Origin of the sequence: Sphingomonas phyllosphaerae (genome assembly GCF_036946485.1) — a bacterium.
In the GTDB taxonomy this organism is placed as follows: Bacteria; Pseudomonadota; Alphaproteobacteria; order Sphingomonadales; family Sphingomonadaceae; genus Sphingomonas; species Sphingomonas phyllosphaerae_E.
The window spans coordinates 290,344-404,646 of sequence record NZ_JAQIJA010000002.1 but is presented as its reverse complement, the minus strand read 5'-3'; the positions used below and the strand labels follow the sequence as shown (position 1 = coordinate 404,646).

Sequence of the window (114,303 nt, the reverse complement as noted above, 5' to 3'; positions counted from 1 at the left end):
AGGATGCTCGCCGGATCATCGATACGCTGTGCGACCCAATCACCAGCGACACCGCGATGGCGCGCCATCCGTCGAGGGTCGGGAGGTAGCCGCTGTCGCGCGCCGTTTTTGGTCGCGGCTCATGCTGCGAAACTAGACGCTCCTCCAATTCCTTCCTCCCCCCGAGATGGTCAAACGTCAGTCGTACGCCGTTACCGTTGCCAATCACTCTAGCGCCGCAGCGTTCGGGCCCCCCCCAGTACTGCGGTGATCCCTGTAGATCACACGATCGGCACGCCCGCCTGCGCCTTGAAAGTGCGGATCGTCAGCGATGATTTGACGCTGGTGACGTTGGGTGCCGACGTCAGTTTAGTGGTCAGAATGCGCTGAAAGCTCTCCAAATCCTGCGCGACGATCTTCAGGATGAAGTCGATCTCGCCATTCAGCATATGGCATTCGCGCACCTCCGGAATGGCGGCGACATGCGCCTCGAATGCGGCAAGGTCCGCCTCCGCCTGGCTGCGAAGGCTCACCATCGCGAAAACGGTGATTGGGAAGCCCAATTTGATCGCATCACATTCGGCGTGATAGCCGCGAATCACGCCGGCCTGTTCGAGCGCGCGCACCCGACGCAGACACGGCGGCGCCGTCAATCCGACACGTTCGGCCAACTCGACGTTGGTCATCCGCCCGTCCTCCTGCAGCAGCGCCAGGATTTCGCGGTCGATCCGATCCAGGGTCATCACCATCTCACTCAACTCGCACGCGCATTTTCGCGATAGCTTCTTTCAGGCCGGCTATACGATTGTTGCGCTGAAACGCAATTGTTCAAAGCTGCTTCATTACGGGATCGCTCGCGATTCTCGGCGATAGCACCGAATCGGGCGTGTCCTTAGGAACGGCGGCAAGATCATCCGCAAGCGACAAGAAGAGGTCGATCGTTTCCGTGCGCTTCAACGACAGCCTGAAAACCGTACTGGCCGCCGAGGCGCGATCCGCGTTGGGCGTGCGTGCGGCATATCGGCAACTCGTCGATTTGATCGCGCGGGGACGGGCGCCCGCCGACGACACGCTGCTGACGCGCCTGACGCAATTGCGTGAGCGCGTGCCGGAAGCGGTGCGGGTCGCATGCGCGCGCTCGCTCGCGCTGGTCGATGCGCCGCCCGCCTTGATCGCGCTGTTCGCTACCGACACGCCAGCCGTGGCGACCGCCACGTTGCGTGCGGTTCGGCTGGACCCGCCGGCATGGGAGGCGTTGCTCCCGCGGCTGGGGCCGGTCGGGCGCGGCGTGTTACGGCAGCGGCGCGATCTTCCACCCTCGGTCGAGCGGGCGCTTGAAGCGCTGGGGGCCGCCGATCTGCGGCTGGGCTATTCGCCAGTGACGGTCGACGCCGTGCCCTCCGAACCGGGGGAGCGGTTCGACATCGCCGATCTGGTGCAGCGCATCGCCGCGCATCAGCGTGCGGGGAACGAGCCGCTGCTGCCGCTGGCCGGCTTTCAGTTTGAAACCGATGCGGCGGGGGGTGATCCTCTGGCTGGACGCGGCACCCCGCCGGCGCGGTCATCGGACTGACTTTGGACCCGCGCGCCGGCAACTGGGCGGGGGCCGCGGTCGACGGGGGTAGCGTCCGGCGCATTCCGCAAGCGGCACCGTTTTCCGGGGACACGACTGCGCGTCCCAGGCGGATCCGCGATCTCGGGCGGGTGGCGGATCGCCTGCGTGCCGATGTTCGACCAGATGACCGGCGCCTTCACCGGGAGGCGCGGGCAAGCGCGTCGCCCGCGCGCGGATGAGCGTGCCGAGCGCGGGCTGGATCGGGAACGGGCAGCGGGCGCAGAGGGACTGCGTCGGCTGGTGCACGAATTGCGTACGCCGACGAACGCGATCGCCGGCTTTTCGGAACTGATCGAGCAGCAGTTGCTCGGTCCGGTCGCGCCCGGACTAATCGCGAGCGTGCCGGCGAGATTCGTCGCCGGGTGGGCGAGTTGATCGGGGCGATCGAGGATCTGGACCTTGCCGCGCGGATCGATGGCCATGCGCTCGATCGTCGGGACGGCGTCGCACCCGCGTCGGCGCTGTTGCAGCGGATTGCAGATGATCTGGCCCCACTGGCTGCGCTGCGCGGCGCGGAATTGTCATTGCCGGCGGTTCGCGATGCGGCTTGGGCGTCGACCCGCGAGATGCCGAGCGATTGATCGCGCGCTTCCTGTCGGCCGCTTTGTCGGCCGCTGCGCCCGGTGAGCGACTGACGCTTGCCATGGTCGGTGGCGTAGGGACACTGGCGCTGGCCTTGATGCCGCCCGCAGCGTTCGCTGAGCGTGACGAGGCGAGCCTGTTCGCGCTCGACGACGAAGAAGCGTCGCGGACGAGGGAGCGCCGCTGCTGGGCATCGGCTTCGCTTTCGGTTGGTGCGCAATCTCGCGGCCGAATTGGGCGGACGGTTCGTGATTGCGCCTGGACTGTTCACGCTGTTGCTGCCCGCGGTGGAGCATGATGCCACCAGTCAGGCGAGCGGCAGCGCGACGTAGACGCTTGCCAGCGGGCGGGCGGCGGCGCTACGGGGCGGCGCTGTGGCGGGGCCTGTAGCTCAATGGTTAGAGCTGGCCGCTCATAACGGCTAGGTTGCGGGTTCGAGTCCTGCCGGGCCCACCACCGCGTTTCTGCAACGCATTGCGCGTCGCGGGCGCGATCGCCATGTGCGGCGGATGAGCAGCATCGGCACCCACATCGACGAAACCGGCCTGTTGGTGCGCGAGCATGGCGCGTTCGTGCTACAGTGCGACCGCGGCGGCCGCTACGTGCTGGAGTTGCCTCGCGTGCCCGTCGACCATGTCCAGAGACGGGTGCGCGTGCAGGGCGTGGTCTGTGCAGAGGGACGCGTCGCCGCCGAGGGTGTCAGCGCGGCGTAGCAACGGGGGTCATCACGCGGAGCACCGGGCGGCGGATCGTTCGTCCGCCGCCCGGCCGATGAGATCAGGCCCAGTTGGCCATCTTCTTCTCGAGATTGACGCGAACCGCCTCGAAGAACTGCTCGGGGTCATCCAGCGCTGGTCCGGGCCGATCAGGATCGCGAGATCCTTGGTCATGTCGCCGCTCTCGACGGTTTCGACGCAGACCTGCTCGAGCGTCTCGGCGAAGCGCGTCACGTCCGGCGTGCCGTCGAACTTGCCGCGGTACTTCAGGCCGCCGGTCCAGGCGAAGATCGACGCGATCGGGTTGGTCGAGGTCGCCTTGCCCTGCTGGTGCTGGCGATAATGGCGCGTGACGGTGCCGTGCGCTGCCTCGGCCTCGATCGTCTTGCCGTCCGGGGTCATCAGCACCGAGGTCATCAGCCCCAGCGAACCGAAGCCCTGCGCGACCTGGTCCGACTGGACATCGCCGTCGTAGTTCTTGCAGGCCCAGACGAACTCGCCGTTCCACTTGAGCGCCGAAGCGACCATGTCGTCGATCAGGCGATGCTCGTAGACGATGCCCGCGGCCTTGAACTGGTCGGCGAACTCGCTCTCGAACACTTCGGCGAAGATGTCCTTGAAGCGGCCGTCATAGGCCTTGAGGATCGTGTTCTTGGTCGACAGATACACCGGCCAGTTGCGGCCGAGCCCGTAGTTGAGCGAGGCGCGCGCGAAGTCGCGGATCGACTCGTCGAGATTGTACATGCCCATCGCGACGCCAGCCGACGGGAAGTCGAACACCTCGTGCTCGATCGTGTCGCCGTTCTCGCCTTCCCACTTCATGGTCAGCTTGCCCTTGCCGGGCACCTTGAAGTCGGTGGCCTTGTACTGGTCGCCGAACGCATGACGGCCGACGACGATCGGGTGCGTCCAGCCCGGGATGAGGCGAGGGACGTTCTTCATCACGATCGGCTCGCGGAAGACGACCCCGCCCAGGATGTTGCGGATCGTGCCGTTGGGCGAGCGCCACATCTTCTTGAGCCCGAACTCCTCGACGCGCTGCTCGTCGGGGGTGATCGTCGCGCACTTGACGCCGACGCCGTACTTCTGGATCGCCTTGGCGCTGTCGACCGTCACCTGATCGTCGGTGCGGTCACGCTCCTGCACGCCGAGATCGTAATAATCGAGATCGATGTCGAGGTACGGCTTGATCAGGCGCTCGCGGATCCATTCCCAGATGATCCGCGTCATCTCGTCGCCGTCGATCTCCACGACGGGCGTCTTTACCTTGATCTTCGCCATGCTCGCTTGTCCTTCGAGTGGGTGGTTTGGTGCGGCGATAGGGGGAAGGGGGGCGGGGATCAACCTACGGCGTTGTCACCACGCGCTTCGCCCGATAGGACGAAGCGATGACTTCGCTCGACAAGCCGCCGGTCGTCACGACCACCGTCAAGTGGCGCTTCCCCGCCGTCCACCCCGAGGGGCAGAAATTCACCGCCATCGCGTTCGGCATCACTTTGTTGATGACGATCGTCTCCAAGGTGTTCTTCTGGCCATTCCTGGGGCTGACCCTGTGGGTGGCGGCGTTCTTCCGCGATCCGGTGCGCACCACGCCGATCGGCGACGACCTGATCGTCTCGCCCGCCGATGGGCTGATCACGATGATCGAGCGCGTGCCGGTGCCGCGCGAGCTGGTCGCCGATCTCGGCGAGGCGCCGATGGTGCGCGTGTCGGTGTTCATGTCGGTGTTCGACGTCCACATCAATCGCTCGCCGATCGCGGGGACAATCCGGCAGGTCGTCTATATCTCCGGCAAGTTCCTGAACGCCGATCTCGACAAGGCGTCGGAGGAGAACGAGCGCCAGCATTTCGTCGTCGAGGGCTTCGACGGGCGTCGCGTCGGCTTCACGCAGATCGCCGGGTTGGTGGCGCGCCGGATCGTCGGCTTCGCGAAGATCGGCGACATCGTTGCTGCCGGGCAGCGTGTCGGCCTGATCCGCTTCGGCAGCCGCGTCGACGTGTATCTGCCGGAGGGCTTCGAGCCGCAGGTCGCGCTGGGGCAGCGTGCGGTGGCGGGCGAGACGGTGCTCGGCCGCTTCGGCGTGCCGCGCATCACCGGCAAGTCGCAGTAACCAGATGCGCCCGCCGATCCGCCGCCCGCTTCGTCGCCCGCCCGGGGGGCTACCCTTGCGTGCGGTGGCGCCCAATGCGGTTACCGCGCTGGCGCTGTGTTCCGGTTTGTCGGGGATTCGCTTCGCGATCTCCGGCCATTGGGAGATGGCGGTCGTGATGGTGCTGATCGCCGGAGTGCTCGATGGCCTCGATGGCCGGGTCGCCCGAATGCTGCATGGTGAGAGCCGCTTCGGCGCAGAACTCGATTCGCTTTCCGATGCGATTTCGTTCGGCGTATCGCCGGCGCTGATCCTCTACCTCTGGTCGCTCCACGCCCTGCCACGGTTCGGCTGGATGGCTGCGCTGGTGCTGGCGGTATTCTGCGCCCTGCGTCTCGCGCGATTCAACGCGAATATCGACGCCGACGATCAACCCCACAAATCGGCGGGCTTCCTCACCGGCGTGCCCGCGCCGGCCGGCGCGGCGCTGGCGCTCCTGCCGTTGTTCCTGTGGTTCGTCACCGAAGCGCCGATCCTACGCGACCCGCGGCTGGTGGCTCCGTGGACGGTCGCTGTCGCGCTGCTGATGGTGTCCAGCCTCGCCACCTTCTCGACCGGATCGCTGAAGCTGCGTCCCAACATCCGTTTCGAGGCGATCGCGATCGTCGTCGCGGTCGGGGCCGCCGCAGTCAGCGCGCCGTGGCAGACCGCTGCGGCAGCGGGGATCGCCTATCTGCTCGCGCTGCCGTTCAGCGTCGCGAGCTACGCGCGCGTCAAGCGGCTTCGCGCGAACGCAGCGTCGTCCGCGTCATCGTCGACCCTGCCGCCCAACGCCTGACCGCGATTCGCCGTTCGGCGCGCACCAGCGTGGAGAGTGGTTCGAAACGCGTGTTGCCCGATTGTCCCCGCAGCACCGCCGCAATCCGCGCCGCTTGCGGGAATATCGTCGCGACCAGCGCATAGAGCGCGAGCCCGGCAGCTCCACCGAACACCATTACCGCCATCAAGGTCGCCATGCTCGCCTCCTCGCACATCGTGCGAACCGTCCCGCTGTAAATTCCCGCACAGCGGCGTGGTTCCTAAATCAATGTCAGAGCGGACGTTTAGCAACGCGGTTCCCACTCTGTTCTCACTGGTTGTTCCATCTATGTTCGCGCGTGTCAACAGTTTCTCGAAACTTGCATTGTGAACGGCAGTCGGGTAGGGCGCGCGCCTCAACCCCGCATGGGGAGCATCATCAACCGGTGCGCTGGCCTTCCAGGTCGCGTCACTCGCTCCCCAGAGGCTCAACCGGAAGGAAAACACACCATGGCGGCTCCTGTCGTCTCCATGCAGCAGCTCATCGAAACCGGCGCGCACTTCGGCCACCAGACCCACCGCTGGAATCCGAAGATGAAGCCCTACATCTTCGGCGAACGCAACGGCGTCCACATCATCGACCTGTCGCAGACCGTGCCGCTGTTCGCGCGCGCGCTCGACTTCGTCAGCCAGTCGGTCGCAGCCGGCGGCAAGGTGCTGTTCGTCGGCACCAAGCGCCAGGCGCAGGAGCCGGTCGCCGAGGCGGCGCGCCGCGCCGGCCAGCACTTCGTCAACCACCGCTGGCTGGGCGGGATGCTCACCAACTGGAAGACGATCTCGAACTCGATCAAGCGTCTGAAGAGCCTCGAGGAGCAGCTGTCGGGCAACACCGCCGGCCTCACCAAGAAGGAAGTGCTGCAGCTGACCCGCGAGCGCGACAAGCTCGAGCTGTCGCTGGGCGGCATCCGCGACATGGGCGGTATCCCGGACGTGATGTTCGTGATCGACGCCAACAAGGAAGAGCTGGCGATCAAGGAAGCCAATACGCTCGGCATCCCGGTCGTCGCGATCCTCGACTCGAACGTGTCGCCGGACGGCATCGCCTTCCCGGTGCCCGCGAATGACGACGCGGCGCGTGCGATCCGCCTATATTGCGAGGCGATCGCCATCGCCTCGACCCGCGGCAACCAGCAGCAGCAGGCGAGCCGTGGCGTCGATCTGGGCGCGATGAGCGAGCCGCCGGCGGAAGAGGCGCTGGCCGCCGAGCCGGCCGCGACCGAGGGCGAAACCGCCGCCGCGTAAAGCGTTTGTCATGGAGGCGTCGTAACCGGCGCCTCCACTATTTCCCGATCGACGCGCGGCGATGGAGATGTCGCCGCGCGTCGACTCCATCACAATCGAGGACAGTCAAATGGCCGATATCACGGCAGCGATGGTCAAGGACCTGCGCGAGAAGAGCGGCGCGGGCATGATGGATTGCAAGAAGGCGCTGAACGAGACCGGTGGCGACACCGACGCGGCGCTGGACTGGCTGCGCACCAAGGGGCTGGCCGCGGCGCAGAAGAAGTCGAGCCGCACCGCCGCCGAGGGTCTGGTCGGCGTCGCCGTCGCCGGCACCAAGGGTGCGGTGGTCGAGGTGAACTCGGAAACCGACTTCGTCGCCAAGAACGAGCAGTTCCAGAGCTTCGTCCGCGAAGTGACGCAGATCGCCCTTGCCACCGGCGGTGACGTAGACGCGATCAAGGCGGAGAAGATGCCGTCGGGCACCACCGTCGAGGAAGCGCTGACCAACAATGTCGCGACGATCGGCGAGAACCAGTCGATCCGCCGCGCGCGTCAGCTGAGCGTCGCCAACGGTGCGGTCGTGGCCTATGTCCACAACCAGCAGGCGCCGGGTCTGGGCAAGATCGGCGTGCTTGTCGCGCTGGAGAGCAACGCCGCCGACGACGTGCTGCAGGGTCTGGGCAAGCAGCTGGCGATGCACATCGCCGCCGCCTTCCCGAAGGCGCTGAACGAGAACGATCTCGACGAGGCCGAGATCGAGCGCGAGCGCGCGATCGCGACCGAGAAGGCGTCCGAATCGGGCAAGCCGGCCGACATCATCGCCAAGATGGTCGAGGGCTCGATCGCCAAGTACCGCAAGGAGCATGCGCTGGTCAGCCAGCTGTTCGTCATGGACGGCAAGACCAAGATCAGCGACGTGGTCGCCAAGGCCGGCAAGGACGCCGGTGCCGAGATCGTGCTGAAGGACTATGTCCGCTTCCAGCTCGGCGAGGGCATCGAGAAGGAAGTGTCCGACTTCGCCGCCGAAGTCGCCGCCGCTTCGGGCGTGCCGCAGGGCTGATCCGTCTGCGGCATCGCGGGCTTGCCCGTGGTGCCGGTCGGATAACGCGCCGCCGCTCCGGTTTAGACCGGGGCGGCGGTTCGCGTTTATGCGTCGTGCGGGCGGCTTCGCGAACGTGTCAACCCATTGCCAGCCGCGCACCCGCCGCTTAGGGTCCGCGCCGCTTCGCCCTCCCACAACGACGGAATTCACGTGACCGAGCCTCGCTACAAACGCATCCTGCTCAAGCTGTCGGGCGAGGTCCTGATGGGGCAGGGGGGGCTGGCGATCGACACCGCCGTGACCGCGCGCGTCGCAGAGGAAATCGCCGATGTGCGCGCGCAGGGCTATGAATTGTGCGTCGTCGTGGGCGGCGGTAACATCTTTCGCGGCATTTCCGGTGCGGCCAACGGCATGGAGCGCGCGACCGCCGATTATATGGGGATGCTCGCGACCGTCATGAACGCGCTGGCGGTGCAGAACGCGCTGGAGACGATCGGCGTCGACACGCGCGTCCAGTCGGCGATCCCGATGCACTCGGTGTGCGAGCCGTTCATCCGGCGCCGCGCCGAGCGGCATCTGGAGAAAGGCCGCGTGGTGATCTTCGCCGCGGGCGTCGGCTCGCCGTTCTTCACCACCGACAGCGGCGCGGCGCTCCGCGCGGCCGAGATGAACTGCGACGCCTTGTTCAAGGGCACCTCGGTCGATGGCGTCTATGATGCCGACCCGAAGAAGGTCGCCGACGCGAAGCGTTATGAGACAGTCAGTTACGACATGGTGCTGGCAAAGAACCTGAAGGTGATGGATGCCAGCGCCGTGGCGCTGTGCCGTGATTCGGACATTCCGATCGTCGTGTTCAACATCCGCGAGCACGGCAATTTCGCCGCCGTGCTGAGCGGAAAGGGTGTGTCGACGGTCGTGCAGAAGAAGATGGAGACTATCGATGCCGGCGTATGAAAAGGCTGATCTTGAGCGGCGCATGAACGGCGCGGTCGAATCGCTGAAGGGTGATCTGGCCGGGCTGCGCACGGGGCGTGCCTCGACCTCGCTGCTCGATCCGGTGACCGTCGAGGTCTATGGCGCACATATGCCGTTGAACCAGGTCGCCACCGTGTCGGTGCCCGAGCCGCGGATGCTGTCGGTGCAGGTCTGGGACAAGTCGAACGTCGGCCCCGTCGAGAAGGCGATCCGCTCGGCCGGGCTCGGGCTCAATCCGATCAACGACGGTCAGACGCTGCGGCTGCCGATCCCGGATCTGACCGAGGAGCGCCGCAAGGAACTGGCAAAGCTGGCCGGGCAATATTCGGAGAAGGCCAAGGTGGCGGTGCGCAACGTGCGCCGCGACGGCATGGACGCGTTGAAGACCGACGAGAAGAAGAACGTCATCTCCGAGGACGATCGCAAGCGGCTGGAAACCGAAGTCCAGAAGCTGACCGACGCGACGATCACCGAGATCGATGCGGTATCGGCCGCGAAGGAAAAGGAAATCCTCAACAAGTGACGGCGTGCGCGCTTTGGGGAGGAAGCTGATGGCGACCGCGGCGATCCCGCAGGCCGCGCCTGCCGTTCTGCCGCGTCACGTGGCGATCATCATGGACGGCAACGGCCGCTGGGCGGCGGCGCGGCGGCTGCCGCGGGCGATGGGGCATCGCGCCGGCGTCGAGGCGGTGCGGACTGTCACGCGCGCGGCGCGCGCGATGGGTATCGAGGCGCTGACGCTCTACGCTTTCTCCTCGGAGAACTGGCGCCGGCCGGCCGAGGAGATCGGCGGGCTGATGAAGTTGCTCAAGCTGTTCATCCGCAATGATCTCGCCGAGCTGGTGCGTGAAGGCGTTAGGTTGCGCGTCCTGGGCGACTATCGCCGGTTCCCCGAAGACGTCGTCTCCTTAATCGACGATGCGCTGGCGCAGACCGCAAACAATCACGGGCCGATCCTTGCGATCGCGCTCAACTACGGTGCGCAAGCCGAGCTGGTCGCGGCCGCGCAGTCGCTGGCTGCGCGTGCAGCGGCCGGAACGCTGGACCCGGCAGCGATCGATGCTGAGTCGATCGAGGCGCAGCTCGAGACGCATGATCTGCCGCCCCTCGATCTGTTGATCCGAACCTCGGGCGAGCAACGATTGTCCAATTTCCTGCTGTGGCAGGCCGCCTATGCCGAGCTGCTGTTCGTCGATACGCTGTGGCCGGACTTCGACGCCGAGGCGCTCGCCAGCGCGGTGGATGCCTTCGGGCGTCGCCAGCGCCGCTATGGCGGGCTGTGATCCGGTCCGCATGAGCGACGACGCTCCGCTCCCGCCGACTCCCGACGCCAAATTGCGGACGCCGTCCAACCTGCGGCTTCGAATGATCGCCAGCGTGGGGATGATCGCGATCGCTTCGGTCGCGCTCATCCTCGGCGACATCGCCTTCTGGCTGCTGGCGGTGGTGATCGCATTATTCATGATGGCGGAATGGTCCGACCTGCATCACGTCGACGCCCGAACCAAACGGCTGTCGCAGATGGCGCTGAGCGTGCCGTTGGCGACGATGGCGCCAGCGTGGCTGATCATCGAGCCGCATGATTTCTTCACGCTGGGCCTGATCGGTGGCGCGGCGTTCTTCGTGGTGATTGTCACCAGATTGCCGCAACTGGCGCTCGGCATTGTCTATTGTGGGGTGCCGGTGTTGGCGTTGGTGGTGTTGCGACGACATGACGCGCACGGTCTGCTCTATGCCTTTTGGGCGATGGCGCTGGTCTGGGCGTGCGACATTGGCGCGTTCTTTGCCGGGCGGTCGATCGGTGGACCGAAGCTCGCCCCACGACTGTCGCCGAACAAGACCTGGGCCGGGCTGATCGGCGGGACGATCGCGGCCGGTGCGCTGGGGCTGGTGCTTCACGCCACGGCCGGGTTGCCGCTGGCGCTGGCGCTGTGTTCGCCGGTGCTGGCGGTGCTGGCGCAGATCGGTGACCTTTATGAGAGTTGGCTCAAGCGGCGCGCCGGCGTGAAAGACTCGGGCAATATCCTGCCGGGGCATGGCGGCGTGCTCGATCGCCTTGACGGGCTGGTGCCGGTCGCCCCGGTCGCCGCGATCCTCGTGCTGACGCTGACGGGCCTGACGGCATGAAGACCGTCAATATCCTCGGCGCGACCGGATCGGTCGGCACCTCGACGCTCGACCTGGTCGAGCGCGAACCGGACGCGTTCCGCGTGCGCGCGCTGACCGCCAATTGCGATGTCGCCGGATTGGCGGCGGCAGCGATCCGCACCAATGCCGAACTGGCGGTGGTAGCCGACGAGTCCTGCCTCGCTGCGTTGCGTAGCGCGCTGGCGGGTACGGGAGTCGCAAGCGCGGGGGGCGCGCAGGCGGTGTGCGACGCGGCGGCGAACGGCGCGGATTGGACGATGGGGGCGATCGTCGGCTGCGCCGGGTTGCGCCCGACGCTGGCGGCGATCGAGCAGGGCGGTACGGTGGTGCTCGCCAACAAGGAACCGCTGGTCTCGGCGGGCGCGATCATCACCGCCGCGGCGGCGCGGCATGGCGCGACGCTGCTGCCCGCCGACAGCGAGCACAATGCGATCTTCCAATGCCTCGACCTCGCGCAGGTCGAACGCGTACGACGGATCATCCTGACCGCAAGTGGCGGACCTTTTCGCGACTGGACGCTGGAAGCGATGTCGACCGTCACGCCGGCTCAGGCGGTGGCGCACCCCAATTGGTCGATGGGCGCGAAGATTTCGGTCGACAGCGCGACGATGATGAACAAGGGGCTCGAGCTGATCGAGGCGGCGGCACTGTTCCCGATCCCCTCCGACCGGATCGAGATCGTCATTCACCGCCAATCGGTGATTCACAGCCTCGTCGATTACGTCGACGGCTCGATACTGGCGCAATTGGGGCCGAGCGACATGCGCGTACCGATCGCGCATTGCCTGGCGTGGCCGGAACGGATGGCCACGCCGATGGCACCGCTCGACCTCGTAAAGATCGGCAGGCTTGACTTCGAAAGGCCTGACGAAACACGCTTTCGTTCGCTGGCGCTGGCGCGTGCCGCGGTGAATGCGGGAGGCGCTCGGCCGGCGATCCTGAATGCGGCGAACGAGATCGCCGTGGCGGCTTTCCTGAAGGGCGCGATCGGCTTTCTTGAAATCGCCGCAATCGTCGACGATACCCTGCAGCGCTACGACCCGGCCGCGCCGGAAACGCTCGACGCGGTGCTCCACGTCGATACGGAAGCGCGGCGACTGGCGGGCGAGCGCGTGAAGGATTGCGTGGCTTGATCCAGACTCCGGGACTATTGCTGACCGTTCTCGCCTTCTTCCTGGTGATCGGCCCGCTCGTCTTCATCCATGAAATGGGGCATTATCTCGCGGGCCGCTGGTTCGGCGTGAAGGCAGACGCCTTTTCGATCGGCTTCGGGCGCGAGGTGGCCGGCTGGACCGACAAGCGTGGCACCCGCTGGAAGCTCGCGTGGCTGCCGCTCGGCGGGTACGTGAAGTTCGCAGGCGACATGAACCCGGCGAGCCAGCCGACCGGCGAGTGGCTGGCGCTGCCGGCCGCGGAGCGCGCCCAGACGTTTCAGGCCAAGCCCGTATGGCAGCGCGCGATCATCGTCGCCGCCGGGCCGTTCGTGAATTTCGTGCTCGCGATCCTGATCCTCGCCGGCTTTGCGATCGCTTATGGCGATGCGCGGACGCCCAGCGTCGTCGGACAGGCGATCCCCGGCACCGCCGCCGCGGCGGCGGGCCTGCGGGCTGGCGACCGGGTCACCGCGCTCGGCGGGCGACCGGTCGAGACATTCGAGGACATGGTGCGGTTCGTGAAGATCCGCGCGGGCGAGCGGGTGCGCGTCGACTACGTGCGTGGTGCCAGCCCGGCGAGCGTCGAGGCGGTGATCGGTACGCAGGAGCAGCGCGACCGCTTCGGCAACAGCTACCGGGTCGGGCTGCTCGGGATCTCGCCGGCCGCGCCGGTGATCCAGCCGGTCGGCGTGCTGGAAGCGCCGGTGATCGCGGTGCGGCGCACCGGTCAGATCGTCGAGATGATGGTCGAGACGATCGGGCAGATCATATCCGGTCGCCGGTCGGTCAAGGAACTCGGCGGGCCGCTATCGATCGCCAAGGTGTCGGGCGAGCAGATCACGCTCGGCCCGGATGCGTTCGTTTTCCTGATCGCGTTGGTGTCGATCAATCTCGGGTTCATCAACCTGCTGCCAGTGCCGATGCTCGATGGCGGGCATCTGCTCTTCTATGCGATCGAAGCGGTGCGGCGCCGGCCGGTGGCGCCGGAGGCAGTGGAATGGGCCTATCGCGGCGGTTTGGTGGCGGTGCTTGCCCTGATGTTGCTGGTGACCTTCAACGATCTGGGCAACTTCGGCCTGTGGCGGCATCTGGCCGGGTTGATCGGGTGAGCAAGGTAAGGCAGGGCGGCGCACGCGCCGTCGACCGGGCCTGGATGGACGGCGTTTACTCTCGGGTAGGATTGCAGTGACGGTGCTGAACACTTCGACTTCGCGGGCGCGTGCCTCGGCGACCTTGCTGGGCTGCACCATGCTGGCCGGCGTGCCGCTGGCCGCGACCGCGCAGACCCGCCCGGCCGCACGCCCGGCTCCCGCCGCGACTGCTCCGGCCCAGCCCGCACAGGCCCCCGCGGTCGCGCAGCCCGCCGCGCGGACGATCACCTCGCTACGCGTCGAGGGGACGCAGCGGATCGAGCCGGAGACGGCGCTGAGCTATACCAAGCTGCGGCAGGGCGACAGCTACACCAACGAGACGCTCGATCAGGCGATCAAGGACCTGTACGCCAGCGACCTGTTCGCCGACGTGCAGATCGACGGCGCGGCGACGGGCAATATCGTGATCCGCGTTCGCGAGAACCCGATCATCAACCGCGTGATCTTCGAGGGCAACAAGCGCCTGAAAGAAGACAAGATCGGCAAGGAGGTCCGCCTCAAGCCGCGCCAGATCTTCACCCGTTCCGCGGTGCGTGCCGATGTGGCGCGGATCATCGAGCTGTACCGCCGCCAGGGCCGCTTCGCCGCGACCGTCCAGCCGAAGATGGTCAGCCTCGACCAGAACCGCGTCGACGTGATCTTTGAGGTGAGCGAGGGGCCGAAGTCGAAGGTCCGGCAGATCAACATCATCGGCAATCAGGTCTTCGACGACGGCAAGCTGCGCGCGCAGATGGCGACCAAGGAGGCGCGCTTCTATCGCCTGTTGTCGTCGGGAACCTCCTACGATCAAGACCGGCTCGCCTACGACCAGCAGAAGCTGCGGCAATTCTATCTGACTGAGGGCTATGCCGATTTCCGTGTAACCTCGGCAGTCGCCGAGCTGACGCCGGACCGCAAGGACTTCATCATCACCTATGTGGTGGAGGAAGGTCCGCGCTACAAATTCGGTGACGTGACCGTCGACAGCGACATCCGCGACTTCGACGGCAAGAAGCTGGCCGCCGGGCTGCCGATCAAAAAGGGCGACTGGTACAACGCCAAGATGGTCGAGGACACGATCGACAATCTGAGCGAGACCGCCGGGCTGTTCGGCTATGCGTTCAGCAACGTCCAGCCTGAATATCAGCGCGACCGCGAGGCGCTGACGATGTCGATCAACTTCCACATCGGTCAGGCGCAGCGCACCTATGTCGAGCGCGTCGACATCACCGGCAACACGCAGACGCAGGACAAGGTGATCCGTCGCGAAGTGCGTCTGGGCGAAGGCGATGCCTTCAACAGCTTCCAGGTCAAGCGCTCGCAGGACCGCATCAACTCGCTCGGCTTTTTCCAGGACAAGTTCGAGATCAAGCAGACGCCGGGGTCCGCGCCCGACCGCGTCGTCCTCGACGCCAATGTCGAGGAACGGTCGACCGGGCAGCTCCAACTGTCGGCGGGCTTCTCGAGCCTGGAGCGCTTCATCATCCAGGCGAACATCACGCAGAACAATTTCCGCGGCAAGGGGCAGACGCTCAGCGCGGGCGTGAACTATTCAACCTATTCCAAGTCGATCCAGCTCGGCTTCACCGAACCTTATGTGTTCGACAAGAACATCGCGCTGGGCGTCGACGTGTTCCGTCGTGACTACAACGCGTTCAACTTTATCGGCACCAACCGCAACACCACCTACAGTCAGGTGTCGACCGGCTTCCAGGTGCGTACCGGTGTGCCGCTGACCGAATATTGGCAGCTCGCCGGTCGCTACGGCTTCTCCTATGACGAAGTCGGCTTGGACCAGAACAGCTTCTATACCAACGGCAAATGCGATCCGCTCAAGGCGGGGCGCTACCTCTGCGACTCGCTCGGGAATCGTCTAACCTCGTCGATCGGCTATTCGCTGATCTTCGACAGCCTCAACAGCCGGCTGCGTCCGACCGCGGGGCAGCGCTTCGTGTTCAGTCAGGATTTCGCCGGCCTCGGCGGCGACGTGAAGTACATCCGCTCGAAGCTCGACTTCTCCAAGTTCGTCAATCTTGGCGGAGGCTTCATCGGCTCGTTCGTGGGCGAGGGCGGCTATATCAAGTCGCTCGAAAAGTCGCGTGGTGAAGGCGTCGATCGCATCCGCATCAACGACCGCTTCTATCTCGGCGAGCCGCAATTCCGTGGCTTCGACATCCGCGGGGTCGGTCCGCGTGTGCAGCGGCGTTATTACACGACCGATTCTGCGGGCAAGCAGGTGCTGATCACCGATCGCGACCAGTTGGTCGACGACGCGCTGGGCGGCACGGCCTATTATCTCGGCCGCTTCGAGGTCGAGCTGCCGCTCGGCTCGGGCGCACGCGAGATGGGGCTGCGGCCGTCGATCTATGCGCAGTTCGGCAGCCTGTTCAACATCACCGAGCCGCTCAAGACCGCGACCTTCCCGACCACCACCGATGCCAACGGCAACACGGTCGTACTACCGCTGCCGGTGAAGGATACCGCGGGCAACCCGCTGTATTCGTACGTCAATGCCGCGGGCGTGCTGGTGCCGACCACCTGCGCGGCCGGCATCCCGAACGGCAATGGCGGGTGTAACGGCATCGTTCCCAATTCGCCGCAGATCGCGTCGCAGCCGTTCGAGGAGCGATTCCTCGGCAATTCGGCCCGTCCGCGCGTCTCGGTAGGTATCGGCGTCAACTGGAATTCGCCGTTCGGGCCGTTGCGGATCGATCTCGCCAAGGCGCTGATCTCGCAGCCCGGCGACGATCGCAAGCTTATCACCTTCAACGTAGGGACTCAGTTCTGATGACCAACTTCAAGCACCTCCTGCTCGCCGCGGCGCTCGTGACGCCGGGCGCGTTCACCGCCGCGACCGCCACTGCCCAGGTTGCGGGCATCGCCGTCGCCGATCCCGAAGCGGCCGTCGCGAATTCAAAGGCGTGGGCGACGGCCCGCCAGCAGATCCAGACGACCTACAAGGCGCAGCTCGATCAGGCGAACACGCGTCGCCAGGCGATTCAGGCCGAGCTGCAGCCGCTGGTCGCCGCCTATCAGAAGGCCGCCGCGGCCCCGGGCGCGACCGAGGCGTCGCTGCGCACGCAGGCGCAATCGATTCAGACCCGTGAGCAGACCGCCAATGCCGAGCTGCAGCGTCTGACCGCGCCGGCGAGCCGTGCGCAGGCTTATGCGATCGAGCAGATTTCGGCCAAGCTGCCCGACGCGGTGAACGGTGCCGTGCGCGCCAAGAACGTCAGCCTGCTGCTGCGCCCGAACGCGGCGTTGTTCGCGCAGCCGACGACCGACATCACCTCGGCGATCACCGCCGAGCTGGACCGCCTGGTCCCGACCGTCGGGATCACCCCGCCGGCCAACTGGCAGCCGGGTCAGCAGGGCGACGCCGCCGCTGCGCCCGCCGCCGCTCCCGCTGCCCCGGCGGCGACCACCCGCGCGCCCACCGGCCGGTGAGCGAGGCGCACGCTGACACGACGGGCGGGCCGATCGGCCCGCTCGATATCGTGGACGTGATGACAGCGCTGCCGCATCGTTATCCGATGCTGCTGGTCGACCGCGTCGAGGAGATCGTTCGCGATCGTTCGATCCGCGTGATCAAGGCGGTGACGATCAACGAAGGCTTCTTCCAGGGGCATTTCCCCGGTCGTCCGATCATGCCGGGCGTGCTGATCGTCGAGGCGCTGGCGCAGGCTGCTGGCGTGCTTGCCGTGGAGAGCCTCGGGCTCGCCGGCTCGGGTAAGCTGGTCTATTTCATGGCGATCGACGGCGCGAAGTTCCGCAAGCCGGTAGAGCCGGGCGTGCTGCTGTCGCTTGAGGTCGAGTTCGTGCAGAAGCGTTCGTCGGTGTGCAAGTTCGCCGGTGTTGCGAAGATCGACGGACAGGTCGCCGCGGAGGCGAACTTTACCGCCATGATCGCCGATCCGCCCAAGCGCGGCTGATCGCGCCACAGGCTTTGACTTCGGCGCGCGTTTCGATTAGGCGCGCGCCTTCCTTTCAGGCTGGTCGGAACCAGCCATTTCGGAGCACGACCCATGAAGAAAGACACGCACCCCGACTATCACATGATCAAGGTTCAGATGACCGACGGCACCGTGTACGAGACTCGCTCCACCTGGGGCAAGGAAGGTGACACGATGACGCTGGAAATCGACCCCTTGGCGCACCCGGCATGGACCGGTGGTCGTGGTCAGGTGCTGGACGCTGGTGGGCAGGTTGCTCGCTTCAACAAGCGCTTCGGTGGTGGCCTTACGCTCCGCAAGTAAGCGGGCGCGTTAACCATTCGTTAGGCATGGCGGCGTACGATCGCCGCCATGTTCGCAGCCGAATACACCCCTGCCGCTCGCCCCTTCCGCCGCAGCAAGCGTGCGCGGATGGAGCTTGAGACTCCTGCCGAGCAAAGCGGCATGGCGCGTACGCTGTGCAAGGTCGTCGACCTTTCCGAGCATGGTTGTCGGCTGCTCACTTTTTCCAGCATGGACCGCAATCAGCCGATCTGGCTGAACCTGCCCGGACTGGGCATGATCGCCGCGATGGTGGTCTGGGCGGACGATCTGGTCGCCGGCTGCGTCTTCGCATCGCCGCTATCGGCCGACGCTTTCAATGCACTGGTGAGCCGCCACGGGCTGATCCACTGATCGACGCCAGATAAGCGTCGAGGCGGGCATCGGTGCCCGCGGGGACATGCAGGCCGAGCTTGCTGCGTCTGAAGAGAATGTCTTCGACGTTCGTCGCCCATTCCTGGTCACGCAGATAGTCCACCTCACGTGCGAACAAACCGCCGCCCAGGTCGGCGCCCAGATCCGCCGTGGTGCGTGCGTCGCCCAGCAACCGTTCGGTACGTGTGCCATAGGCGCGCGCCAGGCGACGAAGCAGGGGAGCGGGCAAGGCCGGGTAACGGGCCGTAAGGGTGCTCAAATAGCGCTCGAAATCAGCATCGACGATGTCGCCGCCGGGCAGCGCGACGTCGGCTGTCCAGGCAGGACCGGCAGCGGGGAAGAAGCGCGCCAGTTGCTGCAGGGCGTGCTCGGCAAGTTTGCGATAGGTGGTGATCTTGCCGCCGAAGACGCTGAGCATCGGTGCGCCGCTATTACCCGTATCGAGATTAAGCACATAGTCGCGGGTCACCGCCGACGCGTCAGCCGCGTGATCGTCGTAGAGCGGCCGGATGCCCGAATAGGTCCAGACGATGTCGTCCGGTGCCACGGAACGCTCGAAATAGCGCGCGATGGTGCGCAGAAGGTAGTCGGTTTCGGCCTGATCGATGACGGCGGGCGCCGGTTCGCCCTGCCATGACTCATCAGTGGTGCCGACAAGTGTGTAATCCTGTTCGTAGGGGATCGCGAACACCACGCGCCGGTCCGGGTTCTGGAGCAGGAATGCGTGGCCACCGTCATAGAGCCGCGGGACGACGATATGGCTGCCCTTGACCAGCCGCACGCCGCGGTCGCGCCGCGCGTCGGGTACGGTGCCGAGCACCTGCGCCACCCACGGCCCCGCGGCATTGACGAGCGCGCGGGCGCGAAGCTCGCGCGTGCCGGCTGCGTCGGCGATCGTCGCCAACCAGCCGCCGCTCTCTTCGCGGCGGGCGGCGATCAGACGGGTGTGGGTCAGGATCGTGGCGCCGCGATCGGCGGCGTCGCGCGCGTTGAGCACGACGAGGCGGCTGTCCTCGACCCAGCAGTCCGAATAGACGAACGCCTTGGGATTGCCCGGCTTCAGCCCGCGACCGATCGCATCGCGATCGAGCATGACGGTCCGGGTCGCGGGAAGCCGCTTACGCCCGCCGAGATGGTCGTAGAGGAACAGGCCGAGCCGCACGAGCCACGCCGGCCGCGGCGAATTGCTCTGCGGGAGCACGAATTCGAGCGGCCAGATGATGTGTGGTGCCATCCGCCACAGCCGTTCGCGCTCGATCAACGCCTCGCGCACCAGCCGGAATTCGCGGTATTCGAGATAACGTAGCCCGCCGTGGATCAGCTTGGTGGAGGCAGACGAAGTATGGCTGGCGAGATCGTCCTGTTCGACCAAGGTCACCGATAACCCGCGTCCGGCCGCATCGCGTGCGATCCCGGTGCCGTTGATCCCGCCGCCGACGATCAGCAGATCGGTATCGAAGTCGGACGATCGTGTCTGTTGCTGCACGGAGGTGCCTCGTAGCGGTAAGATGCGACAACATAGGACAAGTTCGGCGGTTGCTTCAAACCGGCGTTGACCTTCCTTGCAAACGCAGGAAAGTATCGCGCAGCGCCCGGGTGAGGCGCAGGGGAGGCGGCGCGTGACGGGGCAGCATGGCTTTCGGGGTGAATTGATCGCGGAGGCGCTGGCGGTGACGATCATCATTACGCTCGGCAATTCCGCGGCGGCGATGCTGATCCTCTATGATCCGAGTCCCTATGCGACGGCATATTGGGGCGTGTGCATCGCCTGGGGTCTGGCGGTGACGCTGGCGATCTATGTCACCGGGGCGGTATCCGGCACGCACGCCAACCCGGCGGTGACGCTCGCGCTGACGATCTTTCGCGACTTTCCGCGGTGGAAGGTGCTTCCCTATGTCGCGGCGCAGATCGTCGGCGCGATGATCGGCGCGGCGCTGGTGTATCAATTGTTCGGGCCGGTGATCGAGGCGTATAATGCTGCGCATGGCCTGACCCGCGCCGCCGGGGGCGCGGCGGGCGTGTTCTTCACCGCGCCGGGCGCGCACATCACGCCGATCCATGCGTTTTGGGACGAAGTGGTGCTGACCGCAATCCTGCTGCTCGGCATCTTCGCGATCACCGACGAGTTCAACACGCAGGCACCGATGGCAAATGCCAGCGCGCTGATCATCGGCCTGCTGGTCGCATGTATCGGCGCGTCGGCAGGCTATCTGGAAGGCTGGCCGATCAATCCGGCGCGCGACTTCGGTCCGCGACTGTTCTGCTGGTTGATGGGCTGGGGCGATTCCGCGCTGCCCGGACCCGGCAATTACTGGTGGGTGCCGATCGCCGGGCCGCTGATCGGCGGGGTGACGGGGGCCGCGATCTACCAATATCTCGTGCGGCCCTATCTGCCGCCGCGCGCGCGCAACTGACAATCGAGGAGACAGACGTGGCCGGCCCGCAGCATATCCTGGCGATCGACCAGGGCACCACGTCGACGCGCGCGATCGTCTTCGACGTGGACACCCGCCCGGTGGCGACCGCGCAGCGCGAGTTCGCGCAACATTATCCCCGGCCCGGCTGGGTGGAGCATGATCCCGAGGACATCTGGCGCGACACGCTGGACACCGCGCGCGAGGCGATCGCCGAGAGCGGCGTCGGCGCCGGTGGCATCGCCGGGATCGGCATCACCAACCAGCGCGAAACCGTCGTCGTCTGGGATCGTGCGACCGGAGCGGCGATCCACAATGCGATCGTCTGGCAGGATCGCCGCACCGCCGAGCTGTGCGCGCGGCTGAAGGACGAGGGACATGAAGGCGCGGTGCGCGCGAAGACCGGGCTGCTGCTCGATCCCTATTTCTCGGCGACGAAGCTCGCGTGGATTCTGGATGAGGTCGAGGGTGCCCGGGAGCGGGCCGAGAAGGGCGATCTGGCGTTCGGGACGATCGACAGCTTCCTGCTGTGGCGGCTGACCGGCGGTGCGGTTCATGCGACCGACATCACCAACGCCAGCCGCACGCTGCTCTACGACATTCATGCGCAGCGGTGGGACGAGGCGTTGTGCGCGCTGTTCGGCGTGCCGATGGCGTTGCTGCCCGAGGTGCACGACAACAGCCATATCTTCGGCCACACCAGCCCGGGGCTGTTCGACGCGGCGATCCCGATCGCGGGGGTTGCGGGCGACCAGCAGGCGGCGCTGTTCGGACAAGCGTGTTTTGCTAAGGGCATGGTCAAGTCCACCTATGGCACCGGCTGCTTCATGCTGCTCAATACCGGCGAAGAGGCGGTCGCGTCGCAGCATCGGTTGCTGACGACCCCGGCCTATCGGCTGAACGGCCAGGTGACCTACGCGCTGGAGGGATCGATCTTCATTGCCGGTGCCGCGGTGAAATGGCTGCGCGACGGGATCGGCGTCATCACCCACGCACGCGATACCGACGATATGGCGACGCAGGTGCCCGACAGCCACGGCGTCTACATGGTTCCGGCGTTCGTCGGGTTGGGCGCGCCGCACTGGGACCCGGATGCGCGGGGCGCGATCTTCGGCCTGACGCTGGGATCGACGCAGGCGCATCTGGCGCGTGCGGCGCTGGAGGCCGTGGGATACCAGACGATGGATCTGGCCGATGCGATGGTCGCCGATGGTGGTGACCCGCCGGCGACGATCCGTGTCGACGGCGGCATGGCGGCGAACGACTGGCTGTGTCAGTTCCTCGCCGACATGCTGCAGGTGCCCGTCGAGCGGCCGGGGCATCTGGAGACGACCGCGCTCGGCGCTGCGTTCCATGCCGGACTGGCGACGGGGATGTGGAAGGATCTGGATGCGCTGGCGGCGACCTGGGCGCGCGCCGCGTGTTTCGAGCCGAAGATGGCGGACGATGCCCGCGATACGCTGGCCGCGGGGTGGCACGCGGCATTGGCGAAGACGCTGACGGTGCGGGGATGACCTGCCCCTGATCGTCGCCCCGGACTTGATCCGGGGTCCCGCTTTTCCTCGACGGCAGCAAGCAGCGGGGCCCCGGATCAAGTCCGGGGCGACGGGGGGTTAGCGGGCGGCGTTCGGGTCGAGCTTCGGGACCAGAATGTGGACGAGCAATAGCGCGATCAGATAGGCGCTGCCGGCCCACAGGAAGACGGGGACGTAGGTGCCGACCGTTTCCAGTACCTGCCCGACATATTTCGCCATGATCATGCCGCCGACCGCGCCCGCCGCGCCGCCGATCCCCATCACCGACGCGATCGAGGTGCGCGGGAAGGTATCCGATACCATCGTATAGAGGTTGGACGACCAGCCCTGATGCGCGGCCGCTGCCAGACCGATGATCGCCACCGCCGCGGTCAGGCTGGAGACGCTGCTGGCGAACACGATCGGGGTCACGAGGATCGCGGAGGCGAGCAGCGCAAGCTTGCGCCCGGCATTGACGCTGAAGCCGCGCTTGATGAGGGCCGACGACAGCCAGCCGCCCCCGATGCTGCCGACGTCGGCGAGCAGGTAGACCGCGATCAGCGGCGGGCCGAACGTCTTGAGGTCGAGCCCATGTCGCTTGGCGAAGAAATCCGGCAGCCAGAAGAGGAAGAGGTACCAGACCGGATCGGTGAGGAACTTGGCGATGACGAACGCCCAGGTCGCGCGGCGTCGAAACAGGCGCGCCCATGGGATCGGCGCGGTGCCCGCGTCATTGTCCTGATCGGCGGTGATATAGGCCAGCTCCTGCACGGAGACGCGCGGGTGCCGGGAAGGGACGCGGTAGAAAAGCAGCCATGCCGCAAGCCACAGAAAACCGAGGCCGCCGGTGATCAGGAACGCCGCCTGCCATCCATAGCTGAGCGCGATCATCGGCACGACGATCGGCGTGGCGATCGCGCCGACGTTGGCGCCGGCGTTTAGGATGCCGGCCGCCAGTGCGCGCTCCTTCTTGGGAAACCACTCGGCGACCGACTTGATCGCGGCCGGGAAATTGGCGGCCTCTCCCAGCCCCAACGCGAAGCGCGCCATTGCGAAGCCGCCGGGGCTGCGCACCAGCGCGTGCACCATCGCCGCGACGCTCCACAAGGTGATCGCGGCGGCATAGCCCAGCTTCGAGCCGACCTTGTCGATGATCGGCCCACACGCCAGCAGCCCGATCGCATAGGCCGCCTGGAACCAGAAGACGATCGTTCCATAATCAATTTCGGACCAGCCCAGCTCCGACTGGAGCGTCGGCTTCAGGATGCCGATGACCTGCCGGTCGATGTAATTGATGGTGGTGGCGAAGAACAGCAGGGCGCAAATCACCCAGCGGATGTTGCCGCCGGCCTTGAGCGGAGCAGGTCGTGGATCGGTCATCGGCATCCGTTGGTCAGAGCTGGAAATTGACGGCGAGCGCGTACGTGCGACCGAAATAGGCGGTGTAGAGTGGGTCCTGCCGCACCGTATCGACGGTCAGCCGGTTGGTCTCGTTGGTGATGTTCGAGACTTCGGCGATCAGCTTGATGTTATCGGTCAGATTGTACGAGGCCGACGCGTCGACGAAGATCGAGCTGGCGTTCGACGACGAGTCCGCATCGACCGATCCGCTCGGCACCGCCGTGAGGAACGACGAGCGGTAATTGAGCGTCGAGCGGATGCTGAACTTGCTGTCCTCGTAATAGAGCGTGCCGCTCGCGGTTTCGCCCGACAGCCCGACCAGCGGCGCGACGCGCGTGCGACCACCACCGATCAGATAGGTGATGTTCGAACGGACGCGCGTGAAGTTGCCGAGCGCGCCGAAATTGCTGAGCGCGCCGGGCAGGAAGCGGAACGGCAGCTGCACGTTCACTTCGAACCCGCGCAGCGGACCGCCGGGGGTGTTGACGTTGCGCTGGACGCTGAACAGGTCGGTCGGGCGCAATTGCGTGCCGGTGAGCAGCGACAGCGGCAGGCCGATGTCCTGGAAAGGCACGAGCTGCGGCAGCGACTGGATGTAGGTTTCGATGTTTTTGTAGAAATAGCCGACCGACACCAGCGAGCCCGGCGCGAAATACCATTCGAGCGCTGCATCGATCGTATTGGCGCGGATCGGGTCGAGGAATGGATTGCTGAACGAGGCGGTCTGGATGACAAGGTTGGCCGAGCCCGCCGGGATCAACTGGCCGTAGGACGGGCGCGACATCACCCGCGCCGCGGAGAAGCGCGCGATCAGCTCCGGCGTGATGTCGAGCGCGAGGTTCACGGCCGGCAGCCAGTCCTCGTAGGAGCGACTCACCTCCGAGATGACGAACCGGGAGGAATAAGCCGACCCGGCCGGCGCCGCGGTGGTGATCGGCCCATAGGTATCGAGATTGGTGTGGACGTAGCGGACGCCGGCATCGCCGCGAAGCGCGAACGGCAGCACGTCCTTGGTGTCGAACCGGACCATCAGATAGCCGGACTTGTACTTCTCGTCGACACCGCCGTAGGTGCCGCGCGCGCATTCGATGCTGCAATATGCATAACTGTCGAGGCCGACGGCGTTGCGGAACTTCGTCGGATCCACCGACACGAAATCCTGCAATTGCCCGTCGAGATTCTTGCCGATGCCGGTCACGGTATAGGTGAAATCCGCGATCGACACGCCGCTGGGCAGGGTCAGCGGGGTGGTCGTGCCGAGCTGGCGTTCGCGCGCGGTGTAGCGGTTGGTGCGATACTGGCCGCCGGCCACGACGGTGAAGCCGTGTGCCGCTTCCCACTCGCCGTTCAGCTCGAAGGTCTTGCTGAGGATGACGTTGCGGCGGATGAAGTTCGACAGCTGACCCTGCTGGTCGCCGGTGGTGAGCGGTGGGCCGTAGCGGAACAGTGCGGGGTTGGTGGTGTCGATCCCGTAGCCGATCTTCGGAATGTCGGGATTGTCGCGGAAGTCGATCGACCAATTGCGCGTGTCGTTCGAGTCGATCGCGACCTGCAGCCGGTTCACGTCGAGGCGGGACTCGTTGACGCCGACCAGGCCGAAGAAGCGCAGCGAATCCGAGAAGCGATGGTCGAAATTGAGATTGGCCTGCCGATATTCGGAGGTGAAGTGCTCCTCCTGCATTTCGGAACGAAGGTCGACGCCGTCGAACAGGCCGTGGATCAGCGAGCCGTTGTCGTCGACCTCGATCTCGCGCACCGAGGTCAGCGGCTGGCCGTTGTTCGAGATCGCGCGCCCGAACGAGCGGGCGTCGAAATAGGCGTCGAGGCGGTTGACCTTGAAGCGCGAATAGAGGCCGTCGAGCGAGATGTCGGTGTTGTCGCTCGGCTTCCATTGCAGCGTCAGCGTGCCGGCAAGGCGCTGCTGATCCTGACTGCTCTTCACCGGTCGGGGAAGGCGAGGGAGGAAGACACCGCCGCCCGGTCGGCCGTTGCCGACGCGGCTCATGATATAGTCATACGCGGCGGCGGTGCCGGTGCGGGGATTGCCGGTGCTGCAATTGTTCGCGTCGGCGCCGATCGCGACGCCATTGGGCTGCGTGTAACCGGGCACCGGACTGGTGGTGGCAGCGCCATTGTAGCTGTAGCCGATCGGCGTACAGAAGGGGAAGATCACGCCGGCATTCGGCCCACCAGCGGGCGCGGCCTGACCGTAGACATAGGTCGGAACGACATCGACCGCCGAATAGGCATATTCGTCGATCCGGCGCTTGGAATAAGCGATGCTACCGAGGATGCCGAAGGTATCGCCGAACTTCTTCGAGACGATCGCCGACAGGCGCGGGTCGATGTCCTTCTTGATGTCGTTGTAGATGCCGCGGGCGGTGCCGGAGAGAACGAAGTCCTTCTTCTGGTCGAACGGTCGCGGCGCGCGCAGGTCGACGGTCGCGCCGAGCGATCCCTCCTCGACATCGGCGGACATCGTCTTGCGCACCGACAAGGCCGAAAAGATTTCGGTCGGGAAGGTCACGAAGTCGAACGAGCGCCCGGTGGCGACACCGCCGCGAATGTCGGTGCCGCTGACCTGCGACACGCCTTCCATGCCGTTGATCCGCACGCGCGTGAATTGCGCGCCGAGCCCGCGCACCGAGATGTTGCGACCTTCGCCGCCATCGCCGCGCGACAAGGCGACGCCCGGAATGCGCTGCATCGACTCGGCGAGGTTGGAGTCGGGGAACTTGCCGATGTCCTCGGCGACGATGCTGTCGATCGCGGCGGTTTCGTTGCGCTTCTGGTTGAGCGCGTTGTTGAGCGAAGCGCGGAAGCCGGTGACGACGATGTCGGCGATCTGCCCTTCGGAAAGGTCCTGATCGGCGGTGGCGGCGGCCGGCGCGGGGGCCTGCCCGCCTGCTTGACCGGCGGTCTGCGCGGCGAGCGGGGCGGCGGCCACCATGCTCATCAGGCTGATCGAAACGTACAGGTGACGCTTGTAGCGGTGCTGACTGGTCATAGGCCCTCTCCCTGACGGCCGGCGTGCTGCGTGAGGCGAAACGGCCGCTGCCTTGTGACAGTCGGCCCAGCACATCCTTGCCTAGTTGTCAGGTAGCATTGTCAGTCCATGCTGACAATGGCCGACAAGTCCTTCAGACTGCGCGCCGGGCAAGCGCGTGGCGGCGCTGTGACGCCTCTGCGCGCGCCCGTTCGACGGCTTCGGTTTCTGTCACGTCGAGCAGATGATCGATGACGCGGCTGAGGTGGTCGCGCATCGCGTTGCGCGCGTCGACCGGCGAGCGCGCTTCCAGCGCGGAAAGGATGCGGCCATGTTCGGCCATGCGACTCTCTGTGCCGAGGCTGCCCGCCTTGACGAGCACTTCGCGCGCCAGCGGCGAGCGGAAGCGCATATCCCAGAAATCGGTGACCGCGGCGATGATCACGGCATTGCCGGTCGCCTCCGCGATGGCGATGTGGAAGCGGCGATCGGCCTCCTCGGCCACCGACACGTCATTCTGTTCCATCTGCGCCAATAAGGTTCGGAGTTCAGCGAGTTGCGCATCGTCGATCTCGGTGGCGGCGACGGCTGCGACTTCGCCTTCGAGCAGGCGGCGCGCCTCGGTGATCTCGAACGCGCCGATATCGAGTTCGCGATTCGCATCGACCGCGCCGGTGGCCAGCACGAACACGCCCGATCCTTTGCGCGCCTCGACGATGCCCTGCATCTCCAGCGCGATCATCGCCTCGCGGACGGTGGGGCGGCTGACCTTGAACCGCTCGGTCAAGTCGCGTTCGGCAGGCAGGCGCGCGCCGACGGGATAGATGCCCTCTGCGATATCCGCCATGATCGCGTCGACGATCCCGCGATACAGCTTGCCACCACTCTCTGTCTTTCGCATCCGCCCGCCTCTTCAAACGCTGGGCTGACCGCATCTTCGGCGCCCGGGGCAGTCGTAGCGTAATGCCAGGCGGTCGCCAATGTCTGACATCTCTATTGCAAGTGGTCGGGCCGCGGCATAGGCTCGGGTCCGGGAGAGGTGCAACAGCACCCGAAACATGATGGCCAAGCGACAGGCGCGGCGTCAAAAATCAGGGCAGGGCGCGTGATGAAGGTCCGTACACTCGCAGCGGCGGCATTATTGGCCATGACGCTTTCCTCCGCCGGAACGGCGCGGCCGCCGCAGGCCGACCGGCAGAAGGCGCCGTGGCGCGACGTCACCCCGCGCGCCGGACTCGCCGGCTGGCACAAGGTCGGCGGCAACGCGACCTATGATGTCGTGGGCGGCGAACTGGTCGGGCGGGCGGAGCAAGGCAAGGCCAACAGTTGGCTGGTGTCCGACGCGCAATATGGCGACTTCATCATCGAGTTCGATGCGAAGACCGATGCCGTGCTGAATTCCGGCGTGATGATCCGCGGGCAGAGCCGCCCCGATTATCGCAACGGCGTGGTCTTCGGCTATCAGGCGGAGATCGATCCGTCGAAGCGCGCGTGGAGTGGCGGGCTGTATGACGAGCAGCGTCGGCAATGGCTCTACACGCTGGGGCGCAACGAGGCCGCCCGCCGCGCCTTTCGCCCCGGCGATTGGAACCATTACCGGGTGGAGGCGATCGGCAACCGGCTGCGGACGTGGATCAACGGCGTGCCGGCAGCGGATATCGTCGACGACACCGATGCGCGCGGCTTCATCGCTTTCCAGGTCCACGCCATTCCCGATGCCGACGCGGCTCGGCATCCCGAGGCGCGTTTCCGCAACGTCCGCATGATCACCGAGGGCGCGGCTCGCTTTGCCCTGCCAGCCACGGGACTGCCCGAGCAGGGCTGGCTCTCCAATCGGCTATCGGACAGCGAGCGGCGTGCGGGCTGGAAGCTGTTGTGGGACGGTCGCAGCGGTACGGGATGGAAGGCCGCCAAGGGCACCGGCTTCCCGGCGAAGGGCTGGGCGATCGGCAACGGTATCCTGTCCGTCGAGGCCGGCAATGGCGCGGGATCGACGAACGGCGGCGATATCGTCACGACGCGCGACTATAAGGATTTCGAGCTCTCGGTGGATTTCCGCCTGACCGAAGGCGCCAACAGCGGGATCAAATATTTCGTCGATCCGGCGCTGTCAAAGGGCGAAGGTTCGGCGATCGGGCTGGAATATCAATTGCTCGACGATGCACGGCACCCCGATGCGAAACGCGGGCGGGACGGCAACCGCACGCTCGGATCGCTCTACGACCTGATCGCGGCGCGCAACCTGTCCGACCCGGACAGCCCGGGCAAGCGGATCAACCCGCCGGGCGAGTGGAACCGGGCGGTGATCGTGTCGCGTGGGCGGCATGTCGAACACTGGCTCAATGGCTTCAAGGTGGTTGAGTACGAGCGTGGCTCGCCGGCTTTCCGGGCGCTGGTGGCGCAGAGCAAATATGCGAAATTGCCGGGCTTCGGCGAGCGTGCGCAGGGACCGATCCTGTTGCAGGATCATGGCGATCGGGTCGACTTCCGGTCGATCAAGATCCGCGAGTTTTGAGAGGGATAGACCGATGATCGATCGTCGCACGATGTTGACCGGCGCCGGTGCGGCGTTGGGGATCGCCGTCAGCGCGCGCAGTTACGCGCAGATCAAGGGCGCGAACGACCGGTTGCGCGTGGCGGTGGTCGGCGTCAACGGGCGCGGACAGGCGCATATGAGCGCCTTTGCCAAGCAGCCGAACGTCACGATCACGCATCTCGTCGACGTCGATTCGGACGTGCTCGCCAAGCGGGCGGCGGCATTCGCCGCGAAGGGCAATCCGGCGGTGAAGACCGAAGGCGACTATCGCCGGCTGCTCGACAAAAAGGGCGTTGACGTCATCACCGTCGCTACGCCGGATCACTGGCACGCCAAGCTGGCGATCGATGCCATGGATGCCGGCCGGCATTGCTATATCGAGAAGCCGATCGGCATCGCGCCGGCCGAAGGCGAGGCGTTGATCGCGGTGCAGAAGCGGACCGGGCGCACATTGCAGGTCGGCAACCAGCAGCGATCGAGCCCGGAGACGCAGCAACTCGGCGCCCTGATCCGCGCCGGTGAGTTGGGCGACGTCTATGAGGCGCAGACCTGGTATGCGAACAATCGCGGCTCGATTGGCCGGGGCAGCGTCGTCGCGCCGCCCGCCAATCTCAATTGGGATATGTGGCAAGGCCCGCGGCCGCGCGGCAATTACCGATCGAACCTCGTCCACTATAACTGGCACTGGTTCTGGAAGTACGGCACCGGCGAAATCTGCAACAATGCGATGCACGAGCTGGATGTCGCGCGCTGGCTGATGGGGCTTACTTATCCCAAGACGGTGGAGGCCCGGGGAGCCAAGCATTTCCACAAGGGCGACGATTGGGAGATGTACGATTCACTCGCGCTCGACCTGATCTACGACGGCGATCGCGCGATCCGCTGGAACGGGCAAAGCTGCAACGCGCAACAGACCTATGGCCGCGGGCGCGGGGTGCTGCTGCTCGGCACCAAGGGATCGGCGGTGGTCGATCGTAACGGGTTCGAGCTGTACGATCTCGCCGGCAAGCCGGTGCGCAAGGTGATGGCCGCCGCGACGTCGGAAACGACGGGAACGGTGGGTGAGGGGGTGCTCGACGTCTATCACGCCCGCAATTTCGTCGACGTGATCCGTGGCAATGCGTCGGCGCTCGCCTCGCCGATCGCCGAGGGACATATCAGCACCACGCTCTGCCACCTCGGCAATATCGCCTATCGCACCAATAGCGTGCTGACCATCGACCCGGCGACCGGCAAGCCCGCGAGCGCCGAGGCCATGAAGCTGTGGTCGGTCGATTACCAGCCGGGCTGGGAGGTCAAGGCCTGACCCGCGCCGCAGCCTCGACGCGGGCGCTGGCGGCGACCGGGGAGTTGTGCTTCCCGGCAATGGGGACGCGCATCGAACTGCACCGGTTCGGTGATGGCGCCCCCGACGCGCTCACGCTGGCGCAACGTGCGATCGAGCAGGTCGACGATGCGTTGACGATCCATCGCCCGTCGCCCGCCACGGCGCTGAACGAGGTGCTTCGTGGAGGTGGGCCGGCGAAGATCGACGATCCGATCCTGTTCGATGCGCTGGTGCAAATCGACGACGCACGCGCGACGACAGAGGGGCTGTTCGACCCGGCGGTCGATCGGCGGCTGGTCACGAGCGGATGGCCGCAGCTTCGTTTTGATCGACACGCCGCGACGCTCGCGTGCGATGCACCGGTCGCGCTGGACTTCGGCGGGTTCGGCAAGGGCTATGCACTCGATCGCGCGATCCTGGCGCTACGCGAGGCGGGGGTGGAATGCGCATTGCTGTCCGCGGGCGAAAGCTCGATCGCGGTGATCGGCGCGCACCCGCTGGGTGGTGCCTGGTCGTTCACCGTGCCCGATCCGCGAAACGGCGCGGACGCGCTGGTCGAGGTCGAGTTGATCGACGAAGCGCTCTCGATATCCTCCACGCTCGGCGTTGGCGTGGCGGCTCCCGAACGCGCGGCGATGCTTCGCCCCGGGCGCAAGGAGGCGATCGTCGCGCCGCGCACGGCCGTCGTGGTGGATCGAAGCGGCGCGATCGCCGAGATGTTGAGCACCGCGCTGATCGTCGCGGATGACGCCGCCGCCCGGCGGCTGCATGATGGCGTGCGGCGGATGCTGTTCGACCTTGCACCGGCCGCTCCGATCAGGATGTTTGCGTGATGACTGACAAGACTTTCGACCTGACGCGTCGTACCTTCCTCGACCGCGTCTTGATGGCCAGCGCCGGGAGCGTGATGGCAACGGCGACGCCCTGGGCTGCGATCGCCGCCGGTGCGGAGACGGCGGGGGCGGGCAAGGTCCGGCTCGGCGTGATCGGCACCGGCGATCGTGGGCGCGCGTTGATCCAGAATATCGCGAAAACGCGCAACTGCATGGTCGCCGCGCTATGCGACAATTACGCCCCCCATCTTGCCAAGGCGCGGCAGTGGGTGGCGGCGGGAACGCCCGAGTTCAGCGATCATCGCAAGATGCTCGACGCGCGCGGTCTGGACGCGGTGGTGATCGCCACGCCGCTCCACCGCCATGCGCAGCATACGTTCGATGCGATGGACGCGGGGCTGCACGTCTGGTGCGAAAAGGCGATGGCCCGCACGGTTTCCGACTGCGGTGCGATGGTGCAGCGCGCCCGCGAGCGGGGCAAGGTGCTGCAGATCGGGCACCAGCGGATGTTCCACCCGACCTATCTGAACGCACTGCGGCGGGTGAAGGCCGGCGAGATCGGCACCGTCACCCAGATCCGCGCCAGTTGGCACCGCAACAATGCGTGGCGGCGGCCGGTCCCTGCCGACAGCGACGACCGGCGGATCAACTGGCGGCTGTATCGCGAAAGTTCGGCAGGGCTGATGACCGAGCTGGCGACGCACCAGTTACAGGTCGGCAACTGGTTCCTCGACGCGGTTCCGACGCGGGTCATCGGATCGGGCAGCATCTGTTTCTGGAAGGATGGGCGCGAGGTCTATGACCATGTCGCGCTGATCTACGAATATGCGGGTGGTCGGAAGCTGATCTACACCTCGCTGCTCAACAACGCGCGTTATGGGTGCGAAGAGCAGATCCAGGGGAGCAAGGGGACGATCGAACCCGAATTGGGGCGCATCTACCAGGAAGTACCGCCGCGCGCGCTGGCGTTGCAGCGGATGCAGGCCGACGTGAAACGCGGGCACAAGCGCACCATCCCGATCGGCGGCGCGACCTGGTTCCCGGAGCTGCCGGTGACGACCCCGGGTGAGTCGCTGGGCTGGGGCGAATATGACGAGACGATGCTGCAATTCGAGGGCTTTGGCGAAGCGGTACGCTCTGGCAAGCCGCTGCCGGGGTTGTTGCAGCAGGCCTATCACGCGAGCGTCGCCTCGCTGCTCGGTGAACAGGCGATGGATCGTGGCGAGGCGGTGACATGGCCGACTTCGCTGGTCACGGTTTGAGAGGAACGAGACGATGACGTATGCCGATCGCCGCGCGCTGCTGGGAATGGGGCTGACCGCCGGACTGGTGGGTCTGGCCGGTGATGCGCTGGCGCAATCCGCGACGCGCGGCGACGCGCCGACCGAAACCGCGGTCGCCAAGCCATCGCCCGAGGCGAAATATCGCGTGCCGTTCGCGGTGATCGGCATGGATCACAACCACATCTATGGCATCACCGACGCGATGATCCGCGGGGGCGGGGTGCTCACCAGCTTCTTCGCCACCGATCCCAAGCAGATCGCGGCGTTCCAGAAGCGCTATCCGGGCGCGAAGCTGGCGCGTAGCGAGGACGAGATCCTGCAGGACCGCGCGATCAAGCTGGTGTGCAGCGCGGCGATCCCCAGCTTGCGGGCGCCGCTCGGCATCCGCGTGATGCGCGCGGGCAAAGATTATTTGAGCGACAAGGCGGCAGTGACGACGCTCGCGCAACTGGCCGACGTGCGCCGCGCGATCAAGGAAACCGGTCGCAAATACGGGATCATGTATTCGGAGCGGCTGGAGGTGCCCGCGGCGGTGATGGCGGGCCAGATGGTGCATGACGGTGCGATCGGGCGCGTCATCCAGACGATCAATCTCGCGCCGCATCGGCTGTCGGCGCCGAACCGGCCGGAGTGGTTCTGGGACCCGGCCCGCAACGGCGGCATCCTGACCGACGTCGGCAGCCACCAGGCGGATCAATTCGTCTATCTGACCGGCAGCACGCGCGCGAATGTCGTGGCGTCGCAAACCGGCAATTTCGCGCACCCGGAACATCCGAAGTTCGAGGATTTCGGCGACATGATGCTCCATGGAGACGGCGGTGTCGGCTATGTTCGCGTCGACTGGTTCACGCCCGACGGGCTGCCGACCTGGGGCGACGGACGGCTCTTCATCCTCGGGACCGAGGGCTACATCGAGTTGCGCAAATATGTCGACGTCGCGGGACGCCCGGGCGGCAACCATCTGTTCATCGCCGATCGCAAGGGCACGCGCTATATCGATTGCTCGAAGGTGCCGCTGCCGTTCGGGCCGCAATTCATCAACGACCTCGTCGAGGGTACGTCGGTGGCGCAGGATCAGGCGGGGGCTTTGCTGGCTGCGGAATTGGTGTTGACCGCCGAAGCGCGGGCGACACGCGCCACACCGGGGTGAACGGCGGGAAAGCACCTCCGATCGCCAAAAGGTACAATCTCGATAATCGACGTTATGTAAAGAGGTGGATGATAATTGCTAGGAGAGCGGCGATACCCAGCCATATCGCGCTGTAGAACAGCGTGGTGCGCCATGGGATGCGCCGCGCCAGCAACGCCGAGAGCGGCAAGATCAGGACGAGAGCAAGAACGACGGCGCGCATCGCGGTGTCGTTCATGCCGTCCATTCCCAGCCGTCGAACCCCGGTTCGACCCCGGCGGGCAATTCTGCACAAAGCCCTGCATAATCCATCGATTGATCCATATGGACCAGGGCGGTTCGGCGCGGTCGAAGCTCCTCTTGCCAGCCAAGAACGGTGGCGAGATCGGGATGGGTCGGATGCGGTCGGCGGCGGAGCGCATCGACGATCCACACGTCCAGCGCCTGATAATGGCGCAACATGTCTGGGGTCATGTCACTGATGTCAGTGGCATAGCCGATGACATGCCCGCCGGCTTCGAAGCGCAAGCCGGCGGAGGTGATGCCACCATGGGGCTGATCGACGATGCTCAGCTCGATCGTACCGATGCGAAGTCGATCCGGTAAGTCGTTGAGATTGACGGTCGGCGGATAGCCGCTGTTGCCTTGGAAGACATAGCCGAACTGACGCTGAAGCGCGGCGGCGGTACGTGGTCGGGCATAGCCTTCGACCGGTCGGCCAAGCGCATGATATACTTGCCGAAGATCATCGATGCCGAAGACGTGGTCGGCATGTTCGTGGGTCCAGATCACCGCGTCGACGGTCGCGACGTCGGCGGCGAGCAGTTGTTGTCGCATGTCGGGGCTGGTGTCGACCAGGATGCGAGTGCCATCGTGCTCGACCAAAATAGATGATCTTGTCCGACGGTTACGGGGTTCTTTTGGGTCGCAGTCTCCCCAATCGTTGCCGATGCGGGGCACGCCGGAGGAGGTGCCGGAGCCCAGGATGCGGACCCTCACGCCGGGCGGGTCTTGCTGAAGAGTTGGTGGAAATTGGCGGCGGTATATGACTGTAAGTCATCGACATTTTCACCGCGCAGCTTGGCGAGAAACGCCGCGGTATCGGCGACGAAGGACGGTTCGCCCGGCTTCCCGCGATGCGGAACCGGCGCCAGAAACGGCGCGTCGGTTTCGATCAGGAGCCGCTCGCGCGGCAAACGGGAGGCGGTTTGTTGCAGGTCGGTGGCGTTTCGGAACGTCACGATGCCGGAAATCGAGATGTAGAATCCGAGTTGAAGCGCCGCATCGGCGAAATCACCGCTCGCGGTGAAGCAATGGATGACTCCGGCGTACGCCCCCTGCTCCATTTCCTCGCGCAGGATCGCCAAGGTATCCGCCTCGGCGTCGCGGGTGTGGACGACGATCGGAACACGCAACTCGCGGGCGGCGGCGATGTGCGCGCGGAAGCTCGCCTGCTGGCGGGCGCGATCGGAATGATCGTAGTGATAGTCGAGCCCGCTTTCGCCGACGCCGACCACGCGCGGATGTCGGCCGCGCGCGACCAGCTTGGCGGTGTCGACATGCGGGTGCGCGTCGGCCTCGTGCGGGTGGATGCCGACCGTCGCCCAGACGTCCGGTTCGCGCTCGGCGGTGGCGAGCACCGCATCCCACTCGCTCTCACGCGTGGCGATGTTGAGCATCGCGGTGACGCCGCGCGCGCGGGCGCGGTCGAGCACCGCCTGCTGTTCCTCGACCAGCCCCTTGTAATTGAGGTGGCAATGGCTGTCGGCGAGCATCAGGCCGGCTCCGCCTCTGCCGGCATCTCCAGCCGCGGGAACGCCGGGGTCGGCGTCGCCAGCGTGAAGCCTGACGCGGCCTGCCGGGCATACCAGCCGTCGTCATCGACCGCGGCGTGATCGCGCGCCTCCACCCCAAGCAGATCGAGCACGCGGCCGGCCCCGGCCGGCACGACCGGCAGGATGGTGATCGACAGCATCCGGATCGCGCGCACCAGCGTACCGAGCACGGCGTGCATCCGCTCGGGATCGGTCTTGCGCAGCGACCAGGGCGCCTGCGCGTCGATATATTGATTGCAGGCGAAGACGCCGCGCATCCACGCCTCGATCCCCTGGCTGAGCAGCAGATCACCGAAGGCCGCCTTGAACCCGGCACAGGCGACGACGACTTCCTCGATCAACTGCGCGTCGGCCGGATCGGATCGACCGGGTTCGGGCAGCGCGCCGCTCAGGTTCTTGGCGATGAACGACAAGGTGCGTTGCGCCAGATTGCCGAACGAGTTCGCCAGTTCGGCATTGACGCGGGTCACGATCGCGTCCGCGGAATAGCTGCCGTCCTGACCGAAGCTCACCTCGCGCAGCAGGAAATAGCGCAGGCCATCGACGCCGAATGCTTCGGCAAGATCGAGCGGATCGACGACGTTCCCCAGGCTCTTCGACATCTTCTCGCCGCGATGCAGGAGGAAGCCGTGGCCGAAGACCGTCCGGGGCAGCGCGACGCCGGCCGACATCAGGAACGCCGGCCAATACACCGCATGGAAGCGCACGATGTCCTTGCCGATCAGATGGATGTCGGCGGGCCAATGCGGCATCGGCCCATCGGGATAGCCGGCGCCCGTCAGATAATTGGTGAGCGCATCGACCCACACGTACATGACGTGACCGGGGCTGCCCGGCACCGCCACGCCCCAGTCGAAGCTGGTGCGCGACACCGACAGGTCGGATAGTCCGCCCTCGACGAAGCGCAGGATCTCGTTACGACGCGCCTCCGGCCGGATGAAGTCGGGATTGGCGGCATATAGGTCGAGCAAGGGCTGCTGATATTTCGACAGCCGGAAGAACCATGTCTCCTCGGCGGTCCAGGTGACGGGCGTGCCCTGCGGCGAGAGTTTCGCGTCCCCTTCCCCGTCGACCAGTTCCTTCTCGTCATAGAAGGCTTCGTCGCGCACCGAGTACCAACCCTCGTAGCGGTCGAGGTACAGGTCGCCGGAGGCGGCCATAGCCTCCCAGATCGCCTGACTGGCGCGGTGGTGATCGGCGTCCGTGGTGCGGATGAAGCGATCATAGCTGATGTTCAATGCATCGCACATCGCGCGGAAATGACCGGACATTTCATCGGCGAGCGCGCGCACCTCGACACCCTTGTCGCGCGCGGTCTGCACCATCTTCAGCCCGTGTTCGTCGGTGCCGGTCTGGAAGCGGACGTCACGCCCGGCCTGACGTTGGAAACGCGCGATGGCGTCGGCGGCGATCGCCTCATAGGCATGGCCGATATGCGGACGGCCGTTGGGATAGCTGATCGCGGTGGTAATGTAGAAGGGTTCGCCCATGGCGCTTCCCTAAGACCTGTGGCCGGCGGCAACAAGGACCGTCGTCGGGATGATCTGGTTGGGCTTGCGCCGGAGGGGGCTTTGTCTGTCGCGGCTGGCGTGGTGCGAGACACACGTGCCGAGCGCACTGTGTCAGACCCGCCGCTCAACGATACAGACATGGGCCCCTGCCTGCGCAGGGGCGACGACGATCGTAGGGGGGGGTATCGGGGGCGTCGGGCCCGGCGGTGCCAGGCGGGCGACGATCGCGGCCAATTCGTAGACGGTGCCCTGCGTATCCAGCGAGAGGCTGCGCGCCGCGGCCGCGACCTTGCGCGCTTCGTCATAGGCGTCGAGCGCGGCGCGCAGCTCGCCACCGACGCGCAGCGCGGTCATGCGCGCGATCACCGCCGGCACACGATCGAGAAACGCTTCGTAGCGCGGCTGCGCGGCCTTGGGCGACAGCGCGCGGGCCAGCGCCGCGCGGCGGGTGAGCATCGGATCGCCGTCGCGCCCGATCGCCTCGACCGCCGCGTCGATCGCGCCGAGATCGAGTCCGGCATAGCCGATCGCGCGGCCCGGCGCCCCCTCCCCGATCCGCACCAGCGCGGCGCGTTCGTCAGGCTCGGCCTCGGGAAGGATGTCGGCGAGGACGGCGGCCATCTCGGCATCATCGAGCGGGTCGAAGCGGAGCAACCGGCAGCGCGAGCGGATCGTCGGGAGCAACCGCCCAGGCGCGTGGCTGACCAGCAGGAACACCGTTCCCGCGGGCGGCTCCTCAAGGCTCTTGAGCAGGGCGTTCGAGGCGCCGGGGCGTTCGAGATCGTCGGCGGCGTCGATCACGATCACGCGGCGTGGCGACAGTGACGGCATGGTGCCGAGGAACGGGCCGAGGCTGCGGATCTGGTCGACGGTGATCGACCGCGCGAGTTCGTCTTCTTTGTCCTTCTTCGACAGCCGGCGCAGCACCCGCAGATCGGGGTGCGAGCCCGCGATCATCAGCTTCGCGGCGGGATGGTCGTCGGGAACAGCGAGGCCGGGCGGGAGCACGCCGGGCGTCATGCCCTCGGCGAGCAACCGCAGCGCCGCCGCCAGCGCGAACGTCGCCTTGCCGACGCCCAGCGGCCCCGCGAGCAGCCAGGCGTGGTGGAGCGCGCCGCCGGTGCTGGCGGCCGTGAACGCGTCGATCGCAGCACGGTGGCCGCGCAAGCCGGTCACGGCAGCAGGTCCGCCAGCGCGTCCAGCATCGCCGCCGTCACCGCTTCCGGCGGCTGCGTCGCGTCGATGCGCGTGAAGCGGGCGGGCTCGCGGGCGGCGAACCCCTCGAAGGCGGCAGCGACCGCGGCGTGGAAATCACGGTCGCGGCGCGCGAACCGATCGGCGGCGGCACCGTCACGCGCGGCGGCGCGCGCCGCACCGACGTCGGCAGGCAAAGCGAGCAGGAAGGTGCGATCGGGGAGCAGCCCCTGCGCGCCGAAATCGTGCAGCGCGAGGATGGCGGCATCGTCGATCCCGCCGGCCAGCCCCTGATACGCGCGGGTCGAGTCGATATACCGGTCGCAGATCACCCAGCGCCCGGCGTCAAGCGCGGGGCGGATCACCTTTTCGACATGGTCGGCGCGTGCGGCGGCGAACAGCAGCGCCTCCGCGCTCGCGCTCCAGCGGGTCGCGTCGCCCTGCATCAGCAAGGCGCGGATCGCCTCCGCGCCCTCGCTACCACCCGGTTCGCGCGTGACGAGGGTGTCGATCCCGCGGTCGCCGAGCGCGGCGGCGAGCGCGCGCACCTGCGTCGACTTGCCCGCCCCCTCCCCGCCTTCGAGGCTGAGGAACCGCCCCCTTGTCATCCGCGTGACGCTGGTCAGCCGAACAGCCCGGTCAGCCCGTGCCAGGCGCGGCCGAAGAAGCCCGCTTCGCCGACGTCGGCAGCGGCGACCAGCGGCATTCGCTGCTCGGGCAGCCCGGGCGACGAGACGACCAGATCGGCGATATGCGCGCCCTGCTTGATCGGTGCCTTGATCGGGCCGTTATAGACGATCTTGGCGGCAAGCTGCGGACGGCTGCCCGACGGGATGGTCACCTTGAGGTCCTTCGGTGCGACCAGCTTCACCTCGCTGGCGTTGCCGAGCTGGACCGCGGCGGTGCCGACCTCGCGCCCGGCCTTCACCACCGGCTTGGCCTGCCACGCACGGAAGCCCCATTCCATGAAGCGCACCGATTCACTCGCGCGCTGGTTGAAGCTGGTCAGCCCGGCCAGCACCATCACCAGCCGGCGGCCGTTCTGCTCCGCCGAGCCGGTGAAGCCGTAGCCGGCCTCCTCGGTATGGCCGGTCTTCAGCCCGTCGGCGCCGGCGACGCGGCCGAGCAACGGATCGCGATTGGCCTGGGTGATCGCCTGCCCCGCGCCCATCGTCTTGCCCCAGGTGAAATCCCGGCGCGAATAGAATTGCTTGTAGAGCTTCGGATGCTGCTGGATCGTCGCCGCGGCCAGCGTGGCGAGATCGCGCGCGGTGACATAGGTCACCCCGCCGTCGGGCCAGCCGTTGGCGGTGCCGAAATGGCTGTTCTTCAGCCCCAGCTTCGCGGCATCCTCGTTCATCCGCTCGACGAACGCCTGTTCGGTGCCCGAGATGCCCTCCGCCAGCACGATGCACGCGTCGTTCCCCGACAAGGTGACGATGCCGTAGAGCAGGTTGGCGACCGACACGCGCTCGCCCGACGACAGGAACATCGTCGATCCCGCCTGCGGGCCGTGCCACTTCTGCCACGTCTCCGGCCGCACCTCGAACTCGGTATCGAGCTTCAGGTCGCCGCGCTTGATCATCTCGAACGCGGTGTAGACCGTCATCATCTTCGCCATCGACGCCGGGGGCATCCGACGATCGGCGTCGCGCGCGAACAGCACCGCACCCGACGACAGATCCTCCATGAAGGCGACCGGCGCAGGCGTGTCGAACTGCGGCGCGGCGGCGACGGCGGGCATCGCCAGCGCGACGACGGCAGCAGGAAGCGCAAGGACGGTCAGCAGCTTGGTCATTTATGATTCCGTGTGTCGAAGCGAGATCGGATGAGCGAGGAACATGCTATAGCGACCCGCGCCGCTATGACGCAATCGCATCGGCGAGCAAGCCGACCGACAGCGCGTAGAAATTCGAGCAGTTGTAGTCGAGGATCACGCGGTAATTGCCGGTGAGCAGATAGGCGGTCTGACCGGGACCGTCGGGCTCGATCAGCGTCGCCTGCACGTCGTCGGCGAGCGTGCGGCTTTGCGCGGATACGCCGAGCGCGCGCCACTCGGCCATCGATCGCCAGCCGCTATGCCGCTCGAACACGCGCGGGCAGCGTGGCGAGACGAGCCGGTTGCGGACCTCGGCACGGTTGAAGCCGGCGGGGACGTTGACTGCAACGCCCCATGGCTGGCCACGCCGCCAGCCGGCCTGGACGAAGTAATTGCCGATCGACGCCAGCGTGTCCGCCGCCGAATTCCAGATGTCGGCCCGCCCGTCGCCGTCGCCGTCGCGCGCGAGCCGCAGGTAGACCGAGGGCAGGAATTGCGGGTTGCCCATCGCCCCCGCCCAGCTTCCGGTGAGCTGCGTGCGCGAGACGCCGCGGTCGATCATCTTGAGCGCGGCGATCAGCTCGCCCTCGAACAACGGGCGGCGGCGGCCTTCATAGGCGAGGCTGGCGAGGCTGCGGATCGTGTCGAAATTGCCGGTGTACGATCCGTAGTTCGTTTCGTGGCCCCAGATCGCGACCATGATCTCCTCCGGCACGCCGGTCGCCGCCTCGACCCGCGCCAGCCGCGCACGCTGTGCGGCATAGGTGGTGCGTCCGCGCGAAATGCGCGCGGTGTCGACGTGCATCGTGCGATAGGGGGCAAAGCGCGGCACCGGCGCATTGGGACGCGCCTCCGGCTGCTGCTGGTCGAGCGCGACGACCCGTGGATTGTAGGTGAGCGTCGGGAGCACGCCGTCCACCGTCGCCGCCGACACACCCGCCGCGAGCGCGCGGCCGCGCACCTGCGTCAGGTAGGTGCGAAATCCGGCGTCGTCCTGCGCCGCCGCGATCGTCGGCGCGATCAGGCACGCCCCTGCGGCCAGGCCGCGCGTGAGAGTAGCTACCGCTTTCATGATGCAACGGTTCTTACACGGCGCGCTCGCTTGCGGTACCGCAGGTCATCGCACCGGCGGCACGGGTGGCCGCAGCCGCAGCGAGGGGGTTGAACATAGCCGATCCTTGCTGCCATAGGCACCGCCACCGCGCGTCGGGAAGAGTGGCCGAGCGGTTTAAGGCACTGGTCTTGAAAACCAGCGAGGGTGCAAGCTCTCCGTGGGTTCGAATCCCACCTCTTCCGCCACTGCCCTAAACGCCCCTTCGACCAAGCGCGGCTTAGGCGCGGGCAAGCAAGCATTGCCCCCTAATCACCATCAGAGACGTAGAGAATAGCCGGCCATATACGGGCCGAAGAACAAGAAGGGGAATTCGTATGAGCACCACCCGAGCCGCGCTGCTGGCCGGCGCCGCGCTGTTGCTGCCAGTGCTGGCGACGTCGGTCGCCGCGCAGACCACGCCCGCCGCCACCGGCGATGCCGAACCCGCCGCCGAGGCACCGGTCGATAACGAAGTGGTCGTCACCGGCACGCGCGCGCCGGGGCGGAGCCGGCTCGACACGGTGTCGCCGGTCGACGTGCTGACGGGCGACGCGTTGCGTGCGCAGGGCACGACCGAGCTGGCCGATGCGCTGTCGACGGTCGCGCCGTCGGTGGACTTCCCGCGGCAGGCGGCGGTCGACGGGACCGATGCGATCCGCCCCGCGACGCTCCGCGGGCTGTCACCGGACCAGACGCTGGTGCTGATCAACGGCACGCGCGCGCATACGTCGGCGCTGCTCAACATCAACGGTTCGATCGGCCGCGGGTCGGCCGCAGTCGACCTCAACACGATCCCGACCGTCGCGCTGGACCGCGTCGAGGTGCTGCGCGAAGGCGCGTCGGCGCAATATGGATCGGATGCGATCGCGGGCGTCATCAACCTGCGGCTGCGCGAGGCGCGTGAGGGCGGCGGGGCGAACGTCACCTTCGGCACCTATGCGACGAAGTACGACGCCGCGCGGACGTCGCGCTCGCTACGCGACGGCGAGACCGCGACGTTCAGCGGGTGGAAGGGCTTCGCGCTGGGTAGCGAAGGGTTCCTGACCCTCTCGGGCGAATATGTCACGCGCCAGCCGACCAACCGCGCCGATATCGACCCGCGCGGTGCCGCGCCGCAGCGCATCCGCGCGCGCTTCGGTGATCCCGAGGTCGAGCAAGGTACGGTCTACGTCAACGCGGCGGTGCCGCTGGGCGACGGCAACTGGACGGCCTATGCCAATGGTGGTTTCCAGCAGCGCGACAGCGAAAGCGGCGCGTTTCCGCGCGTGGCCAATGCCGGTAATCTGAACGCCGATGCGTTGATCGGCCTGTACCCGGATGGCTTCCTGCCGCTGATCGGATCCCGGTCAAAGGATTACAACGCGACCGCCGGCGTGCGCGGCGAGTTGGGTGGGTGGAACACCGACCTGACCGTCAGCTATGGCCGCAACACGATCGACTTCGAGACGCGCAATTCGGGCAACGCGACCCTGGGCAGCGCCTCGCCGCGCGACTTCGACAGCGGCCGGCTGACCTACGATCAGTTGACGGCCGGGCTGGACCTGGCGCGCGAATATACGCTGGGTGCAGCGGTCATCAACATCGCGGCGGGTGGCGAATATCGCCGCGAAGGCTTCGCGATCGGCGCCGGGCAGCCGGAAAGCTACAATCGCGCTGCGGGCGCTCCCAGCACGCTGGCTTCGGGTGCGCAGGGCTTCGTGGGCTTCCAGCCCTCGAACGAGGTCGACGTCCACCGCAGCAACGGCAGCCTCTACCTCGATGTCGAAGCGCGACTGTGGGACAAGCTGACCTTCGGCGCGGCGGCGCGGGGCGAAACCTATTCCGACTTCGGCGAGACCGCGACCGCCAAGCTGTCCGCGCGCTATGACGTGGCGCCGTGGCTGGCGTTCCGCGGTTCGGTGTCGACCGGCTTCCGCGCCCCGTCGCTCCAGCAGCAATATTACACCTCGACGCAAACCCTGGTCACCGGCAACCTCGGTCCGCAGGAAACCGGCCTCTATCCGGTATCGAGCGATATCGCGCGCGCACTGGGCGCGTTGCCGCTCGACCCGGAAAAGTCACGCAATTACTCGGTCGGCACGGTGGTGCGCGTCGGCGGGTTCAGCCTGACGGTCGATGGCTATCACATCCGCATCCGCGACCAGATCGCGCTGTCCGAGAATATTCAGGCATCGGCGAGCGCGCAGGTCGGCGCGCTGCTCGCCCCCTTCGGTGTGCAGGCGGCGCGGTTCTTCATCAACGGAATCCAGACCACCACCAAGGGGCTGGACATCGTCGCGGCCTATACGCTGCGTACCGAGAGCCTGGGCAGCTTCAACCTGAGCGCGGCGGCGAACCTGAACGAAATTTCGGTCGATCGCATCCCGACCTCGACGGCGGCACTCAACCCTGCCCCCAGCCTGTTCGGCCGCAACCGCATCCTGACGATCGAACAGGGCACGCCGCGCACCAAGATCGTCGGCGCGGTCGACTGGCGGGGGGACGCGCTGGGCGCGACGATCCGCGCGGTGCATTATGGCGACGTGTTGCAGCCGGGCACCGTCGTGGCGAACGACGTCTATACCGGGCGTCATACGATCATCGATCTGGAGGGACGCTACCGCTTCAACGACAATGTCACGCTGGCGCTGGGTGCGGAGAACCTGTTCGACGTCTATCCGAACACCACGCCGGCCACGCTCAACAACAATGGCGTGACGGCCTTCCCTTATTACTCGCCGTTCGGGTTCAACGGTCGGCAGATCTACGGGCGCCTTAACCTGTCTTGGTGACTTAGTGGTGCCGTCGCGGTTCACTGACCGCGACGGCATCGCTATGCGCGGGGCCATGCGCACGATGCTCCTGGCCCTTGCGGCGCTGCTGCCGACCGTCGCCGCTCCTGCCGAGGCGGAGACGATCCTGTTCGTCGGCAACAGCTTTACCTTCGGCGCCAATGCGCCGGTCCGCGTCCTCAACGCCGACCGCGTCACCGATCTGAACAACGAACGGATCGGCGGCGTGCCGGGGCTGTTCAAGCGTTTCACGGAACAGGCCGGGCTCGACTGGCAGGTGTCGTTGGAAACTTCCGGGGGGAAGACGCTCGGTTGGCATCTGGCAGAACGGCGTGCGCTGATCGATCGCACCTGGGACCATGTCGTGCTACAGGAATATAGCACGCTCGACCCCGACCGCCCGGGTGACGGCACGGCGACGATCGCCGATGCACGGCGGCTCGCCGACCTGTTCCGCGCCCGCAATCCGAAAGTCGCGATCACGCTGTCGGCGACGTGGACACGTCCCGATCTCGTCTTCCTGCCCGAGAAGCACTGGTCGGGGACGCCGGTCGAGGCGATGGCGAACGACCTGCGCCGGGTGATCGACGCCGCGGCACGGCGCGCGAACGCGGACGTCGCGCCGGTCGGCCAGGCGTTCACCTGCGCGATCCGCAGCGGCGTCGCCGATGCCAATCCCTATGACGGTATCGACTATACGCGCGTGCCGCTGTGGTCTTATGATCATTATCACGCCAGCAGCTATGGCTATTATCTCGAGGCGCTGGTGGTCTTCGCGCGGGTGACCGGGATCGATCCGCGGACGCTCGGCGCGCGGGAGGCCGCGGCGGGCGAGCTGGGCTTCTCCGAAGCGGAGACGAGCGCGCTGCAGCGGACGGCTTATGACGCCATCGCAAGCGACGGCGGATGCGGTCGCTGAAAAACCGGCGCACTCGCCTTCATCGCGGAGCAATATGACGCCGTTATCATTGATACGAAAAACAGAAATCTCGAGGTCGCATCATATCCAATCGCTACCGGCGCCATCAGCGCCTGCACCGACAGACGAAGGTACTTACCTTCACGATCTTCCTTCTGCTCGTCGCAGCGGTGAGCGCAGGCCTTTGCCTATACGCGCTGAAGGGCTGAGGCGCGGTTCACACGCCCGGATCGCGGATCGTTTCCATCGCCACGAAGGTTGAGGTGTTGGCGACGTGCGGTAAGGACGAGATGCGCTCGCCCAGCACCTCGCGGTAACGACGGATGTCGGCGGTGCGCACCTTGAGCAGATAATCGAAGCTGCTGGCGATCATGTGGCATTCCTCGACCTCGGGGATACGCAGCACCGCGCGGCGGAATTCCTCCAGCGCCGCCTCGCGCGTGTCGGACAGTTTCACCTCGGTGAAGGCCACATGGTCGAGCCCGAGCCGCGCCGGATCGACGATCGCGCGAAAACCGAGGATGTAGCCGCCGTCGATCAATCGCCGCAGCCGCACCTGACACGGCGTCTTCGACAGCCCTACTCTGCGCGCCAACTCGGTGACCGAAATTCGCCCCTCTGCGCGCAGCACGTCGATGATGCGCCGGTCGAACGCGTCGATCGGCCCGCTGACGGTGACTTTCTGGTCTACTCGCTCTGTCATGACCCGCCAAATCGCTTTGAACGGTTCGTAGATGCCGCAAATCCGGTCGGATCGCCAGAGGCGGATCGGCTATGGCGTTCTCACCACGAGAGGATGTCCTGCGATGCGCGCCGCTTTGCCCCCGTTCGCCCATTTCGCCCCGCCGATCCGCCCGCAAGGCGCGCTGCGGCAGGCGATCACCGCTGCCTATCGCCGCAGCGAACCCGATTGCCTCGGGCCGCTGCTGGATGCGGCGACGTTGCCGCACGATGTGCGGGCGGCGACGGCCGCCACCGCGACCGCCTTGGTCACCGCGTTGCGTGCCAAGCACAAGGGCACCGGCGTCGAGGGGCTGGTGCAGGAATATGCGCTGTCGAGCCAGGAAGGTGTCGCGCTGATGTGCCTCGCCGAAGCGCTGCTGCGCATCCCGGACACCGCGACCCGCGACGCGCTGATCCGCGACAAGATCTCGGGCGGCGACTGGCGCGCGCATGTCGGCGACGGGCGATCGCTGTTCGTCAATGCCGCGACCTGGGGGTTGGTCGTTACCGGCAAGCTGACCGGCAGCGTCAACGACAGCGGCCTGAGCGCCGCGCTCACCCGGCTGATCGCCCGCGCCGGCGAGCCGGTGATCCGGCGCGGGGTCGACATGGCGATGCGGATGATGGGCGAACAGTTCGTCACCGGCGAGACGATCGCCGAGGCGCTGAAGCGCTCCCGCCCGCTGGAGGCGCGCGGCTTCCGCTATAGCTACGACATGCTGGGCGAGGCCGCGACAACGGCGGCGGATGCCGACCGCTATTATCGTGACTATGAGGAGGCGGTGAAGGCGATCGGCGTTGCCTCGGCAGGGCGCGGGATCTACGAAGGGCCGGGCATCTCGATCAAATTGTCAGCGCTGCACCCGCGTTATGTCCGTGCGCAGGCGGCGCGGGTGATGGGCGAGTTGCTGCCGCGGGTGAAGGCGCTCGCCCTGCTCGCCAAGAGCTATGACATCGGGCTGAACATCGACGCCGAGGAGGCCGATCGATTGGAGCTGTCGCTCGACCTGCTCGAAAGCCTCGCGACCGATCCCGAGCTCACCGGTTGGGACGGGCTGGGGTTCGTGGTGCAGGCCTATGGCAAGCGCTGCCCGTTCGTGATCGACTGGATCGTCGATCTCGCCCGGCGTGCCGGGCGGCGGATCATGGTGCGGCTGGTCAAGGGCGCCTATTGGGATGCCGAGATCAAGCGCGCGCAGGTCGATGGCCTGCCCGACTTCCCGGTCTATACCCGCAAGGTCCATACCGACGTTGCCTATACCGCCTGCGCTTGCAAGCTGTTGGCGGCGCGCGACGCGGTGTTCCCGCAATTCGCGACGCACAACGCGCAGACGCTGAGCGCGATCTATCATCTGGCCGGCCCCGACTTCACGGTCGGCGATTACGAATTCCAGTGCCTGCACGGCATGGGCGAGCCGCTGTATGACGAGGTGGTCGGGCCGTCGAAGCTGAACCGCCCGTGCCGCATCTACGCGCCGGTCGGCACGCACGAGACGTTGCTGGCCTATCTGGTCCGGCGACTGCTGGAGAACGGCGCCAATTCGTCGTTCGTGAACCGCATCGCCGACCCGGATGTCGCGATCGCCGATCTGGTCGCCGATCCGGTCGAGACGGTACGGCGCATGGCATCGCCGGGGCAGAAGAACCCGCAGATCGCCCTGCCCCGCGAATTGTACGGCGCGCGGCTGAACTCGGCCGGGCTCGACCTGAGCGATGAGACGGTGCTGGCGTCGCTGAGCGCAACGCTGGCGGCCGAGGGGCCGTGGCGGGCCGGTGAGATCGGCACCGAGCGAGCCGTGCTGAACCCCGCCGACCACCGCGAGCAGGTCGGTACGGTGCGCGAGATGTCGGTCGCACAGGCGCAGGACGCCGCGCGCGTCGCCGCAAGCGCCGCTGCTGCATGGGCGGCGCGGTCGCCGGTCGAGCGGGCCGCCGCGCTCGACCGGGCGGCGGATGCGATGCAGGGGCGGATGCCGCAGCTGCTGGCGCTGATCGTGCGTGAGGCGGGCAAATCGCTGCCGAATGCCATCGCCGAAGTGCGCGAGGCGGTCGATTTCCTGCGCTATTACGCGGAGCAGGCGCGATCGACGCTGGGCGCGGCTCACCAGTCGCTCGGCGTGGTGACGTGCATCAGCCCGTGGAACTTCCCGCTCGCGATCTTCACCGGGCAGGTCGCCGCCGCGCTGGTCGCGGGCAATGCGGTGCTCGCCAAGCCGGCGGAAGAGACGCCGTTGATCGCCGCGCAGGGGGTCGCGATCCTGCACGAAGCCGGCGTACCGCGCGAGGTGTTGCAGTTGATCCCCGGCGACGGTGCGATCGGTGCCGCGCTGGTCGCCGCGCCCGAGACGATGGCGGTGATGTTCACCGGCTCGACCGAGGTCGCGCGCCTGATCCAGCGCGAGCTGGCGAAGCGGCTGCTCCCCGATGGCGCGCCGATCCCGTTCATCGCCGAGACCGGCGGGCAGAATGCGATGATCGTCGACTCCTCCGCGCTGGCCGAACAGGTGGTGGCGGACGTGATCGCCTCCGCATTCGACAGCGCCGGGCAGCGGTGTTCGGCGCTGCGCATCCTGTGCCTCCAGGAAGAGGTCGCCGACCGCACGCTGACGATGATCCGCGGCGCGCTGCACGAACTGTCGATCGGGCGCACCGACCGGCTGGCGGTCGACATCGGTCCGGTGATCTCGGCCGAGGCGCAGGCGACGATCGAGCAGCATATCGCGAAGATGCGCGCGGCCGGTCACCGCGTCGAGCAAGTGGCGCTGTCGGGTGACACCGCCAACGGCACGTTCGTTCCGCCGACGATCATCGAACTGAGCGACATCGCCGAACTGGAGCGTGAGGTGTTCGGGCCGGTGCTGCACGTCGTGCGCTTTCGCCGCGCCGAGCTGGACCGGCTGATCGATCGCATCAATGCCACCGGTTATGGGCTGACGTTCGGGCTGCACACCCGGCTGGACGAGACGATCGCGCACGTCACCAGCCGGGTGAAGGCGGGCAACCTCTATATCAACCGCAACGTGATCGGCGCGGTCGTCGGCGTCCAGCCGTTCGGCGGACGCGGGCTGTCGGGCACCGGGCCGAAGGCGGGCGGGCCGCTGTATCTCGGTCGATTGGTCAGCGGCGCGACGCTTCCGCCGCCCGTGGTGTGCGATCAGGCCGATCCCGCCGCACGCGACCTGGCGGTGCGCCTCGAGGAGATGGGCGACGCGGCGGCGGCCGCGCGGGTGCGCGACGCGATCGCGGCGTCGATGGTGGGCGCGGAAGTCGAGCTGGCCGGGCCGGTCGGCGAGCGCAACCTCTATGCGCTGCATCCGCGCGGGCGGGTGCTGCTGCTCCCCGAAACGCGCGACGGGCTGCTCGAGCAACTGGGAGTCGCGCTCGCGGCCGGAAACGATGTGGTCATCGGCGACGCAACGGCGATCGGAGACACGCTATCGGTGCTGCCCGCCAGTGCCGTGGCGCGCGTGCGCGTGGTCGACGACTGGCGGCGTGAGCCGGCGTTTGCCGGTGCGCTGATCCAAGGCGATGCGGCGCGCGTCGGGAGCGCGCTCGGCGCACTGGCGCAGCTTCCCGGCCCGATCGTGCTGCCCCAGGCCGCGAGCGCGGGCTATCGGCTCGACTGGCTGGTCGAAGAGGTTTCGACGTCGATCAACACCACCGCTGCGGGCGGCAATGCGAGCCTGATGAGCCTGAATTGACCTTGATGTGAGTTGCGCTGGCACGGCGCGACCGGAACGGCGGCCGGGGTGATCCGTATATTCTCGACACAGGATCGAGGGAGAATATGGCGCTCACCCCGCGCCTTTCCGGGCAGGTGGCCGCCCGGGCGCATCATTCCGGCGCGGCACGTCTGGTCAAACGTATCGCGCCTTTTTTCGCGATCGGTGAGGTATCGGGCGGCCCGTTACTGATCGCCTCGTTGCTGGCGCTGGTGCTCGTCAACTCGCCGCTGGGCGACGCTTATGCGCGGGTCTGGGATACCGCATTGCGGTTCAGCTATGGCGGCGAGACGATCGCCATGCCCTTGGCCGAATGGGTCAACGATGCGCTGATGCCGCTGTTCTTCCTCATCATCGGCACCGAGGTGAAGCGCGAGTTCAGCAAGGGATCGCTGTCGTCGGTCAGGACGGCGGTGTTGCCGGTCGTTGGAGCGATCGGTGGGCTGGTCGTGCCGATCGGCATCTATCTCGCCTTCAACCTGGGAAAGCCGACACAGCATGGCTGGGGCGTGGTCGCGGCGATGGACACGGCGTTCAGCCTGGCAATCGTGGCGATGTTCACGACGCGATTGCCGCCGGCGGTGCGCGCGGTGCTGCTCGCCTTCGCCGCGATCGACGACGTCTTTGGCCTGTTGGTGATCGCGGTCGCCTACACCGAGGGGCTGAATGCCACTTATCTGGTGTTGGCGGCGGCGGGCTATGTCGGGATCCTGGCGCTGCAGCGGCTCGGCTGGGTGGCGTCGATCGCCTATGTGTTGCTGGGGTGCGCCGTGTGGATCGGGGTGCTTGGATCAGGGGTTCATCCGACGATCGCCGGGGTCGCGATCGGCCTGTTGCTCCCGACCAGTTCGCGCCTGTCGGAGGAGCGGTTCGCGGAGCGCGTGCAGCGCCCGGTCGATCGGCTGCGCCGCGCGCAACGCGTCGCGAGCACCGCCGACGACGACGAAGCCGCGGAGCGCGGGCGCGAGGAAGCGCAGAGCCAGCTCGGCTATATCCATGAGATGGCGGCAGCGACCGACGAACCGGCCGAGCGGCTGGTCCGTATCCTGACGCCATGGGTGTCATACCTGGTGTTGCCGCTGTTCGCGCTGTCCAATGTGCGCATCCATCTGTCGCCCGAGCTGATCGGCGAGGCGATCCGTTCGCCGCTGGCGCTGGGCATCGTCGCAGGGCTGGTGATCGGCAAGCCGGTCGGCTTCTTCGCGGCGACCTGGGCAGCGGCGGCGATCGGCGTCGCACGGCTCCCGGACGGCGTGACCTGGCGGATGATCGTCGGGATCGGCGGCGTGGCGGGGATCGGCTTCACGATTTCGCTGTTCATCGCCGAACTGGCGTTTGCGGGTTCGGAGGGCACCGAGATTGCAGCGCTCTCGATCCTGTGCGCGTCGCTGATCGCCGGTTTGTTCGGCTATGCCACGTTGTGGAGTGCGGCAGCAGCGGCGCCGCGCGGCCAAACCGCGGCAGACACGGAATAAAACGTACCGTCGGCGCGCGCCGACATTGTGCGCAGCGTCCTCCTGATCTAGGTTGGTTGCACCTTGGATCGTTCGCCTCTCGCCCCCTCCCCCATCACCCCTTTCGTTGCTCCGCCCGAGATCAGCGTGGCGGTGGCGGCATTTGCGCGCTCGCTCGATCCCAGCGATCCCTTCCTCGCCGCGGTCACGCAGTCGATCACGCCGATGGTGGTCAGCGACCCGCGGCTGCCGGACAATCCGCTCGTCTTCGTCAACGAGGCGTTCGAAGCGCTGACCGGCTTTGCCGCCGCCGAGGTGCTGGGGCGCAATTGCCGGTTCATGCAGGGCCCATTGACCGATGACGCCGACATCCAGCGGCTGCGCGACGCGATCGCGCGGCGCGAGCGGATCGATATAGATCTGCTCAACCACCGGCGCGACGGCACGCCGTTCTGGAACAGGTTGATGGTCGCGCCCGTGTTCGCGGCGGACGGCACGTTGCGGTATTTCGTCGCCACGCAATTGGACGTGACGATAGAGCGATACCGGCTGCGCCGCTTGCAGGATGATCGTGATGCGCTGACCGCGGAGGTAGCGCGCCGCGAGACGGCGCTGGCCGAACGTGAGGCGCGGCTCGCAATGGCGTTGAAGGCCGGCGGGCTGGGGACATGGACGGTCGCCTTGCCGGATTTGTCGGTGACGGCTTCGCCGGCGTGCCTCGCCAATTTCGGTCGCGATCCCGACGAGAGCTTCACCTACGCCGATTTCGAACGAAGCCTCCATCCCGAGGATTATCAACGGGTACAGGCCGCGCTGGCGGATACGCTGCAGAACGGCGCACCCTATGACATCGAATATCGCGTCCTGACCCCGGCGGGCGAACAGCGCTGGATCCACGTCCAGGGCGCGCTGCAATGCCGCGCCGATGGTACGCCGCTCGCGCTGTCGGGCTTCTCCTCGAACATCTCGGTGCGCAAGTTCGCGGAGGAGCATCGCATGGTGCTGGCGCGCGAGTTGACGCACCGCGTCAAGAACACGCTGGCGACGGTCGGTGCGGTCGTGAGCCAGACGCTGCGTGACGCCACCTCGCTCGCCGAGGGGCGTATCGCGGTAGCCGGGCGGATCGCCAGCCTTGGCACGGCGCACGAATTGCTGGTGCGCGACGAGGTGGAAGGCGCGGCGATCAGCGAGATCGTCGAGCGCGTGCTGGCGCCGTTCATCGATACCGGCGGCAACCGCTTTTCGATCGAAGGACCGGCGATCCGCCTGTCGCCCGAGATCACGCTCGCCCTGTCGATGGCGCTCCACGAACTTGCGACGAATGCCATCAAATATGGCGCGCTGTCTGTGCCGGAAGGATCGGTACAGATCCGCTGGGCGCTGGCGGGCAATGCGGCACAGCGGCGGTTCCGCTTTTCGTGGATCGAGCGCGACGGGCCGCCGGTGACGCCGCCGACGCGAGTCGGCTTCGGCACGCGGATGATCGAGCGGGTGCTGGCGGGCCGGGTGACCGGCGCCGCCGCAATGCACTATCCGCCTGAAGGCGCACGGTTCGAGATCGAAGCGCCGGTCTGAGCTTTCGACAGTCGCGACGCGCTTCAATCTTCCTGTTTGGGTGCGTCCTCGCATCGGCAGGCGGGGCGCGGCGATTTACGCTTGGGCGCGGTGGTCGCAAACTCCGCGGGGTCCATCGCCCCGGAGCGATCGCGGTCCGCATCGGCGAAGCGCGTCGTGGTCTTGATCGCCCATTCGTCGAAGCCGAGCCGTCCGTCACCGTTGGTGTCGAGCTTGGCGAACGCCTTGTGGCGGGGGACGAGATATTCGTCGCGCGTGATCCGGCCATCCCGATCCTTGTCGTAGCGGTCGAAGCGCTTCTGCTCACGGCTGCGCGCGGGGGCCTCGGGAAGCGGGGCTGACCCGGCATCGTCTTGCCTGGCCGCGTCAGCCGGTCGCGCAGCCACCAAAGCGTTCGGAAGCGCATCGGGATGCGCCTCGCCATTGAAGATCAGCCAGCCCGCCCCGACCAGCAACAGCGCCGCGACGCCGCCGACCAGATACCGCCACATGCCAACATTCCCCCTGCCCCGAGCGCCGACACGCTAACGTCGACGCGGTGCGGCGCAAGATGGCGGTCAGCGTCCGGTGACCCGAAGCCACAACAATCGCGCCGCCCGCGCAGGATGGCCGCGCGGTTTCGGATCGGGGATCAGATCGAGACGGGCCGATCGCGCGGTCGCGCCGAGCGCGCGCGCCGACACCGGCCAGCGGAACCGCTCGACCTTGCCGAGCGCATCGCGCGCCATGTCGCGGGCCAGATCGGCGGATGCGGGCGCCTCGATATGGCGGGCGAGATCGGCAAGCGCCCAGCCGGCACCGGCGGTGGGAACCGCAGGATCGTCGACGCCGACGATCGTTGCCATCGCCGCGAACAACCCGCCGCCGCGATGCGTGGCATGGGCCTGTATGGCGTCGGCGTCGAGCATCGGCTCCAGCAGCGCTTCCCAGCCCTCGACGAGGGTCGCGAGCCGCCGTCCGGGGACCTGCGGCACAACGTGACGCGCCAATGCCTGAAGCACCGGTTCGGCGGGCGGCGCGGCCTCGTCGAGCGCGGACAGCGCTTCATGCCACCACGTCAGCCGCATCTGCCCGACCATCGGCTCGCGGGTGGCGCGCAGGATGCCCGCCAGCTTGTCGTCCAGCGACCACAAAGCCTCCAGCGCCGGACGGTGCGCCGGCGCGGCATAGGTCATCGCCAGCCGCCGTTCCGGGTCAGTGAAGTCGGAATTAACCATGTCGATTGAGGCACCCTTACCCATTCCTGCCGCATGGCTCCATGCCTTCTCCGACCGTTCGTAACGAGAATTCGCGCGTGCCGCTCATCCTATCGCGTACCCTGCTCCGATTGTTGCGCGATGCGGCAGGCAATGTCGCGATCATGGCGGCGTTCGCGGTCATTCCATTGCTGGCGATGGTCGGCGGCGCGATCGATGCCAGCCGCACCTACATGGCCTATACGCGGCTGCAGCAGGCGTGCGACTCCGGCGCGCTGGCCGGACGCAAGGCGATGGCGAACGTCAAGCAGCTGACCGATACGGAAAAGGCCAAGGCCGGCGAATTCTTCCGCTTCAACTTCCCCGCCGGCACGTATTCGGCGGAGCAGGTCACTGCGGTGTACGACAAGGGGGCTGACGGCGTGGTCGTCGGCCGCGCCTCGCTGTCGATGCCGACGACGCTGATGCGGATGTTCGGCTTCGGGAGCATTCCGGTAAGGGCGACGTGCCAGGCAGAGCTGAACATTCCGAATACGGATGTCATGTTCGTTTTGGACGTGACGGGGTCGATGAGTGACTCGCCTAACGGCGGAACAGTCAGCAGCTCCAATCCATCCAAACTCGATGGACTGAAGCAAGCCGTGAAGGACTTCTACAAAGCGCTGGGGCCCGGACCGGCAACGGGGCCGGGAAGGATCCGCTATGGCTTCATGCCATATTCCTCGAACGTAAATGTCGGTCGCATCGTCTACAAACTTAGTGCTTCGTATATCGCAGGCGGCACAGGCACCGCGCAGATCAAGTATCCCTCTCGCACCGGAGAGGTGCTTACGGGATGCTACAATAATTCCAACTGTGAGTATGTTTATTGGACACCAACGGTTTACACGCTGGATGCCAGCAAGTGGGTACAAAGCACCAACAGACTTGCAAATCCGGCGTTCTGGTCGGGGAAGCCTACTGGGTGGAACGATGGCGCTCCGTCCACCTTTGCGTGGGATGGTTGCATTCGTGAAGCAAGTACTGTGCAGAATATTAACGCCAGCTCTCCTTTGGTGGTGCCTGCGCTGGCCTATGATTTGCAGATCGACTTGAAGCCAAACAGCGACGCTACGCGCTGGAAGCCCGCGATGACCGAGGCGCTGGCGGGAAATCGCCATTACAAGGATAGTGCCACCAGTACTTCCCGGCTCTATCGCAGCGCCGCTTGTCCGCGCGAGGCAGGTGAGTTGGCTCAATATACATCGGACTATGTGAGTTCGACCAAGAGTTCCGCGACCTTCGACGCCTATGTCGATGGTCTTTCGGCCGGCGGGCAGACCTATCACGACATCGGCCTCATGTGGGGCGCCCGCTTTCTGTCACCCACTGGTATTTTCAGCGCGACGAATGCCGACTCCGTCGCGCCGGGAGGATATCAGGTGTCACGACATATTGTCTTCATGACCGACGGCACGCTGGCTCCAACCTCGTACCTACCTGATGCGTGGGGAGTTAACAGCGTGATGAACAAGGTGCAGGCGGACAATGCCGTCGCACCTCCGACCGCGAGTGACGGTGACGTTTACCAAAGCCACCTGCGCCGCACCCAGATTATCTGTAACGAGATGAAGAAGAAGGGCTTCATCATCTGGATCGTCGGCTTTTCCTCAGGGCTGTCGGATGAATTGAAGGCCTGCGCCACCGATCGTGATCATTGGGCGATCGCCAGCGACACCGCGAGCCTGCGGAAAACATTCGCCAAGATCGCGCAGACGATCGGCGGGCTGCGGCTGTCGTCGTGAGCCTGCCTCGTCGGCCCCTGCGCGCGTTGCTGCGCGCGTCGGATGGTGCGACCCTGGTCGAGTTCGGCCTGGTCGTGCTTCCGTTCCTTACCCTGCTGATGGGGGCGCTCGATCTCGGCTATCAGGTCTATCTCAGCGCGCTGACCAACGGGGCGATGGAGCGGGCGGCGCGCAAGGCGACGGTGGCCAGCACCAGCAAGGATCAGGTCGCGGCGGCGATCCGCGCCGAGGTTCGCACGATCCTGCCCGCGAACAGCCGCGACGACCCGGCGGCGGTGACGGTCACGCCGCTCAGCTACACCAATTTCGCCTCGGTCGGCAAAGGCGAGCGGATCGTCGCCGACACCGATCCGGTCGGTCAGTATAATTCGACCGACTGCTATGAGGACCGCAACAACAACGGCCGCTACGATGCCACGTTCGGCGGCGGTGACGATATGGGCACCGCCGACGACGTGATCTATTACGACGTCGTCGTGAAAGTACCGCGGCTGTTCCCGCTGGCGCGCGCGATCGGCCTTGGGTCCGACACGATCGTCGATGCGCGGACGTTGATCCGCAATCAGCCCTATGGCGATCAGCAAATCCGGGTGCGATGCTCGTGACGGAGGCGCGCGCAATCGTTCGGGCGCTACGTCGCGATCGCTCCGGGGTGGCAGTGATCGAGTTCGCGCTGGCGCTGTTGTTCCTGCTGCCGATCGCGCTGACGGGGATCGAGATCGCCAATCTGGCGGTGGTGACGCTGCGGCTGAACCAGTTGGCGATGATGGTGGCCGACAATGTCGCCCGCTATCGCGGCAGCATCGACGAGGCGCAGGTGGATGAGGTGATGACCGGCGTCGCCTTCGCCGGGAGCGGGATCGATTTCGGGCAACAGGGGCGCGTGATCGTCTCGACGGTGGAGAGCAACGGCAAGACGGGTACGCAGGCCGGCTACAAGATCACGTGGCAACGCTGTTTCGGCGCAAAGAACGTCGCATCGTCCTATGGACTGGAAGGGGCCGGGGCGACCAATGCCTCGCTCGCCGCGGGCATCGGGCCGGCGACCAACAAGGTGAAGCCGGTCGACAATTCGGCGCTGATCTTCGCGGAGCTGCGTTACACGTACAAGCCGATCGTCGGCGCGGGCTTCATGGCGCCCAGGGAGCTGACATCGCTCCAGTCCTTCACGGTACGCGACCGCTCGGCCCAGGATCTCAGCAACACCACGAACATGAGCGACGCCAAGCGCCGCCTTTGCGACGCCGCCCACCTCTCCGCCACCTGATCGGCGGCGGAGAGGCCGGGTCATTACTTAGCCGCGGTAGCAGACCTTCTTGACGGTCGCGACGATCTTGTCGGTCGAGATCAGCGCGAGCTTTTCGAGGTTCGCAGCGTATGGGAGCGGCACGTCCTCGTTGGTGACACGCAGCACCGGCGCGTCGAGGTCGTCGAAGCCTTCCTCCATCGCAATCGCGGCGATTTCCGACGCGATCGAGCAGGTCGGCCAGCCTTCCTCGACCACCACCAGCCGGTTGGTCTTGGCGAGCGACTTGAGCACGGTCTGCTTGTCGAGCGGACGCAGCGTGCGCAGGTCCACGACCTCCGCCTCGATCCCCTCACCCGCCAGCGTCTCGGCGGCTTCGAGCGCGAGCCCGACGCCGATCGAATAGCTGACGATCGTCACGTCCTTGCCCTCGCGCATGATCCGCGCCTTGCCGATCGGGAGCACCCAGTCGTCCAGCTTCGGGATCTCGAACGAACGGCCGTACAGCAGCTCGTTCTCGAGGAACACGACCGGATCCTGGCTGCGGATCGCGGCCTTGAGCAGACCCTTGGCGTCCGCCGCGTCATAAGGCGCGATCACGATCAGCCCCGGCACCGAGGCGTACCACGGGCCGTAGTTCTGCGAGTGCTGCGCGCCGACGCGGCTCGCCGCGCCGTTCGGACCGCGGAACACGATCGGGCAGCGCATCTGGCCACCCGACATGTAATTAGTCTTGGCGGCCGAGTTGATGATGTGATCGATCGCCTGCATCGCGAAGTTGAAGGTCATGAACTCGACGATCGGCTTCAGCCCGCCCATCGCCGCGCCCGTGCCGACGCCGGCAAAGCCATATTCGGTGATCGGCGTGTCGATGACGCGCTTGTCGCCGAACTCGTCGAGCAGCCCCTGGGTGACCTTGTACGCGCCTTGATATTGCGCGACTTCCTCGCCCATCACGAACACGCGCTCGTCGGCGCGCATTTCCTCGGCCATCGCGTCGCGCAGCGCTTCGCGGACGGTGACCTTGACCATCTCGGTACCCGCCGGGATCGCCGGATCGGTCACCTCGGCCTTGTGGCTTGCCGCCTCGAAGAGTTGGCGCGCGCCGGTGTCGACCTTCTCCTGCGCCGGGTGCGCCGAATCCTCGACCGTGTCGGCCTTCTTCTCGTCGGCCTGTGCATCGGCCTTGGGCGAATCGTCCTTGGTCGCGGCACCCGCTTCCTCGCCCTCACCGGCGAGCTGCATGATGACCGTGCCGACCTTCACGCCGTCGGTGCCCTCGGCAACGAGGATCTTCGCGACGGTGCCCTCGTCGACCGCCTCGAACTCCATCGTCGCCTTGTCGGTTTCGATCTCGGCCATGATGTCGCCGGACTTCACCGTATCGCCTTCCTTGACGAGCCACTTGGCGAGCGTGCCCTCCTCCATGGTGGGCGACAGCGCCGGCATCTTGATGTCGATCGCCATCTCAGTACTTCTCCACCAGAACGTCGGTATACAGTTCGGCCGGATCCGGCTCCGGCGTGCTTTCGGCGAAATCGGCCGACTCGGCGACCTGCTTGCGGATGCGCTGCTCCACCGCCTTGAAGTCCTCTTCCTTGACCCCATGGCCCTCGGTCAGCAGCTTCTTGACGTGCTCGATCGGGTCGGACTTGTCGCGGACCGCCTGCACCTCGTCGCGCGAGCGGTACTTGGCCGGATCGGACATCGAGTGACCGCGATAGCGATAGGTCTTCATCTCCAGGATGATCGGCCCCTTGCCCGCGCGCACCCACGCCAGCGCTTCCTCGGCCGCGCCACGCGCCGCCAGCACGTCCATGCCGTCGATCTGCAGGCCCGGGATGCGGAAGCTCTCGCCGCGGCGATACAGCTGATCCTCGGACGAGGCGCGATTGACGCTGGTGCCCATCGCATACTGGTTGTTCTCGATCACGAAGATGATCGGGAGCTTCCACAGCTCGGCCATGTTGAAACTCTCGTACACCTGCCCCTGGTTGGCGGCGCCGTCACCGAAATAGGCGAGGCACACGCCACCGTCGTTGTTGTACTTGTGGCTGAACGCGAGACCCGCGCCGAGCGACACCTGCGCGCCGACGATGCCGTGTCCGCCGTAGAACTTATGCTCGACGCTAAACATGTGCATCGAGCCGCCCTTGCCCTTCGAGATGCCGGCCTGACGCCCGGTCAGCTCCGCCATCACGTCCTTGGGCGGGATGCCGCACAACAGCATATGGCCGTGGTCGCGGTAGCCGGTGATGACCGAGTCCTTCTCGGTCAGCGCCGACTGGAGCCCGACCGCGACCGCTTCCTGCCCGATGTACAGGTGGCAGAAGCCGCCGATCAGCCCGAGGCCATACAACTGCCCGGCCTTCTCCTCGAAGCGGCGGATCAGCAGCATATCCTCGTAGAATTTGAGGAGTTCGTCCTTGCTCGCCTCATAGGGGCGCGGCTCGGCGGGACGCTCGCGATTCGTTTTCTGCGGGTCGGCAGCCGGTGCTTCGCTGCGTGCGGGGGCTTTTGCCACGATGGACACTACCTCGTTTCTTGGAAGACGTAGCGGCCTATAGCCACGGCACGGTGCAGACTGCAAACCCCACCGGCTTGCAAGGGATTGGGGGCCGGTCTAGGCCGGCGGCGATGAGTGCGCCGGCCCCTACGTCTCCCCCGCTGCATCCGCTGCGGATCGCCAACTTCCGCGCCTATTGGCTGTCGCGTTTCGCGGGCACGATCGCGGTCAGCGCGCAGGCGATCATCATCGGCTGGCAGGTCTATGGCATCGCCCGCGAGACGATGGACATCCGCGGCGCCGCGTTCATGCTCGGCATGATCGGGCTGGTGCAGTTCATTCCGCTGTTCCTGCTGACCCCCGTGGTCGGGCTGGTTGCCGACAGCGTCGACCGGCGCTGGATCGTGCGCGGTACGACCGCGCTGCTGGTCGTCAATGCGGCCACGCTGGGGCTGCTCACCTGGTCAGGTAATCTTTCAATGCCGTTCCTGTTCGGGGCGGCGGTGCTGATCGGGATCGCGCGCGCCTTCTCCGGGCCGGCTTATTCGGCGCTCGCCCCTAACCTCGTCCCCAAGGAAAGCCTCCCGACCGCCATCGCGATCTCGTCGATCGCATGGCAGTTCGGAACGGTCGCGGGGCCGAGCATCGGCGGCCTGCTGTATGCGATCCACCCCGATGTCGCTTATGGGGTCATCTCCGCGCTGCTGGCGCTGGCGCTCGGCACGATGTTCCTGATCGGCAAGGTGCCGCAGCCGCCCGCGCAGAAGGATCGTCATCCGATCCAGCGCATCCTCGACGGCTTCTCCTATGTGCGGCGCAACCGGCTGGTTTTGGCCGCGATAACGCTGGACCTCTTCGCGGTGCTGCTGGCGGGGGCGACCGCGCTGCTACCGATCTACGCGCGCGACATCCTGCATGTCGGCGCAAGCGGGCTTGGTTTCCTGGCCGCCGGCATGGGCATCGGCGCGGGGACGACCGCCATCTGGTTCTCGTTCCGGCCGATGAAGTCGAACGTCGGCGTGAAGATGCTGGCCGCGGTCGTTGTCTTCGGGCTGGCGATCCTCACGTTCGGCGTCGCGACGCGGGTGACCGATCTGCTCGGCATCACGCAGGTCGGCGTCGGTGGCGCGATCCATGTCGATTTCGTCATCAGCCTGATCGCGCTGATCGTTGCCGGCGGGGCCGACATGGTGTCGGTCTATGTCCGCACCTCGCTGATCCAGCTCCACACGCCCGATGCGATGCGCGGCCGCGTGAGCGCGGTGTCGCAACTCACGATCTCCGCCTCGAACGAATTGGGAGAGGCGGAAAGCGGGTTGATGGCCTCGCTGCTCGGTCCGGTCGGCGCGGTGGTCTTCGGCGGCGTCGGGGCGAATCGCGGTGACTTTGCTGTGGTCGCGGCTGTTCCCGGAACTCCGCCGCGCGCGGACCTTTGATCCGCCCGACATCCTCGATACCGAACCACAACATGGAGTAGCGCAGCCATGAAGGCCCAGAACGTCCTCGAGACGATCGGCAACACGCCGCACATCCGCATCAACAAGCTGTTCCCCGGCTCCGAGGTTTGGATCAAGTCCGAGCGGGCGAATCCCGGCGGGTCCATCAAGGATCGCATTGCGCTCGCGATGATCGAAGCCGCCGAGGCGTCGGGCGCCTTGCAGCCGGGCGGGACGATCATCGAGCCGACCAGCGGCAACACCGGCATCGGGCTGGCGATGGTGGCGGCCGTCAAAGGCTACAAGCTGATCCTCGTCATGCCCGAGAGCATGAGCCTCGAGCGTCGCCGCCTGATGCTGGCTTATGGTGCCGAGTTCGACCTGACCCCGCGCGAGAAAGGCATGAAGGGCGCGATCGAACGCGCGTTGGAGCTGGTCGAGCAGACGCCGGGCGCCTGGATGCCGCAGCAATTCGAAAACCCCGCCAACATCGACGTACACGTCCGCACCACCGCGCAGGAGATCCTCAATGATTTCCGCGACTCGCCGATCGATGTCATCATCACCGGCGTCGGCACGGGCGGGCACATCACCGGCGTGGCCGAGGTGCTGAAAAAGGAATGGCCGAACCTGAAGGTCTTTGCGGTCGAGCCGCAGGCCTCGCCGGTCATCGGCGGCGGTCAGGCCGGCCCGCACCCCATTCAGGGCATCGGTGCGGGGTTCATCCCGGCGAACTTGCACACGCAGGTGCTGGACGGCGTGATCGAGGTCGACGCGGCGGTCGCCAAGGATATGGCGCGGCGCTCGGCGCGCGAAGAGGGGCTGCTGGTCGGCATCTCCTCCGGCGCGACGCTGGCGGCGATCCTTCAGAAGCTGCCGGACCTGCCTGACGACGTGCGCGTGCTCGGCTTCAATTACGATACCGGCGAACGCTATTTGTCGGTGCCGGACTTCCTGCCGGAGAATTGACCTGTCCGATCTGAGCTGGAGGTTGCGCGCGGTCCTTGGCGGGATCGCGGCGTCGGCACTCGTGGCACCGGCGTTGATCGCGCGTCGGGCGCCCGAGGTGCCGCGCGCGATCGCGGCCAAGGTGAAACGCCCGCAGCGGGTGGTCGCCGCGACCGAGGTGCCGACGGTCGAACCGGTCGAGTTGCAGGACCTGACCCCAGAGGACGCACGCGTCTACAACGCCGCCATCCCGTTCGTGCGCGGCCCGCGACCAGCGGCGCGCCCGTTCCTGTTCGCCGGGGACGACACGCAACGGGCGCGCGCCACCGACTGCCTGGCCGCGGCGGCGTGGTACGAGGCGGGTGACGATCCGGTCGGGCAGCAGGCGGTCGTGCAGGTGGTGCTCAACCGGCTGCGTCATCCGGCCTTCCCGAAGACGGTCTGCGGCGTGGTCTTTCAGGGGCAGGAGCGTGCGACCGGGTGCCAGTTCACGTTCACCTGCGACGGTGCGCTGGCACGGCATCCATCCGAGCCGGCATGGGAGCGCGCGCGCCAGGTGGCAACGAAGGCGCTCAAAGGCGCGGTCTTCGGCAAGGTCGGTTATGCCACCCATTACCATACCGATTGGGTGGTGCCCTATTGGAGCGCGAGCCTCGACAAACTCGCCGAGGTGCATACCCACCTGTTCTTCCGCTGGACCGGTTGGTGGGGCACGCCGGCGGCTTTCCGGCGCAGTGTGTCGAGCGACGAGCCGGTGATCGCGCGACTGGGCGACATCTCTCCGGTACATCGGCTTGGAGGGGCGCTGGAGGAAGCCGCGGCCGCGCTGACGGGGGCGGCCGCAGTGACGCCGGGCGTGGTCACGACGCCGGTTCCGACCAGCGCCGTGCCGGGCGAGCCGGACAGCTTCACAGCGTTTCTGGGCGATGGCGCGCCCGAGAATTATCCGGCGCTCGCAAAGGCGGCGTGCGGTGCGCGGCCGAAGTGCAAGTTCCTGGGCTGGACCGACCGGACGATGCTGCCGGCCGGGACGGCCATGACGCCGGTGCAGATGGCGAGCATGTCGTTCAGCTATCTCCGCGACAAGGAGGCCGGGTTGGAGCGCGAACTGTGGAACTGTCGCGAGTTCCCACGCACCGGCCCGGGTCTGTGTATGCGGCGGCAGGTGGTGCCGGTGGCGGCCCCCACCGGTGCACCGGTGCTGCGCGGCCCGGGCGGGCTGGACGGTGTCCGTCGGCGCGAGGAACCGACAGCAACGCCGACGCCTGCGACTACCAAGGTGTCCTGAGCGGGGTTCTTCCCCGTACCGACGTGCTGCGATGGTGATCGCTCCGCGGTCGCGAAGCTGCTGCACCAATCGGCTCAGTGATGACAAGTCGATCGTCGTCGCGAGCGCAGCGGGGCGATCCAGAGGCGGATCAGGGCACCGTAAATCGCTTCGCTGCCCCGGCAATCCTCGACCCGCCCGTCATTCCGGCGCTTGGTGTTGATCCATCCACCGGCGGGCCTGCTTCGCCTCGGCGCAACGTTCACGCTGACTACGGCACTGCACCTGCAAGGTCTCAACCACGTCGCGGAGTTGCTTTGTGACATATGGGTCATTGTATAGGGTCGGTGAGTAGACGTTCCGCATTTTGGGCGCGGTATATCGCCTGCCGCTCTCTACAGGCGTTTTCGCGTCTTCCGGCACCGCCTCACGCCCGGCGAATATCATTCCTGCCGGAAAGGCTATGGCAGCCCCGAGGAACGCAGCGCAGGCCGTCCTTCGCCAATCTCTTGCGCTCATGCGTCGTCAGCCAATTGCGCGACAGACTTGCATGACGTGAGGGTGATTTGACATCCGGCAGACATCGCGAGCGATCAGGCTTGTGCAACTTCGCAAGCCTATCCATCCGATAGACAAACGAAAAGGGCGGCCCGCAGGCCGCCCTCACCTGTTCCCGGGGGAACCCGTATCAGCGCCCGCCGGGCGCCGGCCCCGCAGGACCACCCGGAGCACCGCCCGGACCACCCATGCCGGGCATTCCGCCCATCATGCTCTGCTGCATCTGCATCTGGCGGACGGTCGCCTCGGGGAGGAAATCCTGCAGCTCGACGTCGAAAACGAGCGTCGAATTGGCGGGGATTGGACCGTTGGCGCGCTCGCCATAGCCCAGTTCCGGCTTGATCCAGAACCGGTATTTGGCGCCCTTGTGCATCAGCTTCAGGCCTTCGGAAAAGCCCGGCACGACGCCCGCGACCGGCAGCGGCGTCGGCTGCTGCGACTTGTCGAAGACGGTCCCGTCGACCAGTCGCCCTTCATAGTTGATGAGCGCAACGTCGGCGTCCGTCGGCGAGGCAGCCTTCGTGTCGCCCGCCTTCAGCACCTGATAACGCAACCCCGACGGGGTCGTGACGATGCCGGTATTGCCGGCACGCGCCAACGCCACCCCTGCCACCAGGGCGATCAGCAATCCCGCCACCAGCCACAGCACATAGGCGCGCCGGACGGGAGGAATCGGAACGGCGGTGACAGTCGACATTGGCGGGCAACCTCAGGCTTGCACGCGTCGTCGCAACGACGCGCTGGCAGATACGGGGTGAACGCAGCGCCGACAAAGCCGGCGCCATGCTCGACGCAGCGTCTTACCGCGCGCCGTCACGCTCCGCACGCTTGCGCTCCAGCTTGCGCGCACGACGCACCGCCGCCGCACGCTCGCGCGCACGCTTCTCCGAGGGCTTCTCGTAGTGGCGACGCAGCTTCATTTCGCGATACACGCCCTCACGCTGCAGCTTCTTCTTGAGCGCGCGAAGGGCTTGGTCAACATTGTTGTCGCGAACGATGATCTGCATTGGAACCTTCAACTCCGGATCAAACAGGTAATGCGGCGGCGAGCGAGGCTCGCGCCGAACACACCGGCCCTAGCAGCAAGTGCCCAGCCCCGCAAGCGTTCACTCCCTCACGCGATCACGATCGGCGCGGTGACCACGCGGCGATGCTGGAGCGCCGGCACGCGGCCGCGCACCTCGTTCATCCGCGCAGGGTCGATCTCGGCATAGCCGATCCCCGGTTCCTCGCCCATGTCGAGCAGCACCTCGCCCCACGGATCGACGACCAGCGAGTGGCCGTAAGTGGCGCGTCCGTCCTCGTGCACGCCGGTCTGCGCCGCCGCGACCAGGTGCACTCCGGCCTCGATCGCGCGGGCACGCAGCAACACATGCCAATGGGCGGCCCCGGTCGGGCGGGTGAAGCTGGCAGGGACGGACAGCAATTGCGCGCCTGCGTCGGTGAGCGCCCGATAAAGGTCGGGAAATCGCATGTCGTAACAGATCGACAATCCCATCGGCCCCAGCGGGGTGCCGACCACCACCGGGCGATCGCCGGCCGCATAGCTGGCCGACTCGCGCCAGCTTTCGCCGCTGGGAAGGTCGACGTCGAACAGATGCATCTTGTCGTAGCGGGCGCGGATGTTGCCGATCGCGTCGATCATGAAGCTGCGATTGGCGAACCGGCCATCCGGCCGTCGCAGCGCGAGCGATCCAAGATGCACCCACACGCCTGCGCGCGCCGCCGCTTCGCGGACCGCCACCAGCACGCCATCGTCGCCCTCGCGCACGATCGACGATGCCGCGCGTGGTCGGTCGCGATCGAGCAGCCCCGACATCTCCGGCGTGAAGACCATCGCAGCACCCGCCGCCCCCGCTTCCTCGATCGCCGCCACCAGTGCGGCGGCGTTCCTTTCAGGATCGATCCCGGTGGTGGTCTGAACGACGGCAATCTTCGTCACGCATGGCTCCTTGCTGCTGCTGGATGCGGAACAGCAAGCGCTTCACCGACGCAAGTGTTGCAACGCTGCACTGTCCGCAGATCGGTGGCGCAGCGGGTCAGATCGCCGCCTCGCCCGCGGGCTGGCATGAACGATCACAATCCTTGTTGCGCGTGAGCACAGACCCTAAGAGCGCCGGATGACCGCCGCTCCCCTGATCCTCTACAACAGCCTTTCGCGCACGCTCGAGCCGTTCGTCCCGCTCGATCCGGGCAACGTTCGCATCTATTCCTGCGGTCCGACCGTCTATCATTACGCCCATGTCGGCAATCTGCGCGCCTATGTCTTCACCGATACGCTGAGCCGGACGATCGCCGCGAAGGGCTGGCCGCTGACGCACGTCATCAATATCACCGACGTCGGACATCTGACCTCCGACGCCGATGCCGGCGACGACAAGATGGAAGCGGCCGCGCGGGCAAGCGGCCGCGATATCTGGGCGATCGCAAAGCATTACACCGACGCTTTCAAGCAAAATCTCGCCGATCTGAACATCCGCACCCCGACGTACATGCCGCTCGCGACGGATCACGTCGCCGAGATGATCGTTTGGGCCGAGAAGATCGCACCGCGGCACTGCTACCAACTCGACGACGGGCTGTATTTCGACACCACCACCGTGCCCGATTACGGGCGGCTCGCGGGGGCGGCGGACGATGCCGCGCAGGGACGGATCGAAGCGGTCGCCGGCAAGCGGCACTCGCAGGATTTCGCGATCTGGCGCACGACGCCTCCCGGGGAAACACGCCAGATGGAATGGAACTCGCCGTGGGGTCGGGGTGCGCCGGGCTGGCATCTCGAATGCTCGGTGATGTCGGCGAAGTATCTCGGGCCGGCCTTCGACATCCACACCGGCGGAATCGATCACCGCGAGATTCATCACCCCAACGAAATCGCCCAGAACCAGGCGCATTGTGGATGTTCGGATACGGGCGCGACCTTCTGGATGCACAACAACTTTCTCGTCGATCGTACTGGAAAGATGAGCAAATCGTCCGGCGAGTTCCTCACGCTGTCCCGGTTGATGGAGCGGGGCTTCCACCCCCTCTCCTATCGCTTGATGTGCCTGCAGGCGCATTACCGCAGCGAGCTGGAATTCTCGTGGGAGAATCTGACGGCGGCGCAGGTCCGGCTCAAGCGCTGGGTTCATGCGGTCGAGGCATTACGCAGCCGGAGCGGGGACGACGGCGGTACGCCGGCCCTGCCCTATATCGAACAGCTCGACGCGGCGCTCAGCGACGACCTGGCCACCCCGCGCGCATTGCCGATCCTCGATGCGCTGCTTGGCGACAAGAAGCTGCCACCCGCCGACCGGCTGGCCACCTTGGCAGCGTTCGACGCGGTGCTCGGGCTTGATCTCGTGCGGCTCGATCGCGCGACGCTGCGGGTGCGGCCGATGGACGCCGTCCTCGACGAGAGCGCGATTGAGGCGCGGCTGGTCGAGCGAAAGGAAGCGCGCGCTGCCAAGGACTTCGCGCAATCGGACGCGATCCGCGACGAACTATCGGCAAATGGTGTCGAGGTGATGGACGGCGATCCGCTCGGCTGGGACTGGAAATTGCCGGGCTGACGACCAAGGGAAAGGACGATCGACATGGATCTCGGGCTGACAGGACGGACGGCGATCGTCTGCGCATCCAGCCACGGCCTCGGCCGCGCCTGCGCCACCGCGCTTGCGCAGGCGGGCTGTACGGTGATCCTCAACGGACGCGATGCGCAGGCCCTCCAGGAAGCCGCCACCGCCTTGCGCAGCGATGGTGCGACGGTGCGCACCGTGATCGGCGACGTCGCCGACGAGAGCGTTCAGCAGGCGCTGATCGACGCCGGCGACGGACAGGTCGACATCCTCGTGAACAACAATGGCGGGCCGCCGCTCCGCGACTTCCGCGCGCTGGACGCCGAGGCGATCCACGCCGGTGTCGATGCCAATATGGTCACGCCGATCAGGCTGGCGCAGAAGGTGATCGACGGCATGATCGAGCGTCGCTTCGGACGGATCGTGTGCATCACTTCTGGCTCGGTGAAGGCGCCGGTGCCCGGTCTCGACCTGTCGAGCGGCGCGCGCGTCGGGCTGACCGGTTTTCTCGCCGGCGTCGCGCGACAAGTGGCCCACGCCAATGTCACGATTAACTTCCTGCTCCCCGGCCTGTTCGACACCCGGCGGCTCGCGGGGGTTCACGCCTTCAACGCGGAAAAGAACGGCGTCTCGGTCGAGGATGCCGCTGCTTCGGCGCGTGATCGTATCCCCGCCAGGCGTTTTGGCGACCCGCGCGAGTTCGGCGATGCCTGCGCGTTCCTCTGCGCCGCCTCCTCCGGTTTCATTACCGGACAAAGCCTGCTGATCGATGGCGGCGCCTATCCCGGCGTGCTGTAAAGAGGAAGTTGATTGCGGCCCGCGCGCGGTTGGTTCAATGCGCGGGCGTTAGTTGGAAGGATGAATACCATGGCCACCTGGGCCCCGCATAGCTGGACAACTGCCGAAGCGCGCCAGCTCCCCATCTATCCCGACGCCGCGGCGCTGGACGATGCGACGCGGCGGTTGGCCTCGTTTCCACCGCTGGTCTTTGCTGGCGAAGCGCGCAACCTGACCGCCGATCTCGCCAAGGTCGCCGAAGGGAAGGCCTTCCTTCTGCAAGGCGGCGACTGCGCGGAGAGCTTCGCGGAGTTTCATCCCAACAACATCCGCGATACGTTCCGCGTCATCCTGCAGATGGCGGTGGTGCTGACCTTTGCCTCGAAGCTGCCGGTGGTGAAGGTCGGCCGCATGGCCGGGCAGTTCGCCAAGCCGCGCTCGGCCAATACCGAGACGATCGATGGCGTCGAGCTGCCCAGCTATCGCGGCGACAACGTCAACGACATCGCGTTCACCGCGGAGTCGCGCGTGCCCGATCCCGAGCGGATGATCCGCTCCTATGCACAATCGGCCGCGACGCTGAATCTGCTTCGCGCCTTCGCGCAGGGAGGTTATGCGAACCTGCATCAGGTGCACCGCTGGACCCACGACTTCATGGGTCGCAGCCCGTGGGCGAAGAAATATGCCGAAACCGCCGACCGGATCGGCGAGGCGCTCGACTTCATGGAAGCATGCGGGATCAGCCCCGACACGGTGCCGCAACTGTCGCAGACCACCTTCTACACCAGCCACGAGGCGCTGCTGCTCCCGTTCGAGCAGGCGCTGACCCGGCAGGATTCGCTGACCGGCGACTGGTACGACACCTCTGCGCACTTCCTGTGGATCGGCGATCGGACCCGCTTCGAGGGTTCGGCGCATGTCGAGTTCCTGCGCGGGATCGGCAATCCGATCGGCATCAAGTGCGGGCCGTCGCTTGAACCCGATGCGCTGCTGCGGATGCTCGATACGCTCAATCCGCAGCGCATCCCCGGCCGGATGACGCTTATCACCCGCTACGGCTATGACCAGATCGAGGCGCATCTGCCGCGGCTGGTCCGCGCGGTGAAGCGCGAGGGACATCCGGTGGTGTGGAGCTGCGATCCGATGCACGGGAACACCGTGAAGGCGACCAGCGGCTATAAGACGCGGCCGTTCGACCGCATCCTGTCCGAGGTTCGCGGCTTCTTCGCGGTGCACCGTGCGGAGGGTACGCACGCCGGCGGCATCCATGCCGAGATGACGGGGCAGAACGTCACCGAATGCACTGGCGGCGCGATCGACGTCACCGAGCAGAGCCTGGCCGATCGCTATCACACGCATTGCGACCCGCGCCTGAACGCCGGACAGAGCCTTGAGCTGGCCTTCCTGCTGGCGGAGATGCTGAACGCCGAAATGGCCGAGCGGCGCAAGGCGGCCTGATCGACGGGGTGCGTCGGCGACGGCGACCGACGCACCTTTTCGATAGCCGGCAAGAAAGTCGCTTGACGCTTTCGTCCCGGCCTCCTAACAGCGCGCCTCACACCGCGCACGGCCCCTTCGTCTAGCGGTTAGGACGTCGCCCTCTCACGGCGAAAACACGGGTTCGATTCCCGTAGGGGTCACCAAGCTAAATGCTTGATGAAGCTCGGAAATGCCGAGTCACGTGGACGTAACCCCCAGACGCCGAATCGCGTGGCCAGCTTTCGTCATGGTGCCGAGGCCCTTGCCGCCCGCCTTAACGACGATCCGGGCTCCGAACTCGACACTGGCACCGTCAGACAAATGCCGAACAGAGCCGCACGCTACACCAAGTGCAACCGCGAGCGCAATTGTCGCGTTGAACAAACCGCGAACGGATGCCTAGGCTCGGCTGCTACCGCGAGGCGCGACGGGCCCATTGACCGCCTCACGCGCTCGCCGCTCGGACCCGACCTACTTGACAGAAGAGCGGTCGCTTTTCGTGGTACGACGTTTGTACGGGTGCCCTGCTCTGCCCACTACGGGAACGCCTAAACTGGCTAAATGCGCGAGGCTGTCACCCAGAAGTCGAAGCTTGGTTGCCTATAACACACGGTCGGAAGTCATCGCTGGCAGACCCTGCCAGCAACGGACGTTGGACCTCTGCCCGAACGAGACCATAAGGCGAAACAGATTGCGCCGGGTGCATACAAGCCGCTTACTGGCGAATTATTTCAAAGCAGGCGCTCGATCAGAGACGCGAAGCATCGTCTTGACCGAGTTCCGGCGTTCGCGGCTCTCTTCTGGCTTCCCAGCTTCGGCCAATCTCTGCCGCAACGCCTATTCTTCACCTTACCTGAGGATCCACCTTCACCCTGCGACATAGGCGGCAAGCTCTTCCGGTGCGCCCGTAGGAAACGACCGGCGCAAGAACTCTAGGAATGCCGCCACCCGGGCATTGAGCAGCCTGCGGCTTGGGTAGAGCGCCCATAGTGCGATATCGGAGCCCGCGACGTCACCCCAGTGCGCAAGCCGCCCATCGGCGATGTCACGGCCGACAAGCGACAGCGGCAGGCGCGCCGCTCCGCCGCCAGCGCGGACCGCGTCGCGGATCATCACCATTGATGACAGGCGCATCACCGGATCGACGCTCACCATCTCCGGCCCGTCAGGTCTGCACACCGACCAGCTCGTCGCCGTGTCGCCACCGCGCACCACGACCGGCACGGCCGTGTCTGCCGGCCGCAACAGGTCGGGCGCAGCCACCACCACTAGTCGATCGTGCAGGAACGGGCGCCCGACCAGCGCCTCGTCCATGCCAGGATCGACGCGGATCACGATGTCGTAGCCCTCCTCAATCATGTCCACCGCCCGGTCGTCGGTCGTCACCTCAAGGCGCACCTCGCGGTGCTGCCGCGCGAACTCGGCCACCAGTCGTCCCATCGCCATCTGCCCGAACAGCAGGGGCACGCTGATCCGCAGCCGTCCCCTCACCCGCTCGCCGCCCGATGCGATCGCGGCGGCGGTTTCCTCCAGTTCGTTCAGCAACGCGCCGGCACGCTCGAACAGCGCGCGTCCTTCCTCGGTCAGCTTGAGATCACGTCGGCCACGCTCGAACAGCCGCAGATCCAGCGCGGCCTCCAGCTCGGCCACGCGCCGTGACAAGGTGGCCTTCGGCCGCCGCGCCGCACGCGCCGCTTTGCCGAAACCACCGTGACGAGCAACGAGCGTAAAATCGGCAAGCGCGAGCAGATCCATATCGTTCCACCATCGAGACGGCGCGTCCAGATTGCGCGTCTATTTGCATGCCCGTGGATCACGCATCTTCGCCTCGTCAGCAAGACCTAGCGAAGGAGCGAATGCCATGACCATTCTCGTGATCGGAGCCACCGGCCGCGTCGGCCGCCACGTCGTCGATCAACTGCTGCAGCGCGATGCCGCCGTACGCGTGCTCACCCGCGACACCCACAAGGCATCCTTTCCCGCGGGCGTCGAGGTCGCACAAGGCGATCTGCTTGACATCGACGCGGTGCGTTCCGCCTTTGCCGGAGTCCGAACGCTGTTCCTGCTGAATGCGGTCACCGGCGACGAATTTACCCAGGCGATCATCACCCTCAACCTGGCGCGGGAGGCCGGGATCGAACGTTTGGTCTACCTTTCGGTGTTCGAGGCCGACCGGGCCGTCAACGTGCCGCACTTCGCGGTGAAGTATGGCGCCGAGCGGATGCTGGAGGCGATGGGCTTCGGCGCCACCATCCTGCGCCCGACCTACTTCATCGACAATGAGGTGATGGTGAAGGATGTCATCCTCAACCATGGCGTCTACCCTATGCCGATCGGCGGCAAGGGTGTGGCCATGGTCGACGCCCGCGACATCGCCGAGGTCGCCGCAATAGAGCTGATCCGACGGGACACCGCCGAGGCCACACTGCCGATCGAGACGATCAACGTCGTCGGCCCCGAAACGCTGACCGGCGAGGGCGTGACGGCGATCTGGTCGGACGTGCTCGGTCGCCCGGTCGCCTATGGCGGCGACGACCCCAGCAGCTTCGAGGCCAACATGGCGACGTTCATGCCGAGATGGACCGCCTATGAGATGCGGCTGATGGCCGAGCGCTACATCAGCGACGGCATGATCCCCGAGGTCGGCGACGTCGAGCGACTGACCGCGCTCCTCGGCCGTCCGCTACACGGCTATCGCGAAACCGCGGTCCAGATCGCAAGCCCTACGCTTCTGCCGTGAAGTCGCTCACCTGTTGCCGAGATCGGTCGGCAGCAGGTGGACCGACCCAGTTACGGCCGTTCGTAGTCGCCTCTCTGCTGCCCCCTTCCTTCTGACCGTTCATGAGAACGGCGCTAGGGGTCCCCTAGACGCGGCGCGAGCTTGGGCGAGGTGCCAGACGATCCAGCGCGTCGGCGTTATCGCGGCCCCAGCGATAAAGCAAATCTACCGGTTCGACGAAGCGCCGACCCAGGTCCGTCAGCCGATATTCAACCATCGGCGGGATGCTACTTAGGACATGCCGGCTGAGAAGGCCGCTTGCCTCCATGTCGCGCACCGTCTGCGTCAGCATCTTCTTCGAAATGCCCGGAAGACTGCGCTGGAGCACGCCCGTCCGCGCAACACCTCGGTGACGGGCATGGAGCGTGTGCAGCACCATACTGGTCCACTTTGTCGCGAAGAGTTCCAGCACCCGGCGCGGTGCACAGTCCTCGCGCCATTCCTCGTCCGCCGTTCCCGGCTGCATGTGGTTACCTTCTGGTGCCTAGGTGGGTAGATGGTGCCGTCTAGAAGATTGCCGCCACCGTGCCTAGCTCGGGTGCCGAGAAGGAGGCATCCATGACAAAGACGGCACTCGTAGTTGGAGCGAGCGGCATCGTCGGCAGCGCGACGGCGGAGCTGCTGATCGAACAGGGTTGGAGCGTGCACGGTCTTGCGCGACGCCCGATCAGCCAGCCGGGCGTACAGCCCGTCGCCGCGGACCTCCAGGATGCGGAGGCGACTGCGGCCGCGCTACGCGGCCTCAACCCCGACGCGGTGTTCATCACCACCTGGCTGCGGCAGGACAGCGAGGCCGAGAACATTCGCGTCAACGCAAGCATGGTGCGCAACCTGTTAAACGGGTTGCCAAAGCCATTCGAGCCGCGGCACGTCGCGCTGGTCACGGGCCTCAAGCACTATCTCGGGCCATTTGAGGCTTATGGCAAAGGAACGCTGCCCCAGACTCCTTTCCGCGAGGAGCAGGGTCGGCTCGACGTCGAGAACTTCTACTACGCCCAGGAGGACGAGGTGTTTGCCGCGGCCGAACGCGACGGCATCACCTGGAGCGTGCACCGGCCGCACACGGTTATCGGCCTTGCCGTCGGCAATGCGATGAACATGGGAACGACACTCGCCGTCTATGCCACGCTCTGCCGCAAGACCGGTCGGCCTTTCACCTTTCCCGGCTCGGCAGCGCAGTGGTCGGGGTTGACCGACATGACGGATGCGGGGCAACTCGCCCGCCATCTGCTCTGGGCGGCAAGAACAGAGGCGGCGCACGACCAGGCGTTCAACGTTGTCAATGGCGACGTCTTCCGTTGGCAGTGGATGTGGAGCCGCATCGCGAGCTGGTTCGGTCTGGAGGCGGTGCCGTTCGACGGCACGGTCCGGCCGCTGGAGCAGCAGATGGCGAACGACGCCGCCCTGTGGCGCGAGATCGCGATCCGCGACGAACTGGCCGAGCCTCATCTCAGCCGCCTCGTGTCGCCCTGGCACACCGACGCCGATCTCGGTCGCCCCATCGAGGTGGTGACCGACATGGGCAAGAGCCGGCGTCTGGGCTTCACCGGATATCAGCCGACCGACGATGCCTTCTTTGCGCTCTTCGAACGGCTCCGAACCGAGCGTCTGATTCCATGAGGCCCGAACGACCCATAAGCGGCCATTCAGAACCGAATTGGCCCTTGCCATAAGCGGTCGTTCGTCTGAACGACTTCGTCTTCCTAGCCGGAACGACTATATGGCGCCTGAGCAGCCTAGCCGCCATTCATTTCCGACAAATCGCTAAGCTCGCCAATGCGGCTCATTCCGCCTAGACGAAGATGAGCATGCATCTAAAATGAGATAAACCGTCATTTAGTGCCTTCGCCTGGCAACGCCTGCCGTCCCTTTGTCGCACCAGTCACAATAGGGCTTTCCTTATCTCCGGCTCCCAAAAAAATCAATGGATTTTCATCGAGGATGCTGATTATCGGCTATTCGAGCCATAGGCTTATCACCGATCGGTCGCGTCTGCCTTCCGTGAACGACTGAATGTCGGCTCACGCCATCCGCCACCGTTCGAGCTGGGTCAGCACGTCACTGGCGACCTGCTCGACGGTGAACCCGGTGACGTCGCGGAACCGGGCTTCGTGGCTGGCCTGCGCGGCGAGGAACCATGCCTTGCTGCGCCGGGCTTCCGATGCTTCCAGCGCGGTATAGGCGGCCAGCGGTCGCGAGCGCGCCTCCAGCCGATAGGTAAAGGCGCAGCTCCCCTCGGCGGGAAGGACCAGCGTGACAATGTCTTCGCCGACATCAAGGCGGCTGCCGATCCAGCCCTGTTCCTGCAACCCATCGTACACGGAACGCAGGGCGGGTTCGCCGGTCCGCTCGATCTGTCGTAGGATATCCGCCCGGCGGGCGGGGACGATGAGGCGCTTCAGCCGCTCGCCGATGGCAGGCGCGTCGGTCGGCAAGGTCACCCCGGCAAGATCGGCATTGGTCTGGCGCACCAGACCCAATGCCAGCATCAGCATGATGAAGCAGAAGGGTAATGCAGCGATCAGCGTTGCCGCCTGCAACGCCCCGAGGCCGCCGGCGAGCAGCAGGAGCGTCGCCGTCACGCCGAGCAGGACGCACCAGTAGATGCGCTGCCAGCGCGGCGTGTCTTCCGCCCCGCCCGACGCCAGCGTGTCGATCACCAGTGCGCCGGAATCCGCAGACGTGATGAAAAACACGGCGACGAGGATGATGGCGAGGGTCGAGGTAACGCCGACGGCAGGCAGATACTCCAGGAACTTGAATAGCGCGGTCGACAGGTTTGCCTGCACCGCATCGGCGATCCCGCCTGCCGCCGGGCCCAGATCGAGCGAAATCGCGGTGTTGCCGAACACCGTCATCCACAGGAAAGTGAAGGCGGTCGGCACGAACAGCACGCCGGTCACAAATTCGCGGATCGTCCGCCCGCGGGAGATGCGGGCGATGAACATGCCCACGAACGGCGACCAGGCGATCCACCATGCCCAATAGAACAGCGTCCAGTCCGCCATTTAGGCGTAGAGCGTGAAGGTCCGCATGACGAAGTGATCGAGATATAGTCCGAAATTCTGCACCAGGGCGCGCAGGAGGAAGAGCGTCGGCCCCAGCGCCAGCACGAACAGCATCAGCAGCACGGCGACGGTCAGGTTCAGCTCCGACAGGCGACGGATCCCGCGATTGGCGCCGCTTAGCACCGATAACGTCGCCGCGCCCATCACCAGAATGATGACGACGATCTTGGTCGTCGTGCTGTCCGGCAGGCCGTAGTTATAGGCAAGGCCCGCGGTCATCTGCGAAACGCCGAAGCCCAGCGAGGTGGCGACGCCGAACACCGTGCCGCAGACGGCGAAGATGTCGATCGCATCACCGATCGGTCCGTTGATCCGTTTGCCGAGCAGTGGCGAAAACCCCGATCGGAGCGTCAGAGGCAGATTCTTGCGGTAGGTGAAATAGGCGAGGCTGAGCCCGACCAGCGCATAGATCGCCCAGGCATGGACACCGTAATGGTGGAAGGTGATCGCCATGGCCTCCCGCGCGGCATCGATCGTCCCGCTCTTCGCCTCAGGAGGCGAGATGTAATGCTGGATCGGCTCGGCGACCGCGAAATACATCAGACCGATCCCCATGCCCGCCGCGAACAGCATCGCAAGCCACGACAGATAGGGAAAATCCGGCTCGGCATCGTCCGGCCCGAGCTTGAGCTTGCCCGCCGGTCCGAAGCCGAGCATCAATACGACGACCAGAAAGACGGCGACCGCCGCGATGTAGAACCAGCCGAACGTATCGATCGTCCAGGCCTGCGCCGCCTTGAAGGCATGATCGGCGCTGCCCGGCATCGCGATCGTGGTGATCAGCAGGGCGGCAATGATCCCGGACGCGCCCCAGAAGACCCGCGGATTGATGTGATGTGTCGGCATGTCTGCAGGGTAGCCGATATCCGCCGCCCTGGCGAATGATGCACCTGTCTTGTCCGATCAGGCCGCGGCTGCGATAGCCCTTCGCGGGCGCGCCCCTTGGCAAAGGAGTGCAGGCATGTTGCGCTGGTTAAGACGCCTGCGCCGGGGACCGTGACGGAGAGCTAGCCATGACCGATCGCACGTGCCGTCCCGCGCCTGCCCTGCCGGCCACAGCGCATCGCCCCCGCCACCCCGCCCTGCGCGTGAGCGCTGCATGATCCGACGCGACCGCAGCGCGGCAAGCAGGGAAAGCGTCATCAGCGGCGCCTTGCGGCGGCGCCGGCGTACGCCGGTGTGGCTGTCGCTGCTGTGGCGGGTCGGTCTGGTCCTCGCGCTGCTCGGCGTCGCACTGGCGGGTCATTGGCTGGATCGCAGCGGTCTGCGCGACAATATCGACGGCCATATCAGCTTCGCCGACGTCCTCTATTTCACGATGATCACCATCACCACGGTCGGCTATGGCGACATCGTGCCGGTGACGGAACAGGCGCGGCTGTTCGATACGTTCGTGGTCACGCCGATCCGGCTGTTCGTGTGGCTGATCTTTCTGGGAACCGCCTATGACTTTCTGCTTCGACGCGTTTGGGACGGATGGCGGATGCGCGTGATCCAGCAGCGGCTCAGCGGCCATACGATCGTCACCGGCTTCGGCACGTCGGGCAGCGAGGCCGTGGCGGAGCTGATCCGGCGCGGCGCGGATCCCGCGACCATCGTCGTCATCGACGAACGGGCAGCCGCTATCGAGATGGCCGAGCGGCTGGGCGTCAACGTCATGCAGGGCGATGCCAGCCGCAACGCGACGCTGGATGCGGTGCAGGTCGCGCGCGCGAAGGCGGTGATCGTCTCCGCCGGGCGTGACGACACGTCGATCCTGATCGTGCTGACGGCGCGCGGACTGGCGCCCGGCGTACCGCTGAGCGTGGTGATCCGCTCGGAGGACAACGAACCGCTCGCCCGGCAGGCTGGCGCGACGACGGTCATCAACCCGGCCAGCTTTGCCGGACTGCTGCTCGCCGGCTCGACGCATGGTGAGCATCTGGCCGACTATATCGCCGATCTGGCCGCGCACGGCGGCCGCGTCGCGCTGCACGAACGCGACGTCGCGCCGGCGGAGGTGGGTCGGCCGCTGTCCGCCCTCACCACCGGCCTTGGTGTCCGCCTGCACCGGGACGGTACCGCGATCGGCTTCTGGGAACCGCAGGCGCGGCGGCTGGAGATCGGCGACCGGATCGTCGAAATCGTCCCCACGGAGCGCCTGCCATGACCGCCGCCGCCTCGGATCGCCCCGGCCCCGGCGGTTAACGATCCGGGAACCGCAATCGCAGTGATCAAGGCAAGTTCGCGCATCTTGCGCCGCATCGTCGATCATCAGGCCGACATGGCGTTCTTGCCCGCTCGGGTGCATGTCCCCGCCATTCACCTCGCCAAAACTGCTCGACGATTGATGCGGTCCGATCGTGGTGCTGCCACAATCGAAGTCGGTATACGTCTGCAAAGGGCTTTCAGTGCGCTAGCGAGGCATGCCGAGGGTGCCCGCCCCCCTCATCCGACGCGAGACGCGGGATGCCGTCGAGCGCGCAACAGTGGCTCAACGAGCGGCGCTGACCGGGGGCAATGGAGCAAACCCATGCTTCCTGCTTCGGTTCTGGTTGACCCAGTTGTTGACGCTCGGGCTGCCCATTCAGCCACCCGAGTCCGGTCGTTCGTTCATGTAAGTGTCGCGGTCAGATCTACTTGAAAAGCCGATTATGCGCTTTGTCGACCGACGCCCGGCTTCCGCCACTCCGGCACGTTATCAGCGGCCGAAGAACCGAGGCAACACGCTCCCAACTCAAGGTCAAATTGGGAACGGCAGCGCTCGCCATTCTTTTGACCATCATCCGCTACCGGCTATCGGCGTAGCGACGAGGTATCCAAGCGATTGATGATCATGCGTATGAAACCGGGCTGGAAGTTAATAAGCGTATTTGCCCTGACCCTGTCAGGTTGCGCCACGCAACCCGTTCCCGTGCAGCCACCGCCTGCCATCGTCCCTGTAACGCCGCCGCCCCCGTCTATGCCAGCCGGCGGCTACGTTGGTATGAAGATCCCTTCTAAGCTCAATGACGGCAGATACTTCACCCCGAATCTCAACAATACGGATTCAGCCGCCGTTTGGCACCTGCGTAACGCGTTGAACGTAGCGGCGCTTGGCTGCGATCTGGAAGGTGGCGGGATCGTCGATGCGTACAACGCCTGGATTAGGAACCATGCCGCCGTAATCGACCGCTACTATCAGGCCCTTATTCGCGAATGGCAGGCACCCGGCTGGATCGACTGGCAGCGCGTCTATGACGACGATCAGACGCGCATCTACAATTTCTATGCGCAGCCGGCGATGCGATCGGGCTTTTGCGCTGCTGCGCGAGAAGAAGTCGCGCAGGTCGGCCAGATTTCGGACGACGATCTGCCGACTTTCGCTCATTCAGCCTTATCACGCCTCGACCGCCCCTTCATCAATTTCTATAAGGAGTTCGACGCCTGGCGAACCTTTTACCACCTCAACCCGCCGGCTGCCGCGCAAACCGGCGACATCCCTCTTATAGTGGTACAGCCGCCTCCGGTCACGACGCCCGACGGAACCGGTGCTCCCATCGAAGCGGCACCGGCCCCCGGACAGTAAGTGACAAGAAAGCAGACGTTTATAGCGAGATCAGCGTGTCCTGATAGCGGACATCCATTCATCGGCTCGCGAACAGCTCCACCACACTCATCGGCGCGTCCGGCCCGAAGAAGCGTGCGAGATTGCTGGCGCTGTGATGCGCGACGATGTGGCTGCGGGCAAACAGCTCATGCTCGTAGGCCGACAGCGCCGCTTCATGGTCTTCAGGATGGTCTATCAACGCTCGTGCAAGCTCCACGCCATCGAGCATGGCGAGATTGGCCCCCGCGCCCGCGAAGGGTGACATGAGATGCGCCGCGTCGCCGATCAATGTCACTCCCGCCGATCGCTTCCACGTATTCGACGGCGGCAGCGCATAGATCGGCCGGACGATGGGCCTTGCGTCGCCGTTTTTGATGAACGCGCGAAGGGGGTGGCGCCCATTCGTCGAACAGAGCGGCCACACGTGCAGTGACGGTCGCCGGATCGGCGGTAGCCCAAGCCTCGGGGCAGGTTACTGCGACATAGGTGTGGATGCTGCTATCACTGTTGCGATGCGCCAGGATCGCCTGACCGGGCGCCGCCGCCATCAGCGTGCCTGAGCCGATCACCGCGGCGGCGGCATGGGCCTGTGGGTCGTCGGGGGCGAGATGCAACTCGACGAAGCTGATGCCGACATATTCGGGGCGAACATCGGTGATGAGCGGACGCACCCGCGACCATGCGCCGTCCGCACCGACCAGCAGTGTCGTCTCAACTGTCGAGCCATTCGCGAATGCCACCATGTGGCGACTGCCTGCCGTCGGGCGGATCGAAACAACCTTGTGCCCCCATTTAACCAACTCCGGCGGCAGGGCGTCGAGCAGCATCCTGCGTAGCTCGCCGCGATCGACCTCCGGCCGGGCCGTGGCCGGGTCGCCGGGACGGTCGAGCAGCACCGTGCCCTGACAGTCCACGACCCGCTTTGCATCCTCGCCCGGCCGCACAAGCGTCAGAAATGTTCCGTGAAGCCCCAGATCGTGCAGTGCCCGCTGCCCGCTATGCTCGTGGAGGTCGAGGAGTCCGCCCTGCGCGCGCGCATCCGCCGACGCCTCCGCTTCATACACGGAAACTTTGATGCCGTGACGATGCAACATGCCGGCGAGCACTAGGCCACCAAGGCCGGCACCGATGATCGTGACGTTCTCTCGCATATACGTGACGTTCTCTCGCATATATACGTGCTCCTTCGTCCTGCAGGCTTGCCTGCATCGACATCAGTGGAGCCGCTGGCCGGCGAGAGCCGGCGTGTGCGCGGTGGGTGGACGTAACCACCGCACCGTTTTTCGCAGCGGGGAAAACTTAGAATGACTGGAGCGACCACGCAACACCTTGATGAGTCCGCGAGTTGCTCCAGTTGCGGACATTTCGATCGGCGCGCCCGATGCTCGAGAACTGCCGCTGGGTCATCAGCGGATGCAAGGCCGCCGAACCTTTACAGCCGCCCCAAACCCTGCAGCGTTACGCGCAGCGCCTCGTCGAGCGGCGTTGCCGGCACCTCGCCGAGAAAGCGGCGCAACTTGCCGTCGATCAGCCGGAGCGGCCGGCGCCAGAGATAGATCATCTCGCGCATCTCGCGCGCGGTCTCATGGAACGGCGCCATCGCGTGCACCACCGGCCAGGGGAACGGGTAGATCGGCGCGTTCGGCTTGCCTGCCGCCTGGCGGATCGACTCCGCGAACGCGCGGTTGTCGTCCACCCAGGTGCCAGCGAAGTGGAAGCTGTCGAACGCCGGCAGCGCGTCGCGCCGTTCAAGGAGGCGCACCATCGTCTCGGCAAGGTCGGGCAGATAGGCCCAGGCATGGCCGCTACCCGCGCACGCAGGATTGAACACGCGCCTGACCGGCCCGGGCGTCGGCACCATGCCCTGCGCCAGCCAGCTATTGCCGCTGCGCGGACCGTAGAAGTCGCCCGCGCGGACAACCAGTGCCCTGGCATCGTTCCGGCTCGCCTGGAGCAGGCGGCGCTCCATCTCGACGCGGATCGCACCCTTTCGGGTCACCGGGTTCTGCGGGGTATCCTCGTCGACAGCCTCGCCCGCGTCCGGCCCGTAATTGTAGACCGTGCCTGGCAGCAGCACGCGCGCGCCGGTCCCAGCTGCCGCTGCGATCGTGCTGTCGAGCATCGGCAACACCAGCCCTGCCCAGTTGCGGTAGCCGGGTGGGTTCACCGCGTGCACGATCACCGACATGCGATCGGCCGCGGCGGTGACGGACGCCTTGTCCATGGCGTCGCCCTGCACCCATTCCAGCGCCGGATTGCTCACCCGGGCCCGCGCCGGGTCGCGATGAAGCGCGCGAACCGTCCAGCCACGGGCGTGCAACGCTTGCGCCACCTCACCACCGATGCCGCCGGTCGCGCCGATCACCAGCGCCGTGTTTGTGTCCTTGTTCATGGTCACCTCCTCATTGCGAGGGCGGAGATGGACGCCATCCGGGCCAACCGAAATTGCGACAATACGCAGAGCAGCTATACGAGATCGTATGAACAGCGGACCCGGGTGGGAGTTGTGGCGCACCTTCAGCGCCGTCATGCACGCGGGCAGCCTGTCGGGTGCGGCGCGCGCGCTCGGTCTCACCCAGCCGACCGCCGGGCGACATATCGCGGAACTGGAAGCGACACTCGGCGCTGGCGCGCTGTTCACGCGCTCGGCGCGCGGGCTGCAACCCACCGAGACCGCGCTGGCGCTCGCGTCGCAAGCCGAGGCGATGGCTGCCGCCGCGGCAGCGCTGGTGCGAACCGCCTCCGCTCCCGCCGATGCGGTGATCGGCGTCGTCCGGATCAGTGTGAGCGAGGTGATCGGAGCGGAGGTGCTGCCGCCTGTCCTCGCCGCCCTGCGCGCGCAGCATCCCGGGTTGATGATCGAGCTGCTGCTCACCAACGCCTCGTCCGACCTGTTGCGGCGTGACGCCGATCTTGCAATCCGGATGACCGAGCCGAAGCAGCAAGCGTTGCTCGTCAAGTCAGTGGGCCGCATCCGCCTCGGCTTCTATGCGCACCGCGAGTATCTTGCCGGCGCCGTGTCGATTGACAGCGCCGCTGACCTGGAGCGGCATGCGATCATCGGCTTCGACCGGGATGTGGCGTCGATCCGGTCACTTGAGGCAGCCTGGCCTGACCTGCCCACCTTTGCGCTGCGCACCGACAACCAGTTGGCACAGCTTGCGCTGATCCGCGCCGGCTGCGGGATCGGTGTGATGCAGGACCCGATAGCCCACCGCGACCCGGCGCTGATCCCGGTCCTGCCCGAAACCTTCCACGCCCATCTGCCCGTCTGGATCGCCATGCATGAGGACCTGCGCTCGACCAGGCGGATGCGGCTGGTCTTCGACGCACTGGTCCGCGGCATGACGGCCTACATCAGGGTGGGATCAGAGCGTTAGCAGTGACTCAGTTCCGCACCCTTTCTCGACGCAATCATTTCAGCCGCTCGGTCATCTCACAGGCAAGCGCAGCATGGGAAAGCGGTCAAATGGTCTGGCTCAACGAGCGCTGCGTCCGCATCCGCCCAATCGCTATTGCGAGACGGTTGCACTTTAAGTAGGAGGCTTGTATCCGCCCCCGGAAACGGGGAACTTACATGAAGCTCATACTCATCTCTCTTGCGGCGACCGTCATCCCGGTCACCGGCGCAAGCGCGCAGGAAGCACGGGATGGTGGCGAACCGGCGAACAGCCGCCGCGAAGACATCGTCGTGACGGCCGCGCGGACCAACCTGCCCCCCAGCGCCTTGCCGCTGACCGTGGATGTGATCGATCAGGAGACCTTGTCGCGTCAGGTCACGGTATCGGGATCGGTGGTGGATGCGGTATCGGCGCTACTACCCGCCTTTTCGCCCACGCGGGAGAAAATCACCGGCACCGGCGAGACGTTGCGCGGTCGCTCACCGCTCTACGCCATCAACGGCATCCCTCAGACTACCCCGATCCGCGACGGTGCGCGGGACGGCTATACGATCGATTCCTTCTTTATCGACCGGATCGAGGTCATCTATGGCTCCAATGCGCTGCAAGGGATTGGCGCGACGGGCGGCGTCGTCAACCAGGTCACCGCCAGAGCGCCTAAAGAGGAGGGCTGGAGCGGCCGGACACTTCTCCAAGGCAACAGCGGCGACGACCTCTCGGGCGCCTCGCTCGGCGGCAAGGTTGCCGGTCTCGTCAGTCTGCGCAGCGGCCGGTTCGACGCCACCGCCGGCGTCGCCTTTGAGCGGCGCGGGGTGTTCCTGGATGGCCGTGGAAGACGCGTCGGCTATGACGGCAATCAGAGCGAGATACAGGACACCGATACGCTGTCCTTTTTCGGTCGTATCGGTGTCGATTTGTCCGACACCGCTCGTCTCGAAGTCATCGCCAATCGCTTCCGGTTGCAAGGGAACAACCATTATGTCCCGGTCGAGGGCAGTCGGGAACGCGGCATTCCCGCAACGACCCGCCGTGGCGAAACGCCGGGACAGCCTTCCACCGGCGTCGCACAGATGATGTCGGCATCGCTGACGGACGGCGATCTTGCCGGTGGTGCGTTCACCCTTCAGGGCTTCTACAATCGCACCAGCGACACATTCGCGGGCGGCATTCTTGCAACCTTCCAGGATGCGCGGATCGCGCCCGTCGGCACGCTGTTCGAACAGTCGCGCAACGTCTCTCGCAAGCTCGGGGGCAAGGTAAGCTACGAGCGCGAAGTCCCCGGTTTCAAGGCGCTGACGCTTACCGCCGGGTTTGACGCACTGTTCGACCGCACCGCCCAGACACTGGTGCAGACGGGCCGAACGTGGGTGCCGCAGACCGACTTCCGCAGTCTCGCCCCGTTCGGGCAGGCCAACCTCAAGCTGCTGGACGGCGTCGTCCGCCTCGCGGGCGGGGTGCGACACGAGAACGTCCAGCTTGACGTGCCGGACTATACAACCCTCGCAACATCTGGCTCGCGCTTCGTCACCGGCGGCAAGCCGGCGTTCGATCGCGCCTTGTGGAACGGCGGCGTCGTGCTGGAGCCGATGAAGGGCATCCGAACCTATGGCAGCTATGCGGAAGGATATACGATCGCCGATATCGGCCGGGTGCTACGCGCGGTCAGCCAACCGAACGTGCGTATCGACGAATTTCTTGACCTGACGCCGGTCATTTCGAACAACCGCGAGGTGGGACTCGAGGTGACGCGGGGACCGCTCGTCGCCAGCGCAACCTACTATTGGTCGTCGAGTGAGGCGGGACAGGTGCTGGTCCGCAATGACGACGGCATCTTCAACGTCAACCGCCAACCGGTCGACATCGAAGGGCTGGAGCTCAACCTCGATGTTCGTACGCCAATGCCAGGCTTGAAGATCGGGACCGGCTACAGCCACGTCACCGGTCGGACGGACACCAACGCGGACGGTACGCTCGACGCCGATCTCGACGGTGCCAACATTTCGCCCGGTCGTCTGAATATCAACTTGGACTATAGCAGCGGCCGCTTCAGCGCGCGTGCGCAAGGCCGGTGGTACCTATCGCGCCGGTTTGAGGGGCAGCCGATCGCCAACGATTTCGTCGGCTACCGTTTGTTCGATGCCTATGTCGCCTACGAGCTGCCGGTCGGCCGAGTGATGCTTAGCGTCCAGAACTTGGGCAACACCGACTACGTCACCTACTATAGCGATACGCAGGGTCCAACCGACAATGCCCGCTTCTACACCGGACGGGGCCGCAATTTCACATTGAGCTGGCAGGCGGGCTTCTGACGCGCACGCTGTCGCTGCCTCACCGCATGATCGGCGCGATCGGCGGCCTTTGCAGGCCGTCCTCGGGCTGACTGGCACGCTGTTGGTCCGGCGAAACGACATGACCTTCGTGTCCGATGCCAGCTATTCTATTCGTACTGATCCTGCGGCGCTGGCGCGGATCGCGGCAACGTTGGGGAGGGACCACGGCCGGCGCGTCGGCGCGTTTTACCGCCAGTTCCAGTGCGCCGCGTTGGCGCGACAGCCGCCTGCTGCGCCGCCCCGATACGCGCGGCCACGCACCACGCGCCCGGTGTGGGCACCGGTCGGCCGACCATCGCGCAACGCAAATCGCCCGTTCACGAGCACATCGCTCACTCCGGTGGCGAGTTGCGCAGGTCGCTCATAGGTCGCCTGGTCGGCGATCGTGGCGGGGTCGAACACCACGATGTCGGCGTACAGGCCGGCGCGCAAGCGGCCGCGATCGACGATGGAGAGATGGTCGGTAGGCAAGCTGGTGAGCCGCCGTACCGCCTCGGCGAGCGTAAGGTCATGCGTGTCGCGGACATAATGGCCCAGCAGCCGTGCGAAATTGCCATATGCGCGCGGGTGATCGCGGCTGCGTAGAAACACGCCCTCCGGCGCAGGAGCGGCCTCGTCCGAGCCGAAGCTCATCCACGGCTGGCGGATCGCCTTGCGCACATTCTCCTCGCTCATCAGGAAATAGGCGATACCGACGCGCGTGCCGTCCTCGACCACCAGGTCCATCGCGGTCTCCTCGGGCGTCGTGCCGCGCTCGCGCGCGACAGCGGCAAGCGTCTTGCCGGCGAGCGGCTTGAGCGCTGGGTTCTTGAAGCCGAGCAGCAGCGTGCCTTCCGCGCTGGCACCAGCCAGTAGGTTCTCCCATGTCGCCGGATGCGGGTCGCGCATCTCGGCGGCGACTTTCGCGCGCGTCGCCGGATCCTTCAGCCGCGCGATCCATGCGTCGAGCCCGCCGGCCTGCACCCACGGCGGCATCGCCGCGTCGAGCCCGGTCGCGCCGGCGGTGTAGGTGTACATGTTGGCGGAGATGCGCACGCCGCGCGCACGCGCTGCCTCGATCGCGGCGATGACGCGGTCGATCTTGCCCCAATTGTCGCGACCGGCCTGTTTGAAATGGTAGATCTCGGCGGGCGCGCCCGAGGCCTCGGCGATGGCGATCGTTTCCGCCACGCCTTCCTCCAGCCGATCGCCCTCGCTGCGCATATGGACGGTGTAGATGCCGCCGCACGCCGCCGACACCTTCGCCAGCGCGATCAGCTCGGGCGTCTTCGCGAAGGTGGCGGGCGTGTAGATCAGCATGTCGGTCAGCCCGAGCGCCCCCTGCTCCATCGCCGCGCGCACCAGCCCGCGCATCCGCTCGAGCTGGGCCGGCGTCGGCTGGACGTCGTCGGCGCCGAGCACCGCCTCGCGCACCGTGCCCGCGCCGACGAAGGAGGCGACGTTGGGCGCGATCGCACGGTGCGACAGCACGTCGAGATAGCCGCCCAGCGTCGTCCACGTGACGGGATAGCGCAGGTCACCCTGTTTGCTGACCATGTCGCGCCGCATCGCCGGGCTGAGCGGCCCCATCGAGAACTCGCCCATCACCTCCAGCGTGACGCCCTGCGCAAAGTCCGACAGCGCACGACCGTCAACCAGCAGGCTCTCCTCCGGGTGCGCGAGCATGTTGACGAAACCGGGCGACACCGCCTTGCCGCGCGCGTCCAGCTCGGTGGCGCCGTGCGCCGCGACGTGCGGCGCGACCGCCGCGATCCGGTCGCCGGCGATGGCGACGTCGCCGACATACGGCGCGTCGCCCGAGCCGTCGTAGATCGTGCCGCCACGGATCACGACGTCATAGCGCGGCGGCGACGCGGCGCCTGTCAGCGGCAGTGGGGCGAGCAACAGGGCAGCGAGCGGTAGCAGGCGCTTCATGGCGGCTCCTCGGCGAAATCGGGTCAGATCGGCAGCTCGGACGTGGACTTGATCTCGGACAAAGCGACGGTGGAGGTGATCTCCTGCACGCCGGGCAGTCGGCTCAGCTTGTCGAAGAAGAAGCGCTCGTAGGCGTCGATGTCGCGCGCGACGATGCGCAGCATGAAGTCGGTCGTACCCATCAGCACATAGGCGTCGAGCACCTCGGGGAAGCCGCGGATCGCTTCGGCGAACTCGTCGAGGTTGGCGCGGCCGTGCGCGTTGAGCCGCACCTGCGCGAAGATGTGCGCGCTGAGCCCGACCTTGCGGCGGTCCACCAGCGCGACACGGCCGCGGATCACGCCCTCGCGCTCGAGCCGGTCGATCCGGCGCCAGCACGGCGAGGCCGACAGGCCGACCTTGGCGGCGATCTCGGCGACGGTCTGCTGCCCGTCGCGCTGCAGCTCGCGGAGGATGCGGCGCTCATAATCGTCGAGCTGGGTCATTCGTACCGCGATCCGGGCATATGCAGGATGAACATGCCCCAGCGTAGCGGCTGGCGCGCGGATGAGGAGACCTTTTCCGGCGCGCCGCTGCCATGCTGTGCGCCAACGATCCGACCGAGGCTATCCCGCATGACCGTCCGCTTCCTCGTCGCCGGTGCGGCCTCGCCCGACCTGCCGCTGCGCGTGCTCAATCTGCTCGCGCTGCGCTCAATCGCGTTCGACGCGGCGTCGGTCGAGCGCGACGGCGACACGTATCGCATCGGCGTCGCGGTGAGCGGGCTGGAAGACGGCGTCGCCGAACTGCTCCTCGCCAAGATGCGCGCGCTGGTGCTGGTGGAGAGTGCCACGCTCAGTAATTGAGGCTCCAGCCGATCAGATGCGCCATCGCGGCGACCCACAATAGCCCGAGGAACGCCAGCGCGACCAGCGCGGCACGGAGCCGCACGCCCCAGCCGAACGCGCCGCGGAACGCCTCGATCAGGTTCCACACGCCGACCAGCGCCGCCGCGATCGGGATCACCGCCGCTACCTGAAGCAGCCGGATCGTGCCGTCGAGCGTGGCGTTATAGGCGTCGACCTGCTGGCTCAGGATCGGTGCGACGACGGTGTACCAGCCCGCGACATAGGCGAGGTCGGCGACCGCGGCGACGCGCACCAGCAATCGCGCGCGTGCGGCGCGTGCGGTCGCCACCGGCGGCGCGGCGTAGCGGCGGCGGATCCACCAGCCCACCGGCCAGGCGATGGCGGTGAGCAGCAGCACCAGCAGCGACAGGCCGGCGATCGTCTGGAACATCGTCGCGTTCCGCATCGCCGGCACCGCCTGGAGCACGCCCACCGGGTTCTGGCTGTCGACGATGGTGCGGCGTCCGCGCAGCTCGGTCACGCGCAGCAGCCGCGTGCCGTCGACCGCACGCCACAGCCCCGGCGCGATCTCGCGGAAGCGCTTGCCCTCGATCGAGGAGACGCTGATCGTGCCGTCGTCGTTGGCGCTGACCACGTCCTGCTGGAGCAGGTAGAAGAGGCTGATGAAGCCGGTCTCGACGCGGCGCGAGCTCTCGTAATGCCCCGCCAGCGCGCGCGCGTCGGCCGCGGCGCTGGCGATCGCGGGCGGCAGCGGCGCGGGGGTTGCCGGAAAGTAGCGGTCCATGAACAGATCGAACAGCCGCTCGCGCACGCCGTAGACCGCGTCGTGCTCGCCGCGGCTGCTGAAGCTCATGAACAGGCCGACGTTCTTCTCGGGCAGCAGCGCCAGATCGGTGTGGAAGACGATCGTGTCGCCGCCGTGGCCGATCACGGTCGTGCCGTTGCGCTGCATCCAGAAGAAGCCGTGCGCCATCGTGTCGAAGCCCGGGGCGGGCGGCGTTGGCGGGCGGTGCATGAACGCGACCGTCTCGGGCCGCAGGATGCGCGCCCCGCCGTAGCTGCCGCCACCCAGATGCGCGAGCATGAAGCGCGCCATGTCGTTTGCGGTAGAGGCGACGCTGCCGGCCGGCGCGGTGCCGACCAGCTCATAGGCGTGCGGCGGCCCGTCGCTGGTGGCGTAGCCTTTGGCGGCGAGCGGCGCGAGCGCGGGTGGCAGCGGCTGGACGAAGGTGGTGTGCGCCATGCCGAGCGGGCCGGTGATGTGGCGTGCGACATAGGCCTCGAACGGCTCGCCCGAGACGCGCTGGACGATATAGCCCGCCAGCGCGACACCGTAATTGGAATAGGCCGGCGCCTCGCCGGGCCTGAACAGGAAGGGGCGCGTATTCTCCTTGAGATAGCGCTCGGTGGTCTTGAGCAGCTTGGGGTCGCTGGCGAGCAGGTCCTTGAGCCCCTCTTCGAAGCCGCCGCGGTGCTGCATCAGGTCGTTGATCGTCACCGCGCGGCCCGGCGGGGTGATGCGGAAGTCGAGGTAGCGGTTGACGTCGGCGTTGAGGTCGATCCTGCCCTGCTCGACGAGCTGCATCACCGCGGTCCACGTCAGCAGCTTGGAGGTCGAGCCGATCCGCATCAGCGAGCGGCGCGGGTCCATCGGCGTCTTTGCGGCGACGTCGGCATAGCCATAGCCCTTCTCGAAAAGGATCGCGCCGTCCTTGACGACTGCGACCTGCGCGCCCGCGATCTTCCCGGCCTGGAGCGCGGCGGGCATATAGCCGTCGAGCCAGGCGCCGACATCGGCGGCGGTGAGCTGCGGCGTCGCTGCAGGCGTCGCGGGCGCCGGCGGCGCGGCATCGCCCGGCGAAGCAGGTGGCGCGACCGGCGGGCGTTCCGGCGGCGTCGCGGCGACCAGCAGCGCGGGGAGGAGCGCCAGCAGAAGCGTCTTCATCGTCATCCTCTCACCTCGCAGCCTCGGGCTCGAACAGCAGGTCGGCATAGTCGAAGCTGAAATCGGCGATCGGCGAGACCGGCCGCGCGGTGATGCGCGCCACCCTGCCCGCGGCATCGAGCGCGAAGGTGAGATAGGCCGGCTCGATCGCGGGATCGTCGAAGCGCGCGACGAACGTGTCGTACTGATAGTGTTCGAGCCGTCCTGCCATGCGCGGCGTCGGCACGAAGCGCACCGTCAGCCCGGCCGCGTCGCCGCCGACCTCGATCGGGCCATACCAGCGATCGACATAGCGCCCGGCGTAGCGCGCCAGCGGCAGCGACGGGCCGACCTTCGCAGGGGCCGCCGCCGTGGCGCGCACCGCCGCCTCGGCCGCCGCGATCCGCTGCGCGCGGTACTTCGTAAAGCGCGTCGGCCAGTCCTGCCGTTTCGCCCCGAGATAATGGTCGATCAGCTCCCACATCAGCCCGTGCCGCGGCGCGGACTCCTCGCTGTTGAGCTCGATCGCGAAGCCGACGTTGCGCGCCGGGATCATCACCACCACCGAGGTCATGCCGAACAGCCCGCCGGCGTGCCACACGATCCGCTCGCCGCGATAGTCGCGCACCTCCCAGCCGAGCGCATAGGCATCGAAGGTCGGCGTGGTCGCCGCGACCGGCTCGGGAAGCGGGGTGATCGGGATCGGCGTCACCGGCGACCACATCTCGCGCCCCGCCGCGGCGGAGAAGACGCGCGTGCCGTCCGCCGCGACGCCGCCGCCCAATTGCACCTGCAGCCAGCGGGCCATGTCGGTGGCGCTCGCCGCGATCAGCCCGGCGGGGGCGGCGGCCTGAGGCAGCTGGTCGCGCTCGTCGAGCCCGCGCACCGTACCGGTGCCGCGCACCGCGCCGCCGAAGCGCGCATGCGGCAAGGCGCGGTTGGGCATCGCCCAGAAGGCCGCCAGCTCGCCGGTCGCGCCCGCCATGCCGGCGGGGGCGAGCACGTGCGCGCGGACGTAATCCTCCCACCGTTGCCCGCTCACCGCCTCGATCAGCTGCCCGGCGACGGTGTAGAGGACATTGTCATAGGCATAGCCGCTGCGGAAGCTGGTCGCGGGCGCGATATAGCGCAGCCGCCGCACGATCTCGGCGCGCGAATAGCTGCCGCGCGGCACGTACAGCAGGTCACCCGCGCCGAGCCCGAGCCCGCTGCGATGCACCAGCAGGTCGCGCACCGTCATCTCGCGCGTCACCCAGGCGTCGTACATCTGGAAGCCGGGCAGATGGTCGACCACCCGGTCGTCCCAGCCGAGCTTGCCCGCATCGACGAGCGTCGCGATCGCGGCGGCGGTCATCGCCTTGGCGGTGGAGCCGATCAGGAAGGCGGTCTTCGCGTCGACGCGCTCGGGCGCGCCCTGTCGCCGCACGCCATAGCCTTTGGCGAGCGTGACCTTGCCGTCCTCGACGATCGCCACCGCCATGCCGGGCGTGCCCGAGGCCCGCATCACCTGCTCGACGCGCGCATTGAAGCCCTTGGGCGGCGCGGCGAACGCGGGCGCGGCGGCGATCGCGGCGAGCAGGACGGTCGTGGCGTGTCTCATGCGGTCGGCTCCGGCTGGGCCGACCCGCCGCGCCCTACGATAGTGAGCAGCAGCAGCGGCACGACGTAGATCAGGATCAGCACGGCCGCGAGCAGCCGGTAGCCGCCCGCGATCAGCCCGACCAGCCCGACGCGCTCCGCCAGCAGCATGCACGGTGCCAGCAACGCCAGCGCGAGCAGCGCGCGCATTGCGGGCGAGAGCGTGTCCCGCCCGCGCGCGCGCGCCACCCGCTCGTTGACCGCGTGGACCGCGCCGGTGCCACTCTCCAGCAGCGCGGCGAAGATCATCAGCTGGAAGCCGAGGTGGAACAGCGGATGGCCGAGCCGCGTGAGAATATAGTCGGACGGCAGTACCGCGCCCGCGATCTCGGGCAGGAACGCGGCCATGGTGACGAAGAACAGCAGCGCGGGCAGCATCGCCAGCGGCGCCGCCAGCGCGCCCGCGATCACCGCGTCGCGGCCCGAGCGGAAGTGGCGCGTCACCGGCAGCACGATCACCGCGCCGACGATATTGTAGCCCGCATAGGTCAGCCCGCCGAGCGCCCAGCTTGTTGCGGGCGGCCCGGCCGCGGCGAAGGCCTCGCCGATCCGCCCGCCCACGCTCGTCAGCGCGAGCAGCAGGAACAGCGCATAGGTGGCGTAGAGCAGCACCGAGACCCAGAGGAAGACGCGCTCCACCCCCGCGTTCCCCCAGGCGACGCAGGCGGTGATGCCGGCGAGCAGCGCCAGCGTCCCCACCAGCGGGGGAAGCCCCAGCGTCGCCGCGCCGATCTCTCCCGCCGCGGCGCCGAAGACCGCGAGCACGACCACGATGAACAGTGCGTAGGCGGCCTCGAACAGCACCCAATAGCGCCCCAGCAGCGCCTGGAAGAAGGTGCGATAGTCGCGCGCGCCGACCGCATGCGCGAGCCGGAAGGTGGCGGCGGCGACGACGCCCCAAACCAATGTCGCCAGCGCCATCGCCAACACCCCGCCCCAGGCGCCCGCGGGAAGGAAGAATTCGGCGAGTTCGCGTCCGGTGGCGTAACCGCCGCCGATCACCACCGCCTTGAAGGCCAGTCCGGGCAGCACGTACCGCCGGAAGCGGTCGGCCGCGGCGGGACTCAGGCCGCGCATGCGTCGAGCAGTCGCTCGAAGGCGTCGCCGCCGCGGATCGGGTCGGCCGCGGGCAGGCCCAGCCGTTCGCCCGTTTGCGCGATCTCCGCCGCCGCCGCCGCGTCCGCCATGCCAGCGGTGTTGAGGCTGACGCCGGCGCAGCGGATCGCGGGGTTGGTCAGGCGCCCGACCGCGATCGTCTGCTCGATCACCGCCTCGATCGACGGCACGCCATACCCCGGCGTGCCGAGGATCTGCGCGCGCCTCGGCTGGTGGCAGACGACGAACAGGTCGGGCTGGCTGCCGTGGAGCAGCGCCAGCGAGACGGCGGCATAGGAGGGATGGAACAGCGAGCCCTGCCCCTCGATCACGTCGAGATGCGTCGGCTCCGCGTCGGGGCTGAGCAGCTCGGCGGCCCCGGCGGCGAAATCGGCGACCACCGCATCGATCGCGATCCCCTCGCCAGCGATCATGATGCCGGTCTGCCCGCTGGCGCGGAAGGTCGCGTCCCGGCCGCGCGCCTGCAGCCCGCGCGCGATCGCCAGTGCGGTGTACTTCTTGCCGAGCGCGCAGTCGGTGCCGACGGTGAGCAGCCGCCGCCCGGCGCGCTTCGCGCCGGTCGCGATGGGCAGCGCGAGCGGCGGCTCGCGCACGTCGACCAGCCGCGTGCCCGCGCGCGTTGCGGCCTCGCGCAGCACCGGGATGTCGGCGAGCCGGGTGTGGAGCCCGGCGACGAGATCGAGCCCCGCCTCGACTGCGGCGAGCAGCTCGGGCATCCACGACGCCGGGATCACGCCGCCCTGATTGGCGACACCGATCACCATCGAGCGCGCGCCCGACGCCGCGGCGACGGCTGGCGTCATCCGCGGCAGGCCGGTGGAGACGGTCGCGGCCGGCAACGCGTGCTCGGCGAGACATTTGTCCGTTGCCCAGTCGCGCAGCCCGAGCGCGGTCTTGGTGAAGCCCGGCTCGGTCGCGTCGCCGAGGAATAGCAGATAGGGCGCCGCCAGCGCGTGCACCGCGCGCCGGGGAGAAGCGGAAGCTTCGCGCACGATCAGAACCCGACGCCCAGCGTCGCGCCGATCGTACGCGGCTGGATCGGGCTCACCTCGATCGCGCCATTGGGGCGGGTCGGATAGGTTCCGGCCGAGATCAGCCCGCGCGAGTCCCCGATGTTGCGCGCATAGACCGACAGGTCAAAACGCCCCAGCGACACGCCGGCACGCAGGCTGGCGGTGGTATAGCCGTCGAAGGTGATGCGGCGACCGAACAGGTCGCGATAGGCCGCATCGAAGTTGCCGAGCCGGTCGCTCACCGTCGAGAGATCGGCCCCGACATAGGGCCGCGCGCCGTCCCAGTCCCAGCTATATTCGGCGGAGACGTTGGCATTCCAGGTCGGGGCGAACGGCAGCTGGTCGCCGTCGCGGCCGCCGTTGGAGGTATCGCCGCGCAGCCGCGTGTTGTTGTAGGCGACCGTGGTGGTGACGGTGAAGCCGCGCGTCGGGCGCAGCGTCGCGGTCGCCTCGACGCCGTAGCTGCGCGCGCCGCGTCCGTTGGCATCGGCCGAGATCGGACCGGCGTCGGTCTGGAAGGTCGCGACGATCAGCGTCTTGTCCCAGTCGAGATAATAGCCCGAAAGGTCGATCCCGAAGGTCCGGTCGGCGGTCTCGGCGCGAATGCCCGCCTCGTAGCTCATCAGCGTGTCTGCGTCGGTCTGCAGCGGATAGTCGGGGCCGGCGCCGGGCGGCACCACGTTGGGGCCACCCGGGCGATAGCCCTTCGCGACGCGCGCATAGACCTCGCTGTGCGGCGCGAACTCGTAGCGCGGCGACACGGACCAGGTGAACACGCCCTCCTTGGAAGTCGCGCGGTTCTGCGACGGGCCACCGAACAAGATGCCGTCGAGCGTCTGCGTGGTACGCTGGTCGTTGTGGCTGTAGCGTCCGCCCGCGGTCAGGTCGAACTTGTCGCTGAGGTGCAGCGTCGCACTGCCGAAGCCGGCGAACTCCTTGTAGGTCGAGTCGAGCTGCGCCAGCACCAGACCGTTGAAGCCCGGGATTTCGGGCACCGGGGCGACCGGGCGCCCGGTCGCGGTGTCGAACGGGTAATAGCGCTGGTACAGCTGCCCCGGCTCGCGCGTATAGTATCCGCCGACCAGCCATTCGACGGTGGCTGAGCCCTCGGACGCCAGTCGCAGCTCCTGCGTGAATTTCTTCTGCGTCGAGCGGTTGGGATAGTAGATGCCGTAGGCGTCGGGCGCGAGACCGTAGATCTCCGAGGACGCATATTGTGCCAGCGTGACGCCCGGCGCGAGGAGGTTGTACGACACGTCGCTGCGGTCGGTCGCGACCTGGCGGCTGTAGCTGGTGACCGAGGTGAAGCTGGCGAAACCCAGGTCATAGTCGAGCGTGCCGGTGTAGAGGCGGTAGCTCACCTCGTTGCGATCGGGGAAGAGCTGATAGCGCACCGCGCGCCCGCCGGTGCTCGCGCCTGTGAACGGATCGGCGGTGATCGGGCGCAGCGTCGCCGCGTCGGCGTCGAACGCGTTGCGCGAGTCGACGTCGATGTTCTGCAGCACCGCGGTGAGCCGCAGCGACAGCCGATCGCTCGGCTTGAGCAGCAGCGAGGCGCGGCCGCCGTAGCTGCGCGCGCGGTTGACGTCCTCGTCGGCGATGCCGATCGCGTCGATATAGCCCGCGGTGCGGCGGTAGAAGCCGCTCGCGCGCAGTGCCACCGCGTCGCCGAGCGGCACGTTGACCAGCGCGTTGCCGTAATAGCCGGTGCCGCCGTCGCGCACCGTCTCGACACCGCCCTGCCCGCGCGCCTCCCACTCGCCCAGCCGCGGTGCGACAGTGACATATTTGACCACGCCGCCCAGCGAGTTGGCGCCGTAGAGCGTGCCCTGCGGGCCGCGCAGCACCTCCAGCCGCTCGATATCGAACGTGTCGAAGTCACCCGCCAGCGTGGCGCCATTGGTCTGGCCGGTGCTCGAGCCGAACGGCGTATCGTCGAGATAGACCGCGACGGTCGGGCTGGCGCCGCCGGCGTTGATGCCGCGCAGCACGACGCGGGTCTGGCCGGGATTGCCCGACTCGAACGACAGGCCGGGGACCAGCGCGGCATAGTCCGCGATGGTGCGTGCCTGCCGCTGCTCCAGCGCCTCGCCACCCAGCACCGAGATCGACTGCGGAACATCGGACAGCAGCTGTTCGCGCTTCTGCGCGGTGACGATGATGTCGCCGATCTGCGCGGGCGCGGGCGGCGCGGCGTCGGTCGCTGCCTGCTGCGCCGCCGCTGCTCCGCCGAGGAAGAGCGCCAGCGCACTCGCGGCCGACGCACTACGACGAATATTCCTCATCGCTTCCCCCTTAATTTGCTGATCAGGATGCTAGTGTCCTGATTGGAGAATAGTCAACCGGTAATCACCGTCGTTCACCGGTATTGATCACCGCGACCGATGCCGGATCGATCGCCGCCAGCAGCGCCGCAGCGAGCGAAGCCAGTCCGGCGAGCAGCAAAAAGAAGGCCCCGTGTCCCAGCGCGGTCCACGCGGTGCCCACCAGCCCGGCGGCAAGGCTGCCGGCAAAGGTGGCGAGGTACCAGGCCGCGACAGTGGTCGCGCCCAGCCCGGCGGGGGCGAGCCGCGCGAACAGTCCCAGCCCGGTCGGCAGGATGTGCAGCTCGCCGACGGTGAGCAATGCGAAGAACAGCGTGAGCCACAGCCAGTGCGACGGAGCTTGCTGCGCCGCGAGCGCCGCGAGCAGGAGATAGGCGCCAGCCACGATCAGCGCGCCCACCGCCATGCGCCGCACCGGCCGCTCCGCGCCGCCGCGCTCGGTGCGATGTCGCCAGCGCGCCAGCAGCGGGGGCGTCAGCGCCATCACGAACAACGGGTTGAGCGACTGGAACCACGTCATCGGCACGATCGCGTCGCCGGCGCGGCGATCGACCCCGCTGTCGGCCCAGAGCGCCACGGTATTGCCGACCTGTTCATAAGCGGCGCGGAAGATGGTGACGCACATTGCCACCGCCACCAGCAGCAGCGCCACCTTGCGCGTGAAGCGGCCGCGCGGCGTCGTGTGGCGCACCGGGGCGGCGCGCGCGGAGGCGGGCAGGTAGCGCTGCCCCCACAGATAGATGCCCAGCCCCGCCACCATGCCGACGCCGGCCGCGCCGAAGCCGTAATGCCAGCCGTACAGCTCACCCAGCGTCCCGCACAGCAGCGGCGCGAGGAAGCCGCCGATGTTCACGCCGACGTAATAAACGTTGTACGCCCAGCCGACGCGCGGGTCGCCGGGCGCATAAAGGTCGTCGATCTGGCTCGGCAGGCTCGGCAGGAACAGCCCGTTGCCCAGCGCGATCGTCACCAGCGCGACGTAGAAGAGCGGCTCGAACGCCATCAGAAAATGGCCCAGCGCCATGATCGCGCCACCCAGCACGATCGCGCGCCGCTTGCCGAGCAGCCGGTCGGCGATCACGCCGCCGAGGATCGGGGTGAAATAGGCGCAGGCGGTATAGGCGCCATAGATCAGCGAGGCCTGCGCCTGTCCCAGCATCAGCTGCTTGGTCATGTAATAGACCAGCAGCGCGCGCATCCCGTAGTAGGAGAATTGCTCCCACATGTTGGTGAGGAACAGCACCGTCAGCCCGCGTGGCTGACCGAACCAGGTCGGCGCAGGCGGGGCGGCGGCGCTCACCCGCCCCATACCTCGGCGCCGGCGTAGAGCAGGCCGTCGTCGTAGCGCACGCTGGGCGCGCGATCCTCCGCGAGGAAGGTCGGACCGTCGAGATCGACCAGGTCGGCGAACTGGCCCAGCACGAACCCCGGCGCGGTGGCGAGGCTGGTGCCGATCATCGTTCCCACCATCACGCCCAGCCCGAGCCGGCGCGCCTCGGCGGCCATCAGCAGCCCCTCAGTGAGGCCGCCGCACTTGTCGAGCTTGATGTTGACCACCTCAAACCGCCCGGCCGCCCCGGCGACGTCGTCGAGCGTCAGCAGACTCTCGTCGCCCGCGATCGGGATGGCGGAGCGATAGCCGTCAAGCCCAGCCTCCGCGCCGCGCGCGAGCGGTTGCTCCAGCAGCGACACGCGGTGCGGCAGCAGCCCCGCGACCAGCGCGTCGAGCTCGGCGCGCGCGAAGCCCTGGTTGCCGTCGACGCCGAGCCACACGTCCGGGCGCGCGGCGCGGATCGCGGCGACCCGCGCGAGGTCGAGGTCCAGCTCGCCGGTCAGCTTCACCTTGATCGAGCGTGCCCGTGCATAGCCACGCGCCACCGCCGCCATCGCCTCGGGCGTGTCGGCGCTGACGGTGAAGGTGGTGACGATCGGGCGCGGCGGCCCGCTCAGCCCGGCGAGCCGCCACACCGGCGTGCCGCTGCGCCGCGCCTCCAGCTCCCATAGGGCTGCGTCGACGGCGTTGCGCGCGCCGCCCGCAGGCATCAGCGCGCGCAGCTGCTCGCGCGTCGGCCCCGCCTCGACCGCCGCGCGCGCCGCCTCGACGTCGGCCAGCATCTTGGCGAGATCGTCGCCGAGATAATAGGCGCCGGCCCCCTCGCCGCGTCCCTGGTGCGTGCCGTCGTCGAGCGTGACGACCAGCACCTCGGCGGTCTCGAAGACATAGCCCGCGATGCGGAACGGCTGCGCCAGCCGCAGCGTCGCGGTTTCGGTGGAGAGCCGCAGCATCAGTAGAACACCGTCAGCGCGAGCAGGTGGAAGGCCACGGCGACCCACAGCACCACGAGGGTGGCGAGCAGCAGCAGCACCGCCCACAGCTTGCGCGTCCACGGCCGGTCGCCGCGGAGCGTCACGACCGCGTTCCAGCCGGCGATGCCGACCGCGCCGATGAACACGACGATGCTCGCGAGTTGCAGCAGCGTCAGCGCGGCACCGCCCGGCGCGCTGTCGCCGAACAGCACCGAGATCAGCCAGAACCAGCCGCCCAGCACCAGCAGCACCGCCAGCGCCATCACCCGCGCCGCCCGCGCCGCGCGCAATGGCATCCCGGCGAGCGGCATGACGGCCTGATAGCGGCGCCGCAGATACCAGGTGGCGGGCCAGAACAGCACGGTGAACAGCAGCACCGCAAGGCTGGCGTAGAGCGCGGGCAGCAGCCAGGCGGCATTGCGGTAGGCGGGCACGCGGTCCCACACCATGAAGGGCGAGACGAGGTCGAAGCTCCACCGCACCGGTTGCCCGTCGACCAGCTGCGCCGCGAGCCGATCGTGTCCGGCGGGATCGCGCCAGACATAGGGCGCGACCTCGACCCAGCTGACCGGAACGCCGTTGGCACCCTTGACCGAAGGGATGACGAGCCGGCCCTGCGCGTCGGCGCCCACCTCGGTCTGGCCGAACAGATTGGCGATGTCGACGAAGTTGGTGAAGGACGCGCGGCTCACCTGCCAGTGGCCGGCGAGCGCGGCGGCATGCCGCCGCGCGGTGGCCGCGTCGATGCGCCCGGCCGGCAGCGTCGGGCCGGGGAAGTAGCGGTCGGCGAAATCCTGGAAGAGCTGCCCGCGCGCGACATGCGCCGCACCGTCGCGCCCGGCGGAGTTGAACGAGACGTACAGCCCCGTGCGCTCCGCCAGAAAGAGGTGGAGCGAGGTGTGCATCTGGTTGGTGTCGCCGAGATGCGCGATCACACTGCGGCCGTTGATGTTGGTTTCGAAGAAGCCCAGCTCCATGCGGTTGAGCGGCGGGATCAGCGAGCGCGGGTTCACCTTGGCGAGCGGGCTATCGTGCATCAGCGCCGCGGTTCCGGGGCGCAGCACGCCGCGCCCACCGTCGAGGTGCGCGATCATGAACTTGGCCATGTCGAGCCCCGAGGCGGAGAGCGATCCTGCCGGGCCGGGCACGACGATCTCGAACGGCTTGGGCTCGCCCGAGCCGAGCGGATAGCCTTGCGCCATCAGCGCGCGCAGCCGCGGCGGCAGCGGCTGGCGGAAGCTGGCGGTACGCATGTCGAGCGGGCGGAAGATGCGCTGCTCGACATAATCGTCGAACGGCATGCCGCTGACGCGCTCGACGATATAGCCCGCCAGCGTCGTCGCCCAATTGGAATAGGCCGGGGTCGTGCCCGGCGCATAGACGCGCGCGGGAACGTGGCGCTTGAGATAGGCGCCGATCGGTTCAACGTCGCGCGTATCATAGGTGATCAGCTTCTTGTTCGCCTCCTCGAACCCGGCGGTATGGGTCATGATCTGGCGCAGCGTGATCGGCTGGCCGCGATAGGCGGGGATGGTGAAATCGAGGTAGCGGTTGACGTCGGCGTCGAGGTCGAGCCTGCCCGCCTCGACCTGCTGCATCACCGCGGTCCAGGTGACCAGCTTCGACACCGAGCCGGGGCGGAACAGGGTCAGGTTCGGGTCGACCGGGCGGCGCTTCGCCACGTCGGCATAGCCATAGCCGCGCGCCGCGATCACCTGACCGTCGCGCACCACCATTACCACCGCGCCCGCAATGTCGCCGGTGTGCAGCGTGTAGGGCATGTAGCCGTCGAGCCAGGCGCTGACATCCTCGCCGGTGAGCGCGCGCGGACCATTGGGCGCGGGCGCGGCCGGCTGCGCGACGGTCGTTGCGCCCGGCTTCACCGGCGCCTGCGCCGGCGCAAGTGCGGCGGTCGCAAACGCGCCCATTGCCGCCGAGAGCCACGCGAGCATTCGTGCCATCCCCATTGCCGCCGCCTCCGCTTATCGTTATCCTCAGGCATCATCCTGATCACGACAAAGATATCCTGTTTAGGCGTATCGTCAATGGCCTCATGGAGGACGCCGCCGTGTCGACATCGCCCCCGACCCTGGGCGCGCTCCTCAAGGCGCTTCGCGCGCGCGAGGGCTGGACGCTCAAGGAGATGAGCGCCAAGTCTGGAATCCCGGTCTCGACCCTGTCCAAGATCGAGCACGACCGGCTGACGCTCACCTATGACAAATTGCAGGCGCTGGCGCGGCGCCTCGGCATGCGCATGACCGACCTGTTCGCCGAAGAGAGTGAGGAGGCGGCGCAGCCCGTGACCGCCCGGCGCAGTCTCGGCGACGTGGCGCATTCGGTTCGGATCGAGACGCCCAATTATGACTATTATTATCTGTGCACCGAGTTGCGGCGGAAGCGCATGATCCCGGTCGTCACCAAGATTCGCGCGCGCTCGGCCGAGCAGTTCGGCGAGCTGGTGCGCCACTCCGGCGAGGAGTTTCTCTATGTGTTGAGCGGGCGGGTCGAGGTGCAGACGGAATTCTACGATCCGGTGACACTCGAGCCAGGGCAGGCAATTTATCTCGATTCGAGCATGGGGCACGCCTATCTCGCCGCAACGGGCTGCGAGGAAGCCGAGGTGCTGGCGGTGATGTCGAGCGCCGAAGAGGAGTTGATGCAATCGCTGCTGCAGCTCCACCATGGCCATGGCGGTGCCGGGGCGGAGAACGAAAACGACCCGCCTGCCACGCCGCGCCGCAGCGGGCGCGCACGATGAGGGCGATGATGCTTGCCGCGGCGGCGCTGATCGTGGCCGCGCCGGCAGCCGCGCAGGACTATGCCGCGCGCGTGGCGCGGGTGCTGAAAGCGACGCCGCTGATCGACGGCCACAACGACTGGCCCGAGGCGCTGCGTGAGCGCGAGGGCGAGAAGCGCTGGACGATGGACCTGCGCGACCTCGGCACGAGCGCCCCTGCCTACAACACCGACATCGCGCGGCTGCGGCGCGGGCTGGTCGGCGGGCAGTTCTGGTCGGTATGGGTGTCCCCCGACCTGCCCGGTGCGCAGCAGGTAGAGCAGACGCTGGAACAGATCGATCTCGTCCGCTCGCTCGCCGACCGCTACCCCGACACGTTCGCGCTGGCGCGCACCGCCGCCGACGTCCGGCGCGCGCATGCGGCGGGGCGGATCGGCTGCCTGATCGGCGTGGAGGGCGGCGGACAGATCGACGGCAGCCTCTCGGTGCTGCGTGCCTATGCCGCCTTGGGCGCAGGCTATCTTACCCTCACCCACTCGCGGACGATCGACTGGGCCGATTCGGCGACCGACGACCCGCGCCACGGCGGCCTGACCGACTTCGGGCGGAAGGTCGTGCTCGAACTGAACCGGCTTGGCATGCTGGTCGACCTGTCACATGTCAGCGAGAAGGTGATGCGCGACGCGCTGGCGGTGACGCGCGCGCCGGTGATCTTCTCGCATTCGGGCGCGCGCGCGCTCAACGACCATCCGCGCAACGTTTCCGACGACGTGCTGCGCCTGGTGGCGCGCAACGGCGGCGTGGTGATGGTGGATTATGCGCCCGGCTATGTCTCCGATGCTTACCGTCGCTGGTCCGCCGACTCGCTGGCCGAAAAAGCGCGGCTCAACTCACCACCGTACAACGGGCTGGACATCGGCCAACCGGACAAAGCAGCGGCGGATTATGCCGCCTGGCTCCGCGCGCACCCGGCCCCGGACGTAACACTCGCCGAGGTGGCAGACCATGTCGTGCATGTCGCCAAGGTCGCGGGCATCGACCATGTCGGGCTCGGCTCGGACTTCGACGGCGTCGGCGAGACGCTGCCAAAGGGATTGAGCGACGTATCGACCTATCCCGCGCTTTTGGCCGAACTCATGCGTCGCGGCTGGTCCGATGCGGACATCGCCAAGCTGGCCGGCGGCAACGTGTTGCGCGTGATGGAGGCAGCCGAGCGGGTTAAGGCACAGTCTGCTTTCAGATCGACATCTGTTTCGAAGAGGCTTGTCCACGAACGTCATCGTGATGTCCGAAGCTTGGCAGCAAGGCACTGAGAAATTTTGATGGCGGCCTGTTGTGCCAGCCGATTTGTCGCGACATGCTAAGTGACTCTCGTCGCGGGTACGCGTCTTGTAAGGCGATTGCTCAACGCGTCGCCGAGCGTCGCAACGAAGCCCTTACCGACTGCAGCGCGGGCGAACCTGTTGAGCCATGCCTACATCTCCGCCAACGAGGGCTGCATCGGCGGCAGCGTCACAGCGCCCGTCAGCGATCAGGCCGTCAACCCTGTTCGGGAGCACGCGTGCAGCCTCTGCCTGGCTATTAGTCGCGGACCTCGTGGTGGCAGCCTGCCGTTCGATTAGCTCCCGCTCCGCTTGCTGACGCTGGACTGCCATGCGGCCCGCCTCTTGCTCGCTGTAAGTGGGGGCGCGACCCAAATTGCAGAGGTAATCCGCAGGCGTGCATTGGGCCGCGAGGGCAACTTGGATAAGCAAGGCGATCATGGCGGTACTGCGATCGTGAAAGTTGGCGGGCGCTGACGGTAGATCGGGGTTGATGCGCCGGATTGTTAGAGGCTCCCGCGAGCGTCGGACCTCCGATCACGTTACCTCAGCCACAAGGGAGATGTACGATGTCAGGAGCTTGGGTCGCGGGGTTCTGGGGGCTTGTCGGAGGATCGGCCTTGATCCTGGGGGCTGCCATCGCCTGGTTTGCGAAACTGCCGCAGCGTCTGATCGCATCTATTATGGCGATTGGTGCGGGCGTCCTGATTTCAGCAGTCGCATTCGACCTGATGGACGAGGCGTTCCATCAAGGCGGCTTCGACTCTACCGCGACTGGGTTCCTCGGCGGCGCGGTTGTTTACACTGCAGCGAATATCATCGTGTCCCGACGCGGCGCCAAGCACCGGAAGCGCTCGGGCTCAAACCCGCACGAGAGCCAACCCGACGCGAAAAGTGACTCCGGCGCCGCCATTGCTATTGGCGCGCTGCTCGACGGCATACCAGAGTCGGTCGTGATCGGCGTCAGCCTGCTCAGCGGCGCTGGCGTCAGCGCGGTGACCGTGGCCGCCGTGTTCCTGTCGAACGTGCCCGAAGGCCTTTCGAGTGCGGCGGGCATGAAAGCCGCAGGACGATCGCCGACCTATGTCTTCGGCGTGTGGGGCGGGATCACTGTCGCGTCTGCCATCGCCGCGATGATCGGCAACGTCGCGCTGGCAGGCAGTAGCCCAGACCTGATCGCGGGCGTCACGGCGGTCGCGGCGGGTGCCATCCTCGCGATGCTGGTCGACACCATGATCCCGGAAGCCACGGAGGCGACGCACGACTATTCGGGTCTGATCGCCGTGGTCGGCTTCCTCATCGCATTCGTTTTGACGAAGAGCGGGTGACCGCGGCGGGGGCTCATCTCTGGAGCAAGATGGCGATACCGTCGGTCAAGAGCCGTTCCCGTGCGGCACGCATTGTATCTTGGCGTCAAGGCAATGTCTGCATTCTGACCGGCGTCTGCGTTTGTGTCATGTCGCTGTTCTGGGAGGAGATGACGGCTCCGGGGTGCCCGGTCCCATCTTGTATTTCACCCGCTCGACGCAACCGCCGTAACCGCTTTGCGAAGCTGGCATTTTGGCTGCGGAGATGATCTGCGTCGCCGCCATACCAAACTCATTGGACGGTTCGGCTGCAAGCACACGCGCATTGCCGACCGCACCCCATGGAGCGACGTCGAAGGCGATCACTGCCCAGCCCTCGATGGCGCGCCGACGCCAATTGTCTGGATACACGAGGGCGGGCCTCGTCTCCCAAGAGAGGTGCTCTGGGCACGTCGAACCCGCTGGGCGAAGGGTATCAAGGTTCACGTCTGCAAGTGGGCTGGCCGACAACCTTTTTGAGAACCCGTCAGACGAGAAGCGCCGCGCCATCATTCGCCGCCCGGCTCCAGGGGCTTCCATCACTGTCCGTCAAACCGGGGTGTGAATGAAACGATCTCAAAACTACCCCTAAAAGCGAAAGCCAAGCGAGATCATCACGTTACGAGGTGCTGCCATGAAGCAGTCACCCCGCGCGAGGCACGAGGCAAACGCCTTTTCGTTCAACAGATTGGTGGCGTTCAGCCCCAAACGCCATTTGTCCCAGGTGATCTCCGCCAGCGCGTCGACCGTCGTGCGTGCGGGCGTGACGATCGTGTACAGCGTTCCGGCGGGTATCGCGGCGTTGAGGCCGTACGGATCCAGCGGCCCGGTCGACTTGCTTTCCCCATTATATACCACGCCCGCTCCGAGCCGCAGGCGCGCTCCGTCCGCCATGCCGAACGTCTTGGCGGACCACACCGACGCCGTATGACGCGGCATATAGTCGAGCGCGGTATTCACCTCCGACTTCAGTTCGGCATAGCCGTAATTGAGCAGCAGCTCGAAATTGCCGGGCAGCGTATGGCTCGCCTCGAACTCGACCCCGCGTGTCGTCAGCTGGCCCGACTGGGTGATGGCATTGTTGGCGAGATAGAGGACGCGGTTGCGTTCCTTGATGTGGAAGCCGGTCACGGTGACCAGCGTCGAGGCGAGCGGCTGCCACTTCACCCCGGCTTCGTATTGCGTACCGGTTTGCGGGGTGAAAGGTGCCCCTTGCACGCCGCCGGGGCCGCTCAGCCGGCCCGCAATCGGCAGGAAGCTCTCGGTATAGCTGAAGAACGGCGAGAAGCCCGCGCCGACCTCCCCGATGATGCCGGCGCGGAAGGTCGTGGCATTGTCCTCCTGCCCCGCCGAATTGGTCACATGGTCGCGCCGCGCACCCACGATCACGGACACCCGGTCGAACAGCCGCACCTGATCCTGAACGTAGACGCCGAGCTGCTTCTGCGAATCGTAGGCGAAGGGGCCGGCGGGATCGTACGTCTGCAGCGCGTCGTAATCGATGTCGTAGAGGTCGACGATCTCGACGTCCGCCGACGTGTCCACCGCGCGCTTGCCGACCTTGTTCCAGCTATAGTCGATCCCGGCCAACAGCGTATGTTCGATCGCCGCGCCGGTGTGGAACGATAGCTGGATGTTGTTGTCGGTCGAGAAGACGTTCATCCGCGCATCGCTGGCGTCGGCGAGCAGCCGGATCGAACGACCGTCGCTGCCGTACACCGCGAAGGGGTTGGTCGGGTTGGTATAGCTGTCCGCGTAATGCGTGAAATATTCCAGATCGCTGTCGATGTAGCGCGCCTTCAGGCTGATGCGCACCGCGTCGGAAAAGCGATGGACCAGCGACCCGCCGCCCTGCAGCGAACGGCCGGCATAACGATCCCACCCCGCCTTGCCGACGAAGGTATAGGGGTCAAGGTGCCCGCCCGGGTTGGCGGGGTTCGGGCGGAACGTGCCGACGATCGGCAGGAACTGCGAGGTCGAGCCGGTGTCGTCCCTCTGGTAGAGGCCGGTCAGGACGATGTCGGTGTTCATCGTCGGCTGCCACCGGATCGATGGCGCGATCATGACGCGATCGTCGGGAACATGATCGACATAGGTGTCCGCATCGCGAGCGCGCCCGACCGCACGGACCGCGAGCCGGTCGGTGACGGCGAGATTGACGTCGCCCAGCACTTCCTTTCGATCGAAGCTGCCATACACCAGGTTCAGTTCGCCGCCCGTCCTGAACTCCGGCGCCTTCGAGACGAGATTGACGAGGCCGCCGATCGACCCCTGGCCGAACAATACCGACGCCGGCCCGCGCACGATCTCCACGCGCGAGAAATTGTACGGGTCCGATGTGATGCTGGCGTAATAGGAAAAGATGTCGCGCATTCCGTCACGGAACTGCAGCGCCTGAATGCCCCGCACGTTGAAGCTGTCGACCCGCGTGTCACGACCATAGGGATTGGCGAGGACGCCGGCGGCGTATTTCACCGTGTCGCTGATGCTGATCGCCCCCTGCGAGAGATAGCGTTCGGCCGGGACGATGGTCAGTGGCTGCGGCAGTTCGGTCAGGGGCGTCTCGGTCTTGGTGCCGGCCGTGGCGCCCGTCACGATGATGTCCTCGCCGTCCTCGGGCGCGGTCGACTGCGCCCACGCCGCCTGGCTCAGCAGCGCGCCTGCCAGGCCCGCCACCATGATCAACTTCGCCATTTCCCGAGCCTTTTTCGTTCGTCTACCCTAATTGGCGGGCTCCTACACTTTTGAGAAGAAGTATCAATAGCATTTTGCTTGCGTTCGTCGGCGCGACTTTTTATTCAGTGCCCATGTCCCAAGTGACGCACACGGCTCCGCCGCCATCCTCGCATCGAATGCTGCGAATCCTGCTGGCGGGGCCGGGGGCGATCGTGGTGACGCTGGCGCTGCTCGCCGGTATGCCGCTGTGGCTGCCCGGCGGGGCCGCCGGGATCGACAATCTCGCCTTTCCACTGGTGCTGGCACCGCTGATCTGGTCGCTGCTGTTCTTTCACGCCTGTCTTGATCGCAGCATCGCGCGGGTGGCGTTCGTCGCCGCGGCGCTGCTGCTGATCCACGGCGGGATGGTCGCCCAGCGGCTCGTGACGGTGCCCGCCGCCGCAAAGGTCGCGCGATGATCCACCTGGAGCGAAACGAGACCAAGGCGATGGTCGCGGTTCATGGCTGGTCCGGCATCCTGCTCGGCCTGCTGCTCTATGCGGTCGTGCTGACGGGCACCGCGGCGGTGTTCGCGCACGAGATCGGCGCATGGTCGGCAGGGCACGTCGCCACCCGCTCGTCGTTTGCGCAGCCGATCGACGCCACGCTCCGCCGCCTTACCGCCGCGACGCCGCCGCGCTATCGCGAGGCGGTCAACCTGTTCGAGATCGGCGATCACGGCTTCGGTGCCTTCTTCCACCGCCACGAGTTGAGCGCCAAGGGGGTGCCGACCGAAAGCGGCATCTATTATCAGGTCGACAATGCCGGCCGCGTGCAGCGCACCGTCGCTGGCAACATCGACGACATCTTCGGCCCCCGCAACGACGATGCGCTCAGCGCCTTTCTGGTCGACACGCACGTCCGCCTGCACGTACCCAATCCCTGGGGGCTGCTGCTGACCGGCATCCTCGGTCTAACGATGCTGGTGGCGGCGATTTCGGGGCTGCTGATCCATCGCCATTTGTTCAAGGACATCTTCACGCTGCGCCGTCGCGCCAATCCGGTGCTGGCCCACCGCGACAGCCACAGCGTCGCCGGCACCTGGAGCCTTCCCTTCGCCTTCGTCCTCGCCTTCACGGGCAGCTTCTTCTCCTTCTACGGTACCGTGGGGGTACCGGTCGTCGCGATGGCCGCATTCGGCGGCGACGTGGAGGCGCTGACCAAGGCGGTGTTCGGCAACCCCGGAACGCCGGATCCGCGCCCTGCCCCGAGCGGCAACATGGATCGCATCACCGCCGACGCGATCCGGCGCACCGGCGAGGTCCCGACGTTTGTGGCGATCGAGAACTTCGGTCGCGCCGACGCGAAGGTGACGAGTTACCACAATCCCAGAGCGGGCGACCTCGCACCCGTGGCGCTGCTCTACAACGGCGCGGACGCAACGTTCATCCGGGCCAAGCCCAACGTCGGGGCGGTTCCCTCCGCCGGCGGGACGCTGGTCGGGCTGATGGGGCCGATCCACTTCGGCAATTTCGCGGGCCTGCTGTCCAAGGCGATCTGGTTCGGGCTGGGCTTCGCCATGTGCTACGTCACCTACACCGGAATGCGCCTCTGGGTGGTCCGGCGGGTGAGCGACGCGCGATCGTTCGTCTGGCTTGAGCGTTCGCTGAGCGTCGTAGCCTTCGGTTTGCCCTTTGCGCTCGTGGTCGCGTCGGCGGCGTTCCTCGTCACCATGCCGCTCGGCGCCGCCGTGTACTGGACAACCACGGCGTTCCTGATCGCCTCATGCGCAGCGATCATCGCGGGCGCGGTCGTCAGCAGCAATGCCCTACTGGTTCGGTTGCTCGTCGGCACGACCGGCGGCGTGATGGTCATGCTGCCGCTCCTCCGCTTGTACGTTGCCGGGGGGCCGGGCTGGAGCGAGGCGATCGCGGTCGGCCAACCGATCATCGCGGTGCTCGACTTCGCCTTCGCAGCGACTGGTCTGTGGCTGCTGCGCAAGTGCGCCACTACTTCGACACGCGCCGCGCGTGGGACGCCTGCGTTCCTCAAGCCAGCGAAAGCCTGACGATGGTTGCGCTGACCGTTCTTGCGCTTGCGTTTTCGGGCATCGCCATCCTCGGATTGTGCATCGGCGATCCGAAGCGGCGGCGTGCGGCGGGCGCAACGCCCGGAACCTTGGCAGGCGCCCGCACCCTCCTTACCGTCGCGGCGTGCATACCTGGTGTGATATGCCTGTTTCTTGGAGAAGCCGCGGCGTTCATGCTGTGGTTCGGCGGCTCTGCACTCGGCGGTTGGTCTGTGGCATCTTACTTCGCCAGTCGCAGTTCGAGGCAGACCGACTAGCTGCACCATGTGTAGCCGCCGCCCAATCGCGGTGAGCGCCAGCACGTCCGGGCGTGCCGTCTCCGACAGCGCTTCTGCGACGCTCGGCACCTGACATGCAGTCAGGCCGGGCAGCGCCATGGCCGCGGCCCGGTCCGCGACTACCGGTCGACCTGCCCGAACGCGAAGGTGATCGTCGGAACGGTTGCGGCAAGCATGGTCGTGCCATGCGATTGACCCGGCAGCGGGAGGAAGCGGGTCCGCTGCCTCGACCGGGAAAGCGTCGAACCGTTCTCCAGGGCCGCCCCCTCGCCTTCCGAGATCAGGATGCGTGGACCGATCGGCGCCCGTCTCACTTCGCGTTCGACAAGGCCGTCTCCGAACCAGAGCGACGGGCTGACCGCCACCACGCCGTCGAACAGCGCCGGGCGCGTCGCGGCGGCATGGAGCGCCAGCAATCCGCCGAAGCTATGCCCGACCAGCGTCTCGCGCGTGCGATCGATCGGCCAGCGCCCGTCGTGGACCAGCGGCATCACCTGTCGCTCGACGGAGTCCAGGAACGCCTCCGCCCCGCCCGTGGCCAGCCCGTGCGCGGGTCGGCCCCGGGGAATGACCCAGTCGGGCGTCGCCGGCGTATAGTCACGCACGCGGCGCGGCAGCGGACCGGCTGCGATCCCGACGACGATCCCGGCCGCCACCCCGCTGCGCGCGCCGGCGCGCGCCAGCCGACGCGCGGTCAGTGCGGTGATCGCGAAATTGTCCTCGCCGTCGAGGACGTAAAGCACGGGCCACCCGGCCGCCGGCGGCTCGCCCTCTGGCCACGCGATCATGACCTCATAGGAGCCGCCCGGCCCTTCGACCCCGGCAACCATGCTGCGAGGCAGTTCATACGGCCGCGCCTCGGGTGGCGCCATGGCCAGCAACGGCGCGGACAGCACCGCCGATAGCAGCGCCGGCAGCCGCAACGCCGCCCTCACCACCGGAATTGCAGCCGGGCGGTCACCGTCCGGCCCGATCCATAATAGCACGACTGCGGACCGCCGCAGAGCGACAGGTAGGTCTTGTTTGTCAGGTTCCGCGCATTGATCGACAGCGATGCGCCACGCCCGCGCGCAATCGCGCCGCCCAGGTCGTAGCGGAGAAAGGCGTCGAACAATGTATAATTGGGTATGCGGATCGTGTTGGCCGCATCGCCGAAGATCGCACCGGTATATCGAACGCCGCCGCCAAAGCCGAGGCCGGGCAGCACGTCGTCCGGCAGGCGATAATCGACGAACGCGGACACAAGCCAATCGGGCACCTGCGGGAAATCCTTGCCGAGCTGCGCGGCGACCGTCGTCTTCGTCACCTCCGACCAATTGCGGGTCGCGCTGCCGATCAGCGTGGCGCCGAACGACGTTTGCGCGCGGGCCTCGAACTCCACACCGCGTATCCGCGCCTCGCCGGTCTGGGTCAGGCATCCGGTAAGCGCCACGCAACTATTGTTGGGCGCGGCGGTCGCGATATTCTGCTGCGTGATCTGGTAGCCGCCCAGCGTCAGATAGGCCTTGCCCCCATGCGGTTCGTAGCGAAGGCCGGCCTCCCACTGATTGCCGGTCGTCGGGGAGAACGGCTGCCCGGTGACGTTGGTGGCGGAATCGCCGCCCTGCGGCGCGAACGACTCCGCATAGCTGACGTACGGAGCGATGCCATTGTCGAACAGATAGATCAGCCCGGCTCGCCCGGTGAGCGCATCGGCGCTGGTGCGCTGATAGGTGACCGCGGCGGGATTGGTGAAGTTGCGCAGCGTATCGGCGGACCAATCCTGTCGTAACGCCAATGACACCCGCAGCCCGCCCCAGGCGATCTGGTCCTGCACGTAGACGCCGAGCTGGTTGCTCCTTGTGCCCAGATAGCCCTGCGGCGCCAGGCTGGAGGCGTAATAGGCCGATCCACGATAGACGGGCTCGAATTGATCGATCAGCGGCTCGACCTGCCCGCGCAGTGCGGCGGGCAGCCCGGAGGGCGTCACCAGATCGCGGCGATGCTCCCAGTCGCTATAGAAATAGTCGACGCCTCCCAACAGGCTGTGGCGCAAGGGTCCTGTCGAGAAGTCGGCGGCAAGTTGTTGATCGAGCGCGAGTCCGTCACTGAAACCTTCGGCCTGGATGGCGCGGCGCGGCAAGGTGTGGCCCGGAAGGCAGCCCGCGTACCAGCTCGGCCGGGCGGCGGCATAGCCCGCGCATTGTGCCGCCGTGACGGCGTCGCCCGCAAGGATGTTCACGCGATAGAGCGTATCGATATGCGTGTACCGGACGTTGCTGCGGAAGCTGATGCCGGAAGCGAGCTGTGCACGAAGGAACGAGCCGATCAGGAATTGGTCGCGGTCGAACGTGTTCCAGTCCGGCTCGCCGATATAGTCGTCCAGCGCCAGCCGCTTGCCGTTCACCGGGTCCAAAGTGCCGGTGCGCGGCAGGAACTGGTAGGTCGAACCGCCACGATCACGCTGATACTGGCCCAGCAACGTCCATGACAGCGCCTCGCTGGGCTGGAAGGTGATCGAGGGCGAGACGTAATAGCGCTCGTTGCTGGTTTCCTGAATCTGCGTCTGTCCGCCGCGCGCCAGACCGACGATCCGCCCGGCCAGCGTGCCCGCGCCATTCAATGGCCCCGACAGGTCGGCGCCCCCGGTGAACTGCCAGCGATCCAGATCGGTGTAGCCGGCGCCCTGCAGCAACACCTCGCCATGCGAGGCGAAGGTGGGGCGCTTCGACACCATGTTGATGATGCCTCCCGGTGCACTTTGACCGTACAGCACGCCCGAAGGTCCCTTCAGCACTTCGACCTGCTGGAGAGCGAACGGATCGAACTGTGTGCGCGTGAACTGTCCGCCCGATGGCAGCCGAAGACCGTCGACGAAGTTATTGTTCGACGAAAAGCCGCCAGCAGAGAAGCCGCGCACGGTGATCTCGTCGGTGCGGCTGTCGATGCCCGTCGCCTCGCCCCTCACGCCGGCGGTATAGGCCAGCGCATCGCTGATCGTGCTCACGGCGCGAAGATCCATCTCTTCGCGACTGACGATCGAGATCGTCTGCGGCGACTCGATCAACGGGGTTTCGGCCTTGGACGCGCTGGTCGCCTTGCTCTGCCCGGTCGCGATCACGACGACTTCAGCGGGATCGGAAGCGGGCGCCGTTGTGGTTTGGGCAGCGGCGACAGCCGGACAGGCACAGCCGATTAGCAGGGCGGCACGATGAAGATGAGTCAGCACGATATCTCCCTTTTCACGTCCTTGCTAATGCAACGTGGTCGCATTAGCAAGGACGCCATCAGACACGAACGACGATCCGGCCGGGTTGCGAGAGCGCGATGGTCGGGATAGCGGTTGGTACGGAAAGGGGACCGACTGCATGGAGACGATCGGGCGCGATCTCAAAGAGATGCAGCGCATTCCACTGGCGCCGAGCCATGTCGACGCGCTGCGGGCGGCCGGCATCCACCGCCGCTACGAAGCCGGTGAGTGGCTCGCCGAAGTGGGTGCTCCCGCCGACCGCTTCGTCTATGTCGAAACCGGCGAGGTCGAGGTCGTCAATCCCTTCTCCGGCGAGCGGCTGGTGCCCTCGACGCTCGGCCCCACCCAATTCATGGGGGAAGTCTCGCTGCTCTCGGGCGGCAACTGGTCGATGCCGATGCGCGCGGTACGCGACACGCAGGTGATCGAAGTGCCGCGCGCGCGGATGCTGCAATTGATGTCGGCGATCCCCGAAATGTCGGACATCGTCATCACCGTACTCGCTGCCCGGCGGCGTCGCCAGCTCGAGAGCAGCGACGCGATGCTGGTGCTCGTCGGGGAGGAGAACGATCGATCGGTGCGGCAGATCGCGGAATTCGCCGCGCGCAATCGCCTCCCCTATCGCTCGCATCCGATCGGCAGCGCAGCCGCAGCCGAGGTGTCGAGCAGTTGCGGCACGCCCGATAATGCACCCGTCGTGGTGTTCGGCCGCGATCTGGTCGTCACCGACCCGACGCCGGAAAAGGTGGCGCGCCTGCTCGGGCTCGATCAGGATCTGGCCGACGATGCCGCGTTCGACGTCCTGATCGTCGGCGCCGGACCGGCCGGGGTCGCGGCCGGCGTCTATGCCGGCGCGGAAGGGCTGAGCGCGCTGGTCGTCGACGAAACCGCGATCGGCGGACAGGCGGGTACGTCGAGCCGGATCGAAAACTACATGGGCTTTCCCACCGGCATCTCGGGTGGCGATCTGGTCTGGCGCGGCGAAATCCAAGCAATGAAGTTCGGTACCCGCTTCGTCATGCCGCGGCGTGTCGCGTCGCTGGAGCGCTGCGACGATGGTGGCTTCTGCGCGACCTTCGCCAACAACCAGCGCGTCCGCGCCGCTACGGTGGTCGTGGCCACTGGTGTCCAGTACCGCCGTTTGCCGATCGCGCGGCTGGCGGAGTTCGAAGGCGCAGGCATCTATTACGCCGCGACCGAAAGCGAGGCGCGCTTCTGCCGCGACGGTGAGGTCGTGGTGATCGGCGGCGGCAATTCGGCCGGACAGGCGGCGATGTACCTCAGCCGCGTCGCGCGCCACGTCCGGCTGCTCGTGCGCGGCGCGACGCTGGCGACATCGATGTCGCATTATCTCTCCAGCCGGCTGGAAGCCGATCCTGCGGTCACGATCGAATATGGAGCGGAGGTGGCGGCGCTGCATGGCGATGCCGCGCTTCGGGCCGTCACGATCCGCGATGCCGCGGGGGATCGGACGATCCCCAGTTGCGCCATGTTCGTGATGGTCGGTGCGGTGCCGCATACGGCGTGGCTGGCCGACTTGGTCACGCTTGACGACAAGGGCTTCATCCTGACCGGTGCCGCGGTCGACGCCGACTCTCCCTACGCTACGTCGTGCCCGGGGATCTTTGCGGTTGGCGACGTCCGCGCAGGCTCGACGAAGCGCGTTGCCTCGTCGGTCGGCGAAGGTTCGGTCGTTATCTCGAAGGTTTGGGAGGCGGTCAGGCGTCAGGCCGAAGCGCGGCGATCAGCCGGAGGGTAGCGCCCAGGGTGCCTTCGCCAGCGCATGGGAGAGGTGGTCGATCACCACCTGCACGCGCAGCGGCCGCAGGGTGGAAGGCGGCATCACCAGATGCAGTCCCAGTACCGGAGCGGCCCATTCCGGCATCCCCACCTCCAGCATACCGTCGCGCAACTCGCGCCACACCAGAAACTCCGGCTGCAACGCGATGCCTTGCCCGGCCAGTAGCGCCGGGGTCAGCACGTCGGCATTGTCCGCCCACACGCTGACCGGAGGCGCGATCGTCTCCTCGCCGAACTGCGGATGCGTCAGCCGCCACACGCCCGGATTGGCCGCCCCGCTATAGGCGAGCGCGCGATGCCGGGCGAGTTCCGCCGGGTGCGTCGGGCGCCCCGCCCGGTCCCAATAGCCCGGCGCCGCGACCAGCAGCAGCCGCACCGTGCACAGCCGCCGCGCGATCAGCGAACTGTCCTCCAGCCGCGCAATGCGCAGCGCGAGATCGAACCCGCCCGCGACCAGATCGACGTGCCGATCGCTCAACGCGAGGTCGAGCGTCACTTCCGGATAAGCATCCATGAACGCCGGCAGGATCGCGGCCATATAGCCGATCCCGAACGACACCGGCGCGCTGATCCGTACACGCCCGCGCGGCACCGCCGATTGCTCCTTCGCCTCATCCTCCGCCGCCTCGCCTTCGCGTAGCAGCCGCGCCGCGCGCGGCAGCACCGCGCGGCCGCCTTCGGTCAGCGCCAGCCGACGCGACGTCCGGTTGAGCAACGTCACCCCCATCCGCGCTTCCAGACGCGCGATCGCCTTGGAGACGGTTGGATTGGCGAGCCCCAGCTCCTGCGCGGCGCGCGCGAACGAGCCGGTTTCGGCGACCTTGGCAAAGATCGCCCATGCTTCGAGATCGGGAAGTCGACGTGTCATTTTCGGCATCGATGGAATGCCATACTTGCCATTTCGTCAAGCGGCTTCGTGCACCATCTTGCCTTCAACGACGCAGATGCCATTGTCCTAAAAGGAGTTTCGAGATGATCGATCGCCGTCCCTTCGCCAAACTCGGCGGTGCCAATCACGGCTGGCTGGATGCCAAGCATCACTTTTCCTTCGCCAGCTATTACGATCCGAACAACATGGGTTGGGGCCCGATCCGGGTGTGGAACGACGATACGATCGCCGCCGGCACCGGCTTCCCCCCGCATCCGCATGCCGACATGGAGATCATCACCTATGTCCGCGACGGCGCGATCACGCATCAGGACAGCCTCGGCAACACCGGGCGCACCGAGGCCGGTGACGTGCAGGTGATGAGCGCCGGATCGGGCGTGCGGCACTCCGAATACAATCGCGAAACGCAGACCACGCGGATATTCCAGATCTGGATCGAGCCGAAGGTGCGCGGCGGCGCGCCGCATTGGGGCGCAAAGCCCTTCCCGAAGGACGATCGCGCCGGACAATTCGTGGTGCTCGCTTCGGGGCTGGATGGCGACGGGGATGCGTTGCCGATCCGCACCGACGCGCGGGTGCTGGGCGCGACGATCAAGGCGGGCGAGACTGCCGAATACCGTCTCGGCGCCGGCCACCACGCTTATCTGGTGCCCGCCACCGGCGCGATCGACGTCAACGGCATCCGCATCGAGGCGCGCGACGGCGCCGCGATCGTCGACGAGGCGGTGCTGACCGTCACCGCGATCGACGATGCCGAGATCGTGCTCGTCGAC

General features: G+C 66.8%; 96 protein-coding genes, 3 tRNA genes and 3 pseudogenes (1 of these 102 only partly in view). 58 read left to right on the top strand and 44 right to left on the bottom strand.

The window, feature by feature from the left end; genetic code table 11:
* Window positions 1-260 precede the first annotated feature (260 nt).
* Window positions 261-722: an Lrp/AsnC family transcriptional regulator gene (locus PGN16_RS07320; protein ID WP_335308754.1), complete on the bottom strand. Its 462-nt coding sequence runs from the start codon at window positions 720-722 to the stop codon at window positions 261-263.
* Between the two features lie 203 nt (window positions 723-925).
* Between PGN16_RS07320 and PGN16_RS07315 the strand changes: the two genes are divergently transcribed.
* From PGN16_RS07315 to PGN16_RS07295, 5 genes are all read left to right on the top strand, one after another.
* Complete coding sequence (locus PGN16_RS07315; protein WP_335308753.1) at window positions 926-1,552, top strand: hypothetical protein; 627 nt, start codon at window positions 926-928, stop codon at window positions 1,550-1,552.
* A 147-nt stretch (window positions 1,553-1,699) separates the two neighbouring features.
* Window positions 1,700-1,969, top strand: a complete 270-nt coding sequence (locus PGN16_RS07310) for a hypothetical protein (RefSeq protein WP_335308752.1) — start codon at window positions 1,700-1,702, stop codon at window positions 1,967-1,969.
* Window positions 1,957-2,175: a hypothetical protein gene (locus tag PGN16_RS07305; protein ID WP_335308751.1), complete on the top strand. Its 219-nt coding sequence runs from the start codon at window positions 1,957-1,959 to the stop codon at window positions 2,173-2,175. Before PGN16_RS07310 ends, PGN16_RS07305 begins: the two co-directional genes overlap by 13 nt.
* A 381-nt stretch (window positions 2,176-2,556) precedes the next feature.
* Window positions 2,557-2,632, top strand: a tRNA-Ile gene (locus tag PGN16_RS07300).
* 53 nt (window positions 2,633-2,685) lie between these two features.
* Window positions 2,686-2,889 (top strand): DUF5818 domain-containing protein, encoded by a 204-nt coding sequence (locus tag PGN16_RS07295; RefSeq protein ID WP_335308750.1) that lies wholly within the window; start codon window positions 2,686-2,688, stop codon window positions 2,887-2,889.
* Window positions 2,890-2,953: 64 nt separating this feature from the next.
* On the opposite strand, the pseudogene PGN16_RS07290 reads toward PGN16_RS07295, so the two are convergent.
* A pseudogene (locus tag PGN16_RS07290) lies at window positions 2,954-4,173 on the bottom strand (NADP-dependent isocitrate dehydrogenase).
* A gap of 107 nt (window positions 4,174-4,280) precedes the next feature.
* On the opposite strand from PGN16_RS07290, the gene PGN16_RS07285 reads away from it, so the two are divergent.
* Together PGN16_RS07285 and PGN16_RS07280 are read left to right on the top strand one after the other, a co-directional pair.
* Entirely contained in the window at window positions 4,281-5,003 is a 723-nt protein-coding gene (locus tag PGN16_RS07285) for a phosphatidylserine decarboxylase (RefSeq protein WP_335308749.1), read from the top strand.
* Window positions 5,004-5,007: 4 nt separating this feature from the next.
* Window positions 5,008-5,820, top strand: a complete 813-nt coding sequence (locus PGN16_RS07280; RefSeq protein ID WP_335308748.1) for a CDP-alcohol phosphatidyltransferase family protein — start codon at window positions 5,008-5,010, stop codon at window positions 5,818-5,820.
* On the opposite strand, the gene PGN16_RS07275 is transcribed toward PGN16_RS07280, so the two are convergent.
* Window positions 5,756-5,998 carry a hypothetical protein gene (locus tag PGN16_RS07275; RefSeq protein WP_335308747.1) on the bottom strand — a complete coding sequence of 81 codons (243 nt, stop codon included), beginning with the start codon at window positions 5,996-5,998 and terminating at the stop codon, window positions 5,756-5,758. The genes PGN16_RS07280 and PGN16_RS07275 overlap by 65 nt on opposite strands.
* Window positions 5,999-6,290: 292 nt before the next feature.
* Here PGN16_RS07275 and rpsB point away from each other — a divergent pair, with 292 nt between their 5' ends.
* The 13 genes from rpsB (at window position 6,291) to PGN16_RS07210 (ending at window position 18,141) form a co-directional block, all read left to right on the top strand.
* Window positions 6,291-7,082, top strand: coding sequence for a 30S ribosomal protein S2 (gene rpsB, locus PGN16_RS07270; protein ID WP_335308746.1), 792 nt, complete (start codon window positions 6,291-6,293; stop codon window positions 7,080-7,082).
* 109 nt (window positions 7,083-7,191) lie between these two features.
* Window positions 7,192-8,124 (top strand): translation elongation factor Ts, encoded by a 933-nt coding sequence (tsf, locus tag PGN16_RS07265; protein ID WP_335308745.1) that lies wholly within the window; start codon window positions 7,192-7,194, stop codon window positions 8,122-8,124.
* Between the two features lie 192 nt (window positions 8,125-8,316).
* Complete coding sequence (gene pyrH, locus PGN16_RS07260; RefSeq protein ID WP_335308744.1) at window positions 8,317-9,060, top strand: UMP kinase; 744 nt, start codon at window positions 8,317-8,319, stop codon at window positions 9,058-9,060.
* Complete coding sequence (gene frr, locus PGN16_RS07255; RefSeq protein ID WP_335308743.1) at window positions 9,047-9,604, top strand: ribosome recycling factor; 558 nt, start codon at window positions 9,047-9,049, stop codon at window positions 9,602-9,604. The genes pyrH and frr overlap by 14 nt, the downstream gene beginning before the upstream one ends.
* Window positions 9,605-9,632: 28 nt before the next feature.
* A complete protein-coding gene (locus PGN16_RS07250; RefSeq protein ID WP_335308742.1) occupies window positions 9,633-10,364 on the top strand; it encodes an isoprenyl transferase in 732 nt (243 codons plus the stop codon).
* 10 nt (window positions 10,365-10,374) lie between these two features.
* Window positions 10,375-11,208, top strand: a complete 834-nt coding sequence (locus PGN16_RS07245) for a phosphatidate cytidylyltransferase (RefSeq protein ID WP_335308741.1) — start codon at window positions 10,375-10,377, stop codon at window positions 11,206-11,208.
* Window positions 11,205-12,362: a 1-deoxy-D-xylulose-5-phosphate reductoisomerase gene (locus PGN16_RS07240; RefSeq protein WP_335308740.1), complete on the top strand. Its 1,158-nt coding sequence runs from the start codon at window positions 11,205-11,207 to the stop codon at window positions 12,360-12,362. Before PGN16_RS07245 ends, PGN16_RS07240 begins: the two co-directional genes overlap by 4 nt.
* Window positions 12,359-13,492, top strand: coding sequence for a M50 family metallopeptidase (locus PGN16_RS07235; protein WP_335308739.1), 1,134 nt, complete (start codon window positions 12,359-12,361; stop codon window positions 13,490-13,492). The genes PGN16_RS07240 and PGN16_RS07235 overlap by 4 nt, the downstream gene beginning before the upstream one ends.
* A gap of 139 nt (window positions 13,493-13,631) precedes the next feature.
* Window positions 13,632-16,301 (top strand): outer membrane protein assembly factor BamA, encoded by a 2,670-nt coding sequence (gene bamA, locus PGN16_RS07230; protein WP_335308761.1) that lies wholly within the window; start codon window positions 13,632-13,634, stop codon window positions 16,299-16,301.
* On the top strand, window positions 16,301-16,960 hold the full coding sequence (locus tag PGN16_RS07225; RefSeq protein ID WP_335308738.1) for an OmpH family outer membrane protein: 660 nt from the start codon (window positions 16,301-16,303) through the stop codon (window positions 16,958-16,960). Before bamA ends, PGN16_RS07225 begins: the two co-directional genes overlap by 1 nt.
* The gene (gene fabZ, locus PGN16_RS07220; RefSeq protein ID WP_335308737.1) at window positions 16,957-17,445 is read left to right on the top strand and encodes a 3-hydroxyacyl-ACP dehydratase FabZ; all 489 of its coding nucleotides are present in this window, start codon (window positions 16,957-16,959) and stop codon (window positions 17,443-17,445) included. The genes PGN16_RS07225 and fabZ overlap by 4 nt, the downstream gene beginning before the upstream one ends.
* 93 nt (window positions 17,446-17,538) lie before the next feature.
* A complete protein-coding gene (gene rpmE / locus PGN16_RS07215) occupies window positions 17,539-17,769 on the top strand; it encodes a 50S ribosomal protein L31 (RefSeq protein ID WP_028965840.1) in 231 nt (76 codons plus the stop codon).
* Window positions 17,770-17,817: 48 nt separating this feature from the next.
* Complete coding sequence (locus PGN16_RS07210; RefSeq protein ID WP_335308736.1) at window positions 17,818-18,141, top strand: PilZ domain-containing protein; 324 nt, start codon at window positions 17,818-17,820, stop codon at window positions 18,139-18,141.
* Here PGN16_RS07210 and PGN16_RS07205 read toward each other — a convergent pair.
* On the bottom strand, window positions 18,104-19,843 hold the full coding sequence (locus tag PGN16_RS07205; protein WP_335308735.1) for a glycerol-3-phosphate dehydrogenase: 1,740 nt from the start codon (window positions 19,841-19,843) through the stop codon (window positions 18,104-18,106). The genes PGN16_RS07210 and PGN16_RS07205 overlap by 38 nt on opposite strands.
* Here PGN16_RS07205 and PGN16_RS07200 point away from each other — a divergent pair.
* Window positions 19,833-20,576 carry an MIP/aquaporin family protein gene (locus PGN16_RS07200; protein ID WP_335308734.1) on the top strand — a complete coding sequence of 248 codons (744 nt, stop codon included), beginning with the start codon at window positions 19,833-19,835 and terminating at the stop codon, window positions 20,574-20,576. The genes PGN16_RS07205 and PGN16_RS07200 overlap by 11 nt on opposite strands.
* A gap of 17 nt (window positions 20,577-20,593) precedes the next feature.
* Window positions 20,594-22,090 carry a glycerol kinase GlpK gene (gene glpK, locus PGN16_RS07195; RefSeq protein WP_335308733.1) on the top strand — a complete coding sequence of 499 codons (1,497 nt, stop codon included), beginning with the start codon at window positions 20,594-20,596 and terminating at the stop codon, window positions 22,088-22,090.
* Window positions 22,091-22,189: 99 nt separating this feature from the next.
* On the opposite strand, the gene PGN16_RS07190 is transcribed toward glpK, so the two are convergent.
* The 3 genes from PGN16_RS07190 to PGN16_RS07180 all read right to left on the bottom strand — a co-directional run bounded on the left by PGN16_RS07190 (window position 22,190) and on the right by PGN16_RS07180 (window position 27,378).
* Window positions 22,190-23,470, bottom strand: coding sequence for an MFS transporter (locus tag PGN16_RS07190; protein ID WP_335308732.1), 1,281 nt, complete (start codon window positions 23,468-23,470; stop codon window positions 22,190-22,192).
* Between the two features lie 13 nt (window positions 23,471-23,483).
* A complete protein-coding gene (locus PGN16_RS07185; RefSeq protein WP_335308731.1) occupies window positions 23,484-26,498 on the bottom strand; it encodes a TonB-dependent receptor in 3,015 nt (1,004 codons plus the stop codon).
* Between the two features lie 133 nt (window positions 26,499-26,631).
* Window positions 26,632-27,378 carry a FadR/GntR family transcriptional regulator gene (locus PGN16_RS07180; protein WP_335308730.1) on the bottom strand — a complete coding sequence of 249 codons (747 nt, stop codon included), beginning with the start codon at window positions 27,376-27,378 and terminating at the stop codon, window positions 26,632-26,634.
* A gap of 246 nt (window positions 27,379-27,624) precedes the next feature.
* Between PGN16_RS07180 and PGN16_RS07175 the strand changes: the two genes are divergently transcribed.
* Genes PGN16_RS07175 through PGN16_RS07155 form a run of 5 tightly spaced genes read left to right on the top strand, consistent with a single transcriptional unit; the run spans window position 27,625 to window position 33,606 of the window.
* A complete protein-coding gene (locus PGN16_RS07175) occupies window positions 27,625-28,992 on the top strand; it encodes a 3-keto-disaccharide hydrolase (RefSeq protein ID WP_335308729.1) in 1,368 nt (455 codons plus the stop codon).
* Window positions 28,993-29,005: 13 nt separating this feature from the next.
* Window positions 29,006-30,319 carry a Gfo/Idh/MocA family protein gene (locus PGN16_RS07170; RefSeq protein WP_335308728.1) on the top strand — a complete coding sequence of 438 codons (1,314 nt, stop codon included), beginning with the start codon at window positions 29,006-29,008 and terminating at the stop codon, window positions 30,317-30,319.
* A gap of 59 nt (window positions 30,320-30,378) precedes the next feature.
* On the top strand, window positions 30,379-31,173 hold the full coding sequence (locus tag PGN16_RS07165; RefSeq protein WP_335308727.1) for an FAD:protein FMN transferase: 795 nt from the start codon (window positions 30,379-30,381) through the stop codon (window positions 31,171-31,173).
* Window positions 31,173-32,435, top strand: coding sequence for a Gfo/Idh/MocA family protein (locus tag PGN16_RS07160; RefSeq protein WP_335308726.1), 1,263 nt, complete (start codon window positions 31,173-31,175; stop codon window positions 32,433-32,435). The genes PGN16_RS07165 and PGN16_RS07160 overlap by 1 nt, the downstream gene beginning before the upstream one ends.
* Before the next feature lie 13 nt (window positions 32,436-32,448).
* Window positions 32,449-33,606, top strand: coding sequence for a Gfo/Idh/MocA family protein (locus PGN16_RS07155; protein ID WP_335308725.1), 1,158 nt, complete (start codon window positions 32,449-32,451; stop codon window positions 33,604-33,606).
* Window positions 33,607-33,658: 52 nt separating this feature from the next.
* Here PGN16_RS07155 and PGN16_RS07150 read toward each other — a convergent pair whose 3' ends face one another.
* The 8 genes from PGN16_RS07150 to PGN16_RS07115 form a co-directional block, all read right to left on the bottom strand.
* Window positions 33,659-33,823: a hypothetical protein gene (locus PGN16_RS07150; protein WP_335308724.1), complete on the bottom strand. Its 165-nt coding sequence runs from the start codon at window positions 33,821-33,823 to the stop codon at window positions 33,659-33,661.
* Complete coding sequence (locus PGN16_RS07145; protein ID WP_335308723.1) at window positions 33,820-34,584, bottom strand: MBL fold metallo-hydrolase; 765 nt, start codon at window positions 34,582-34,584, stop codon at window positions 33,820-33,822. The genes PGN16_RS07150 and PGN16_RS07145 overlap by 4 nt, the downstream gene beginning before the upstream one ends.
* Window positions 34,581-35,360, bottom strand: coding sequence for a TatD family hydrolase (locus PGN16_RS07140; RefSeq protein WP_335308722.1), 780 nt, complete (start codon window positions 35,358-35,360; stop codon window positions 34,581-34,583). Before PGN16_RS07140 ends, PGN16_RS07145 begins: the two co-directional genes overlap by 4 nt.
* Entirely contained in the window at window positions 35,360-36,910 is a 1,551-nt protein-coding gene (gene metG, locus PGN16_RS07135; protein ID WP_335308720.1) for a methionine--tRNA ligase, read from the bottom strand. Before metG ends, PGN16_RS07140 begins: the two co-directional genes overlap by 1 nt.
* Window positions 36,911-37,042: 132 nt before the next feature.
* Window positions 37,043-38,107 carry a DNA polymerase III subunit delta' gene (locus PGN16_RS07130; protein WP_335308719.1) on the bottom strand — a complete coding sequence of 355 codons (1,065 nt, stop codon included), beginning with the start codon at window positions 38,105-38,107 and terminating at the stop codon, window positions 37,043-37,045.
* Window positions 38,104-38,733 (bottom strand): dTMP kinase, encoded by a 630-nt coding sequence (gene tmk / locus PGN16_RS07125; RefSeq protein ID WP_335308717.1) that lies wholly within the window; start codon window positions 38,731-38,733, stop codon window positions 38,104-38,106. Before tmk ends, PGN16_RS07130 begins: the two co-directional genes overlap by 4 nt.
* A gap of 14 nt (window positions 38,734-38,747) precedes the next feature.
* Entirely contained in the window at window positions 38,748-39,923 is a 1,176-nt protein-coding gene (locus PGN16_RS07120) for a D-alanyl-D-alanine carboxypeptidase family protein (RefSeq protein ID WP_335308715.1), read from the bottom strand.
* A 64-nt stretch (window positions 39,924-39,987) separates the two neighbouring features.
* The gene (locus tag PGN16_RS07115) at window positions 39,988-41,016 is read right to left on the bottom strand and encodes a lytic murein transglycosylase (RefSeq protein WP_335308714.1); all 1,029 of its coding nucleotides are present in this window, start codon (window positions 41,014-41,016) and stop codon (window positions 39,988-39,990) included.
* A 137-nt stretch (window positions 41,017-41,153) separates the two neighbouring features.
* Here PGN16_RS07115 and PGN16_RS07110 point away from each other — a divergent pair.
* From PGN16_RS07110 to PGN16_RS07100, 3 genes are all read left to right on the top strand, one after another.
* Window positions 41,154-41,243, top strand: a tRNA-Ser gene (locus tag PGN16_RS07110).
* Window positions 41,244-41,372: 129 nt separating this feature from the next.
* Window positions 41,373-43,808 (top strand): TonB-dependent receptor plug domain-containing protein, encoded by a 2,436-nt coding sequence (locus PGN16_RS07105; protein ID WP_335308713.1) that lies wholly within the window; start codon window positions 41,373-41,375, stop codon window positions 43,806-43,808.
* 55 nt (window positions 43,809-43,863) lie between these two features.
* Entirely contained in the window at window positions 43,864-44,727 is an 864-nt protein-coding gene (locus PGN16_RS07100) for a PEP-CTERM sorting domain-containing protein (RefSeq protein ID WP_335308712.1), read from the top strand.
* A 217-nt stretch (window positions 44,728-44,944) separates the two neighbouring features.
* Here the strand turns inward: PGN16_RS07100 and PGN16_RS07095 are convergent, their stop codons facing one another.
* Entirely contained in the window at window positions 44,945-45,430 is a 486-nt protein-coding gene (locus PGN16_RS07095) for an Lrp/AsnC family transcriptional regulator (RefSeq protein WP_335308711.1), read from the bottom strand.
* Between the two features lie 103 nt (window positions 45,431-45,533).
* Here PGN16_RS07095 and putA point away from each other — a divergent pair, with 103 nt between their 5' ends.
* From putA to PGN16_RS07080, 3 genes are all read left to right on the top strand, one after another.
* The gene (putA, locus tag PGN16_RS07090; RefSeq protein WP_335308710.1) at window positions 45,534-49,151 is read left to right on the top strand and encodes a trifunctional transcriptional regulator/proline dehydrogenase/L-glutamate gamma-semialdehyde dehydrogenase; all 3,618 of its coding nucleotides are present in this window, start codon (window positions 45,534-45,536) and stop codon (window positions 49,149-49,151) included.
* A gap of 86 nt (window positions 49,152-49,237) precedes the next feature.
* On the top strand, window positions 49,238-50,647 hold the full coding sequence (gene nhaA / locus PGN16_RS07085) for a Na+/H+ antiporter NhaA (RefSeq protein ID WP_335308709.1): 1,410 nt from the start codon (window positions 49,238-49,240) through the stop codon (window positions 50,645-50,647).
* A 126-nt stretch (window positions 50,648-50,773) separates the two neighbouring features.
* Window positions 50,774-52,201 (top strand): HWE histidine kinase domain-containing protein, encoded by a 1,428-nt coding sequence (locus PGN16_RS07080; protein ID WP_335308708.1) that lies wholly within the window; start codon window positions 50,774-50,776, stop codon window positions 52,199-52,201.
* A 23-nt stretch (window positions 52,202-52,224) separates the two neighbouring features.
* On the opposite strand, the gene PGN16_RS07075 is transcribed toward PGN16_RS07080, so the two are convergent.
* Entirely contained in the window at window positions 52,225-52,692 is a 468-nt protein-coding gene (locus PGN16_RS07075; protein WP_335308707.1) for an EF-hand domain-containing protein, read from the bottom strand.
* Window positions 52,693-52,758: 66 nt separating this feature from the next.
* The gene (locus PGN16_RS07070) at window positions 52,759-53,418 is read right to left on the bottom strand and encodes a squalene/phytoene synthase family protein (protein WP_335308705.1); all 660 of its coding nucleotides are present in this window, start codon (window positions 53,416-53,418) and stop codon (window positions 52,759-52,761) included.
* Window positions 53,419-53,459: 41 nt separating this feature from the next.
* Here PGN16_RS07070 and PGN16_RS07065 point away from each other — a divergent pair, with 41 nt between their 5' ends.
* The 3 genes from PGN16_RS07065 to PGN16_RS07055 are packed head-to-tail and all read left to right on the top strand — an operon-like array spanning window position 53,460 to window position 56,448.
* Entirely contained in the window at window positions 53,460-55,181 is a 1,722-nt protein-coding gene (locus PGN16_RS07065) for a TadE/TadG family type IV pilus assembly protein (protein ID WP_335308704.1), read from the top strand.
* A complete protein-coding gene (locus PGN16_RS07060) occupies window positions 55,178-55,786 on the top strand; it encodes a TadE/TadG family type IV pilus assembly protein (protein ID WP_335308703.1) in 609 nt (202 codons plus the stop codon). The genes PGN16_RS07065 and PGN16_RS07060 overlap by 4 nt, the downstream gene beginning before the upstream one ends.
* Complete coding sequence (locus PGN16_RS07055) at window positions 55,777-56,448, top strand: pilus assembly protein (protein ID WP_335308702.1); 672 nt, start codon at window positions 55,777-55,779, stop codon at window positions 56,446-56,448. The genes PGN16_RS07060 and PGN16_RS07055 overlap by 10 nt, the downstream gene beginning before the upstream one ends.
* A 27-nt stretch (window positions 56,449-56,475) precedes the next feature.
* Here PGN16_RS07055 and PGN16_RS07050 read toward each other — a convergent pair whose 3' ends face one another.
* Window positions 56,476-57,894 (bottom strand): pyruvate dehydrogenase complex E1 component subunit beta, encoded by a 1,419-nt coding sequence (locus tag PGN16_RS07050; RefSeq protein WP_335308701.1) that lies wholly within the window; start codon window positions 57,892-57,894, stop codon window positions 56,476-56,478.
* A 1-nt stretch (window position 57,895) separates the two neighbouring features.
* Window positions 57,896-58,951 (bottom strand): pyruvate dehydrogenase (acetyl-transferring) E1 component subunit alpha, encoded by a 1,056-nt coding sequence (gene pdhA, locus PGN16_RS07045; protein ID WP_335308699.1) that lies wholly within the window; start codon window positions 58,949-58,951, stop codon window positions 57,896-57,898.
* 113 nt (window positions 58,952-59,064) lie between these two features.
* On the opposite strand from pdhA, the pseudogene PGN16_RS07040 reads away from it, so the two are divergent.
* The 3 genes and pseudogenes from PGN16_RS07040 to PGN16_RS07030 all read left to right on the top strand — a co-directional run bounded on the left by PGN16_RS07040 (window position 59,065) and on the right by PGN16_RS07030 (window position 62,605).
* Window positions 59,065-60,421 (top strand): annotated as a pseudogene (locus tag PGN16_RS07040) (MFS transporter).
* Window positions 60,418-61,338, top strand: coding sequence for a cysteine synthase A (gene cysK / locus PGN16_RS07035; RefSeq protein WP_335308698.1), 921 nt, complete (start codon window positions 60,418-60,420; stop codon window positions 61,336-61,338). The pseudogene PGN16_RS07040 and the gene cysK overlap by 4 nt, the downstream one beginning before the upstream one ends.
* A gap of 22 nt (window positions 61,339-61,360) precedes the next feature.
* Window positions 61,361-62,605 (top strand): cell wall hydrolase, encoded by a 1,245-nt coding sequence (locus PGN16_RS07030; protein WP_335308697.1) that lies wholly within the window; start codon window positions 61,361-61,363, stop codon window positions 62,603-62,605.
* A 667-nt stretch (window positions 62,606-63,272) separates the two neighbouring features.
* On the opposite strand, the gene PGN16_RS07025 is transcribed toward PGN16_RS07030, so the two are convergent.
* From PGN16_RS07025 to PGN16_RS07015, 3 genes are all read right to left on the bottom strand, one after another.
* Entirely contained in the window at window positions 63,273-63,839 is a 567-nt protein-coding gene (locus PGN16_RS07025) for an FKBP-type peptidyl-prolyl cis-trans isomerase (RefSeq protein WP_335308696.1), read from the bottom strand.
* Between the two features lie 103 nt (window positions 63,840-63,942).
* Entirely contained in the window at window positions 63,943-64,149 is a 207-nt protein-coding gene (gene rpsU / locus PGN16_RS07020) for a 30S ribosomal protein S21 (protein ID WP_007404630.1), read from the bottom strand.
* Window positions 64,150-64,256: 107 nt separating this feature from the next.
* Entirely contained in the window at window positions 64,257-65,084 is an 828-nt protein-coding gene (locus PGN16_RS07015) for a carbon-nitrogen hydrolase family protein (protein ID WP_335308695.1), read from the bottom strand.
* Window positions 65,085-65,262: 178 nt separating this feature from the next.
* Between PGN16_RS07015 and cysS the strand changes: the two genes are divergently transcribed.
* From cysS to PGN16_RS06995, 4 genes are all read left to right on the top strand, one after another.
* Entirely contained in the window at window positions 65,263-66,693 is a 1,431-nt protein-coding gene (gene cysS, locus PGN16_RS07010) for a cysteine--tRNA ligase (protein WP_335308694.1), read from the top strand.
* A gap of 24 nt (window positions 66,694-66,717) precedes the next feature.
* Window positions 66,718-67,497, top strand: a complete 780-nt coding sequence (locus tag PGN16_RS07005; protein WP_335308693.1) for an SDR family oxidoreductase — start codon at window positions 66,718-66,720, stop codon at window positions 67,495-67,497.
* Window positions 67,498-67,557: 60 nt separating this feature from the next.
* Window positions 67,558-68,934 (top strand): class II 3-deoxy-7-phosphoheptulonate synthase, encoded by a 1,377-nt coding sequence (locus PGN16_RS07000; protein ID WP_335308692.1) that lies wholly within the window; start codon window positions 67,558-67,560, stop codon window positions 68,932-68,934.
* Between the two features lie 110 nt (window positions 68,935-69,044).
* Window positions 69,045-69,119 (top strand) — tRNA-Glu (locus PGN16_RS06995).
* Between the two features lie 703 nt (window positions 69,120-69,822).
* On the opposite strand, the gene PGN16_RS06990 is transcribed toward PGN16_RS06995, so the two are convergent.
* Entirely contained in the window at window positions 69,823-70,710 is an 888-nt protein-coding gene (locus PGN16_RS06990; RefSeq protein ID WP_335308691.1) for a LysR family transcriptional regulator, read from the bottom strand.
* 31 nt (window positions 70,711-70,741) lie between these two features.
* On the opposite strand from PGN16_RS06990, the gene PGN16_RS06985 reads away from it, so the two are divergent.
* The gene (locus tag PGN16_RS06985; RefSeq protein WP_335308690.1) at window positions 70,742-71,695 is read left to right on the top strand and encodes an SDR family oxidoreductase; all 954 of its coding nucleotides are present in this window, start codon (window positions 70,742-70,744) and stop codon (window positions 71,693-71,695) included.
* A 124-nt stretch (window positions 71,696-71,819) separates the two neighbouring features.
* On the opposite strand, the gene PGN16_RS06980 is transcribed toward PGN16_RS06985, so the two are convergent.
* Window positions 71,820-72,200: a winged helix-turn-helix transcriptional regulator gene (locus PGN16_RS06980; RefSeq protein ID WP_335308689.1), complete on the bottom strand. Its 381-nt coding sequence runs from the start codon at window positions 72,198-72,200 to the stop codon at window positions 71,820-71,822.
* 92 nt (window positions 72,201-72,292) lie between these two features.
* Between PGN16_RS06980 and PGN16_RS06975 the strand changes: the two genes are divergently transcribed.
* Window positions 72,293-73,354, top strand: coding sequence for an SDR family oxidoreductase (locus PGN16_RS06975; protein WP_335308688.1), 1,062 nt, complete (start codon window positions 72,293-72,295; stop codon window positions 73,352-73,354).
* 401 nt (window positions 73,355-73,755) lie between these two features.
* Here PGN16_RS06975 and PGN16_RS06970 read toward each other — a convergent pair.
* Window positions 73,756-75,567, bottom strand: a pseudogene (locus PGN16_RS06970) (BCCT family transporter).
* Window positions 75,568-75,901: 334 nt separating this feature from the next.
* On the opposite strand from PGN16_RS06970, the gene PGN16_RS06965 reads away from it, so the two are divergent.
* Complete coding sequence (locus tag PGN16_RS06965; protein WP_335308687.1) at window positions 75,902-76,951, top strand: potassium channel family protein; 1,050 nt, start codon at window positions 75,902-75,904, stop codon at window positions 76,949-76,951.
* 666 nt (window positions 76,952-77,617) lie between these two features.
* Window positions 77,618-78,349, top strand: a complete 732-nt coding sequence (locus tag PGN16_RS06960; protein ID WP_335308686.1) for a hypothetical protein — start codon at window positions 77,618-77,620, stop codon at window positions 78,347-78,349.
* 58 nt (window positions 78,350-78,407) lie between these two features.
* On the opposite strand, the gene PGN16_RS06955 is transcribed toward PGN16_RS06960, so the two are convergent.
* The 3 genes from PGN16_RS06955 to PGN16_RS06945 form a co-directional block, all read right to left on the bottom strand.
* Complete coding sequence (locus tag PGN16_RS06955) at window positions 78,408-78,635, bottom strand: FAD-dependent oxidoreductase (protein ID WP_335308685.1); 228 nt, start codon at window positions 78,633-78,635, stop codon at window positions 78,408-78,410.
* Window positions 78,553-79,542 carry an FAD-dependent oxidoreductase gene (locus tag PGN16_RS06950; protein ID WP_335308684.1) on the bottom strand — a complete coding sequence of 330 codons (990 nt, stop codon included), beginning with the start codon at window positions 79,540-79,542 and terminating at the stop codon, window positions 78,553-78,555. The genes PGN16_RS06955 and PGN16_RS06950 overlap by 83 nt, the downstream gene beginning before the upstream one ends.
* A 260-nt stretch (window positions 79,543-79,802) precedes the next feature.
* A complete protein-coding gene (locus tag PGN16_RS06945) occupies window positions 79,803-80,762 on the bottom strand; it encodes an NAD-dependent epimerase/dehydratase family protein (protein WP_335308683.1) in 960 nt (319 codons plus the stop codon).
* Window positions 80,763-80,850: 88 nt separating this feature from the next.
* Between PGN16_RS06945 and PGN16_RS06940 the strand changes: the two genes are divergently transcribed.
* Together PGN16_RS06940 and PGN16_RS06935 are read left to right on the top strand one after the other, a co-directional pair.
* Window positions 80,851-81,750 carry a LysR family transcriptional regulator gene (locus PGN16_RS06940; RefSeq protein WP_335308682.1) on the top strand — a complete coding sequence of 300 codons (900 nt, stop codon included), beginning with the start codon at window positions 80,851-80,853 and terminating at the stop codon, window positions 81,748-81,750.
* A gap of 197 nt (window positions 81,751-81,947) precedes the next feature.
* The gene (locus PGN16_RS06935; RefSeq protein WP_443019597.1) at window positions 81,948-84,080 is read left to right on the top strand and encodes a TonB-dependent receptor; all 2,133 of its coding nucleotides are present in this window, start codon (window positions 81,948-81,950) and stop codon (window positions 84,078-84,080) included.
* A 207-nt stretch (window positions 84,081-84,287) separates the two neighbouring features.
* Here PGN16_RS06935 and PGN16_RS06930 read toward each other — a convergent pair whose 3' ends face one another.
* Both PGN16_RS06930 and PGN16_RS06925 read right to left on the bottom strand, forming a co-directional pair.
* On the bottom strand, window positions 84,288-86,015 hold the full coding sequence (locus tag PGN16_RS06930) for an N-acyl-D-amino-acid deacylase family protein (protein WP_335308680.1): 1,728 nt from the start codon (window positions 86,013-86,015) through the stop codon (window positions 84,288-84,290).
* 23 nt (window positions 86,016-86,038) lie between these two features.
* Window positions 86,039-86,500, bottom strand: coding sequence for an Lrp/AsnC family transcriptional regulator (locus tag PGN16_RS06925; protein ID WP_219747629.1), 462 nt, complete (start codon window positions 86,498-86,500; stop codon window positions 86,039-86,041).
* Window positions 86,501-86,629: 129 nt separating this feature from the next.
* Between PGN16_RS06925 and PGN16_RS06920 the strand changes: the two genes are divergently transcribed.
* Entirely contained in the window at window positions 86,630-86,860 is a 231-nt protein-coding gene (locus PGN16_RS06920; RefSeq protein ID WP_335308677.1) for a hypothetical protein, read from the top strand.
* Here PGN16_RS06920 and PGN16_RS06915 read toward each other — a convergent pair.
* The 8 genes from PGN16_RS06915 to PGN16_RS06880 all read right to left on the bottom strand — a co-directional run bounded on the left by PGN16_RS06915 (window position 86,850) and on the right by PGN16_RS06880 (window position 99,137).
* Complete coding sequence (locus PGN16_RS06915) at window positions 86,850-88,808, bottom strand: serine hydrolase domain-containing protein (RefSeq protein WP_335308676.1); 1,959 nt, start codon at window positions 88,806-88,808, stop codon at window positions 86,850-86,852. The genes PGN16_RS06920 and PGN16_RS06915 overlap by 11 nt on opposite strands.
* A gap of 10 nt (window positions 88,809-88,818) precedes the next feature.
* Window positions 88,819-90,387, bottom strand: a complete 1,569-nt coding sequence (locus tag PGN16_RS06910) for a serine hydrolase (RefSeq protein ID WP_335308675.1) — start codon at window positions 90,385-90,387, stop codon at window positions 88,819-88,821.
* On the bottom strand, window positions 90,384-91,502 hold the full coding sequence (locus tag PGN16_RS06905) for a YkvI family membrane protein (protein ID WP_335308674.1): 1,119 nt from the start codon (window positions 91,500-91,502) through the stop codon (window positions 90,384-90,386). Before PGN16_RS06905 ends, PGN16_RS06910 begins: the two co-directional genes overlap by 4 nt.
* On the bottom strand, window positions 91,490-92,533 hold the full coding sequence (locus PGN16_RS06900; RefSeq protein WP_335308673.1) for a DUF1611 domain-containing protein: 1,044 nt from the start codon (window positions 92,531-92,533) through the stop codon (window positions 91,490-91,492). The genes PGN16_RS06905 and PGN16_RS06900 overlap by 13 nt, the downstream gene beginning before the upstream one ends.
* 2 nt (window positions 92,534-92,535) lie before the next feature.
* A complete protein-coding gene (locus PGN16_RS06895; RefSeq protein ID WP_335308672.1) occupies window positions 92,536-94,839 on the bottom strand; it encodes a TonB-dependent receptor in 2,304 nt (767 codons plus the stop codon).
* Between the two features lie 64 nt (window positions 94,840-94,903).
* Complete coding sequence (locus PGN16_RS06890) at window positions 94,904-96,187, bottom strand: peptide MFS transporter (RefSeq protein WP_443019596.1); 1,284 nt, start codon at window positions 96,185-96,187, stop codon at window positions 94,904-94,906.
* The gene (locus PGN16_RS06885) at window positions 96,175-97,164 is read right to left on the bottom strand and encodes a dipeptide epimerase (RefSeq protein WP_335308670.1); all 990 of its coding nucleotides are present in this window, start codon (window positions 97,162-97,164) and stop codon (window positions 96,175-96,177) included. Before PGN16_RS06885 ends, PGN16_RS06890 begins: the two co-directional genes overlap by 13 nt.
* Window positions 97,164-99,137: a serine hydrolase domain-containing protein gene (locus PGN16_RS06880; RefSeq protein WP_335308669.1), complete on the bottom strand. Its 1,974-nt coding sequence runs from the start codon at window positions 99,135-99,137 to the stop codon at window positions 97,164-97,166. The genes PGN16_RS06885 and PGN16_RS06880 overlap by 1 nt, the downstream gene beginning before the upstream one ends.
* A 101-nt stretch (window positions 99,138-99,238) precedes the next feature.
* On the opposite strand from PGN16_RS06880, the gene PGN16_RS06875 reads away from it, so the two are divergent.
* From PGN16_RS06875 to PGN16_RS06865, 3 genes are all read left to right on the top strand, one after another.
* Complete coding sequence (locus PGN16_RS06875) at window positions 99,239-99,943, top strand: helix-turn-helix domain-containing protein (protein WP_443019593.1); 705 nt, start codon at window positions 99,239-99,241, stop codon at window positions 99,941-99,943.
* Window positions 99,940-101,235 (top strand): dipeptidase, encoded by a 1,296-nt coding sequence (locus PGN16_RS06870; protein ID WP_335308667.1) that lies wholly within the window; start codon window positions 99,940-99,942, stop codon window positions 101,233-101,235. Before PGN16_RS06875 ends, PGN16_RS06870 begins: the two co-directional genes overlap by 4 nt.
* 629 nt (window positions 101,236-101,864) lie before the next feature.
* The gene (locus PGN16_RS06865; protein ID WP_335308666.1) at window positions 101,865-102,572 is read left to right on the top strand and encodes a ZIP family metal transporter; all 708 of its coding nucleotides are present in this window, start codon (window positions 101,865-101,867) and stop codon (window positions 102,570-102,572) included.
* Window positions 102,573-102,698: 126 nt separating this feature from the next.
* Here PGN16_RS06865 and PGN16_RS06860 read toward each other — a convergent pair whose 3' ends face one another.
* Window positions 102,699-103,100, bottom strand: a complete 402-nt coding sequence (locus PGN16_RS06860) for a TonB family protein (protein WP_335308665.1) — start codon at window positions 103,098-103,100, stop codon at window positions 102,699-102,701.
* Between the two features lie 78 nt (window positions 103,101-103,178).
* On the bottom strand, window positions 103,179-105,284 hold the full coding sequence (locus tag PGN16_RS06855) for a TonB-dependent siderophore receptor (protein ID WP_335308664.1): 2,106 nt from the start codon (window positions 105,282-105,284) through the stop codon (window positions 103,179-103,181).
* A 158-nt stretch (window positions 105,285-105,442) separates the two neighbouring features.
* Between PGN16_RS06855 and PGN16_RS06850 the strand changes: the two genes are divergently transcribed.
* Genes PGN16_RS06850 through PGN16_RS06840 form a run of 3 tightly spaced genes read left to right on the top strand, consistent with a single transcriptional unit; the run spans window position 105,443 to window position 107,591 of the window.
* Entirely contained in the window at window positions 105,443-105,724 is a 282-nt protein-coding gene (locus PGN16_RS06850; RefSeq protein ID WP_335308663.1) for a hypothetical protein, read from the top strand.
* The gene (locus tag PGN16_RS06845) at window positions 105,721-107,313 is read left to right on the top strand and encodes a PepSY-associated TM helix domain-containing protein (RefSeq protein ID WP_335308662.1); all 1,593 of its coding nucleotides are present in this window, start codon (window positions 105,721-105,723) and stop codon (window positions 107,311-107,313) included. Before PGN16_RS06850 ends, PGN16_RS06845 begins: the two co-directional genes overlap by 4 nt.
* A 2-nt stretch (window positions 107,314-107,315) precedes the next feature.
* A complete protein-coding gene (locus PGN16_RS06840) occupies window positions 107,316-107,591 on the top strand; it encodes a hypothetical protein (RefSeq protein WP_335308661.1) in 276 nt (91 codons plus the stop codon).
* A 140-nt stretch (window positions 107,592-107,731) separates the two neighbouring features.
* On the opposite strand, the gene PGN16_RS06835 is transcribed toward PGN16_RS06840, so the two are convergent.
* Together PGN16_RS06835 and PGN16_RS06830 are read right to left on the bottom strand one after the other, a co-directional pair.
* The gene (locus PGN16_RS06835; RefSeq protein ID WP_335308660.1) at window positions 107,732-108,547 is read right to left on the bottom strand and encodes an alpha/beta hydrolase; all 816 of its coding nucleotides are present in this window, start codon (window positions 108,545-108,547) and stop codon (window positions 107,732-107,734) included.
* Window positions 108,544-110,712: a TonB-dependent siderophore receptor gene (locus PGN16_RS06830; protein WP_335308659.1), complete on the bottom strand. Its 2,169-nt coding sequence runs from the start codon at window positions 110,710-110,712 to the stop codon at window positions 108,544-108,546. The genes PGN16_RS06835 and PGN16_RS06830 overlap by 4 nt, the downstream gene beginning before the upstream one ends.
* A 247-nt stretch (window positions 110,713-110,959) precedes the next feature.
* Between PGN16_RS06830 and PGN16_RS06825 the strand changes: the two genes are divergently transcribed.
* The gene (locus tag PGN16_RS06825; RefSeq protein ID WP_335308658.1) at window positions 110,960-112,600 is read left to right on the top strand and encodes an FAD-dependent oxidoreductase; all 1,641 of its coding nucleotides are present in this window, start codon (window positions 110,960-110,962) and stop codon (window positions 112,598-112,600) included.
* Here the strand turns inward: PGN16_RS06825 and PGN16_RS06820 are convergent.
* Window positions 112,586-113,509 carry a LysR family transcriptional regulator gene (locus PGN16_RS06820; RefSeq protein ID WP_335308657.1) on the bottom strand — a complete coding sequence of 308 codons (924 nt, stop codon included), beginning with the start codon at window positions 113,507-113,509 and terminating at the stop codon, window positions 112,586-112,588. The two genes, PGN16_RS06825 and PGN16_RS06820, sit on opposite strands and share 15 nt — an antisense overlap.
* A gap of 104 nt (window positions 113,510-113,613) precedes the next feature.
* Here PGN16_RS06820 and PGN16_RS06815 point away from each other — a divergent pair, with 104 nt between their 5' ends.
* Window positions 113,614-114,303, top strand: partial view of a pirin family protein gene (locus PGN16_RS06815; RefSeq protein WP_335308656.1) — the 5' portion only. The gene runs 9 nt beyond the window's last position; only the first 690 of its 699 coding nucleotides appear in the window; it begins with the start codon at window positions 113,614-113,616; the stop codon falls past the right edge of the window.

Bases quoted from the DNA above. Each gene is read 5' to 3' on its own strand.
- PGN16_RS07320 (WP_335308754.1), bottom strand. From the start codon at position 722: ATGACCCTGGATCGGATCGACCGCGAAATCCTGGCGCTGCTGCAGGAG.
- PGN16_RS07295 (WP_335308750.1), top strand. From the start codon at position 2,686: ATGAGCAGCATCGGCACCCACATCGACGAAACCGGCCTGTTGGTGCGC.
- PGN16_RS07285 (WP_335308749.1), top strand. From the start codon at position 4,281: ATGACTTCGCTCGACAAGCCGCCGGTCGTCACGACCACCGTCAAGTGG.
- PGN16_RS07280 (WP_335308748.1), top strand. From the start codon at position 5,008: ATGCGCCCGCCGATCCGCCGCCCGCTTCGTCGCCCGCCCGGGGGGCTA.
- PGN16_RS07275 (WP_335308747.1), bottom strand. From the start codon at position 5,998: ATGGCGACCTTGATGGCGGTAATGGTGTTCGGTGGAGCTGCCGGGCTC.
- rpsB (WP_335308746.1), top strand. From the start codon at position 6,291: ATGGCGGCTCCTGTCGTCTCCATGCAGCAGCTCATCGAAACCGGCGCG.
- tsf (WP_335308745.1), top strand. From the start codon at position 7,192: ATGGCCGATATCACGGCAGCGATGGTCAAGGACCTGCGCGAGAAGAGC.
- frr (WP_335308743.1), top strand. From the start codon at position 9,047: ATGCCGGCGTATGAAAAGGCTGATCTTGAGCGGCGCATGAACGGCGCG.
- PGN16_RS07250 (WP_335308742.1), top strand. From the start codon at position 9,633: ATGGCGACCGCGGCGATCCCGCAGGCCGCGCCTGCCGTTCTGCCGCGT.
- PGN16_RS07245 (WP_335308741.1), top strand. From the start codon at position 10,375: ATGAGCGACGACGCTCCGCTCCCGCCGACTCCCGACGCCAAATTGCGG.
- PGN16_RS07240 (WP_335308740.1), top strand. From the start codon at position 11,205: ATGAAGACCGTCAATATCCTCGGCGCGACCGGATCGGTCGGCACCTCG.
- bamA (WP_335308761.1), top strand. From the start codon at position 13,632: ATGCTGGCCGGCGTGCCGCTGGCCGCGACCGCGCAGACCCGCCCGGCC.
- PGN16_RS07225 (WP_335308738.1), top strand. From the start codon at position 16,301: ATGACCAACTTCAAGCACCTCCTGCTCGCCGCGGCGCTCGTGACGCCG.
- rpmE (WP_028965840.1), top strand. From the start codon at position 17,539: ATGAAGAAAGACACGCACCCCGACTATCACATGATCAAGGTTCAGATG.
- PGN16_RS07210 (WP_335308736.1), top strand. From the start codon at position 17,818: ATGTTCGCAGCCGAATACACCCCTGCCGCTCGCCCCTTCCGCCGCAGC.
- PGN16_RS07205 (WP_335308735.1), bottom strand. From the start codon at position 19,843: ATGATCGTCACCGCCAGCGCCTCCGCGATCAATTCACCCCGAAAGCCA.
- PGN16_RS07190 (WP_335308732.1), bottom strand. From the start codon at position 23,470: ATGACCGATCCACGACCTGCTCCGCTCAAGGCCGGCGGCAACATCCGC.
- PGN16_RS07185 (WP_335308731.1), bottom strand. From the start codon at position 26,498: ATGACCAGTCAGCACCGCTACAAGCGTCACCTGTACGTTTCGATCAGC.
- PGN16_RS07180 (WP_335308730.1), bottom strand. From the start codon at position 27,378: ATGCGAAAGACAGAGAGTGGTGGCAAGCTGTATCGCGGGATCGTCGAC.
- PGN16_RS07175 (WP_335308729.1), top strand. From the start codon at position 27,625: ATGACGCTTTCCTCCGCCGGAACGGCGCGGCCGCCGCAGGCCGACCGG.
- PGN16_RS07170 (WP_335308728.1), top strand. From the start codon at position 29,006: ATGATCGATCGTCGCACGATGTTGACCGGCGCCGGTGCGGCGTTGGGG.
- PGN16_RS07165 (WP_335308727.1), top strand. From the start codon at position 30,379: ATGGGGACGCGCATCGAACTGCACCGGTTCGGTGATGGCGCCCCCGAC.
- PGN16_RS07160 (WP_335308726.1), top strand. From the start codon at position 31,173: ATGACTGACAAGACTTTCGACCTGACGCGTCGTACCTTCCTCGACCGC.
- PGN16_RS07155 (WP_335308725.1), top strand. From the start codon at position 32,449: ATGACGTATGCCGATCGCCGCGCGCTGCTGGGAATGGGGCTGACCGCC.
- PGN16_RS07150 (WP_335308724.1), bottom strand. From the start codon at position 33,823: ATGAACGACACCGCGATGCGCGCCGTCGTTCTTGCTCTCGTCCTGATC.
- PGN16_RS07140 (WP_335308722.1), bottom strand. From the start codon at position 35,360: ATGCTCGCCGACAGCCATTGCCACCTCAATTACAAGGGGCTGGTCGAG.
- metG (WP_335308720.1), bottom strand. From the start codon at position 36,910: ATGGGCGAACCCTTCTACATTACCACCGCGATCAGCTATCCCAACGGC.
- tmk (WP_335308717.1), bottom strand. From the start codon at position 38,733: ATGACAAGGGGGCGGTTCCTCAGCCTCGAAGGCGGGGAGGGGGCGGGC.
- PGN16_RS07120 (WP_335308715.1), bottom strand. From the start codon at position 39,923: ATGACCAAGCTGCTGACCGTCCTTGCGCTTCCTGCTGCCGTCGTCGCG.
- PGN16_RS07115 (WP_335308714.1), bottom strand. From the start codon at position 41,016: ATGAAAGCGGTAGCTACTCTCACGCGCGGCCTGGCCGCAGGGGCGTGC.
- PGN16_RS07105 (WP_335308713.1), top strand. From the start codon at position 41,373: ATGAGCACCACCCGAGCCGCGCTGCTGGCCGGCGCCGCGCTGTTGCTG.
- PGN16_RS07100 (WP_335308712.1), top strand. From the start codon at position 43,864: ATGCGCACGATGCTCCTGGCCCTTGCGGCGCTGCTGCCGACCGTCGCC.
- PGN16_RS07095 (WP_335308711.1), bottom strand. From the start codon at position 45,430: ATGACAGAGCGAGTAGACCAGAAAGTCACCGTCAGCGGGCCGATCGAC.
- putA (WP_335308710.1), top strand. From the start codon at position 45,534: ATGCGCGCCGCTTTGCCCCCGTTCGCCCATTTCGCCCCGCCGATCCGC.
- nhaA (WP_335308709.1), top strand. From the start codon at position 49,238: ATGGCGCTCACCCCGCGCCTTTCCGGGCAGGTGGCCGCCCGGGCGCAT.
- PGN16_RS07075 (WP_335308707.1), bottom strand. From the start codon at position 52,692: ATGTGGCGGTATCTGGTCGGCGGCGTCGCGGCGCTGTTGCTGGTCGGG.
- PGN16_RS07070 (WP_335308705.1), bottom strand. From the start codon at position 53,418: ATGGTTAATTCCGACTTCACTGACCCGGAACGGCGGCTGGCGATGACC.
- PGN16_RS07065 (WP_335308704.1), top strand. From the start codon at position 53,460: ATGCCTTCTCCGACCGTTCGTAACGAGAATTCGCGCGTGCCGCTCATC.
- PGN16_RS07055 (WP_335308702.1), top strand. From the start codon at position 55,777: ATGCTCGTGACGGAGGCGCGCGCAATCGTTCGGGCGCTACGTCGCGAT.
- PGN16_RS07050 (WP_335308701.1), bottom strand. From the start codon at position 57,894: ATGGCGATCGACATCAAGATGCCGGCGCTGTCGCCCACCATGGAGGAG.
- cysK (WP_335308698.1), top strand. From the start codon at position 60,418: ATGAAGGCCCAGAACGTCCTCGAGACGATCGGCAACACGCCGCACATC.
- PGN16_RS07025 (WP_335308696.1), bottom strand. From the start codon at position 63,839: ATGTCGACTGTCACCGCCGTTCCGATTCCTCCCGTCCGGCGCGCCTAT.
- rpsU (WP_007404630.1), bottom strand. From the start codon at position 64,149: ATGCAGATCATCGTTCGCGACAACAATGTTGACCAAGCCCTTCGCGCG.
- cysS (WP_335308694.1), top strand. From the start codon at position 65,263: ATGACCGCCGCTCCCCTGATCCTCTACAACAGCCTTTCGCGCACGCTC.
- PGN16_RS07005 (WP_335308693.1), top strand. From the start codon at position 66,718: ATGGATCTCGGGCTGACAGGACGGACGGCGATCGTCTGCGCATCCAGC.
- PGN16_RS07000 (WP_335308692.1), top strand. From the start codon at position 67,558: ATGAATACCATGGCCACCTGGGCCCCGCATAGCTGGACAACTGCCGAA.
- PGN16_RS06990 (WP_335308691.1), bottom strand. From the start codon at position 70,710: ATGGATCTGCTCGCGCTTGCCGATTTTACGCTCGTTGCTCGTCACGGT.
- PGN16_RS06980 (WP_335308689.1), bottom strand. From the start codon at position 72,200: ATGCAGCCGGGAACGGCGGACGAGGAATGGCGCGAGGACTGTGCACCG.
- PGN16_RS06975 (WP_335308688.1), top strand. From the start codon at position 72,293: ATGACAAAGACGGCACTCGTAGTTGGAGCGAGCGGCATCGTCGGCAGC.
- PGN16_RS06965 (WP_335308687.1), top strand. From the start codon at position 75,902: ATGATCCGACGCGACCGCAGCGCGGCAAGCAGGGAAAGCGTCATCAGC.
- PGN16_RS06960 (WP_335308686.1), top strand. From the start codon at position 77,618: ATGCGTATGAAACCGGGCTGGAAGTTAATAAGCGTATTTGCCCTGACC.
- PGN16_RS06955 (WP_335308685.1), bottom strand. From the start codon at position 78,635: ATGTCACCCTTCGCGGGCGCGGGGGCCAATCTCGCCATGCTCGATGGC.
- PGN16_RS06950 (WP_335308684.1), bottom strand. From the start codon at position 79,542: ATGCGAGAGAACGTCACGTATATGCGAGAGAACGTCACGATCATCGGT.
- PGN16_RS06945 (WP_335308683.1), bottom strand. From the start codon at position 80,762: ATGAACAAGGACACAAACACGGCGCTGGTGATCGGCGCGACCGGCGGC.
- PGN16_RS06940 (WP_335308682.1), top strand. From the start codon at position 80,851: ATGAACAGCGGACCCGGGTGGGAGTTGTGGCGCACCTTCAGCGCCGTC.
- PGN16_RS06935 (WP_443019597.1), top strand. From the start codon at position 81,948: ATGAAGCTCATACTCATCTCTCTTGCGGCGACCGTCATCCCGGTCACC.
- PGN16_RS06930 (WP_335308680.1), bottom strand. From the start codon at position 86,015: ATGAAGCGCCTGCTACCGCTCGCTGCCCTGTTGCTCGCCCCACTGCCG.
- PGN16_RS06925 (WP_219747629.1), bottom strand. From the start codon at position 86,500: ATGACCCAGCTCGACGATTATGAGCGCCGCATCCTCCGCGAGCTGCAG.
- PGN16_RS06920 (WP_335308677.1), top strand. From the start codon at position 86,630: ATGACCGTCCGCTTCCTCGTCGCCGGTGCGGCCTCGCCCGACCTGCCG.
- PGN16_RS06915 (WP_335308676.1), bottom strand. From the start codon at position 88,808: ATGAAGACGCTTCTGCTGGCGCTCCTCCCCGCGCTGCTGGTCGCCGCG.
- PGN16_RS06910 (WP_335308675.1), bottom strand. From the start codon at position 90,387: ATGAGACACGCCACGACCGTCCTGCTCGCCGCGATCGCCGCCGCGCCC.
- PGN16_RS06905 (WP_335308674.1), bottom strand. From the start codon at position 91,502: ATGCGCGGCCTGAGTCCCGCCGCGGCCGACCGCTTCCGGCGGTACGTG.
- PGN16_RS06895 (WP_335308672.1), bottom strand. From the start codon at position 94,839: ATGAGGAATATTCGTCGTAGTGCGTCGGCCGCGAGTGCGCTGGCGCTC.
- PGN16_RS06890 (WP_443019596.1), bottom strand. From the start codon at position 96,187: ATGGGGCGGGTGAGCGCCGCCGCCCCGCCTGCGCCGACCTGGTTCGGT.
- PGN16_RS06885 (WP_335308670.1), bottom strand. From the start codon at position 97,164: ATGCTGCGGCTCTCCACCGAAACCGCGACGCTGCGGCTGGCGCAGCCG.
- PGN16_RS06880 (WP_335308669.1), bottom strand. From the start codon at position 99,137: ATGCTCGCGTGGCTCTCGGCGGCAATGGGCGCGTTTGCGACCGCCGCA.
- PGN16_RS06875 (WP_443019593.1), top strand. From the start codon at position 99,239: ATGGAGGACGCCGCCGTGTCGACATCGCCCCCGACCCTGGGCGCGCTC.
- PGN16_RS06870 (WP_335308667.1), top strand. From the start codon at position 99,940: ATGAGGGCGATGATGCTTGCCGCGGCGGCGCTGATCGTGGCCGCGCCG.
- PGN16_RS06860 (WP_335308665.1), bottom strand. From the start codon at position 103,100: ATGGCGCGGCGCTTCTCGTCTGACGGGTTCTCAAAAAGGTTGTCGGCC.
- PGN16_RS06855 (WP_335308664.1), bottom strand. From the start codon at position 105,284: ATGGCGAAGTTGATCATGGTGGCGGGCCTGGCAGGCGCGCTGCTGAGC.
- PGN16_RS06850 (WP_335308663.1), top strand. From the start codon at position 105,443: ATGCTGCGAATCCTGCTGGCGGGGCCGGGGGCGATCGTGGTGACGCTG.
- PGN16_RS06845 (WP_335308662.1), top strand. From the start codon at position 105,721: ATGATCCACCTGGAGCGAAACGAGACCAAGGCGATGGTCGCGGTTCAT.
- PGN16_RS06840 (WP_335308661.1), top strand. From the start codon at position 107,316: ATGGTTGCGCTGACCGTTCTTGCGCTTGCGTTTTCGGGCATCGCCATC.
- PGN16_RS06825 (WP_335308658.1), top strand. From the start codon at position 110,960: ATGGAGACGATCGGGCGCGATCTCAAAGAGATGCAGCGCATTCCACTG.
- PGN16_RS06820 (WP_335308657.1), bottom strand. From the start codon at position 113,509: ATGACACGTCGACTTCCCGATCTCGAAGCATGGGCGATCTTTGCCAAG.